Genomic DNA, 115,343 nt, shown 5'->3' with positions numbered 1-115,343 from the left:
TTAACAAGAACTCCAATCGAAATGCTTAATCTCATGCTCGCGGTCCTTGTTATGGTGGTCGTCCGCGCGGGGATTGAGGTTTTTGCTCGAACTGGAGAGCTCCTTTTTCCGTGGTTTATTTTTCTTTTAACTGCATTATCACTGCTATTATTACCAAAACTGAAGCTTGAGAGGATAAGTCCCTTATACGAAGCAAGCTTAAGCGAACATTTATCAGCGGCTCTTGACTTTATCGGGATTGCTGGATTTCCCTTAGTCGTTTTTCTTATGATTATCCCGATGAATATTAACCGGAGGGATCGGATTAAATGGAACTTTATTATTGGATCGATTCTAGGAGCGTTTATTGTGGGGGTCATCATTCTATTATGTATTTTGGTACTTGGTGCTTCCACCTCAGCTAGGCAAATGTTTCCTAGCTATGTTCTTGCAAAATCCGTAAGTGCTTTTGACATCATTCAAAGGATTGAGTCGGTGATGGCCAGTATGTGGATTCTCTCGATTTTTTTTAAAACAACTGTTTACTTTTATGCCTGTGTCATTGGTTTCGCGCAGATTGTAGAGGTGAAGGATTACCGCTTTCTCGTGATTCCAATAGGGATCTTAACTGTTATGTTTTCAACGGTTGTCTATCCAAATGTCTCGTATATGAGCCATTGGGACAGCACTTACTGGAATCCCTATGCATTGATCATGGGGCTAATTATCCCACTTTTTACTTTCATTATTGATAAAATCAAAAATCACTCAAAGTCAGGAAATGTTAACCAAGGGATGCAGTAATCACTCAGGAGGGATGGTACAGTGTTTTCGTTGCGCGGGGATGCCCATAAAGTTTATCTTCACCTAAAAAAAACAGCAGCTGATCATCGCTCCATCACAGATTTAAAGGAAATGATGGAAATTGAAGAAATTCAAAAATTTTATCAAGCGATTGACAGCCCAACGTTACAATTAATATATTATCGGATCCTGAAAGAAAAGAATGGCTCAGGGATCATACCGATTTTTGTCACTTCGATCCCTTGGTTTTTCTTTCTGTTTTCAAAACAATTGCAGGAGCTGCTCTTTAAGGATGGCAGTTTTCTCTGGGCCGCCTTCTGCCTTATCTACTTATTTACCCTTACCTTTGTGGTCATTCTCCATTTTCGTGAAAAAGCATGGGCTGCCTTTCATCTAGAAATCATTCGCGATATTTTAAAGGGAAGAAAGGGGGATGATGCATAGGGGCTCCTTTTGATTTTTTCTGAATCTTGCATACTATTAGACTTTTAGCCTATATTTATATGTAAGTGAGGGGGATGAAGATGGAGATTAGACAATTGACTGCTGCGGATGCAGAGTGCTACTGGGCATTAAGATTAGAGGCTTTAAAGGAAAATCCAGAAGCATTTTTAACCAGCTATGAAGATGCGATAAAAAGAAAAAATCCGATTGAACAGGTTGCTCAAAATTTTACTGCAAAAGGAAATTATACGTTTGGAGCTTTCGATGGAACGGAGCTAATTGGCGTTGTTACCTTGCTTCACGAGCAAGCAGAAAAAATCCAGCACCGCTCCAATATCTTTGCGATGTATGTCACTCCAAAGAAACAACAATTAGGTGTTGGAAAAGCTTTGATGACGGAAGCCATTAACAAGGCAAAATCGCTGGATATCATCGAGAAAATTAATTTATCTGTTATGGCGAGCAATGAAAAAGCAAAAGGACTTTATCTTAAACTAGGGTTTAAAGTTTTTGGAGTAGAGGAAAAAGCGATGAAGATGAATGGTGTCTATTATACGGATGAGCATATGGTTTTACATTTATAGATACTAATGGTTGAACATCATGTATACTATTGGTATAACTTTACAATGTTAGGGGATTTTCCATGATGGATATCGGTATGTTTGGTCTTTTTGCTTTTATTCCTTTTATTATTTATTTGGTTATTCTCGGGTTCACCATTTATTTTATTGTAAGAGTCATAAAGTTCATGAATGAAAAAACCAAATTAGACCAACAACGAAATGATAAGCTGGATGCACTAATAGCAGCGATTAACAATAATAAAAGCGAGTAGCAAAAAGGGAACTGCAATGGCAGCTCCCTTTTTACGTGGTTTTTTGTGTAGAAGGTATGGTTTTTATTTTGGTAATAAAATAATAATATTTATAAATGATGACACCCAGAAGCATAATTCTGACAAAAAGTTTATCAACCATTATCATTGCCATGATGATCATCGCATCAGCAAATAATAACAAGGTAAGTTTCTGCTTTAAGGTCATCGATTTTTCTTTTACAAAGCTTTCTAAATGCTTTTTATAGAGTTGGGTTCCTTTAAACCAGATCTCAAATCGTTCCGACCCTTTCATAAAACAGAACGAGGCCAATAGTAAAAGGGGCGTAGTTGGGAGAACTGGTAGAAATATTCCCATAACCCCAAAAACGAGGGAAACTAATCCGATTATAATATAGAGAAATTTAATGAGACTTTTCAATTCGGACTGCCGCCTTTCAGGTATTTCTTTCTATTATTATACCATTAATAAACGGCAATTTTTTGACAGTAAACGTACATTCAAACCTTTTCCACCTTTGTTATGATAAAATGTTAGGGGAAGATTGGGGGTTACTTTCATGATTACTTTCTATAAGATCCTGGTTTTTATCCACATTTTTTCTGCGATAATAGGAATGGGACCGGGCTTTATTTTAACAACCGTTGTAAAATCAGGGAATACGATGACGGAACTAAGACATTCCTATGCAATCAGACATCGGTTGCATATATTTGTCATGATTGGCGGGACGCTTTTATTAATTTCAGGATTACTTATGGGGATACTCAATCCAAGTTTGTTCCGGATGGGCTGGTATGTCACAAGCCTAGTCCTCTTTTTAGCTGCCTTAGCGATTGGGCCCATTGTGCTCTCACCAAGATCTCGTCCAGTTAAAGCGCTATTAGAATCCCATCAAGGTGAGGATATTCCCGAAGAGTATCAAAAGCTGTCAAAGGTGCTTTTCAAATATGAAAACCTTGAAAATGTAATTTTTATCATCATTATTGCCTTAATGATTACTAAACCGTTTTAGTTCCAGGAGCGGAAGCCTCCGGGTTCAGCTGCGGAATATATACTTATCTAGTAAGAAAGGTATGGCTATTAATCAGCCATACCTTTCTCATCGTATAAATAGGAAAGCAACTCAGGAACTCTTTTCCTAAAAAAAGTATAATGGTGTTCGGCATTTGGGATAGTTTGAAACGTAGTATTTTCAATTTTTTCACTGAGTAATTCATACACTCCAGTAATCAAACCCATAAACAGCTCATTTTCTTCGCCAGCTTCGTTCGTTCCAAAGTCCATATAGAATCTGTCTATTGCCGATAAATCAGACTTTCGAATGAAGCTCTCTATTTCTTCTTGGTTTCGATAATAACCTGGTGACAGGGCTGCGATTCTTTTAAAAACATGAGGATAACGGCACGCTGCATATGTAGAGATTAATCCACCTAAGGAAATTCCTGCCATTGAGGTTTGATCCGGGAGGGTTCGATATTTGCGATCAACCAATGGTTTTAGCTCCTGGATGATAAAGTCTATATACGCTTCCCCTTTGCCGCTGGCCGTGCAATGATATCCTAGTATTTTATTTGCCGTTTCACCGTGCATCCAAGGGCAGTATTCATTTATCCGTTCTTCTCCTTCGGCATTTATATCAATGGCAACAACAATAATCTCCCATTTATTTTGATCTAAATAATCTTTCATTCCGAGTGAAACACCTTTAATTGCACCTTCGTCTTCAAAAACATTTTGTCCATCATGCATATATAAAACGGGATAATATTTGTTGTTTTGATCGTAGTTGGATGGGAGATAGACACGGACGGTTCTATCGTGATCGAAGGCTGACATATAGACTGGAAATATCTCTAACATAGTTGCTCCCCATTTCTATTATTTATAACTATAATTTACCATAATTTTAAAAATTTTGGCTAAAAAAACAAGCAGCCGTTTTATGTAGGGCTGCTTGCTTACGCGTGAAGAATTTAACTGTTAGAACCACCAAAATGGTCTTCTATCATCTCTGCGATCGTCTCTGCGATCGTCTCTGCGATCGTCACGGTCACGTTTTCTTCTGTCATCCTCATCAATAATAATCACACGATCTGCACGGATAATTACCTCATCTGCATTAATTACAATTCTTCTTCCATTATTACGATCAGATACGCCCGCTACATCGTTGTCATCACGATGTCTTCTTTCATTTTGATCGCTTACACCTGCAACATCATCGTTATCAAAACGTTGTCTTCTAGACATATTGTTTCCCTCCTTTCTCACTCATACCACTAAAATATGCATGTCCCAAAAATTGTGATTGGACAAACATGGAATTTTTTAAATAGACCATGCTGTGATTAGGTGAAAGGGGAATAGGAGATGAATAGAGAAGTATTACTAAAAGAAAATTTTTATTCGAAAAAAGGGAGAATGGTTGGGATGCAGGAATATAAGATTCAAACCTATGAAGAAGCGGTAGCGGTTATTAAGGAGATTGGTTTTCTGCCATTGGCACCATTAATACCGAATTATCCTTCATTGGGTAGTATGACAATGCATGAACACTGGCATTCAGATTCAGAATTCGACCCTTGGTTATGGCGCACTCGTTTTTCAGCGGATGGAGTGGCTGCATATGGGAAGTTTGTTAAAAAGAAATCTGTATTCATTTCCAGTGAACTATTGCCATTGGCAAGAGCCGTTTTGGGGTCGGAGCAATCAGTCAAACAACGATATGCAGACGGCCTTATGTCAAGGGAAGCACTAGAATTGTTTACTCTTATCAGTGAGGAAGAGGGGATCGATACAAGGGTTTTGCGATCAAAAGCAGGTATGAAGGAGAAAGAAAAGAAAAAAGCATTTGATAACGGCTTATTAGAATTACAAGGCTCTATGGATATAGTGGTTTCAGGTACCAAAGAGAAAACAAACTCTTTGGGAGAAAAAAATGGCTGGAGCAGTACCTCTTTTGAAACCATAACCTATTGGATTGAAAATCATAATATTGCACAAAAAGAAATCACTCAGGAAGAGGCAAAAATGCTGCTTAAAGATCATTTCGGAAACTTCTGCAGTCCAGAATCTCTAAAAACTTTAGCAAAAATTTTTAAATTTTAGAGGAAATCGTGCTGATTTCCTCTTTGTTCATATCATCATATATTTTCACCAAGTTTGTCCCATTTCATCGGATACCTTCATATTAATGTAGAAAGACAATTAAGGAGTGGCTGATAATGAAAGGGGCAAAATTTTGTATATTTCCAGGTTATCGATGGTGTGGTCCGGGATGCAGCGGTCCGGGTGCACCGGTAAATGATGTTGATGCTTGCTGTTATAAACATGATCGCTGCCTAAAAAGAGGAATTCCAAGCTGTTACTGCGATGAGCAATTTCTTGAGTGTCTCCGGCCAAAAATAAATGCCCGCACGCAAAAAGGCAGGCAGGCAAAACTCATGTACAATGTCATAAAACTAAAAACGGCATTCACTTGTCCAAATCGGAAAAGGCGCTATGGTCGATAACCCTGAACAGCTTTTTTCTCCAGGCTGCAAATCCACTTATAATAAAGTAGTAAAATGAGCAAGAGAATAGGATCTGCAATGGCCGCATGCCAAATCTCCCACCAGCCATAATGGAAATATCCCCACGGTTCAGGAAGCAGGGTAGCCATTTCGTAAAGTAAAATAGCAATAACAAATAGGATAAAGAAAAATAGTTGTTTTAAAAAAGTACCTTTATGTGGATACCAATTTAAAAATATCATATTAACAGGGGGGATTAAAATTAAATGGGCAATGAGTCCCTTCCAATCGATTTCTTTTTCGAAGTACCAATAACCATGATATTTGAATTCCACTATTATATCGAAAATAACCTGAAAGGCAATTGTGAATGACCAGATATGAACAATTTGATTCCCCGTGAGCTTTCTATTGGTTTTGAATGCTATAAAATTAAAAATGATCACCGCAAGCATTAGTCCAATCATTAGAAATTCCTTTTTATTTTTATCTTACCCCTCTGCACTTATCTTATTCTGGTGAGGAAGGAAATCAGGGTACACATCCGACATCTATACAATAATACTTTATTTACAGAAATTCCATTATAGCAATACCAATGAAATCGATGGTATAATCGTTGTAAAGAAAAAGGATCGTAGCAGTGACCTTTGTTGGGGGTACTGCTTTTTTTGCATAAAATCGATAGGGCAAATCTGTTGAAAAATAGAGGCGCAAAGCTATAGGGGCTAAATTCACAGGGTGTGTGAATATGCCAGCCAGCTGCCGTGTGGACGGGGCTAATCGATTGAGATTAGTTTGGGAGATGAAGCATCTTTGAATAGGAAATTGGAATCATTCGATGAACTGAAGAGAAGTATTTTTCTTTGGATTGGACCTTGTATTGTCATGGCACTCATTATTAATACACTTCTGCAAAATATAGATATTTCCAGTAAGTTTGATTTTACGATTAATACTACACTCTCGATTTGGTTTATCATTTGCTGGGTTTTTATTTTCAAAAGATGTTACATCCGTTTTGCTGAATATTCTAGTTTGGTATTAATCAGTGTTTATCAAGTAGTGACATTTTTTGATGTGGTCCGAAATTATATCGCAGTATCAGGTGGTTCTCTTGGGGATTTTATTATTTGGATGCCGATGATCATACTGTTATTTTTCTTAATCCTCGGAACTAGACGTGGACTGTATTTCTCGATTATGATTTTTATCATTAACTTTGTAATCGGTATCTTGTATTTTTATAGTCTTTCTTCGGAATCGATTGATTCCCTTGGGCAGTATTACTTGGCCAATTTAGTTTATATCATTGTTCTTTATTATGCGCAGCATATATTTAAGACTTATGCTGATTTGGAAATGTTTAAGAAGTATGCCTTTATCGATTCCTTAACGAGAATCGCCAACCGGCTCCAAATTGATGTATGGCTTGAAATAAATCTGAAAGCTTTTCGTGAAAAGGGAGAGCACTTCTCCATCATCTTTTTTGATATTGACCATTTTAAGGCAGTCAATGATAACTATGGACATAAGGTCGGTGACGAAGTCTTAGTCGAGCTTGCCGAATTGGTTCGAAGCCAACTATCAGAACAAGAGCTCTTTGGCCGTTGGGGCGGGGAAGAGTTTATCATCATTTCTAATATAACAGGTAAGGATGCTGCCAAACTTGCAGAACATCTAAGAAGTGTCATAGAAACCAACCATTTTAATGGAGTAGGAAGTATTACTGGAAGCTTTGGTGTGACTCATTCACAACCAGGTGACTCGCAAGATACTTTGTTAAACCGTGCTGACAATGGGTTATACAAGTCCAAAAAACTCGGGCGGAATAAGGTGTGTTATATAGACTAAAAAAGGCCGGTGCTCCGGCCTTTCTTAATTTTCATTTAATGTGGTAAAAAGGCAAGCTGGTAAAAGAACAAAACGGCGAAAACATATACAAGTGGATGTACCTCGCGCCAGTTTCCTTTTACGATTTTTAAAAGTGGATAGCTGATAAATCCTAGAGCAATTCCAGTTGCTATGCTTGAAGTCAGTGGCATACTTAAAATTACCAGGAAGGCAGGAAAGGCTTCATCAAGCTCATTCCAGCGGATTTTTGCAATGCTGCCCATCATCATGCTGCCAACAATAATTAGAGCAGGTGCCGTAATTGCTGATATCCCGGAAACAGCGCTGACCAGTGGGCCAAAGAAGGCAGAAAGAATGAACAAAACTGAGACAGTAAGAGAGGTTAGTCCTGTTCGACCACCAGCTGCTACCCCTGAAGTTGATTCAATGTAGGCTGTAGTTGGACTTGTCCCAAACATGGCACCGACTGCTGTGGCAACCGAATCAGATAGTAAAGCCTGACGGGCACCTGGTAATTTGCCATTCTTTATTAACCCAGCTTGGTTTGCAACTCCAATCATTGTCCCTGTTGTGTCAAAAATAGTGACTAGAATAAATGAAAACACTACTGCATACAAGCTGTGTTGAATAACATCCGTAAAAGCAGTAAAGGGATTACTGATAATCATTCCCTCAGGAAGAGAAGGGAGAGAAACGAAACCTTGATCAAAGGAAAGTTGATTTGTAAAAAAGGCAATCAGTGCGGTAATAATCATTCCCAAAAATAATGAACCATTGATTCTTAGTGCCATTAAGATAAGTGTGACGGCCAGTCCAACAATGGCAAGCCATGCAGAAGGGGCACGAAGATCTCCCAAACCAACAAGGTTGGTAGGGTGAGCTGTAATAATATGAGTAAGTCTGAGGCCGATAAACGCAATGAATAATCCAATTCCCGCAGTTATGCCATGCTTCAGGTTTTCAGGAATCGCATCAATTAATTTTTCCCGGAAAGGTGTTAATGACAATATTACAAAGATGATGCCGGCAACGAAAACAGCAGCAAAGGCTGTTTCATAGGCAATATTTTGGTGGCCACCGACGACTGAGTAGGCGAAGTAGGCGTTAAGTCCCATTCCTGGTGCAATCGCAATGGGGTAATTGGCAAACAAGGCCATCCAAAGTGTTCCGATAACGGCTGAGATGATGGTTGCCGTGAAAACTTGCTCGAATGGTACACCAGCATCTGCTAAAATAACTGGGTTTACCACGACAATGTAAACCATTGTAAAGAAGGTAGTGATACCGGCAAGCAGTTCTGTTTTTGTATTAGTATGGTTCTCTTTGAGTTTAAACATGGTTTTCCTCCAAAACACGAACGTTTTTTAATAACTTAATAATAATATTCGTTTTCTATTGTTTTTTCAAGAGGGAATTATTTTATTTATACAAAAAAAGCATCCCATAATATAGGGATGCCACAAAATAGCTTATATTATTTTTTTAAGTGATAAGGAACCGTCGTGACGACTACGTTTCTTCGATACAGCAATAAGGTGCGAATCAGGACCCCAGATTGGTTATGAAGAATATTATGCCAGCCTTTTTTAGGAATAAATTGTGGGATGACCACTGTGACTTTGTAGTTGGATTCACTCGCCTTATGTTCCACAATATCAATAAATTTCGTCAGCGGGTTAATGATACTTCTATAGTGAGAATGCAATGTCACAAGTCGTACATCCGGCTGCCACTTCTTCCATTTTTCCTCAAACTTTTGCTCCTCTTCTCGATCAAAGGCAACGTATACGGCAATAATTTGATCTGGGGAAAGGGATTTAGCATAATTTATTGTGTTTTCTACGACATGAGTAATACCAGCAACAGGTACTAGGATGACATTCCCTTCAATCGGTACAGCCGGCTCACATGTAGTAATCCGGAGTTGGTCGCCAACCGCATCATAATGCTTTTTGATCCGGTGAAAAACAAAGATAATAATTGGTAAGAAAATTAAAATCGACCATACCTGCGAGAATTTTGTTAAAAAGAACATTAATGTAACGATAAAGCTAATCAAGGCTCCCGTTGTATTGATGATAAATTTTGGAATCCAACCGGTTGGTTTTTCTCTAAGCCATTTCACCATCATTCCTGTTTGCGACAATGTAAATGGAACAAACACGCCGACTGCGTAAAGAGGAATAAGATGCTCTGTTTCTGCATGAAAAGCAAGGATCAGTAAAATCGATGAAATTCCAAGGATAATGATTCCATTTGAGTACCCTAATCGGTCCCCGCGAATAAGGAACATCCTTGGAATAAACTTATCTTTAGCAAGATTAACCGCCAGCAATGGGAAGGCAGAATATCCAGTATTAGCAGCAAGAATTAAGATTAAGGCTGTTGTTCCTTGAATAAAGAAGTACATAAAGTTTCGTCCGAAAACTTCCTCTGCAATTTGTGATACCACCGTTACCTCAGCTCTCGGCGAGATGCCATAAAAATAAGCTAACGTAACGATTCCTGAAAAAAGGATCGCAAGCAATAAGCCCATCATCATTAATGTTTTAGCGGCATTGTTAGGAGCTGGATCCTTGAAGTTAGGAATCGCATTGGATATAGCTTCAACTCCAGTTAAGGCAGAGCTTCCAGAAGCAAACGCCCTTAAAAGGATAAACAGGCTGATTCCAGCCACAGGTGTACCAATTGGTGTATGCAGTTCAGGTGTCACTTGTCCGGTAGCAATATTGTAGATACCAACACCAATTAAAATAAACAAGGCTAATACGAATAAGTATACCGGATAGGCTAATATCGAAGCTGACTCCGTTACACCTCTTAGATTTAATATTGTAATAAGAATAACAAATACTATCGCAATTTCGACATTAAAGCCATGTAAATTAGGAAAAGCGGAGGTAATTGCATCCGTACCAGCCGACACACTTACCGCAACAGTAAGGATATAGTCAACCAATAATGAGCCCCCAGCAATTAAGCCTGGATTAACTCCTAGATTACTTTTAGATACTACATAAGCTCCGCCTCCGTGTGGATAAGCAAAGATAATTTGGCGATATGACAATATTAGAGCTGTTAATAGTATCAATACACCTATTGCGATAGGGACGGAATACCAAAAGGCTGCTGCTCCTAATGTAACCAACACGATTAGTATTTGTTCAGGACCATAGGCCACTGATGATAACGCATCAGAAGAAAGAATTGCTAATGCTTTCGTTTTATTAATTTTTTGTTCCCCTAATTCATGGGATTTCAAAGGTCTTCCAATTAAAAACCTTTTAATGGCTGAAACCATTATAAATACACCGCCTGCTAGTTATGTTTGTTAGTTATGTTTCCCAAAAAAGTCTAAAAGAGATTAATTTCAGGAATAAAAAAAGTGCCTACAAGTCATCAGTAAATAGACCTGTAGACACATTATTTTTCAAGCGTCACAAGCTCCACCTTCCTTCTCATATAACGCTTACGAGGTTAGCTGTCGGATTCGGACCATTGAGTAGCCCTACCTTAAAAAGGATTCACCCCTGGATTATAAAAAATAATCCGCGTAAATGGTTCCCCCGTACCGTATGGTTTCAGCGATTTAGAAATTTGAAACTGTGATTATATTACTCCTGTATTCTCAAAAAGTAAATGAATTTTTTATGAAAGAATAAAACTTATGAAAAAGGACATGTTGATGATGTATTAAATACGAAAGGAAAATGAATATGACGAAAGAAAATCGTCCGTTATTATCTGATGAATTTTTAGATGAAATAACAGAGGAAATTAATCAACTATATGGGGAGCCCCATGAAGAACAATCGGAAGAAAAGGATTAAAGAGGAAATCATGCTCGATTTCCTCTTTTTATTTATGGTTACCATACTTCATTCAAGGTTTCTCTGAATAATTGGTTCAAACGTTCGGTTGGATTAGAAATGTCCATCTTAATTTCTTTTGCATAATCCTCTAAATGCTGTATTTCCTCATTTAAAAATTGATTGATCACGACAACCTTAGGCTCTAGGTTTAGCTCTTCTCCTGCAATTTTCCGTTCTAATAACGTTTGAATGGCCATTTTTAGATCGCCTGCTTGGAGGATATCTCCGAGCAAATCTGTAAAATCGACTGGAGGAATAGTTGAATATTTTTCAATCCATTTGGCTGCAAGAATCGGCCGGAGGACATAGAAATATTTTTTTATTTTGACTTCCTCACGTTGTAAATAGTCCCTATAGTTGCCTTTGGCCATATTTAAATAATGATAGATACACGAAGGTGGAGCAAAGATGTCGGTTGCCAATTCTTTTAATTTTTCAATCGTCGAGTATTCCTGATAATAAATAATATCCGAATGCAGCCATTCCAACAGCGGTGGGTTTGATTTGCGAAATAGCTTTAACGCCTTCGTCAATTCCCAACCGCTTACATCTAAAAGGTCATCCATCGGGATTGAAATTTTATCATGCTTCGGAACCTCAATCACATCGCGCATCTGGTCAATCGAAAGATACCAGTCCGTTTTATGGACATAAATGAATCTGACATCATAATCACTGTCTTTTGATGGGAAGCCCCAGGCTCGGCTGCCGGATTCACAGGCAAATAGAATTTTCACTTCATACTCGAGTTCAATTTGTTTAAGTACTTCTAGAATATGTTCTCTCATTGAAAAACCCCCTGTATATTCAATATCTTTATTATGGGTGAAACCAAAAAAAATTGCCCCATAAAGTTTTCTTCCTACAGGAATGTAAATGAAAACAAAATATCACGATAATCCAACATGAAACATGTTCAGATCAAGGATCTGAGAATAACGCACTAGTTATTGAATATATAAACAATAAGGGGTTATGCCTGTCGCCACAGTACATGGCGCTTGCGCAATTCTGATTAACGGGAGGTGTTGATGTTGTTATCTAGGCAATTAATCATCTATTTCTTGTTATGCTTGACATCCATTGTAATGGTAAAGGAATTTACCTTTGGTCCTGATGTATTCTCTGGTAATGGAAATCCCGTTATTCTACTTTTTCCCTTCGTGATTTTAACCTTTTCCCTCTTTGGCTTTGAATGGTTTGTAAGATTAAGGGAAGCACAATTTCAATCGAAAACTTGGGGCTTCCTCTTAACTGGTGCGCTCGTTCTCTTAATCGTATCAATTATTTTAGAAACTTTCTTTGTGAAGGAACTTGTCCAGCAATTAGGAGGAACCCCCACGAATGCCGATTCACGGATTTATCGTTATCCATGGTTAAATCAATACACCAATACGTTGTTTGTTAATGTTTATACCTTTCTGATATATTTCTCTTCCTTGACCTTATTGATCACCATATCCCGTATTAAGGGTAAGTCGTAAATTCCCTCACTTCCTTTTAATTTCTTGTTCATTTTGGTTGTGGTTTTTCATTCAATTGGAATATAATAGGAATATAGATGTTCACAAAAATGTCACTATTTATCGTTAGAAGATATTACGAGCCTAATAGAAGCTTATGGAGGGGAAAAAATGATTAGGATGGCTGTAGCTAGTGTACTTGGGTTTGTATTAATTTTTATAGAATCAATGATTGTCATTAAGTTAAAAGGATATCATGGTATCGATTTTGGAGGCTTGGCACCATTCCTAAACGTTTGGGCAATGAATTTTTTCCTCGTCTACTGCATACTTACACAAGTAACAAATTGGTACCAAGAACGAACTGGTTTTGAAAGCAGTGAAGAAGATAATATTTATTAAAAACATAAAATACCTCCTCAATCACAATCGATTGAGGAGGTTTCTTTTGTTATACATGATGCTTTATCGTGTTATCTTTCATGACGGTTTTGCGGATGTATGGAGCTACCCAACGGTCTAAACCGTAACGGCCAGCGTTGTAACCTGCTGCCAAGATGATGAAGCCTAAGAAGATGTCAGTTGGGTTATGAGATACGGTTCCTGCCAGGAAGAAGCTGAAGTTCATCACTAAACCAAAGAACATTGCTGCAGTTGTTAAGCATCCTAATAATAGTCCTAAACCTACTAGCGTTTCACCCCAAGGAATAATGAAGTTGAATACATCAGCATTTGGAATCGCAAAGTTTTCTAGGAAACTTACATACCAGCTGTAGACCATATTTCCATCTGGACCTTTTACTGGGTTACCAACGGCACCCTTTAAAAATCCTGTCGCGTCGAAGCCACCTGTAATTTTATGAAAACCTGCTGTGAACCAAGCATATCCAAGATATAAACGAATAACGGTTAAAATAGCTGCAGAGATCTTATTTTCTCTTAAAAATTTGTTAAACATAATCCATTCCGCCTTTCGAAAAATTATTTGTTTTTGTTACTTTTACTATATTAGATACAAAGTTTTATTAACATGGGCAGGGTGTTAAGTTCAAAGTTTGTTCGAAATGTTTTGACAAGTATTTGAACAGCTTTATCATATTTCACAGTTGTCGTTAGGCAGTTGCTTTTCCGTTGTCAGTGACACGGTTTGTTTTCATTGTTTTACGAATGTATGGAACCACCCAGCGATCTAAGCCGAACCGTCCAGCGTTGTAACCTGCAGTCAAGATGATGAAGCCTAAGAAAATATCGGTTGGGTTATGAGATACAGTTCCAGCCAGGAAGAATGAAAAATTCATTACTAAACCAAAGAACATCGCAGCAGTTGTTAAACAACCTAAGAGAAGTCCTAAACCGATAAGTGTTTCGCCCCATGGAACGATAAAGTTGAATACATCGATATTTGGTAAAGCAAAGTTTTCTAAGAAGCTTACATACCAGCTGTAGACCATATTTCCATCTGGGCCTTTTACTGGGTTAGCGATTGCACCTTTTAAGAATCCTGCAGCATCGAAGCCACCTGTGATTTTATGAAAACCTGCTGTGAACCAAGAATATCCAAGGTATAAACGAAGGACAGTAAGGATACCAGCGGCAACTTTATTTTCTCTTAACCAATTTGCAAGCATTTTTAAGCATCTCCTTGTAAGATATGTTTGTTATCTTTATTACACTCTTAATATAACAAATTAATCTTGAATTGAGGATAGATTGTTCACTGTTTCACAATTTCGCAATAAAGATTTGAACAAATTATTAACGTGTGATTTTTTTCCAAAACCACTTGATAAAACTAATTATATTAGTTAAAATAAAACTAACTATATTAGTTAAGGGGATGATCACTGTGAGAGTGATTAAAAACGGATTTTTGTATCAAGTGACATTTATGCCTAATGTGTTTCCGGTGAATTGTTATTTAGTGGAGGAAGAGGATTGTTTGACCTTGATTGATGCTGCACTGCCTTATAGTGTGAAGGGGATATTTAAGGCAGCGGCAGAGATTGGAAAGCCGATTACAAAGATTGTTTTGACTCATGCACATGACGATCATGTTGGTGCACTTGATGCCATCAAGGAAGAACTTCCTGATGTGCCCGTTTATATATCTATTCGTGATCACAGACTGATGAGTGGTGACGTTTCACTTGATCCGCATGAACACCAAACCCCAATAAAGGGCGGCGTTCCGAAAAAGCTAAAGACAAGAGCCAATGTTTTATTGAAGGAAGGAGATCTTGTCGGCTCATTAGAGGTGATTGAAACTCCAGGCCATACCCCAGGATCGATTTCATTTTTGGATAGTCGGACAAAGACGTTGATCGCTGGCGACTCTTTTCAAACAAGGGGTGGAATTGCGGTATCAGGGGATATGAAGCCGTTGTTTCCCTTCCCCGCTTTCGCTACTTGGAGTAAGAACATTGCTCTTGATAGTGCCAAGAAGCTTGTGAATTACCGACCAAAGCTGCTTGCTGTAGGTCATGGAGAAATGGTTGAAAATCCTGTGAAAGTAATGGAACAGGCGATAATAAACATCGAGCAAAAATTGAATAAAGGAGTATAGAGGATGTCACCAAGACCTAAGGTAGCACTCGAAATTTCAACAATACTAGAAGTAGCTGGCGAGATTGCCGATGATTTTGGAATGCAAGAAGTAACATTGGCAAACCTGGCAAAAAAACTAGGAATCCGTCCACCATCATTATATAACCATTTTGATGGGCTCGGGGGTTTAAGAAAGAAACTTGCGATATATGGTCTAGAACGACTTTATGAGGAATTAGCCCATGCAGCAATTGGAGTGTCAGGAGAGGAGGCTGTTTTAGCGATTAGTAAGGCCTATGTCAACTTTGCCCGCAAACACCCCGGAATTTATGAGGCGACTTTGATGGCACCTGATTCAGGGGATGAAGAGGTTCAACAACATAGTGTTAGAGTAGTAGATCTAGTTGTCCGTGTGCTGCATGCCTTTGACTTAGATGGCGACAGAGCCTTCCACGCGGTAAGAGGACTTCGCAGCATTCTGCATGGCTTTTCCTCATTAGAACAGCGGGGCGGATTTAAAATGTCATTGGATATCGATGAAAGTTTTTTGATCATTATTAAAGCGTACATGAAAGGAATTAGGGAAAGCTAGATTCTCATGTTTCTCTTTCAAAAATTACCATTATTGAGGCTCGTCCGTTGACGAGTCTATTTTTATTGAAAATGTTATAATGGTAGTAATATTTTTTATCAAAGGAATGAAGAGGATGCGGAACATAGAGAAATTTGGTTTGGTATTGGACGTAGAAACAACAGGGTTAGGGCCAACAACCGATGAAGTTATCGAATTGGCGTTGAAGTTATTTTTATACGATGGGGACACAGGAGAGGTCAAAGAAATAATCGAGGAAGATTCCTTTCTTCGTGAGCCGATTTCAAGTTCCGCACGAAGAAACTATGACCGTGCCTATCAAGTTCATGGAATTCCCTATGAATTAGTAGAAGGAAAAAGCTTTTATGATGTGAAAATTAAAACCTATTTCCATCGTGCGGATTCAGTCTTTGCTCACAATGCTTCCTTTGACCGCAGCTTTCTTTACCATATGTATCCGGAAGTAAATGAACTAAAGTGGTATTGTACAATGAGAGGAGTAAAATGGAAGAATTACGGTTTCCCAAACGGTAAACTTCTCACACTCCTACAAGCTCATGATATTACGAACTATCAAACACACCGAGCACTTGACGATATTACATACCTAATGGACTTGCTCAAGAAAACAAGCCCCAAAGGAAACTTCTATCTTCAAGAAGTACTCGAAAATGGCCCCATGAGAAAATATCAGCCAACAGCGGCTAGAACCAAAATGGGCTAAAAAGAAAAGACATACAGTTTAATGATTGTATGTCTTATTTTTTTCTTTTACTGTCCGCCTGAGGTGGACAGTGTCCACGAGCGGTGACAGGCACCACTATCGACACCATTTATTTGTTTAAGTATCTTTCTTTTACGATGTTGCAGTGGTGCATTTGATGTCCAGCGATGATGTAGGCGATGGATCTGGTTGTGATTTCCATGCCGTTGGCGTTTCCTGTGGTTTCCCACGCTCCAATTGGAGTGTTTTGGATTTGGGTGATGGTGGCGTTTCGTGTTGTGATGAAGTCGTTGAGGATGTTTGCCATCGGGAGCTCGTTAGTTTGGGCTGCTGCTACATAATCGTTTTCGTTAAAGCCGGCTAAGGGTGTTTGATCACCACGGCTTACGCGAAGTAGACGGTAACTCATAATTCTCTCGGTATCGGTGATATGTCCAAGTACTTCTTTAATACTCCATTTTCCTGGCGCGTAGCGAAACAGTCCAGTTTCCTCCGAAATGCCTTCAAAAAGATTCACTGTCTGTTGAAGAGACTCTTTCAAAATCTCCACTAAATCTCCTTCAGGAACCAAGCTAACATATGGTTCATAGTAATGAGGATACTCCTTTTCTAATGGACGTTGAAGCATTTGATATTCCCCCTTGTTCATATTCAATAGCATTCCGCTAAGCTGATTCTATAGAAAATCCTACATTTTCAGCCTTAGAATAATCCTAACATAATTGACATCAGACTATCACCTTAGAGAATTCGAGACCTTTCATAATAGGTTCCGCTCCAGGCACTCCGCTTTCAGTCCCCAATAAAAAATCCGCTTCAAATCTCGGAGCGGATTTTTACTATCGTAAACGGTTTCAATTCCTAGTGGTTTTCATAAGGTAAATTTAGCATTGAAATATCAAGGAAACGTTGGACTGCTAGTGCACAGGCGCCCAGGACACATGATTTTTTCCCAATTGAGGATATCGACAATTCTCGGTAATGGCTAATCGAAGAGTGTAAATTCTTTTTAATTTTATCGAGGGCCTGAGGATACATACGCAGCAGTTCACTATCGAGGACGAGCACTTCTGGATTGTACATATTAATCATATTATTTAACTCAATCGAGAGATAGTAAATAAATTGTTCCATTAATTCATGAATTTCCGTATCACCATCATTGAACCATCGCTGAAAGTCTTCGTAGCTTAGATTCTTCAATTGTCTTTTCTCAGATAGATATTCAAACAGGCTAGATTCCGAAGCGTATTTCCCCCAGCAGCCTTTATTACCACATTTGCAGGATCTGCCATCAGGGACAACAATCATATGTCCAATTTCCCCAGCAAAGCCGTCATGACCGCGGAAGAATTCATCTTTCATCATTATTCCAAGACCGATACCAGAATAGAAAGTAGCACATAACAGATGATCTGTTTCATGATGGAAAAATACCCGCTCAGCAAAGGAACTTAAGTTGGCGTTGTTTTCAAGGTGGACATCGATTCCAATTTCTTTTTCGAGATCGGTTTTTAAATGAATCTTATGCCAACTAAAACGAGGTACATAATGAATCACCTCGTCTTTTGAAACAAGTCCATGGATCGCGATTACGATCCCGATAATTCCATAGCGGCTGTCGATGTACTCTTCTTTGAATTTTGTTATTTGTTCTAATAGTATGTGAAGAATCTCTGAATAATCTGTGGTGTTTATATTAATTGTCGTTGAAGTTACAGGGCGACAGAGTAAATTCGATAAGGTAAAGGAAATTTGACCATAATCAAGATCAATTCCTAATGCATATCCGGCCTGTCCGTTTAACGAGAGCATAATCGGCTTCCTGCCGACTGTAAAGTGTTCTAATTGAGTTTCCACGATAAGTCCATCTTCTAGTAAGTCCGCCACCTGTGCGGAGATCGTTGCTCTAGTCAGGGCTGTAACCTTGGATAATCCGCCCTTGAAATCAGTCCTTCTTTGACAATTTCTCTAAGGATTAAAGAGCGGTTTATTTTTTTTATATAAGCCGCATCACCTGTTATCATTCAAATCCTCCATTTCCGGCACTACTATAAGTATTCCTATTATATCAGTTTTTTAGAAAAGGGCTAAATAGCGAATTTTCATAGACTCTTATGGAAAGAACTAAGAACGTTTGAACACAATCAGGAAATTATTAAAGAGCTTATTGCCCGCAATAAAAAACATACATCTGTTGTGATGTGGAGTGTTGTGAACGAACCTGCTTCAGAAGAATAAGACGCGTATATTTACTTTAAGCCGTTAATTGAGCTGATGTTAGAATTGGATCCACAAAAATGCCCCGTCACACTTGTTACCCACTTAAGGGCTATTCCTTAAAAAGATTAAGTAGCCGAATTAATTGATGTTCTTGCTTTAAAGCGTTACTATGGATGATATATTGATGGCGGAGACCTGGATGTTACAAAGGCGAAACTGCGAGAATTACGTAGACGCTGGAGCGAAATTCCCGATTTTCATTATAAGGGATAATGGTCTTTGATTAATGAAAGGAGAGACTAAAATGTCTAAAAAACAAATAGGTGTAGTTGGATTAGCTGTAATGGGGAAAAACCTTGCTTTAAATATTGAAAGCAGAGGTTATTCTGTTGCCGTATTTAACCGTTCTTATGATAAAACGGAAGAGTTTTTAAAGAATGAAGCAGAAGGTAAGAATTTTGTTGGAGCTCGTACAATTGAAGAATTTGTTTCTTCATTAGAAAAACCGCGCAAAATCCTTTTGATGGTGAAAGCAGGGACTGCTACAGATGCGACCATCGATTCCTTAAAGCCATATCTTGAGGAAGGGGATATTCTGATTGATGGAGGAAATACGTTCTTCCAAGATACGATCCGCCGCAACAAGGAGCTTGAAACAGCTGGATTCCATTTCATCGGCACAGGCGTTTCTGGTGGAGAAGAAGGGGCGTTAAAAGGCCCAGCGATCATGCCAGGCGGAAAGAAAGAAGCTTATGAGCTTGTCCAGCCAATTTTAGAAGCGATATCAGCAAAAGTTGAAGGTGACCCATGCTGTACGTATATTGGACCAAATGGGGCCGGTCATTATGTGAAAATGGTTCATAATGGTATTGAGTATGGCGATATGCAATTAATTTCTGAGGCCTATTTTATTTTGAAAAATGTGCTGGGATTAAATGCAGAGGAGCTTCATCAAGTATTCGCGGAATGGAATAAAGGAGAACTAGACAGTTACCTAATTGAAATTACAGCGGATATTTTTACAAAAGTCGATGAAGAAACAGGAAAGCCAATGGTTGACTTGATTCTTGATACAGCCGGTCAAAAAGGTACAGGTAAGTGGACAAGCCAAAATGCCTTAGATTTAGGTGTGCCGCTGCCAATCATCACCGAATCTGTTTTTGCCCGCTTTATCTCAGCGATGAAAGAAGAACGTGTAAAAGCTAGTAAAGTTTTAACTGGACCTGAGGCGAAGCCATTTGAAGGCAATAAAGAAGAATTGATTGAGGCGGTTCGTAAGGCATTGTATATGAGTAAAATTTGTTCTTACGCACAAGGCTTTGCGCAAATGCGTGCAGCATCAGAGGAGTACGATTGGAATCTTCGCTACGGGGATATTGCGATGATTTTCCGCGGCGGCTGTATCATTCGTGCCCAATTCCTGCAAAAAATTAAAGAAGCTTATGATGGTAATCCAGAATTAGCAAACCTATTATTAGATCCTTACTTTAAGGAAATTGTTGAGGGCTATCAGTCAGCGCTTCGTCAAGTTCTATCGTTAGCAATTGAACGGGGAATTCCGGTTCCATCCTTTGCAAGTGCGATTGCCTACTATGACAGTTATCGGACAGAAACCCTTCCAGCAAACCTATTGCAGGCACAGCGTGACTATTTTGGCGCTCATACCTATCAACGTGTAGATAAAGAAGGGATTTTCCACACGAATTGGATGGAAAAATAAAAAAAGAGCTGATGCTTAAAACTAAGCATCAGCTCTTTTGCTTATACCATTTTTTCAAAGTTAACGCGTTTGTTTACAAAATACATAATTGGCATTCCGACGGCCATTACGACAAATTCACCAGCAGCCACAGTTAACCAGGTAAATAAGAATGGCAATTCAAAGGCTAGGTTTAATTCAAGCGCGATGATAAACATCGTAACTGTAAAAACAACTGTATTGACGATCATTCGTTTCCATATCCCTTTGATATAGCGAGCCGAAATAATGGTAATTGATAAGGCAATCAAAGATTGGCCAACCCCAAAAATAAGGTCATAGGCAACCATGGGTGAAAAGAATAGATTCGTTAAAAATACACCTAAAATAATACCGAATAAATATTTTTTGTTAAATACGATGAGATGGTTAAACATCTCGGATACTCGGAATTGGACATTGGTGAAACCAAATGGAGCGATTAAGGCTGAAACAGCAATATATAACGCTGCCAAGATTCCATTCCCTACAATGGTTTTAATATTCATCTTTCTATACTCTCCTTAGTTTTTTTTCGTGGGAGGATCTCGAACCACGTAAATGATCACAAAATAAAATTTTATCATCTGAAAATAAAGGTAGTCAATAAAAATATTAATAGGTATAAGTTGGATAATATTTAAGGATTTGGTCATTCTAAAAATAAAAAGGATGTCCAATAGATGGAAAATAATAAAAGGTTTTTATTAGCAATGATGTTACTACCGTGGCTGACGTTTCCGTTTTTGGGAAAAAAGGCAGTGAAGAGATTTTCCATTACGAGCTTGTTCATTGGCGTGGTGGTAGTGATAGAAAGCCTGATCGCACATAAAAGAGGTTGGTGGCGTATCTATGAGAGACTTCATCCAAAGATAATGGGGGAACTGCCTTTTATCGTTGGACCCTTTTATATTGGGGCAATCTGGATTTTGAAATTTACCTTTGGCAAGTTTCTTCGCTATTCTTTTCTCAATCTGGGGATAGATACCTTTCATATCTATGTTTTTGTAAAATGGTTAAAAAGTATGGGTATTGTTTCTTTAATCCGACTTAAAAACTATCAGGCATTAATGATGTTAACCTTTAATGCTTTGATTATGTATGGATTTCAGTTGCTGATTGATAAAAAGGTAAATCCAAAAAGACCTACAACAGTATTAAAAAGAATTTTCTCATAAATAGTAAAACCACTAGTCGAAAAATAGTGGTTTTCTTTATGTCAAAATTTGACCTTTTTCCCGATTCCATAAATAATAGTTTTCAGGGGTTCTCGAGGGAAAATATTAAATTATTTATAGGGTTGTGCAACTTTCAGAATATTACTAAAATAATAAGTGAAAAGGAGGATAAAAATGGAACCAATCATTCGTTCAGACAATGTTTCATTTTCTTATAAAATCAATGAAAAAACTTCCGTATCGGTTCTTAAAGATGTTTCCTTTTCTATCTTCCCAGGAGAATATGTAGCCATAATCGGTCATAACGGGTCAGGTAAGTCGACATTATCCAAACATTTAAACGGTCTTTTGACACCGGGCTCAGGAGATGTCTGGGTCAATGGCTTCAATACGAAGGATGAAAGCAAGAAATTAAATATCCGTAAAACAGTGGGAATGGTGTTTCAACATCCAGATAACCAGATTGTGGCGACGATTGTCGAAGAGGATGTCGCCTTCGGGTTAGAAAATATCGGAGTTCCTCGCGCGGAAATGAAAACGAGGATTGACGAAGCGCTTAAGCTTGTAAAAATGTCGGAATTTCGAAAAAGACCACCGCATCATTTGTCGGGAGGACAGAAGCAGCGGGTGGCAATTGCCGGGGTATTAGCGATGCGGCCTGATTGTATTGTCTTTGATGAAGCCACAAGTATGCTGGACAGCTTTGGCAGGCAAGAGGTCCTTCAGGTAATGAGCAAAATGAATCAAATGGGGATGACGATTATTACCGTTACCCATCGGATGTCGGAAGCGGCGGAAGCGGACCGAATTATCGTGGTCGAGGACGGTCAAATTGTGATGGACGGACCACCGCGAGAAATTTTTAAACATAAGCAAAGACTTGAGGACCTGCAGCTAGATGTACCAGAAGTAAGCCAAATGGCGGAACATATTCATAAACAATTTACTGATTTTTCAAGAGAGGTGATCAAGGAAGAGGAGCTTATCTCGGAAATCAAGAAATTTACGAAAGTTAAGACATAGGTAGGTGATTGAAATGCCGGATACAAATAGAATTATAGAAGTAAAGAACCTATCCCATACATATATGAAAGGAACGCCGATGGAACATGTTGCTTTAAAAGGGACAGACATGTACATCGAGGAAGGGGAATGCATAGCGATTATTGGCCACACCGGTTCTGGGAAATCAACATTGATTCAGCATTTCAATGGTTTGATAAGGCCGGAATCTGGGACTGTAGTCATCGACGGCGGGGATTTATCACAGAAAAAGCTTGATATGAAAAATCTCAGAAGGAAAGTAGGGCTGGTATTCCAAAACCCTGAGGATCAAATCTTTGAAAAACTCATCGGTGATGATATTGCTTATGGTCCGTTCAAATTAGGCTTGCCTTTGAAGGAAGTTCGGGAGCGAGTGAAATGGGCAATGGAGGTTGTCGGTTTGGATTTTGAAGAAATGAAAGACAGACAAACCTTCGCTTTAAGCGGCGGACAGAAGCGGAAAGTTGCCTTAGCTGGCATTTTAGCCTTGAAGCCTAAGATTCTCGTTCTCGATGAACCAACTGCGGGTCTCGATCCACGATCGCGTAATGAATTACTTGATAAGATAAAGTACCTCAACAAAGAGGAGAAATTAACGGTTGTGTTTGTGTCGCACAATATGGAAGAAGTAACCTATTTGGCTGACCGGGTTTATGTCATGGCTGGGGGTACAAATGTGCTAACGGGCACCCCGAAAGAAATCTTTACCGACAAGGAAAAACTTCAACGATACCAAATTGGATCGCCGGAAACGGTTCAGGTTCTCTGCCGCCTAACGGATTTAGGATATGATGTTAATACCGCTGCTTTTACGGTAGAAGAAGCTTCGAACGAAATTATCAAGGTTCTTTCTTGTGATAAGGGGGAGAATCATGTCTAATGAATTTGATTTGTCACGGAATATTACGATTGGTCAATATGTTCCAACCGGTTCGTTTATTCATCAATTAGACCCAAGAGTTAAGCTGTTAAGCTTCACGATTCTTGTTGTAGCAATTGCCCTTAACACGAGTTATGTAGGAAATACCATTGGACTTTTACTCTCTATTTATTTATTCTGGGCTTCAAAAATTCCAATCAGCTATGGATTATCAGGTGTAAAACCGGCGATCCCATTTATCATCTTATTGGCGATTTTACAATTGCTTTTTCAAGGGGAGATATTTTCAGGCGGTACTGTCTACTTCGATTACGGTTTTATTTTGATTACGAGTGAAAGCATTAGGCTCGTGATTGTTTCGGCTGTTCGCTTTGTAGAAATTATTTTCCTAAGCAGCGTGCTGACGTTGTCGACTTCGACCACGGAACTTACTCACGCGATTCAAAGCCTGTTAAGTCCTTTGAAAAAAATCAAATTTCCTGTCCATGAAATTTCTTTGATTGTGACGATTGCCATCCGATTTGTGCCCACCTTTGCCATCGAGATGGAGAAAATGATGAAGGCACAGGCATCAAGAGGAGCAGATTTCGGCTCAGGCAGCTGGTGGAGAATTATTCAGCGGACAAAGGATATGCTCCCGATTATCATTCCTTTATTCAATATTGCTTTATCGAGGGCGGAGGACTTGATTCTCGCAATGGAGTCGCGCTGCTACACGCCGGGAAATGACCGAAGTGCCTTCTCTATTTATAAGGCACTTGGCCGCGATTATCTCGTTTTACTCATTGGTTTACTCATTTCAGCATTATTACTGTTTTATCCATTTCCTTATTAAGGGGGAGAAAGAATGAAGAACTCATTAACGGTTCGTAATATTGTGATTGCAGGTGTACTAGGGGCTGTAGCCATCCTGCTGGGCGTCACTCGGTTAGGTTATATTCCAGTTCCAACAGCAGCAGGAAATGCAACGATTATGCATATTCCTGCCATTATCGGCGGAATCATGCAGGGGCCAGTGGTTGGATTTATTGTCGGACTTATCTTTGGTATTTCATCCTTTTTAAATGCAACAGTGCCACTATTCAAGGACCCATTAGTTGCGATCTTACCGCGTCTGTTTATCGGGGTTGTCGCTTGGCTCGTGTACGTCGGTATCCGTCGAAAAAGTGAATATCTTGCTGTTGGTGCAGCTGCATTTTTAGGAACATTTACAAATACGGTGCTAGTGTTAACGATGGCTGTTATCAGAAACTACTTAACGCCAGAAGTGGCCTGGACCATCGCTTTGACGAGCGGTATACCGGAAGCCATTGTTGGAACGATTGTCACGCTAGCGGTTGTTTTAGCTTGGAAACAAATCGGCAGAGGTAAAAAATCTAAAATCTCAGAGGACTTGTAATGAGTCGTCAATTTAATTTTTATATAAAGTGTGATTTATATCACGAAACCCCACACAAATTAACTTTATAATCAAAGGAAAATAAAAGGGGTGTGGGACAGTGGATTTCAAATTTAAGTCGCTTTATAGTGAAATTGGCGGGCAGGAGACAATTGACAAATTAGTCGATGCGTTTTACCCCCTTGTATATGCAGATCCAGAATTGAGACCATTGTTTGAAGGAGATATGGAGGAAATTAAGCGCAAGCAGCGCATGTTTTTACCGCAATTTTTAGGTGGACCGGCCCTTTACAGCCAGGAGTTCGGACCTCCGGCGATGCAGCAGCGCCATCTTCCGTTTGAAGTTACACCAAGACGTGCGGGGTGCTGGCTCCGCTGTATGAAGGAAGCCTTCCAGGAAATCGGTCTTTATGACCAACCAGCAGGCTTAGCTTTCTATGACCGATTAACTCAAGTGGCAGGTATTATGGTAAATAGCCCAGATAAAGATTAAAAGCAGAGTGGACTTGAATCCACTCTGCTTTTTACATCCTTAGGAAAGTAGCATTCGCGAGTAAATGTATAATTTTCGCGAGTAAAACCAAAAACTCTCAAAAATGAGTTCTCTTTAACCACGTAAAAACCCGCCCTCAGAATGGATAATCTGTCCGGTAATCCACTGTGCTTCATCACTTGCAAGGAATGCAATCAAGCGAGCAGCATCATCTGGTTTCCCAATCCGTCCGAATGGAAACTTTGGCAGTAATAACTGCTCAAGCTCCTCCGTCATCCATCCGGTGTCGGTTGGTCCAGGATTCACGGCGTTTACAGTTATTCCCAGCGGTGCAAGCTCTGCCGATAAGGTAAGGGTAAAAGCAGAAATTGCCCCTTTGGTTGCTGCGTAAGCAAGTTCACCAGGCATTGGTCCCTGTGCTTGACCTGATGTGAGATTGATGATTCTGCCAGTTGATTTTTCAGCATGTTGAAAGCGACGGGCAAATTCCACGCTTAATAGGAAAGTGGCTCTCATATTTACTGTGTAATGATCGTCAAGAGTTTTCGCATCTAAAACCAAATAACCATCTCTGTTTGAATGGGCTGCATTATTCACCAAAATCGTAGGTGTCCCCAAATCATCCTTTACAGAATCTAGTAATTTAACGTGAGCATTAGCGTCAGACAAATCTAGTTCCCGATTTGAACACCTAACGCCATATTCACGTAGTTGATCCTCAAACTGGCTTCTCCAGTCATTACTTGAACCCCAATGAGAAAAGAAAACATCTGCTCCCTCCGCTGCGAGCTGTTGACAAATAGCTCCTCCGATCCCTTTAGAATGACTTACTCCTGTTATCACTGCAATCTGTCCTTTGAGTTTCTTAATAGGAATCCCACCTTTTTTAACAATCATTTCCTTTATCATAAGCAATATAGCCTAATCATTTCCACTAAAAAACTTAGATTCAAGAATCTAAGTTTTTAACGATTTTATCTAGTAATCACAGCATTCTGGTGCGATTTGAGAGAAAAAACTGACTTTTTAAATTACAAATGTGAAAATTTATTGTTTTTTTATTTAATACTGTGGTAATATAAGTTCATTCACTTAGTGCAAACGTTTTCGAAACGAATTTAATAGGAATATTTTACGAGTTTTATATAGTATAACCAAAAATCTCAAAAATAAACCTATTTTGAAAGCGTTTACCCTACGTGCTTTCACACGGATTTATGCAAACGAATTCATTGTGAAAACTATTAAAAATTACTGTACTTAACAGGAGGAAAAGGTATGAAGAGTAAAAAGTTTTATGCAGGACTTCTCTCAACATTATTAGCTTCAAGCGTTGTACTAGGAGCATGTGGCGGCGCTGGCGATGATGAAAAAGCTGATTCAGGTGATAAGGTAACAGTTGACGTCTTCCAATTTAAGGTTGAGTTTAAAAATCAATTTGAAGACCTTGTTAAACAGTATGAAAAGGAAAACCCAGATGTTGATATAAATGTAAAAACTGTCGGTGGCGGTAATGACTATGGTGCATCTTTAAAATCTGCATTCTCTGCAGGCGATGAGCCAGACATTTTTAACGTAGGCGGACCATCTGATGTAGAAGACTATCGTGACTGGCTAGCGGATATGTCTGAAACAAAAGCAGCACAAGCAGCTTTAGAAGGCACACTTGATAGCGTTAAAGATGGTGAAGAAGTACTTGGATTACCATTCAACCAAGAAGGCTACGGATATATTTATAACAAGAAAGTGTTTAAAGAGGCTGGAATTGACCCAGCATCAATCAAAACTTATGATGATTTAGAAAAAGCGGTTAAAACGTTAGACAGCAAAAAGAAAGACTTAGGTCTTGATGCAGTATTTGCAACTGCTGCGAAAGAAACTTGGGTTATTGGTAACCATTTAGCAAACGTTTTCATGGCTCCTGATTTCAACCATAGTGTTCTTGAAGCGTACAATGCAAAATCTGCTCCATTTTCAAAGTCTGAAGAATTAAAGAGAATGCTTGACCTACAAGCTAAGTATTCTGTACAGCCTGTATTAAGCTTAGATTACTCTCAACAAGTTGAGCAATTATTCTCATTAGGTAAAGTGGCAATGATTCAACAAGGTAACTGGACATATAACTCTATCTACGATATCGATCCTGAATTTGCTGAAAAGAATATTAGTATGATTCCGATTCCAGTAGAGGGCTTTGAAGGAAAACTTCCTGTTGGTGTTCCAATGTATTGGGCTGTAAATAAGAAGTCTGATGAAAAAGTTGTACAAGCATCTAAGGACTTCTTAGACTGGATGTATACTTCTGATGCTGGTAAAAAAGCCGTTATGGAAGACTTTAAATTCATCCCTGCTTACGAAGGATATGACTCAGACAAAATTGCTGATCCACTATCACAAGAAATCTACAAGTATGCTTCTGAAGGAAATACAATTGGCTGGGTATTCTTAGGATCACCAATCGGTTGGCAAGAAGAAGTACTAGCTGTAAATATGCAGAAATATTTAAGCGGTGAAAGTTCTTGGGATGAAGCAGTTAAAAATGCTCAAGATTCATGGGAAAAATCCCGTAAGTAAACAAGTGATTTAGCTCCAAAGAGGGATAAAACTTTGAGTGTATTATTCCAAAGTGTTTGAACACGTTAGTAAAAGAAAGAGTAGCTAACGAAGCCGTTTCCTTTGCTTCGTTAGCTATTTTACCAACAGTATTAAAATATTTCCGGCTTTCTGTCGGGGAATGTATCGGGGGGTATTAGGTGAGAAATCGGGATATTTCATTTTGGATTTTTTTGACGCCGGTTCTTTTAAGTTTAGGCCTCGTGGTCATCATTCCATTACTTTATGGATTTGTCTATTCCTTCACCAACTGGAATGGTCTTCAGGCAACGGAGTTTCTAGGCTTTGCCAACTACATTGATTTATTCAAGGAAGAGGAATTTAGAGCATCACTTTGGTTTACGATTAAATTTGCTGTGGTATCGGTCATTTTACTTAATGTTTTAGGTATGGGGCTTGCCTTACTTGTAACGCAAGGTCTAAAGTCAAGCAATTTCTTACGTACAATCTTTTTCATGCCGAACTTAATCGGTGGGCTTATTCTAGGATTTATTTGGCAGTTTATTTTTGTCAGTGCCTTCAGCAGCCTCGGCGATGTACTGGGGATCGAAGCTTTAAAAGGCTGGTTATCGAATACAGAAACAGGCTTTTGGGGTCTTGTGATTCTTAATTGCTGGCAATGGGCTGGATACATTATGATCATTTACATTGCCTATTTGGAGAATATACCGAATGATTTACTAGAAGCTGCGGAAATTGATGGGGCGAACAGTTTTCAACGCTTTAAAAATATCATCTTCCCATTAGTTGCACCAGCGTTTACAGTTAGTATGTTTTTGACGGTATCACACTCCTTTAAAATATACGATCAAAACTTATCACTAACGGGTGGTGGACCGTTCAACTCCACACAAATGGTCGCGATGGAAATTTATAAAACGGCCTTTAATGAAAATCAAATGGCGTTTGCACAATCAAAGGGGATTGTCTTCCTAATTCTTGTCGCAGCGGTCGCGTTAACACAAACATATTATAATAAAAAACGGGAGGTCGACTTGTAATGAAAAAAAAGAAAGCTAGTCGCATATTACTTGAAATCTTCGGCCTTCTATTAGCTTTACTTTGGTTGTCACCGTTTTACTTAATGCTTGTTAATGCATTTAAGACGAAAAGAGAAATTTTTGCTGATGTCCTAGGGATGCCAAAGGAATTTACATCAGAGAACTTTGTTGAAGCCTTTGATCATTTAGATTTCATTAGTTCCCTAATCAATTCTTTAATCATTTCGATTTTAGGTGTTGGGGTTATCATTTTGTTCTCTTCTATGGCGGGTTATGCTTTGGCACGTAACAAAAGTAAATTGAGTGGGATTATCTTTTTCATATTTGTTGGTGCGATGCTGATTCCTTTCCAATCTGTCATGATTCCACTTGTTTCCATTTTTGGGCAAGCAGAAATGCTTAATCGTGTCGGTTTAATATTCATGTATTTAGGATTTGGAAGCAGTCTATCGATCTTCCTCTATCATGGAGCGATGACCGGTATTTCGGTTTCGTTAGATGAAGCAGCATATATTGATGGGGCAAATAAATTCCAAGTGTTCTGGCATATCATTTTCCCATTGCTAAAGCCAATTTCGGTTACGGTCGGAATCTTGAATGTTATCTGGATTTGGAATGACTTCTTATTACCATCGCTTGTATTAAAAGAAGAATCAGCGACCATTCCTTTGAAAATGTTCTTCTTCTTTGGTCAGTTTACAAAGCAGTGGCATTTAGCCTTAGCTGGATTAACAATCGCAATTATCCCAGTTATCATTGCTTATTTCTTTGCACAAAAACAAATTATTAAAGGTGTTTCCGAAGGTGCGGTTAAATAGTAGAATGAGGTTATAGACCATTGGGGACTGTATATGTTGTTCTAAATTGATAGAACAGCTTAGAGAGAATGTGAACCCTTTTCTATATAGAGCAAAATAAAGGGGAGAAGAGAAGTGTCAGTCACGATTAAGGATGTTGCCAAAAAAGCAAATGTAGCTCCCTCAACCGTTTCTCGAGTTATATCTGATAGTCCAAATATTAGTGAAAAAACGAAAAGAAAAGTTCGTAAGATTATGGAAGAAATGGGATTCCATCTTAATCTCAATGCCAGGTCTTTAGTACAAAGATCAGCACAAACGATTGGGATCGTCATGAAGAATTCGACAAGCCAATCTCTTCTAAATCCGGTTTTTCCCGAAGTGTTAAGTGGGATCAGTGCTCTTTGTCATAAGCAGGGCTATAGCATTTTGCTTTCCACTGGAGAATCCGAAGAAGAAATTTTTCAAGATACAGTAAAAATGGTTCAAGGGAAAAAAGTGGATGGTATTATTGTGATGTATTCTAAAAGGGATGATCAGGTCGTTCCCTTCCTAATGAAGTCCGGAATTCCTTTTGTTGTCATTGGAAAACCTGTATTCGATTCCAATCAAATGATGTATGTTGATAATGATAATTATCAAGCTTCAATAGATGCCACGAATTATCTTATTAATCTTGGTCATCAACGTATCGGTTTCATTGGTGGAGATCTTAGGTTTGAGGTCACAGAAGCAAGATTAAATGGATACTTGGCAGCGTTAAGAGAGAACGATTTGGAAATCCGAGATGGTTATATTAAGAACTTTCCGTATGATCGGGAGCAGGGAGCCAAAGCGATTGGTGAATTATTAGATTTAGCGGAACGCCCTACAGCATTTGTTGTCACAGATGATTTAAATGCGATCATTGCTTTGTTGGTGTTAAGAGAACGGAATATTAAAGTCCCAGAAGATGTGAGTATTTTGAGCTTTAATAATACGATGATTTCTAGATTATCGACCCCACCTTTGACATCGGTTAACATCCAAACCTATCAATTAGGATTTGAATCAGCTCGCTGCCTAATTGAGCAAATTAAAGACTCAACGGTAATTAATAAAAGAATCATCATTCCCGCAAATATTGTGGAAAGAGAATCATGTATCATGAAAGTACAGAAAGAAGTTTCTATTTAATAGAAAATAGAAACTTTAATGCAACAAAAAATGCAAACGTTTGCTCTAATCTACAAATCTTATATAGAAGGAGATTAAAAAAATGAATGTATTGGTATGGAATGAAAATCGTCACGAAAAAACAAACCCAGTTGTAGCTGCTAATTATCCAAATGGGATTCATGGTACTATTGCCGAATTTTTAAAAGAAGACCAAATCAAAGTTAAAACCGCTACTTTAGATGAACCAGAACATGGGTTAACAGATGACGTCTTAAATGAAACCGATGTCTTGGTTTGGTGGGGCCATAAAGCACATGGAGATGTAAAAGACGAGATTGTCGAAAAGGTTCACAAACGAGTACTTGAAGGAATGGGCTTAGTCGTTTTACATTCAGGCCATTTTTCAAAGGTCTTCAAAAAGCTAATGGGGACAGGATGCGATCTTAAATGGCGTGAAGCTGGTGAAAAAGAACGTATTTGGGTAGTAGATCCGACCCACCCAATTGCAGAAGGCATTGGTCAATACTTTGAATTAGAGCAGGAAGAAATGTACGGTGAACATTTTGACATTCCAACACCAGACGAACTCATTTTTGTCAGCTGGTTTGAGGGTGGAGAAGTTTTCCGCAGCGGTTGCACGTTCAAACGTGGACAAGGGAAGATTTTCTACTTCCGTCCAGGACATGAAACCTACCCAACTTATCATAATCCAGATGTGCAACGCGTGATCAAAAATGGTGTGAATTGGGCAAAACCGTCTAAAACAACAACACCTGTGTATGGAAACTCAAAGCCATTAGAAAAAATTTCAGAAAAAGCGAATGCTTAATGCTGTTGAAAACTAAAGGAGAGTGAGAACTATGTCATTAAAAGTGGCTGTTATTGGATGTGGAAGTATTGCAAGACATCGCCATTTAGTAGAATATCATGCGCACCAGGATGTAGAAATTACTGCAGTCTGTGATATTGTTGAAAGCCGTGCTCAAGAAATGGCAGAGAGATATCAAGCGAAAGCTTATACAAGCTATGAAGAGTTATTAGCAAATGAAAAAGTTGATGCAGTTAGTGTTTGCTTACCGAATGCCCTTCATGCTCCTGTTTCGATCGCAGCATTAAACGCTGGCTGCCACGTTTTGTGTGAGAAGCCGATGGCAACTTCAAGAGAAGAAGCACAGCAAATGATAGAAGCAGCTAATAAAAATAATAAGAAATTAATGATTGCTCATAATCAACGGTTTGTCTCTTCCCATGCGAAAGCAAGAAAGTTGATCGAAGCAGGTGAAGTAGGGAAGATTTATAGCTTTAGAACTGCTTTTGGTCATGGCGGCCCTGAAAATTGGAGTGCTGATGGCAGAGATAGCTGGTTCTTTAAAAAGGAACAAGCATTTATCGGGGCGATGGGTGACTTAGGTGTACATAAAGTTGACCTCTTGCGTTATGTGTTAGGAGAGGAATTTGTGGAAGTGGCCAGCTTTGTTGAAACAAGTGCCAAAGAGGGTAGCGATGTTGATGATAATGCTGTGTTTATTTTAAAAACAGAAAATGGCATCATTGGAACGCTTGCAGCAAGCTGGGCTTACACGGCTGGTGAAGATAACTCAACGATCATTTATGGCGAAAATGCGATCCTTCGCTTAGAAGATGATCCTAATTATTCTTTAGTTGTTCAGTATAAAAATGGTGAAACCGTTCGTTATGAATTAGGGAAAATTCAATCTAATGATGAAGGCGGACAAAAGACTACCCACGTGATTGAAAACTTTGTTCAAGCCATCGTGACTGATACAGAGCCTCCAATCAGCGGCGAGGAAGGCAAGAAGTCATTAGAAGTTATTATTGCGGCGATTGAATCGAATGAAACCAAGCAAATAACAAAGATAAGTCAGGTGTAAGTATGAGTAGATTAAGAATGGGAATTATTGGGGTTGGGGGAATTGCCCAGCAGCGACATATTCCTGTATTTTTTAAGCTTGCAGATAAAGTAACGATAACAGCTGTTCATGATTTAAATGAGAGCCGCGCCCGTGAAGTAGCTGAAAAGAATGGGATTCCTCATGTATTTACCGACTATAAAGAAATGTTTAAGGAAGTAGATGCTGTTACCATTTGTACACCTAATAAATTTCATACAGAGATTGTCATAGCGGCACTCGAATCAGGTGTTCATGTTTTATGTGAAAAACCAATGGCGATTACGTCCGAAGAATGTGAAGCCATGATTGCGGCTGCAAAAAAGAATAATAAAGTTCTTTCTATTGCATATCATTATCGACATAAAAAGCAATCGCAAGCAGCAAAACAAGCGATGTTAAATGGCGAAGTCGGTGAGCCGCTTGTAACGAGAGTTCAAGCGTTACGCCGCCGAAAAGTCCCTGGCTGGGGAGTGTTTACCAACAAAGAATTACAAGGTGGCGGCAGTCTTATTGATTATGGCTGCCATTTGCTCGACTTATCTTTATGGTTATTAGGCGATCCAGAACCTGTTTCGGTAGTGGGGAAAGCCTATAACCGATTAAGCAAACAACCTAATCAGGTAAATGAATGGGGATCGTTTGATCATGAAACATTTGATGTGGATGATCATGTGACGAGCTATATCACGTTTGAAAATGGTGGTTCGTTATTATTTGAATGCTCATGGTCCGCTAATATTAAAGAGGATGCAGAACATTTAAGTATCTCCGGAGTAGATGGCGGAATAAATGTCTTTCCATTTGAACTTTACCAAGCGAAAAATGGAATGCTTTTAAATACGCAGGCACAAACCATTCTCGGCGAAGAAGATGCAGGTATTCCGCAAGCTGAAAACTTTATTGATGCTTGCCATGGCCATGCAGAATTAGTCGTAAAACCGGAGGAAGCATTAAAGGTGACAAAAATAATTGAGGCCATCTATCAAAGCAGTGAAACAGGAAATAGCGTTCAATTTACAAAATAGACTGCTATGAATTGCTTCATGGACATTATTTAAATAAAAGCTGCATAGGCTGTCCATGAACAGTGGTTTCATGGACAAAACTAGCAGAAAAAAGTAAATTCTGTCCATGAATAGTGGTTTTACGGACAAAATCTAGATGAAAAAAGTAAATTCTGTCCATGAATAGTGGTTTTAGATCGAAAAAGTCTAGAGAAAAAATAGTAAGTGGAGGTTGGCGACCTTGAAATTAGGAGTTTTTACAGTTTTATTTGCAGGAAAATCATTTGAAGAAATGTTGGATCATGTTCAGGCATCAGGATTAAGCGCCGTTGAAATTGGTACAGGATGTTATCCTGGAAATGCTCACTGTCCATTAGATGAATTACTAGGGAGTGAGGAAAAGCGGAATGCGTATCTTGAAAAAGTCCATTCCCGTGGATTAACCATCAGTGCGTTCAGCTGCCATGGCAACCCGATTTCACCGGACAAGGCATTTGCCAAAGAATCTGATGAGACGTTGACAAAAACGATTCAACTTGCTGGCCTGATGAATGTGCCGGTTGTGAATGCTTTTTCAGGAATTCCAGGAGACCAAGATGGAGCAAAATTTCCTAACTGGCCGGTCACACCATGGCCAAATGAGTATTCTGAGCTTTTGAACTGGCAATGGGAAGAAAAGCTTATCCCTTATTGGAAGAAACAAGGTGAATTCGCTCAGGCGAATAACGTTAAGATTGGTTTGGAGCTCCATGCAGGGTTTTTAGTTCACACACCATACACAATGCTGAAATTAAGAGAGGCAACATGCGATGCAATTGGTGCCAACCTTGATCCAAGTCATTTATGGTGGCAAGGAATTGATCCAGTTGCCGCGATCAAAATTTTAGGTAAAGCGAATGCGATTCACCATTTCCATGCAAAAGATACATACATCGATCAAGAAAACGTAAATATGTATGGATTAACCGATATGCAGCCATATTCAAATGTACAAACACGTGCGTGGACGTTCCGTTCTGTAGGATATGGACATAGTATCCAAGAATGGTCGAATATCGTTAGTGCGCTAAAAACATACGGATATGACTATGTCATCAGCATTGAGCATGAAGATCCAATTATGTCCATTGACGAAGGCTTCAATCGTGCTGTGAAAAATTTAAAAAGCGTCATAATCGAAGAAACCCCATCCGACATTTGGTGGGCATAGTCTCTCGGTAGAAAAAGTGCCTCCCCTTTTAGTAGCTGTGTTAAACGACGAGACACATTTACTGAAAGGGGTTTTTCCATTTAAGAGAAAATTAGCAATGTCTCTGGACAATAGAATGAGGAGGAAAAAAATGAAAGGTACTTCCGGAATGATGGGAGGATTGTATCGGCTTTGTGAATGGATCATGCGATTTGCTGTCATCAATATCCTATGGCTCGTTTTTAATCTTCCAATTGTTTTCATCCTGATAAATTTATTATTTGTTGAACATACAGGGGTCATGATCCTATTATTTATTCCGTTGCTTCTTTTCCTTCCGATATTATTTTTTCCTGCAACGACTGCGATGTTTGCTTCAGCGAGGAATTTAGTGATGAAGGAAGAAGGAGCATCGATTAGGCAATATTGGGGTTACTTTAAAGAAAACTATAAAAAAAGCTTACTTGGCGGCATCGTTTTGACAGGTGTTTGGACAGTTTGGGCTGTGGATTACTATTATTTTAGTAAAGAGAATGTTATTTTGATGGGGATTTTCTTCATCATGGCCGTAGTTTTATATGTTTTCACCATCAACTTCTTTTCAGTTATTTCCCATTACCATTTGAAATTACTGCCTGCGTTAAAAAATGCGTTGATCATTACGGTTGGAAGCCCAGTATTATTCTTAACGCTCCTCATTAGCAGCGGCATTATCTTATACATAAGCATTTTTGTTTTTAAGTTTTTACTGCCATTCTTTACAGGCTCGTTAATTGCCTATTTATCATTTTCTGCCTTTTATCGATTTTATTTAAAAATAACATCATCAAGTATAGAGCGTAATTAGGAGGGTGATTATTATGGAAAAAAAGTGGTGGAAGGAAAGTGTGGCCTATCAGGTCTATCCACGTAGCTTTATGGACAGCAATGGTGATGGGATTGGCGATTTGAGTGGGGTTACGGAGAAATTAGATTACATAAAAGATTTAGGAATTGATGTGATTTGGCTTTCGCCGATGTTCAAATCTCCAAATGATGATAATGGTTATGATATTTCAGATTATCAGGATATTATGGATGAGTTTGGCACAATGGCTGATTTTAACGCACTTCTAGAGGAAGTTCATAAGCGGGGCATGAAACTTATTCTGGATCTCGTCATCAATCATACCAGTGATGAACACCCTTGGTTTATTGAATCTCGTTCCTCTAAAGACAATCCAAAACGTGATTGGTACATTTGGCGGGACGGAAAGGATGGCAAGGAACCGAATAACTGGGAATCGATTTTCAGCGGCTCTGCTTGGAAATATGATGAAGCAACCGATCAATATTTTATGCACATCTTCTCTGCACGTCAGCCTGATTTAAATTGGGAAAACACAGAGGTTCGGACGGCATTATACGATATGGTGAACTGGTGGCTTGATAAAGGAATAGATGGATTCCGTGTTGATGCGATTTCCCATATTAAAAAGAAACCGGGCTTTCCAGACATGCCAAACCCAGATAACTTGGATTATGTGTCCTGTTTTCCTTATATGATGAATGTGGACGGAATTGATGACTGGTTAACCGAGCTTTCCCAAAAAACGTTTAAAAAATATGATGTGATGACAGTCGGGGAAGCCAATGGTGTTGGGATTGATGATGCTGACAAGTGGGTTGGAGAAGATAAAGGCTATTTCAATATGATTTTTCAATTTGAATTTTTGGGCCTTTGGGATAAAAATGCGGAAGGCAGAGTCGATGTACGTGCCTTAAAAAAGAATTTAACCAAATGGCAGCATGGGCTGGACGGCAAGGGCTGGAATGCGTTGTTCATTGAAAATCATGACCAGCCCCGTGGTGTTTCCAGATGGGGGAATGACAAGCAGTATTGGAAAGAAAGTGCAAAAATGCTTGGGGCGATGTATTTCTTGATGAAGGGGACACCGTATATTTATCAAGGCCAGGAAATTGGGATGACCAATATTCAATTTCCTTCGATTGAAGAGTATAATGATGTCGGAATGGTCAATTTCTATCATGTAGAAACGGCAAAAGGACGTTCTCATGAAGAAATCATGCCAATTATTTGGAAGCAATCCCGAGACAGTGCCCGAACGCCAATGCAGTGGGATGCAAGCAACATGGCGGGCTTTACAACAGCGGACAAGACTTGGCTCGGTATTAATCCCAATTATCAGGAAATTAATGTAGAAGCCCAGAAATATGACCCAGACTCGATTTTATCTTTTTATAAAAAATTGATTCAAATGCGTAAAGACAATCCACTTTTTGTGTACGGAAATTATGATTTGTTACTAGCCAATCATCCAAAGTTATTTGTCTACACCCGATCATTAGGAAATAAAAAAGCCATTGTTATTAATAACTTTAGTGAAGCAACCACTCGTTTTAGAGTTCCTGGCAATGTTCTTTATAATTCCTCTGAACTGGTCCTAAACAACTATGAAGTGGCGGATGAAAAACTTCGGAAAGAGTGCACTTTAAAGCCTTATGAAACAAGAGTATACTTAATAAAATAAAAACGAATAGTGGGTATTAGAATATAACCAGAACCGAAAATAGTAATGAATTAGTAGGAGCAAAGATGGATTAATCTGTCTTTGCTTTTTCATTTTAAGAGAATTTGTAAATATTCGTATGAATTTTTTCCTGAATTTATTTACACTATTTTAATGAAGTCTAAATGCTAAACACATAATTGATCAATATTCCTGCTATACAATTTATTTTGTAAGGTACATATAAAAGGGAGATGAGAGAAAATGAAGAAAACAACTTTATTCGGAGCAGGCCTTGCATTTACATTATTATTTAGCCCGTTCCAACAGGCCTTTGCTGCAGAAACAACCGGGGAGTTACGAAAAGTAGATAATGTCGCTCACCGTGGGGCTTCAGGATATGCGCCAGAAAACACGATTGCTGCTTTTGATAAGGGAGTAGAAATGAAAGCAGATTTTATTGAAATTGATGTTCAAAGAAGTGAGGATGGGGAATTGGTGATCATCCATGATACAACTGTTGACAGAACAACGGATGGTACCGGAAAAGTGAAAGATTTAACTTTTGACGAGATCAGAAGTTTGGATGCAGGGAGCTGGAAGGGGGAACAATTCAAAGGGGAACAAATCCCTACTTTCGATGAAATTCTTGATCGTTATCATGGGAAGGTTGGTATTTTAATAGAGTTAAAGGCACCAGAGCTTTATCCTGGAATTGAGGCACAGGTTGCTCAAAAATTAATAGAACGAAACTTGGATAAACCGCAAAATGAAAAAATTATCATTCAATCCTTTAATTTCGAATCCATGAAAATAACAAATAACCTGTTGCCGAAGGTGCCGATTGGTGTTCTTACCTCGAGCCTAACACATACATCTGAAGAAGCATTAAAAGAATTCTCAACATATGCTGATTATTTTAATCCAAGCTATGGGATCGTAACGGAGGAATTAGTCAATCGAGTTCACAATCTCGGGATGAAAATTCAATCGTGGACGGTTCGTAGTCACGAAGCAGCTGAATTTTTATTAAATATGAATGTGGATGGAATAATAACTGATTATCCTGATTATGTTGATCCAAGAAACTAATAGAAAAGATAAAAAATATTAGTGTGGATAATTTTGTGAAGCTATCTGAATCCAGCGCAAGCGCCTAGGAGCTCGGGTCATAAGCCCCTACCAAGGCGCTTGCGCTTTTTGTTCTTAAGCTATACCCACTTTTCTTATTCGTTCCCATGGTTTCATTAACCAGCGTCTTAAGGCGAAGCAGCCGCGGAGCCATTCATCTGCACCTGATGCAATCCAAATGCCAAGTAAGCCTAATTCATAATGAACACCCAAAATATAGCTGAGGGAAACAGCGATTCCCCACATCGAGATGATTCCGATGACAACTGGAAAGCGAACATCACCTGCAGACTTTAAGGAATTCATCAAAACGATATTCATCGCTCTCCCTGGTTCCACGAAAACAATGGCCCATAAGACTGGAAGTCCAATGGCAACGATTTCAGGGTTTTCTGTAAATAATTTCAAAATCGGTGTGCCTCCAGAAGCGATGGCTAAAGAGGCAATGGTAGAAGCCGCCATCGAAAATTTTAAAGTCCGGATCCCCCGCTTTAATGCCCGATCATACTGTTTTCCCCCAATATAACGTGCGACAAGAAGCTGAGTACCTTGGGCGATCGCTACCGTGAATAGAAAACACAGCATATTGATGTTCAAAATATAGACGCGGGCAGCCAAGGATGCTGTACCGAGGGAAACTACAAAACTCGTAATCACCAATTGTGATAATTGGTAGGATAGGTTTTCTCCAGCTGATGGGATTCCAATTGAAAGCAGGGCTTTGATATCGTCTTTTGATACTTTAATAACGTCTTCTAAGACGATTTTTAAAGATAAGCGGTTATAAACTAAATAAACAAGAGCGAATACGGCATACGCACGGGCGACAACAATGGCCCAGGATACCCCTGTTACTCCGGTAATCGGGATACCTAATAACCCCATCGTAGCAATGATATATCCTCCAAGACTGATTAAATTCATAAATACAGTAACAACCATCGATTCCTTCGTATATCCGTAACTGCGAAGGACGGCACTTAAAGCGAGTGCTAATGATTCAAAGAAGAGGGAAATCCCGCAAATACGGGTAAAGATGAGGCCATATTCATATACTTTTCCATCGATATCGAACATTCCAAGCAGGAGGTCACCAAAGAAAAAAATAAAAATGGCAACAACAATTCCAAACCAAAAATTTAAGCCAAAGACAGATCGTGTTAACTGTCTGGCACGCTTTTGCTCCCCTGCACCAAGATTTTGGCTGATTAATACCGTAGCCCCAATCGACGTTACACTAAAAATTAAGATAAAAATGTTTAGCAGTTGATTTGCGACCCCAACGCCTGCAGCAGCAGCATCGGAATAATGACTTAACATTAAGGTAGCGATAATCCCTACACCCATGTGAAGCGCCAGCTCAATGAAAAGTGGCCAGGTAATGCTGAAAAGGGATTGCTCCTGAAATTTATTATCAGTTTGTTCCAATCTATACACCTTATTTCTAGAAAGTTACTAAAAAGCATACGACTTATTTTACTCCTATATGACACTTATATAAAGTGAAACTTCAATCAGTTGGGGTCTTACTGCCCGTTAATGCGGCATAAATAGGAATCTAGAAAATAAATAGATTGTGAACCAACTTATTATTTGCTATTTTTAAACTAGGAAAATCTGCATTTTACAAGGGTAGTGGAGGACACGGTAATGATTAAACGAGGTAATAAATATAAGTTTTACTTAGTTCTCGTATTTAGTTTTTTTGGAATCTTTCCTTTCATAGATATTTTTTTTAGCAACCTTTTTCATACATCAAATCTAGTAAAGTATTCAACTTTCGTCGTTTATTTCGCGGCCTTCGGTTTGCTTTTCTATATTATTAAAGAGTTTGATAAAAAATCAGAGGAATACCATAAAAATCAGGAGAAATTACAAAACATTTTCGATACACTCGATGTTGCGATTTGGTCTCATGAGCTCAAATCGGAGAAGTTGTTAATCACCCCTGGTATCGAGAAGCTTTATGGTTACAAGCTTGAAAATTTCTATGAGGACAATATGCTATGGAAAAAAGTGATCTATCCAGAGGATTTAGATGTAATCGAGGAAAGAGCGCAAGAACTGAATGAGGGAAAAACAGTTACCAGTCAATATAGAATTGTTCGACCTGGAGGCGAAGTCCGCTGGATTCTCGATCGTGGGATTCCTACGATTGACGAAAAAGGGGATCTTGTTGATTTTAATAGTGTTTTATTTGATATTACGGACCGCAAAGAGAGTGAAGATCTTTATCATAATTTAGTTGAGATGTCTCCGGATATCGTTGCCGTGGTTTATCAAGGGAAAATTGAGTACATAAACAAAGCAGGCTGCAAACTCTTGGGTTCAGAAGATCCGGAAAAAATCATGGGTCAACCAGTAACCGAGTATATTCCGTTACATTTATCCGAACTCATTAAAGCTAGGACTTTCTCGTCTGAGAAAACTGACTACGACCGGCTAAGCTTTGAGTTTCAGGTGCGTAGGCTTGATGGGGAGAGTATCGATGTCGAAATGGCGGCCAGACCGATTCTTTATGATGGCCGGTTTGCGATACAAGTGGTTGGTAAGGACATCACGCAGCGGAAAAAGGCAGAGCAAACGATTAAATTTATGGCCTACTATGATACGCTAACAGGATTGCCAAATCGCAATCAATTTAGGGACCATTTGAACGAAGTACTGCTTCAGCAAAAAAATGAAATGCATGCTATTCTTTTTCTAGATTTGGATCGGTTCAAAATTATCAATGATACGAAAGGGCACTCCGTTGGAGATATCATTCTTCAAAAAGTGGCTGGAAGACTAGAGAATGCTGTTCAAAGTGATGGGCTTGTCTCACGCCAAGGCGGCGATGAGTTTACGATCCTCCTAGAAGATATTGATTCAGAAAAAGTCTCACAGGTGGGGAAGCGAATTCTCCAAGAATTTGTCACGCCCTTTGTAGTGAATGATGATGAGTTTTTTGTTACCACTAGTATCGGGATCAGTATTTATCCAACGGATGGATCGGATGAGGAAACCCTTATCAAGAATGCTGACACAGCAATGTATGAAGCAAAAGAGCGGGGAAAGAATAATTTTCAATTTTATTCGAAAAATCTTTATGGTATTTCAACACGGAAAATGGAAATGGAAAACCGCTTAAGAAGGGCGTTAGAGCAGAATCAGCTGATGCTCCATTATCAGCCTCAACTTGATTTAGTAACGGGGAAAATAGTTGGAGTCGAAGCGTTAATCCGCTGGAATCATCCGGAATATGGTTTTATTCCGCCTTCAGAATTTATCCCGCTGGCAGAAGAAACAGGCTTAATTGTCCCGCTGGGAAAATGGATATTGCAGGAAGCCTGTAAAAAGAGAAAAGCCTGGTTGGATGCAGGCTATGCCGAGTTTCCAATCGCCGTTAATGTCTCGGTAAGGCAATTTCAGGATGAGCAGATTCTTGTGTTTATTAAAGATATGCTCGAGGAAATTGGATTAGATGCCAAGTATTTAGAGCTGGAAATTACCGAAAGTCTAATGCAAAATCTTGAGAATTCTACGAACATCCTTAATCAGCTAAAGGACTTGGGAGTTCTTTTATCCGTTGATGATTTTGGAACAGGTTATTCCTCGTTAAGTTATTTAAAGCATTTGCCGATTGATAAAATTAAGATTGATAAATCCTTTGTTGACGATATTCTTTATCATTCCAACCAGGGGATGATGGTAAAAACGATTATTGATATGGGGCTCAATTTGAAATTTACCGTCATTGCTGAAGGAATTGAATCAGAGGAGCAGGTAAAATTCTTGACGGAAAATGCCTGTCGAATTGGTCAGGGCTATTACTATAGTAAGCCATTATCTGCGGAGGAACTTGAAGAATTTTTATTTAATAGTGTTGAGGTAAATTAAGGAAGAGGGGGAATAGATTTCCCTCCTCTTTTTATTTACCCCATTTCATGTGTACTGTTAACATGCAGCAACTAAATGGGTTGTTTTGCTCAGGGTGTGCAGAAAGCTCAAAGGTAATTCCAGAGGGTGTATATTTTGTGGTGACAGGCACCCTTAACCCGATGGACTTAATTAAGGTGTCTACCTCCTCTTTTTTTCCTTGCTGAGCAGCAGTCATGATTTTGATGTCAAAGCCTTCATCACTTAATCGGTCTAACAATATACTTCCTTGATCCATTAGCAGACGGTACGATTTGATGGATTGCATGAATATTTTCACATCTACCGGTGGATATTGTCTGTGGATTGGTTGGTTTACGTAATAACCTGGGTAGACAGGGGGCGAAGGATAATATGGATATGGGCTGTGATAAAAATACATCGTTACTCTCCTTCCATAGTAAAAACACAGGGCAATATACGGTATGAAAAAAGAACGATTTTGGTTACATGATAGAGAAACGTGATTCATATCACCGAAATGCTTGTCCACTTCTGCTAAATTGTATTTAGATTCTAAAAATTCTAATAACTGGAGGGTGCAAGTTGACGATTAAACGTTTATCTTTCTTAACGATTTTACTTACCTATTTTTTAATTGTATTTGGCGGCTATGTGGCTTCATCTAATTCGGGGATGGGCTGCGGACCGGAATGGCCTTTGTGTAATGGAGCGGTTATTCCTGAATTAGAAGGCACTACATTAATCGAATTTATGCACCGCGTAATCGGAGCGCTCCTTGGGCTATTGACCTTCTTGTTATTTCTCAAAATGCTCCAATCTAAAGCCAAATACTCCAATCGAACTGCTGCCTTTTTAATGCTTTTTTTACTCACGATTCAAATCCTTTTTGGTGCCATCGTTGTTATTTGGGACTTGCCTTCCTTAATCATTACCATTCATCTATTGATTGCCATGTTCTTTCTAGCCACGATCATTTGGATATGGAGGAACGTGGAAGAAACGAATATCAATAGGCAACAAAGTACTCCACTCATAAAGCACCTAAATATTACCTTGGTTTTAGTCACCCTAACATTAGGATTTGGTGCGTATATAAAGCACCAAACGTATGGATTAGCATGCGGTTGGCTAGGATGCAGACAATCATTCCTCCCAATGAGTATTCCGGAAATTATGCAAACGATTCATCGTGGATTGGCGATGGCAACGGCCATATATATTTTGCTTCTTACGTACTGGGCTTTTGAGAAAAAATCGGGGAGTGGTCTTCAAAGACGTTTGCTTCTATGCTCGTTAACAGTATTATTGCAATTAGCGATAGGGATAGCGGTTATTCTAACTACACTTGAAATCTCGTGGGCAGTTTTACATCTTGCTGTTGGTACTGCAATGTTTGCATTTGTTAGTGAAACAAGAGTATACGCTGCCCAAGTGTCTTCTTCAACAAGGGCGTTTATTGTTACGAGGAGGAATGGAGAGAGTGGTCGGAGAAGTATGGAATAGGACAGAAAAAGCACTTGGAAATCCAAGTGCTTAAAAAATGTGAACATCGCCGCTAGAAACTGAGACATCTATTTTATACTTGCCAGATCCGTGTGTGCCATTTAGACCTTCTTTAGCCGTACCTTTCGATGTTAAAGGGAATTCACTCTTGATATCACCGCTGCTAACATCTGCATCTAATTCGAAATCAGCGTCATCTGGCAAATCAAGGTTGACTTCACCTGAGCTAACATCAAGCTCAATGGAATTCGTTAACTGATCCATTTGTACTGTTAACTCTCCAGATGAAACATCCGCATCAAGGGCACCAGAATAATGGTCAATTTTAAGTTTTCCTGAACTCAAGTCAATATTCCCCATTTTGGTTGTTAATGTATCAATTTCAACATCCCCGGATGATACATCATGATTAAATTCATTGACTTCGAAATTCGTTAGTTTCACATCTCCTGAACCGATATCGACTGATAAAGTCTCCAATTTCATTGCTTCACCAGAAAAGTCTAAACTGCCTGAGCCGATATTGATCTCCATGTCTTTGTTATAGTCCTCAGGTACATAAATCTTTAGCTCCCTTTTTCCTGAAAAAGAGAACCAATTAAACCAACGATTTTTGGTTTTTACCTCGACTGTGTCACCCGTTTCTTTCACTGTTACATTTCCTTTTCCAGTAAGAACGGCTCTCACATCATCACGATCTTCCGGAATAACGACTGTCCGTACGGCTCCGACTTCAATTTTAATCGTGTCAGTCTGGTTTGAAACCGTAGCACTTTCATCCTTGCTACCAGCGTAGGCAAACCCGCCAAAATGAAATGATTGGTTAAAAATGATATATAACCCCGTAATGATCAATAGGAGTACTACAATCCTCTTCATATGAATCCTTCCCTCCATTTCTTATATTTCCATGATAAACCAAATGCTATAAACAACCAATGCACTTGAGATTTATTTTAACTAAGACTTTAGACGTAAAGGGATATAGGAAGTTTAACAATGGGTGAATGTGAAAAAGCAGTGGATTTATCCACTGCTTTAATGGGAATTTTTTATATTATAAGGAATATTTCTTTTCCGCTTCGTTTGGCTGAGATACTCTTCTAAAGCACCTGAACCAAGGATGACACCACTTAAGATAAAGAGAAAGCCAATCAGTTGTGACATCGTAATCCTTTCATTAAGGAAGATAACGGCTCCCACTAAAGAAAAGAAGGGACTCAAATTTATGAAAATAGCGGCCTCCGTCACGCCTACTTTGCCAATTGCATCATTGTAAATCATATGTCCGATTGCTGTGGCAATAACGGCTGAGGCAAGAAAAATCATCCAAACATCTAGGTTTCCGCTTGAAACCAAACTTAATCCTTGTGGCTCTTGGATTAAGCTGATGATAAATAGAATAGCGGAACCAAAAAGCATCATATATCCCGTCATTAAGCGTGGGTCCAAAGTTTTCGAGATTTTTTTTATCATCACGAAGCTGAAGGCTTGGGTAAAGATAGAAAGGAATACATAGATATCGCCTATGGAAATGCCACTAATACCGCCATTCCCCAGTACGACGATAAAGGAAACGCCCACCAAGCCCAAAATAATTCCGATGATTTGGATAAATGAAACCCTATTTTTTAAAAGGAAAAAGGCAACGGTGGTTGTTAAAATCGGACCAAGCCCTAAAATAAGTCCGCCATTTGAGGCAGAGGTTTTCGACAATCCGATTGATAAAAAGTAATGGTGACAGACAACATTTAAAATGCTGGCTATCAAAATATAGCCGAACTCTTTTTTGGTAGGAATTCTTATTTTTTTCAAAAAGAAAAGAATGATAAAAACGCTGACCGCAGCGGTAAAAACTCTAAGAGACGTTATCGTTATCGGGGTAAAGGCTGAAACAATGATCTTGGTTGCGGTAACATTCAACCCCCAGGCGAGCATGACGAAAACTAGTAACATATAAATCTGGTATTTTTGTTTTTTTGCCAAGTACTTCACTTCTTTCTACTGCTCGTTGTTAGCTGGCAATTCAATTTATAATGTTTCTATTATACAACATCGTTATAAAAAGCAAAGAAATTTTTTCGATTACCGAAATAAAGACAATTGATATTCCCGTCAAGAGGGTCATTTTTTTTGAATTGGGCAAATTAAGGGATGGTAGTTTTTGTTGACATGAAACCAAATGGTGTTATATACTTCTGTAAGTGAAACCAAAAGGTTTTATATTAATTTAAGAAAGTTGGGTTACTTAATGGAAAATACATTGCAGGATATTAAACAAACCGTTGTTTTTGACGCACCGATTCAAAAGGTATGGGAGCAAGTATCAACGTCAGAGGGGATTGCTGCTTGGTTTATGCCCAATGATTTCCAGCTAGAGGTTGGACATGAATTCCACTTACAATCACCGTTTGGTCCATCACCATGTAAAGTAACTGAAATCGATCCTCCAAATGGACTTTCCTTTACTTGGGATACAGAGGGCTGGTTTGTATCGTTTATTTTAAAAGAGTTAGGTGATAAAACCGAGTTTACGCTTATTCACGGCGGCTGGAAACCAGCAGATGAAATCGTGGGTAAAGCAGGCGAAAAAGCTTCTGTTATCCGTGACAGAATGTCTGGCGGTTGGACGGGTATCCTTGAAAAACTTCGTATGCATTTGGAGCAGTAAGTGACGTCACCAGCGCAAAAGCATGATGTGTTTCAAGCGATTGCTGACCCCACTCGAAGAGAAGTCCTAAGGCTGCTTGCGGAAAAGGAATTACCGATTTCGGAAATCACATCCCATTTTTCAATCAGCCGCACGGCCATTGCGAAACATCTTCAGGTTCTATCGGAAGCAGAGCTTGTTAGTGGCCGGAAGGTAGGCAGAGAAAAAATTTTTCAGCTTCATCCTGAACCATTAACTGAATTAAAGCAATGGTTGTCCTTTTACGAGAAATTCTGGGAAAACAAGCTTTCAATTCTTAAACATCTTGTTGAACGCCCAGAGGATAATGCTATAAAAGAAATACATTCAGAAGACCGGCAAAAATAATTTGTCGGTCTCTTTTTTGGGAAAATAATTTGAAAATTATGATAAGATGAGGGTAATACTAAATAATAGGAGAGAGGATTATGTGGGCATTTGTTTTAGTTGTTTTAGTATTATTCTTGATCCCAGGTCCCGCCGTCTTATTAACATTGACGCAAACGGTTAAAGGGGGATTAAAGGCAGGGATTATTACGGGTATAGGCATCGCAGTTGGTGATCTTATTCATACGATTGCCGCGGTTCTCGGCCTTTCGGCTATTTTAATGACCTCGGCCCTAGCCTTTGAACTAGTCAAGTACTTGGGAGCGGCTTACTTAATTTTTCTAGGCATAAAAGCCTTACTGGAAAAAACGAAAAAACAGCCGGAGAAGGCTCCTGAAAAGAAAGAGAACTCTACTGTCTCTTTTCGACAAGCTTTATTAATTGAGTTGCTTAATCCAAAAACAGCACTCTTTTTCTTGGCCTTTCTGCCGCAATTTGTTCAGCCGAATGGCGCTCCTGTGGTCTATCAACTGTTAACGCTCGGCCTCATTTTTGTATTAATGAGCATCCTATACACAACTTTGTTAGCCTTTCTTACCAGTTCGATTGGAGATAAGCTTTTTCCAAAGAACGGCAGGATGTCACGTTGGCAGGGAAAAGTAGTGGGAACAATCTATATTGGATTAGGTTTACAATTGGTGTTTCAAAGTCAAAAATAGATTTTGGAAAGCGGCACATAAAAATGTGTCGCTAATTTATTGTCTAGCTGCAGCGCCTAGGGGCTCGGGGTCATAAGCCGATCCGACAAGAAGGTCAAAAAGCAACCTTCTCGCCGGCTCGTCTTATGCCTGTCGCCCCTGGGCAAGGCGCTTCCGCTTTTCCTATTGACAGTAGATTGATTTTTATGATATTTAAAAATGGTGGGATTAGCACTCTGGTTAGTAGAGTGCTAATGAGAAAAAATTTAGTTAGGAGAGATTCAAATGGGTAAGAAGCAGTTCAAAGCGGAATCAAAAAGACTTCTCGAAATGATGATTAACTCGATTTATACCCATCGGGAGGTATTTTTAAGAGAGTTACTCTCAAATGCCAGCGATGCGATTGATAAAATTTATTACAAAGCTTTAACCGATGAAGCATTAAATTTTGACAAGGAAAGCTACTACATAAAAGTGGTGCCCAATAAGGAAAAACGCATCTTGAAGATTATCGATACTGGGATTGGGATGACGAAAGAAGAGCTTGAGACCAATCTTGGAACGATTGCCAAAAGTGGTTCATTAGCCTTTAAAAAGGAAACGGAATTAAAGGATGGCTACGATATTATTGGGCAATTTGGTGTTGGCTTTTATGCCGCCTTTATGGTTGCCGATGTCGTAACGGTTATCAGTAAAGCTTTAGGCAGTGATGAAGCGTATAAGTGGGAATCTACGGGAGCAGAAGGGTACACAATTGAGCCCGTTGAAAAAGAATCGATTGGTACGGAAATTATTTTAACCATTAAAGAAAACACAGAAGATGATAATTATGATGAGTTTTTAGAAGAGTATCGTTTAAAGTCAATCATTAAGAAATACTCTGACTTTATCCGCTATCCAATTAAAATGGATCTCTCCAGCAGCAGACCGAAAGAAGGCAGCGAAAATGAATTCGAGGACTATGTGGAAGAACAAACGATCAACAGCATGGTTCCGATTTGGAGAAAAAATAAAAGTGAGCTAACAACGGAAGATTACGAGAAATTCTACGCAGAAAAGCATTACGGTTTCGACAAGCCGCTCAAGCATATTCATATTAGTGTCGATGGAACGATTAGATATAATGCCATTCTCTATATCCCTGAAAAAATGCCATTTGACTACTATTCAAAGGAATTTGAAAAAGGGCTAGAGCTATACTCCAATGGTGTCTTGATCATGAACAAGTGCTCCGATTTGCTTCCAGACTACTTTAGCTTTGTCAAAGGTATGGTCGATTCTGAGGACTTATCACTCAATATTTCACGTGAAATGCTGCAGCATGACCGCCAATTGAAGCTCATTGCGAAAAACATTAATAAAAAGATTAAAAGTGAACTGCAAAGTTTATTAAAAAATGAACGTGAAAAGTATGAAGAATTCTATCAATCCTTTGGCAGACAGTTGAAATACGGCGTTTATAGTGATTTTGGTTCCAATAAAGAAGTATTACAGGACCTATTAATGTTCTATTCATCAAAGGAAAAGAAACTTGTAACATTAGATGAATATGTATCTAGAATGCCGGAAGATCAGAAATATATTTATTATGCTTCAGGTGAATCCGTTGAAAGAATCGATAAGCTCCCGCAAACAGAACTCGTATCTGAAAAAGGCTATGAAATTCTTTATTTCACAGATGAAATTGATGAGTTTGCGATCAGAATGTTGATGTCCTATAAGGAAAAAGAATTCAAATCAGTTGCAAGCGGCGACCTTGGAATTGAAGCAGATGAAAATCAAAAGGATGCTGATTCCGAGGAAAATAAAGAGCTTTTTGCCAGCATGAAGGAAATCCTTTCAGACAAAGTGAAGGATGTTAGATCCTCCAAACGATTGAAATCTCACCCTGTATGTTTATCAACGGATGGGGAAGTAACGATTGAGATGGAAAAAATCTTAGCGGCGATGCCGGATAATCAAAATATTAAAGCGGAAAAAGTGTTAGAGATTAATGCTAACCATGAAGTGTTCGAATCGTTGAAGGATGCCTATCAAAGCGATAAGGACAAGTTCGCTTTATATACAAAATTATTATATAACCAAGCCCTATTGATTGAAGGATTACCAATCCAAGATCCAGTAGAATTTACCAATGATCTTTGCAAAATAATGATCTAAACCAAATGCCGTCTTCACACATAAGTGGGGGCGGTCTTTTATAATTTTTTCTGTTTCCGTTGTGAATACTAAATTAGAGTATACGGAAATGGAGGGAATATACATATGGAGTATTTTCAAAGGCATGAACTGAAAAAATTATCATCTGGAAATGATGAATACGAGATTATCGTTCACTTAAATGATCAAATAACGGAGTTCTCTAATGAATTAGGGACAATATCTAAACCAAATGAAGACATCATGACAAGAACAAAACAATTGATTAATGAGAAGTATCCTAATTTAAAAATAACGATGGTAAAAGTAATGGTCGGAGGTATGGCTCTTACCTCGCTTAATTTAATCGGAGGGAATGCCTCTAAGGCAGAAGCAGCTGGGACAACGACCTCACAGGTTGCACACACGGATTCCATCTATTACCATGTTGGTGCAGGTGATACGCTATGGAATATCTCCCAAAAATATAATGCGACTGTTGATAATATTAAAAGAGCCAATCATCTGACCTCAGATGTATTAAGCATTAATCAAAGATTGATTGTTCCGAAAGCGATTCATACTGTGGCGGCAGGTGATTATTTAACCGTTTTGGCCAAAAAATATGGAACGACAGTGAATGCGATTAAAGAAGCGAACGGATTAACATCAGATGAAACACGTATCGGTCAAACGTTAATCATCCCAACTATAATCGGGGGACAGGCAGTCGAAACAACCACGTCAGCACCTTCCACTTCAACGCAAGCGACTAAATACACCGTAGTTTCGGGTGACAATTTGTATGCTATTGCGAAACGTTTCGGAACGAGTGTCGATGCATTAAGGAGCAGCAATCAATTATCTTCCGATTTATTAAGCATCGGCCAAGTGTTAACGATACCAACTGCAGGTGATAATACCTCCTCACCCGCACCTGCACCACAGCCACAACCTGCCCAGACCACTGAGAGTGGCAGTTATATGGTGCAGTCAGGGGATACTTTATGGGGGATTGCAAGGAAACATAATCTGTCGGTTGACCAGCTTAAACTGGCGAATCAATTAACGAGTAATACGATTGCAGTGGGACAGACTTTAACGATACCCGGTGGAACAACAAGAGTTGAGGCACCTCCCGCGCCAACTGTTAATGCAGATATTGTTAAAACCCAACAAAAACTGCAAACACTCGGTTATTATGACGTTCCCACGATGACCGGCAGTTACGATGATCCGACAAGACAGGCGGTGAGTAGCTTTCAAGCGGCGTATAGTCTCCCCGTTACTGGAAACGTCGATGCTGCGACGAGTACAGCGATTGATCATGCGATTACAAAGAAAGCATTGGTCAACGATACGACAAAGTATTTAGGTGTTCCATATAAGTGGGGCGGAACGACACCTTCTGGATTTGATTGCTCTGGATTTGTTTATTATATGTTCAACCAGCATGGAGTTAATATGGACCGAAATACGTCTGCTGGGCTGTACCAAACAGGGAAGGCGATTGATCGCGCTCACTTACAACCTGGCGATTTAGTTTTCTTTGCCGTTAATACGACCGGAACGATATCACATGTAGGTTTTTACATGGGGAATAATCAATTTGTTTCTGCAACCAATTCAAAAGGAATTGCTGTCTATTCCGTGAATGATTCCTATTGGGGAAAATATTATGTTGGAGCAAAGAGAGTTTATTAAATAAAATGAATCAATGAAAAAAGGATAGACTGAGATCTATCCTTTTTGGTTGGGAATATTTATGCCCCAGGAATCTTTAACACTTGTCCAATATAAATGGTATCTGTTGTTAAATTATTTGCTGTTTTTATTGCGGTTACTATCGTGTTATAACGCTTGGCAATGGCAGATAGGGAATCACCTGCAACGACCGTGTAGCTAATTGTTTTGCTGGGAGTCGTAGTCGTAGTCGTAGTCGTAGTAGTCGGTGTTGTTGTTACAGTCGATCCGCTAGCGGTCGGTAATTTTAATATTTGCCCGATATAGAGGGCATCTGAACTTAATTGGTTCAATTCTTTGATGGCACTGACGGTGGTATTGTTCCTCGCAGCGATTGCCCATAAACTATCCCCCGATACCACGGTATAGTTAGTATAAGTTTGTGAAACAGGTGGAGCAGCTGGTTCCGTAGAAACTGGCACCGTAATGGGCACCGTATTTGGTAGCATAGCTGTATAACTGTCCCAAACATCCATTTCTTGACCTATGCTCCAGTTCCCTACGCCGCGAATGTTATATTTACTGACCAATGCCAGTTTTTCCTGGATGGATTCTTCATTTTCAAACCAGATGGTGTACGTGCCAGGAGCCAACGTTGTACCATTGATAACCGTTTTGGGGTCTCCCTCTTTTATCGTCACAATGGCTTTCGGCGATTTAGTCTTTTCGTCAAAGACGACGGTTCCATTATATTTGGTAATGAGGTCTTCCACCTGCCAATTCGATATTCCCAAGCCGCCATAAGAGGCGCCTTCCATCCAATAGCGACCATAATGAGCGATACCCATGACGATTTTCTCGGTAGGAACATTCTTGCTGATCGCATATTGAATAGATTTTTCTACCCAAGGTAAACTGGCAACGGCACCTGCTTCTCCGCCGGTATAGCTCTCGTCATAGCTCATAATCATTAAATAATCCGCATATTTAGCTAAGGCTGTATAATCATAGGAACCATGCCAGCCGGCTGTCCAGCCATTCGGGTTTGCGGCGACTGCAACGGAAACTTCTTTTGTTGCGGGGATCTTCTCCCTTAATAATCGGACAAACTCCGTATAATTTTCGCGGTCCGCATCGGTAACATTTTCAATATCAACATTGACCCCATCTAGGTTATATCGGGCAATCGCATCGGCAATTTGCTGGGCAGCAAGTTCTTTATTGGCCAACATCGCTCGGCCGACCTCGCGATCCCAATGGTTGCTTAAAAAAGGAACAACTCGCACGCCTTTTTGATGCATTGCCGCTATAAAATTTGGATCAATGTTATAGGTGAGCTTTAAAGTACCATCTTTATTAATATCAAAGTAGCTGGGCGCCACAATGTTTAATGCGTTATTTGTTGCATTCACCTGGTTAATATATTCGCTGGTATTGCCAAAATACATATAACCAAGATTAACGACTTCACTTGCACTTACAGGTAAACGTAGAATTTGATCTGGCTTAATGAGATCCGAACTCAAATGATTCAGGGCCTTTATAGCATCAACCGTCGTATTGTAACGCTTGGCAATGGCATAAAGAGTTTCACCACTAGTCACTTGATGGCTGTACAGATTGACAGAAGTTGATTTGCTGATATTCCCAGCTGGATCTGTCTGGGTAACGGAGGCATTGGCTACTTTCGAGAGAGTAGCTTCATCCACGATAATCTTAAGTGAATAAAATCCCTTCGAATCGGCAGTTGCGGATGTAGAAAGAAGTTCAATGCCATTCAAGTCCATGATCGATACCTTTACGGTTGCCGATGGTTCAGCAGTACCCATTGCCGTAAAAACTTGCTGCTGATTTTCAATGCTGAACCCGTTTTTTGAAACAACTGGATCTTGCACAATGGTATCTTTTTGAACGGTAGAAGCGTGTATGACCCCCGTGTTTCCTGCCAGGTCTGTTTGGATCAGTTTAATCGTAAGCGGCCCATCTTTTAAGCTTGCTAAATCAACCTCCGAATGAAATGTTTGGTTACTAACAGTTGTTGTTTTTGTAATGGTGGTGGTCCCATCACTAATCTCAATCTTAACATTAGAATCATTTTCCTCACTTGTACCTGTTATTGCAAACTTATTTTGATTCAGGCTATTCACAAAAGGTGCCATTGTAATTACCGTGTTAATAGGTGCGGCAGTATCCTTGCTGATCGTAATTGGCTGCAGTTCGTTCCTATTTCCAGCCGTATCGGTTGCATAAAATGTGGCCTTAATATCTCCATCTTTTAAGTTGCTCAAATCGAAAGGCTGACTAAAGTCGCCATTTGCATCTGTCGTGACCGTTTTAGTTATTTTCGAAATTCCATCTGATAAAGTGATATCGAGTGTTACTTGCGGTTCAGCCGTGCCGCCAAGCGTATAGTGGCTGACGTTTCCGCTATATACGACAGGGAGCTTGCCAACTTCAAGTATGGAAGGACCGACTGTATCCTTCAGTAGAGTTTTTATCGATAAGGAACTTTCATTTCCCGCCAAATCAATTTGAGTTAATTCAAAACGAATATCTCCATCATTAAAGCCGGAAAGGTCTAGCGGGATGCTGTATGAGCCACTGGCTGAAACCCGCTCACTAACCTCCTTAATGCTGCCATTGGCATTCGTTACTTTAATTTTTATTTGTGTATTGGGCTCACCTCTGCCTGTAAGTAAAAAAGTGTTTTGGTTTGTCTGATTGATAAAGTTGTTATTATTTAAAATTGGTGCACTTGGTGCAATCGTATCCTTCACAATCGTTGTTGTCCCCGTTTGACTGCTAATTCCGGTTAAACTCGTTTGCTTGGTCGTAAACGTCAAGGCAGAATCTTGTAAACTGCTGAGGTCAAGATTTACTTGGAATTGCCCGTTAGAATCAGCTGTAGCTGTTGCCTGAACTTTTTGGTTATTTCCATCAGAGATGATGAGTTCAACCGTTGAATTAGGATGAGCTCTTCCAAAAATTGTGTAATTATTTGCTGTTTGGCTATTAATTTGCTTCGTATTTTCGATCACAGGTGCACCAAGGCTTGTTGCCTTCGTCACTGTCGTTTGCACGATTGCACTGCTGTTACCATACTGATCAATGGCGCGTGAAGTGATAGTTAATGTTCCGTCATTGAGAGCCCGTAAGTCCGCATTTGTTTGATATTCTCCCGTTTCATTTGCTGTTGTGGTCGTTACGATGTTGGGATTTACCCCATCGGCTATCGTTATTTCTACTTGGGCACCAGGCTCTGCCAAACCAAAAAGGGTATAATTCTTCACATTATCGATGGATACTGGTTTTTTATTATCCATGACTGGCGCTGGAGAACTCGTGTCTTTTTTGATAATTAATCGACTATCAGCGCTGCGATTTCCTGCTGCGTCTGTGGCGGAAGTGGTTACAATGATATTTCCATCGGTTAGCTTGGAAGCATCGATAATCGCTTTGAAATTTCCTGTAGCGTCAGCTTTTGTTTCAAGTGTGAGCGGATTATTGGCTCCATCTGTTATGTGAATACTAACAAGCGCATTGGCTTCAGTTGAACCGGATATCGAGAAATTAGCTTGATTTTTTGTTGTCATTGTCGCAGGTGAATTCAGAGATGGAACAACAGGTGCGATTGTATCCGTTTGGTTGACTGTAGTAATGGCAGGAACCGTAAGCCTCTGACCGACATAGATGGCATCTGTTGTCAACTGGTTCAACTGCTTAATTAGGGTAACGGTGGTATTATATTTTTTAGCTATAAGTGTTAATGTGTCACCTGAAACAACGCTATAAGTAGTTGTAGGTGCAGTTGGGCTAGGCGTTGTTGTCTCGGGTACCGGTGCTGGTGTCGGCTCCGTTACGGTCGGAGGCACTGTCGGAGCAGGTGCCGTGGTAATCGGCTGCTCAGGAATTTTTAATACTTGCCCAATGGATAAAGAATTTGTGGATAAATTGTTTACTGTTTTAAGTGCATCCACAGAAGTATTCAGTTTTCTTGCAATGCTATATAAGGTGTCACCAGCCACAACCGTGTAGGTCCCTGTACTGACATTATTGACTACTGGAGGGGCAGAGGTGTCAGTGGTGGTTGGCACGGTGTCTCTGGGAATTTTAAGTTTTTGACCGATAAAAATTGTATTGCTCGAGAGCAGATTATAAGAACGAATTTGATCAGCTGTGATATTGAATTTTTTAGAAATCAGATACAGGGTATCACCCGATACAACGGTATATGTATAATAAGGCAGCTTTAAGACCTGTCCGACGAATAGTAAATCAGATGTTAATCCATTTACGGTTTTAATCGAAGTGACGGAGACATTGAAGCGTTTCGCCACTTGATAAAGAGTATCCCCGGACTGAACCACATATACATCATATTGTTCAGACTGACTCACTTGAGGAGTGGTGGTTTGTGCATGGGATATTGAAGCTGGTGTCCCCAAGTAAATGGTCGTGACAAGGAAGCCTCCCACCATCACTTTCGCCGTCTTAATACTAATGGCAGGGAACTTTTCCATGATTAAATTCTGAATTTGTCCTTGTAAATTGTCCTTTTGCTTAGGGGTACGTCCAAACTCAAACCCAAATTCCTCCAATTGAGGATCAAGATAGACGACCAAAGTTAAATGGTCTTGATCACGTACCAATTCATAACTCTTTATCTCCATTCGGTACCACCTCACTATTTAAGCTATCATTCAGATATTATCTCTAAATCAACATAATTCATGCAAAATAAGGAAACATCATGAGGTTGCAAAAAAAGGGGAAAAAAATAACAGCCCGATTATGGGCTGTTATGTTCTTCGTTATTCTTCTTTGTTAAACCATAAAGGTTCGTTGTCATCTACATCGCCATTGTAGTTGATGAGAATTTCTTCTCCAGCTTTTATATCTTTGTAAGCATAAAACTCAAACGTATGGTTGGCAAAGTTAATATCGTACGTGGCATTAGGCTGATAGGAATGGTTAAATAGCATCCCATAACCTAAAAGGATTGCTGAGTGGTTGATTCCATATTCAAATGCGTAATCAGCAAGTAGCGTTTTTTCGATATGTTCATGTTCATCATTTGGGTAAGGCAGAACGGGTGCCTCATGAATGAGTTCCCCTTTTGCAATATCCTGTGTTGCAAATACACCTCTGTTTAATTCTCCATCGCTGAGTTTGGAAGTCTTTACCTCAATCATGTTGGTCACCTACTATTTCTTTCTTTCAAAGTATTTCTTTAGTTTGACAGTTAATAGAGGTGAAAGCAACTATTTTATCCAAAAACTCAATGAAGGAGATTTCAATTGTTAATCCGCTTCTATGCTAATATGCGTAAAGGTAGAGATTTGGAATAGACCTTTGTCGGTTAGTTTTAACTCGGGTATGACTGGGAGTGATAAAAACGATAAAGTTAAAAACGGATTAAACTCTTTGCTGGCACCAAGCTTTTCGAGTGCTTGATTAATTTCCTTTAAGCTGGAAAAGACCTCCTGATAACTTTGCTCCGACATGAGACCTGCAATAGAGAGCTTTAATGAAGCAAGAATTTCACCTGCCTGCACAATAACGAGACCGCCCTGCATTTCTTTCATCGCATTAACTGCGGTGAGGATATCTTCATCGTTTGTTCCAGAGACGATAAGATTATGGGAATCATGAGCGATAGTAGTAGCGATCGCACCGGACTTTAACCCTAATCCCTTTACAATGCCTAATCCGATATTTCCTGTTAGGTGATGCCGTTCCATCACGGCTAATTTTAACTGATCCGTTTTGATTGAAGGTTGAAAAAAGCCATTAGGGCAGGTTTCAACTTGTTGAACGATATGAGATGTAATTAAACTGTTTGGGATAATTTCAATGATATTCGCTCGTTTGTTTTTTAATGGAATTTGAAATTGTGCTGCTGAAACATCATCAAAGTGGACAGTGGTTGTGAGAAAACCTGCTTCTTTCTGATGATTATTAGCAATATCAGTTATCAGTACGCCATTTTCTACAATGGGAACTCCATCTTTGAATACCTGTGAAATCTTAATTTTCTTTAGGTCATCGAAAAGGATGAAGTCAGCTTTATAACCTGGAGCAATGGCTCCTTTCTCCTCAAGTCCGAAACATTCAGCGGCATTGATGGTCGCCATTTGAATCGCGGTTATCGATGCGACTCCTAAAGAGATGGCCTTACGGACATTATGATCAATGCTTCCATCTAAAATTAAATCGTCTAAGTGTTTATCATCGGTAACAAATAAACAGCGGCGCGAATTGTACGCATTAATCACTGGTATCAATGGTTGAAGGTCCTTCGCAACAGTTCCTTCGCGTATCATTAAATACATGCCCCTTTTTAGCCGTTCTTTTGCTTCGGCGGCAGTTGTACATTCATGGTCAGTCCGAATTCCGGCAGATAGATAGACGTTTAAATCGTTCGCAGACAGACCTGCAGCATGGCCGTCAACTTTTTTCCCTGCTTGCATGCATTCTACTATTTTTGTGAGCATATCTTCCTCCGCTTGTAACACGGCGGGGAAATTCATCACCTCAGCTAATCCAAGGACTCGGGGATGCTGGAAAAAAGGTTTTAAGTCCTTCGCATCTAATCTGGCACCGGAATTTTCAAAGCTTTTTGCGGGAACACAGGAAGGCAGCATGAAGTAAAAGTCAAACGGAAGGTTTTCGGAAGAATCGAGCATATATTGGATTCCACTCATACCCAGCACATTCGCAATTTCATGGGGATCGGCAATAACGGTCGTTACACCATGAGGCAAAAGTACCTTCGCAAATTCACTCGCCGTAACCATCGATGACTCAATGTGAACATGGCCATCAATAAAAGCAGGCGAAACAAATCGCCCCTTTGCATCGACTATCTTTTTTCCTTCAAATTTTCCGATCCCGGCAAAATAGCCGTCAACGATGGCAAGATCTCCCTCAATGATTTCCCCATTAAAGACATCAATAATTTTTCCATTTTTTATCACGGTGTCAGCTGGTTCCCGGCCGGATGCTATTGAGATCCTTTTGAAAAGTTGATTTTTCTCCATCTACAACATCCTCTTTTGTCAGATTAGTATTCTACCCTTTGCTTCGATTTCTCCCATGCTCTAAACGGCATATCACCTTGATTCGGATAAATCTGTTTCATTGGTATTTTTCGATTTTCTTTGGGAAGGGAAAGCTGGTCATAAATAAACTGATCGTCAAACCCGATCTTTGCCGCATCCTCTTTCGTACAAGCATAATAAACTGCTTTTGGCCGTGCCCAATAAATGGCGCCAAAGCACATCGGGCATGGTTCGCAGCTTGTATAGATTTCACAGTCATCGAGCTGATACGTATTTAAATTCCGGCAGGCGTCACGAATGGCCTGAACCTCGGCGTGGGCGGTAGGATCGTTGGAGGAGGTAACTTCATTCCTTCCGATCCCGATAATTTGCCCGTTTTTCACTACAATTGCTCCAAATGGTCCCCCGTGGTTTGCCGTTACATTTTGAAGTGCTTCGGCAACCGCCTTTTCCATAAAATCGTATTCTGACATATAACCTCTCCATTCCTATATATATTTATTAGGGAATCTTTATAAATAAGGCTGGGAAACTATCTAACATTAGAGCTATTATTCTATATCCTGTGGATGATTTCTTTTTTGTTGAAAGATTATCTGACGAACTTTTTTAATTTAAACCACTAGTACCATTTCAAATGAAAGAAATTATTTTTTTGTGTTAGATTATATGACTTCCATAAAGATACTATTTCTGCTTTTGGATATTCTAGTGGAAAAAATGAAGTCGTAAATTTAATTAAAAGAAAAGGTGATTTTAATCGAAAACCTCAATCAATTGAACAAGAAGGAGTTTGTGGACACAGTAGGATGGGTGTTTGAAGACTCTCCATGGGTGGCGGAAAGAGCATGGGAAAGAATGCCACTGTCATCAGGTGAGGAACTATTTCAAGCAATGGTTGAGATGGTAGAAAAAGCTGAGACTTCCCTAAAGCTTTCCTTGCTGCGCGCGCACCCTGATCTTGCTACGAGGTTGCAAATTTCGGAGGCTTCTCAAAAGGAGCAGACAGGGGCAGGCCTCAAACAGCTTTCGAAGGAGGAAAGGCATGAGTTTTTATCATGGAATAAACAGTATGTGAAGAAATTTGGGTTTCCCTTTATTATGGCGGTCAAAGGACAAAGGAAAGAAACCATTCTAGCTGCTATGAAACAACGTTTTAATTCTACTAAAGAGGAAGAATTCGAAATCGCCTTAAGGGAGGTATTTAAAATCGCTAAGTTTCGTCTAGATGATCTTATTCAATAATAAGGGGGCTTCATCTATGAAAAGAACGATGTGTTATGGCAAAGATGATGTATGGGTTTACCGCACTTATGCTACACCACTTACTTCAGTACGTGATATTCCAGAATCATCCTTTAAGGGTCGAAATAATATTCTTTTTGGAATGAAGGTAAAGGTCGCGGTTGAAGGAGAGGAGTTTTTTCCCTCATTTAAAGACGGTGATAATACGTTAGTAGTAGCAACAGACTCCATGAAAAATTTCATCCTAAAGCATGCCGGAGATTATCAGGGGGCAACACAAGAAGGTTTCCTTGAATTTGTTGGCCGCCGTTTGCTTGAAACGTATTCACAAATGACGGGGGTAACTGTTTCAGGGGAACAAATTTCTTTTGATGAGCTTCCCATTTCAAATCCAGAGGGGGCTGAACCTAGCCCATTGGTATTCCGTTATTCATTAAATGAACAGGCAGCAGCTTCGATTGAAGTGAAACGTTCCAGGGGAGAAATCCTTCTTTCTGATCATTTAAGCAGCTTAAAGGGGTTAAAACTCATAAAGGTAAAGGGAAGTTCGTTTTACGGCTATGTTAAGGATGAATATACGACTTTACCAGAATCCTTTGATCGTCCCTTGTTTATCTATTTGAATATCGACTGGCGATATAACGATTTTGAAGCAGCCAAGGGGAATTCGCAAGCTGGTTATGTAGCAGCAGAACAGGTAAGAGATATTGCTTACACTGTTTTTCATGAAGATAACTCACCATCGATCCAAAACCTCATTTATCGTATCGGCTATCGCATATTAGAAAGGTTCCCGGGACTCGCAGAAGTCAGTTTTGAATCAAATAATCGAACCTGGGAAACGATTTTAGATGAAATTCCTGCCTCAAATGAGGGAAAAGTCTTTACCGAACCTCGCCCTCCGTTTGGTTTTCAACGATTTTCAATGACACAAGAGGACCTCAAAACGGAAGGTGAGCCGCCGAAATGACAGGGAAAATAACGACGCATGTCCTTGATTTGAGTATTGGTCAGCCAGCAAGTGGTATTGCGGTTGAGTTGTGGCAGGTAGAAAAGGAGAACTGTTTTGAATTTTTACAAAAAAGCTATACAAATGAAGATGGACGACTCCCTTTGCCACTTATAGAAGGATCTTCTATGAAAAAAGGAATTTATGAAATTCGTTTTTATGTAGGAGGGTATTACCGGAATCGAGGAGGAAAACTTGAAAGTCCCTCTTTCCTAGATTGTGTCCCGATCCGGTTTGGTATTTCAGAACCTCGCTCCCATTATCATGTACCGCTGCTGATTTCACCGGGTGGCTATAGCACCTATCGTGGAAGTTAAGGGGGAAGCTAGAAGATGACGGTGGTAAGTGTGCAGAACGGGTATGTATTTACTCATGAAGGATTTCGCCATGTCAATATTCGTATTAAGGATGGTCGGATTACCTCTCTCTTTGAAAAAAAAGCAGAACCACCGTTCGAGGAGCCAACTAGGATCATTGATGCCAGCGGTTGTCTTGTTATCCCAGGCTTTATTGATGCTCATGTGCATTTCAATGACCCAGGAAGAACCGAATGGGAAGGGTTTGAAACCGGGACACGGGCAGCAGCGATCGGAGGAACGACCACGATTTTTGATATGCCGCTGAATTCTTCGCCGTCGGTTACAAACCTTGAGGTTTTGCAGAAAAAGAGAGAGCATGTATCCTCCCTTTCCTATATTGATTACGCTTTTTGGGGTGGGATGACACCAGATTCTCTAATAAATAGGGAAGAACTAGCGGCGATGAGTAAGGAAGTGATCGCCTGGAAGGCATTTATGTGTGAAAGCGGAATTGATGATTTTCGTTTCTTATCGCTAGATGATTTGCAAACGGCGATGCAATTAGCGAAAGACCATGATAGAATCCTGGCTCTGCACGCAGAATTAGAGGCTGAGATTCGTAGAAATACAATAATCTATAAAAATATGGATGGACGTCGGGCATTTTTAGCAAGCAGGCCTGTATCAGCAGAAGTGATGGCTGTCAGTCGTGGATTAGAAATGGCTGCTAAATACGGTACGGCAGTCCATTTTGTCCATATCAGTACGAAAAAAGCGGTTGAGCTCATTCAGGAGGCAAAAGGAAGCGGTGTTAAGGTAACGGTTGAAACCTGTCCACATTATTTACTTTTTGATGAAGAAGATTTTGTTCGAACTGGTGCTCTGCTCAAATGTGCTCCGCCTCTTCGTCCGCGGACTGAGGTAGAAGGGTTATGGGAATGTCTAAACAATGGCTGGATTGATACGATTGGTTCCGATCATTCTCCTTGTTTAGCTAGCATGAAAATGAATGCTTCTATTCGGGAAGCGTGGGGAGGAATTCAGGGGATTCAATTTACCTTGCTTGCTTTACTCGATGAGGCGCTAAAAAGAAAGATCCCGCTTAAACAGGTGATTCCTTTAGGAACCTCCAATCCAGCCGACTTATTTGGGATTGCAAGAAATAAAGGGAGAATTCTTCCGGGCTTGGATGCCGATTTCGTACTGATTCGCCTAGATGAAACGACCCATGCGAATAAGAAGTCTTTTGCTTTTCGAAATCCATTTTCGCCCTATGAAAATAGGAAATTTTTATTGAGAGTAAAAAAAACTATTTTACGAGGAAAGATTATTTACGATGATCAAATCGGGGTAACTGCAGAAAAAATCGGCGAGTGCATCCAGCCGAGGGAGGAAGCTTATGGGCCATTTCTCTAATAATATGGCAGAAGCAATTGAGTGGCTGGCTTCATTTGGCGGCGATCCGGATGGTGGAGTGACGCGGAGATTATATTCTCAGGACTGGAAGGATGCTCAGCAAGCTCTTAAGGGCTGGATGGATGCTTTGGGCCTTGCAGCTTATTATGATGGAATTGGTAATTTATTTGGCAGGTTATCTTCAAATGATCCCAATGCTAAGACCATCCTTGTCGGGTCCCATGTGGATACGGTTGAGTCAGGCGGCAAATATGACGGCGCTTATGGAATTTTGGCTGCTATATTAGCGTTAAGTAAACTTCATCAAAAGTATGGTAAACCAAAGGTAAATCTAGAAGTGGTTTCCTTATGTGAAGAGGAAGGAAGCCGTTTTCCTCTCGCCTGCTGGGGTTCAGGGATGGTGACAGGAGCCTATACTTTTCTTGATATAAAGGATGTAAGAGACTCAGATGGGGTTGAGTTTATAACGGCGATGAATGCAGCGGGCTTTGGACTGACAGATCAAGAATATCAGGCACGAGATGACTTACAAGCCTTCATAGAACTCCATATTGAACAAGGACCAACCCTTGAAAAGCTTGAAAAACAAATCGGAATTGTCCAATCGATTGTAGGGCAAAAGCGTTATCGTATTACTGTTAAAGGGGAAACCAATCATGCTGGGACTACCTGGATGAAATGGCGAAAAGATCCCCTGCATGGAGCAGTGAATATGATTCATCATTTATATGAATTATGTAAGGAGTATGATGAGGAACTTGTCACAACCGTGGGCCAGCTTTTTGTTACCCCCAATGTGCCGAATGTCATTCCTGGGGAGGTTGAATTTACAGTCGATGCTAGACACCCAAGAGAATCGATGTTAAACGATTTTTGTGAGCGGTTTGCCAACCGTTTTATTAAAATTGTGGAAGAAATGGGATTAGGCTTAACGCTGAATAAGTGGCATGAGATTGAGCCGGTACCGATGAATACCTCCTTGAATGAAAAGCTTCAGGAAATCTGTGTGAAAAATAACATTTCTTATCAGGTCATGAATAGCGGTGCTGGCCATGACTCCCAGTTGTTTGCCCGAATCTGTCCGGCTGCCATCCTTTTTGTCCCCAGTAAATCAGGAATTAGCCATTCTCCATTTGAATATACTTCGATAGGTGATTTGGAAACGGGACTACAGGTTTTAACTCAATTATTACATCAATTAGCCTACTAGTAAGGATGAGGAGGTTTATAGATGAAACAAGATAAGGAAAGACTGGTGCAATGGGTTCAGGAGAACGAAGTAGATTTGGTTGATTTTTTAAAAAGGCTAGTACAGGTTCCATCCGATAATCCTATGGGAGATTGTTATCCGATTGCGGCATTTTTACACAAACAGCTTGGTGAACTTGGATTTAAAGATGTTTCGCTCCTAGAGGTTGATGATCAAGATGTGAAGGCGACAGGAATGATTAGTTTGGCAAATGTCGTTAGCAGCCATGTTTTTGGTGATGGTAAAGGTTCATGCATAGTGTTAAATGCACATGGTGATGTCGTACCCCCAGGGTTAGGTTGGAGTGTCGATCCGTACGGCGGCGAAATCAAGAATGGGAAGATGTATGGACGCGGTGTCGCCGTTTCTAAGTCAGACATTGCCGCATATACTTTTGCCGTCCTTGCTTTACAAAAAGCTGAATTGGAGAAGAAGATTGAAGGGAAAGTCGACCTTGCCTTTACATTTGATGAGGAAACAGGTGGAGATTTAGGCCCGAAATGGCTGCTGGATCAAGGAGCGATAACGCCAGATCAAGCAATTGTCGCTGGCTTTACGTATGCAGCCGTTAACGCGCATAATGGCTGTTTGCATTTTGAAATCACTGTAACGGGCAAGTCGGCCCATGCTGCACTGCCACATACAGGTATCGATGCTATTGAAGCAGCAACAAGCATCTTAAATGCTTTATATCATTACCGTGAAACACTTGCCGCCAAAAAATCCTCTATACCTGGAATCGATTCTCCTACCTTAAATGTTGGACTAATTTCAGGAGGGATCAATACGAATGTCGTTCCGGATGAGTGCCGGCTAAGGGTCGACCGAAGAGTGATTCCAGAAGAAGACGCCGTGCAGGCTGTAGCGGATTTTATGGAAATTGTCCATAATGCTGTATCAGGAATTGCGGGATTAAAAGTAGAAATTCGAAAAATCCTTCATGCTAAGAGTTTTGGTCCTGTACCTGAGGATTCGCCGTTGATTACGGCATTGACAGCAAACTGGCAATCGCTGATGAAGGATAGAGGCGAATTATCCGTCAACGGGGTTCCCTTATATACCGATGCTCGCCACTTTTTTGCTGAGGGAATTCCGACGATCATGTTTGGCGTCGGCCCAAGAGTAATGGAAGAGGCGAATGGCCATCGAGCAGATGAAAATATCCGTCTCACTGATTTACTGGATGCGACGAAAATCATTGCTTGTACTTTATATGATTTATTGATTGACGAAAAGGAACGAAGCTGAACCCGTTGAGAACTGGGATAATAGATGATTTTCTTTTACAAAAATAGGGTGAAGTTTTTCAAAAATGGACCTACCTTTTACAAAATTGAAGTCACCTTTTACAAAACAGGGTATACCTTTTACAAAATTGAGGTCACCTTTTACAAATCACAGGAAAACTTTTACAAAATCAAAGGCAGCTTATCCTAAATGGTAGAAAAGAGCATAAAAAATCGGCCAGTTAATTAAACAGGGCCGATTTTTTTTGGTATTTAAAGTGGGAAAGGGGGGCTCAGCCGAAAACTTTAACCTTTAAAAAAGATTATACTATGTCATATTGAACAAATTTTTGTGATAAAATTTTCTAAAAAAGGAGACGTACAACATGAATATTATTGATCTCCATTGTGATGCATTACTTAAACTTTGGGAAGGAAAAGGAACGCTGCGGTTTGCCGATGCTCCGGAACTGCACACGAATAAAATGCGCTTATTCCAAGGTCAGATTAAAGTCCAGTGCTTTGCAATTTTTATTGAACCATTGATCCCATCCGACCAAAAATTTCAAGCTGCACTGGAACAAATCGATTATTTTTATAAAGAAGTGCTCGGGAATAATTCGGATATGATACATATAAAAGATTGGTCCGATTTTGATAAGTTGAAGGTCGGACAAATTGGGGCGATGCTGACGCTAGAAGGTGTGGATGCGATAGGGAATGATCTGACGAAACTAAATATCCTTTATCAATTGGGGGTACGTTCCGTTGGACTGACATGGAATAATGCCAATCTGGCTGCGGACGGAGCGGGTGAACCACGCGGCGCCGGGCTTACGCTCTTTGGCAAAGAAATCGTCGAGTTTAATAATAGCAATCAAATACTTACAGATGTCTCTCATTTAAGTGATAAAGGAATCTGGGAGGTTTTAGAATTAGCACATTACCCAATAGCGAGCCATTCCAACGCTAGAGCACTCTGCGATCATCCCCGAAACTTAACCGATGAACAGGCTGTGGCGATGTTTAACAAAAAAGGTTTAATTCATGTGGTGTATTATCCACCGTTTGTTAAGGAAGAGGGAGAAGTGGAGATAACCGATTTGATTAAGCATATTGATCATTTTTGTTCACTCGGCGGAGTGAAGCATCTTGGGTTAGGCTCTGATTTTGATGGGATATCTACCTATATTACAAATTTAGAGGATTCATCCAAAAGTCAAAATCTCATTAATGAACTGTTAAAACACTACAGTGAGGATGAGGTTAGAGGCTTTGCCTCTGAAAACTTCCTAAGATTACGGCCGGGAGCGGGACGATGAAAATAAGAGAAACTGGATTAGGCATTGGAAGTCTGCCAACTGGGGAAAAAAATTGTATTACCGATGTCGATGGAGTCATGGTTGGGCATGTTACTTTGGATTATCCACTGGACGATATTGGGAAAGAGTATGCATGCACAGGAGTTACCGCGATTTTACCGCATAAAGGAAATCTTTTTAAGGGAAAAGTGGCAGCTGCTAGTTATGTCATCAATGGTTTTGGGAAGACGACTGGGCTTGTCCAGGTGGATGAATTAGGGGTTCTAGAGTCGCCGATTATGTTAACCAATACCTTTGGGGTTCCTGCAGTAACCCAGGGGACATTAGAATATATGCTGGGGGAGAATCCAGAGATTGGTGAAACAACGGGTACCATCAATATTGTTGTAGGCGAGTGCAATGACAGTTATTTAAATTCGATTCGAGCTTTTCCGCTAAAGCCGGAGCATGCAATTGAGGCTATAAAATCTGCATCGGATCATCTTGCCGAAGAAGGTGCAGTTGGAGCAGGAAAAGGAATGGTGTGTTTCGGTTATAAGGGCGGAATAGGTTCGTCGTCACGTAAGATTGATGAATATACTATCGGCTGTATCGTTCTGAGCAATTTTGGGAAAACGGAAGAATTCCGAGGGTATTCATCGAAAGAAGGGCTCTCCGAAACAGCAGACGGTTCCATCATCATGGTTTTGGCGACGGATGCCCCGCTGAGTGATCGCCAGCTTCGTCGAGTAGCAAAGCGTTGTGGAATTGGCCTTGGAAGAACCGGAAGCCATTTCAGCCATGGCAGCGGTGATATTGTCATTGCTTTTTCGACTGCAAATAAAATGGATCATTTTGCGGAGGAGATGGTGGAATCCCGGATCCAGCTACGTGAAGACCATCCGATTATGAATAAATTATTTACCGGAGCAGCTGAGGCCGCAGAGGAAGCCATCCTTAACTCGTTGTCACAGGCCGAGACAACAATGGGAAGACATGGGCGGGTAGTCGATAAAATGATATTCAAAAATGAGGAATGAAGGAAATGTATCTAACAATTAAAGAAACAGCAGAATACCTATCAATGGCAGAGGAAACAGTAGAAGCGCTAGTCAAACAAAAGAAAATTCGCGCCGTCTACAACGGTGAACAATACCTAATCAACAAAGACCAATTCACCACCCACCTCAAACAAATGGAAAACTACAAAGAACTCATCCAAGAAATCCTAAGCGAACCCATTCCCGAGGATCTCGATATAAAGGATGAAGATTAGATTCATTCTAAAGTGGTGCCTGGCTACAGAAAGCTATCGCTTTCTGTACGCATTAAGGGAGACTACGCCTATCGGCTATTCTCCCTATTTCACCGCTCGTGGACACTGTCCACCTGAGGCGGACAGTTGCATAAGGGAGGGAAAAAGTGATGCCAGAAATATTTTTGAAGCGGGTTTATGATCCTTATGATGAAACGGATGGGTATCGGATTTTGGTTGATCGGTTGTGGCCACGCGGAATTTCTAAGGAGAATGCGAGGTTGTCAGAGTGGATGAAGGAGATTGCTCCGAGCCCTGATCTTCGTAAGTGGTTTTGTCATAAACCTGAACTATTTGAAGAATTTCGCATGAGGTATGTAAATGAACTGAGGACGGATGAACAGAAGCTTCATTTGATGGATCAAATGATTGGGATGGCTTCACAAGATCGAGTAACTCTTTTATATGGAGCCAAGGATTCGATACATAATCATGCTCTAGTTCTAAAAGAAGAGCTAACCCGAATCACTGAGGAGGGGTAAAGATGGAAGAAAAGTATAGGTTCGCACATAAATTTAGCAGCCATCATAGAGAGCAGTTAGGAAAGGATACGAAATGCGGCTGTTTCTTTTGTTTAGAGGTTTTCAGCCCTACAAAAATTACGGATTGGTGCGATGATGAAGACACGGCCATCTGCCCATATTGTTCGATTGATTCGATCATTGGAGAGAGTTCAGGATATCCAATTACAAAAGAGTTTCTTACAGAAATGAATAAGGTGTGGTTTTAAAAAAAAAGAGACCATAATGGTCTCTTTTTAAATGACAAATAGGTAAACACAGAAGAAATGTGCTAAACTGCCAAGCATGATAAAAATATGGAATATTTCATGGAAGCCCATGTATTTTGACTGAAGAAACTTTGGCTTTGCTCCGTAAATAACCCCTCCTACTGTATAGAAGATCCCACCAAGAATAAGGAGGAACAGCCCCATTTTATCCATACTCCCTGCCAATGGAGAGAAAACAAAAATGATCATCCAGCCCATCGCGATGTATAGGGCTGTTGATATCCAGCGTGGGCAACTAAACCAAACCATCTTGAACACAACGCCGCTTAAAGCAACTGCAGCAATGATGGAAAAAAGAATATTTCCAGTCGTTCCATTTAAGCTTATAAAACAAAACGGCGTATACGTACCGGCGATAAGAACAAATATCATCGAATGATCAAGTCGTCTTAGGAAGGCAATCACATGATCTTTCGCTTTTACCATATGGTAGGTTGCCGACGCAGAATAAAGTAGGATCATGCTGACACCAAAAATGATGACAGCGGCAATCGCCATAGCTGATGACGTGGTGAGAGAAGCTTTGATGACCATTGCTAGAAGTCCGACAAAGGAAAGCAGTGCTCCTGCTAAATGTGTAAGTCCATTAATAGGTTCCCGAATATAATTGTTCATAGAATTAACCTCCCTAAAACACTATGTAGTTTTAATAACTACTTGTAATGATACAGATAAAACAGAACCTAGTCAATAGTTTATATGTCATGTATAATAGATGACATATATAATAGGAGCGGGGTTTTTTTGTGGAAAAAATCAATCAGTTGATCGAACAGCTTGGCTTAGAAGCAAGTCTGACGCTTGAGGATATTCCAGATATTGATTTATACATGGATCAGGTCATTCAGCTTTTTGAAAATAAATTTGCTGAATCGAAGCGTAATGAGGAAGAGAAAGTTCTGACCAAAACAATGATTAATAATTATGCAAAAGGAAAGCTTATCTTTCCAATTAAAAATAAAAAATACTCGAAAGAGCATCTCATCTTAATTAGCTTAATTTATCAGCTAAAAGGGGCGTTATCGATTAATGACATTAAGATAACACTTGATGGGATGAACAAAAAGATCATCAAAGAAGAAGTAGATTTAGATTCTTTTTACGAAAGCTATTTAAAACTAACCGACAAAAATGCAGAAGAGTTTAAAGAAGATATTGAGAAGAGAGTTAATCGGGTAAAAGCTGAATCCTTTGATCCCTATTCCGAGCAAGTTCTCATGATCTCTTCCTTGGTCCATATGAGTAATTTATACCGAAAGATCGCCGAAAAACTTGTTGATGAAATAGATATTGAGAAAGAAGTGAAGCGTCATAGGAGTTAATTCTATGACGCTTTTTAGTTTTTTAACCACGAAATGGTGGAAATTTTTTTCATAAATTTAATAAATAGAGAAAATTATTTACAATATTTTTTTAGTGTGATATATTTCAGTTGTAAGCGGAAACAAATACTAAATCATTTGTGAGGAAGAGATATATGAACTTAGAAAAATTCAAAGGTATTTTTCCTGCATTTTATGCTTGTTACGATGATCAGGGGGAAGTTTCAGAAGAGAGAACAAAAGAATTAGCACAGCACCTTTTAAATAAAGGGATTCAGGGTCTATATGTAGGCGGAAGCTCAGGAGAGTGCATCTATCAAAATCTTGAGGAAAGAAAAGCAACCTTGAAATTTGTTTCACAGTCACTAAAAGGAAAACTCACATTAATTGCCCATGTCGGTGCACCCTCAACAAGAGAAAGTATCATTCTAGCAAAATATGCAGCCGAACTTGGTTATGATGCCTTATCAGCAATCCCTCCAATCTACTTTAAACTTCCAGAAAGCTCCATCCATAAGTATTGGACAGATATCATGGATTCAACAGACCTACCATTTATCATTTACAACATCCCGCAAACAACGGGTTACAGTTTGTCAATGCCGCTTTTTAAAAGATTACTAGAGAATAAAAAGGTAATTGGTGTGAAAAATTCATCTATGCCTGTCTTGGACATTGAAAGGTTTAAGGCTACAGCTGGAGAAGATTTTATCGTCTTTAACGGTCCAGATGAACAATATGCTTCTGGTAGATTAATAGGCGCAGATAGTGGAATTGGTGGAACGTACGGGGCCATGCCTGAGCTCTTCTTAATGGCTGAAAAGTTCGTTTCAAATGGAAATTTTAATGATGCTAGAGGCATTCAACGAGACATCAATGACATTATTATCGCTTTATGCTCACTTAATGGATCTATGTACTCTGCAATCAAAGAAGTCCTTAAATTACGAGGTTTGAATATTGGCAGTGTCAGAGGACCATTAGAGCCGGTAACAGGAGAAGATTTGGCCAAAATTGCTGGGATCAAAGAAATGATTGATGAGGCGATTTTGAAATATGAAGGATAACACAATGAAAAGACGAATCGTGTGCTTCGGCGATTCCAACACCTGGGGATATGATGCGAGAACGCTGGAAAGATTTCCAGAGGGAGTTCGATGGACCAGTCTTCTAGGAGAGGATTTAGGAGATGAGTTTCAAGTTATCGAGGAAGGTTTATCAGGCAGAACAAGTGTAGTGGATGATCCATTATTTGAAGGGTTGAATGGTTTTAGCTATATCCATCCCTGTTTAATGAGTCATGCCCCGTTGGAGATGGTGATTATCATGCTTGGTACAAATGATACGAAGGAAAGATTTTCTCTCACCTCCTATAATATCGCGCAAGGAATCGCAAGACTTGCACAAAAAGCTAAAAACACACCTGTTGGAAAAAAAGGAGCTTTTCCAAAGGTTTTGGTCATTGCACCTCCTCCAATTGGTCAAGAGTACATGGAAACAGATGTAGGAAAATCAATGGGAAGAGATTGTGATCGTAAATCGGAAGAGTTATCCATCCATTTATCAGAGCTCATGAAGATTCAAGGGACAGAATTCCTTGCTACAAAGGGTATCGTTCCGATGAATACGATTGACTATATGCATCTTGATGAGGAAGGACACAGGCTTCTAGCTAAGCTTGTCTTCAATAAAATAAATAAACTATAAAAAGTTAGGGGGAAAATTTATGTTCCAAAAACATTTTAAAGCTTTGACAGCCATTTTCGTACTGGCCCTGGCAATTCTTTCTGGTTGTTCTGGTAAAGAGTCTGAAAAGTCTAGTGGTGATTCTAAATCGAAAGAACAGGTGGAAATCTCCGTTTGGCTAACACCCCAATGGAAAGGGGTAATGGACCCAACTGAGGATGGGGCAGATTACGATAGTTTCTTTAAATATGCCGCCGAAAAATTCTCTAAACAATATAAGGAGCACGACGTAAAGGTAAATGTTCAGGTCGTTGCCGGAGACCAACGGGATGAGTTGTTAAACGTTAATCTTAACGGAGGAACTCCTCCAGATATTTTCTTTGAAAGCGTTTTTGCGATGGGAGATTATGCTCATAGAGGTGCGCTTGTACCATTAAATGACATTGTGGACGAAGATTCTAAGAAAGATATCGCCAAGAATTATTGGGAAAACGTAACTTTTGGTGATGATATCTATTTCTATCCATTTTCACATATGCCAGGAACTTTAGCATACAACGCGGATATGTTTAAGGATGCTGGCCTTGAAGAATTTGTGGGTGAAGAAAATGGAATTAAAACCTGGACGTTGGACGAATATGAACAGATTTTAAATAAGCTAAAAACAGATTTGCCAAAAGACAAATACTCTAATGCTTACCCAATGGCTTTATATGCTCTTAATAATCAGGCTGATACATGGAATCTTGCCTACTTAAGAATGTTTGGAAACAAGTTCTTTGATAAAAAAGGAAATCTAATCATTGATGATGCGAAAGGTGAAAAAGCCGCTGCATGGTTAAAGAAAATTTATGGTGAAGGATTAACCAATCCTGGTGCGGAATCTGTATCGTCTAATGATGCAAACGCTATGTTCCAAAATCAGCAACTGGCAATCAGTTTCACTAACTCCGTATTATTTAACAATGCAAAAGCAGATATGGAGAGCGGTAAGGCACCAAAGTTTGATATAAGACTAGCAAATATTCCATCCGAAAGCGGCGATCCGCTTACTTTCACTTATGTAACCGGTGCTGCTGTATTTAATACAGGTGATGAAACAAGAATGCAAGTGAGTAAGGATTTTGTGAAATTCTTCTCTACAGATGAAGAATTAGTAAAAGCTTCTAAGAATGGTGTTCCAGTTAGAACTTCTGTAGCAGATGAATTTAAAGCGGAAAAACCTTTATTTGAGGCTTATGATGAAAATGCGAAATATCTATTTAACTTTACTGGAAATGTACCAGGATACGGTCAATTGAGACAGGTGTTATATCCAGAGCTTCAGGCGCTTTATACTGGACAAAAATCGGCTGCAGAGGCTGTAAAGGATTATCAGAAAAATGGTAATCAAGTAATCGAGGAATCTAAAGCGAACTCAGTGATCTATAATCAATAACCCTCCATGATAATGACTTAGCTGCTAAAAGCCCCGATTATGGGGCTTAGTAGCTATAGAAAGGTAAGGGATTCCCATGAAAATTAGTAAGGAGTCACTAAAAGAAAATATAACCGGCTATCTGTTTATAGCCCCACAGCTTATCCTTTTTCTTGTTTTTCTTGTCTATCCAATTATTGAAGGGATTCGATTAAGTTTATATCGAATCAATTATCAGCAAGAGACCTTTATCGGTTTTGAAAACTATAGCAGATTGTTTGCAAATCCCGTATTTGTAAAATCGACGATTAACACTGTTATTTTTGTTATATTTATCGTGGCTTTAACAGTCATCTTTTCTCTTTTCGTGGCATCGGCTATTTTTGATAAAAATGCAAAATACGTGTCCTTTATTCGGGGCAGTTATTATATTCCAGTTATGGTTTCCATGGTTGTCATGAGTATGGTTTGGAGCTTTCTCTTAAATCCAGCAAATGGACTGATCCCGTTTGCAGCTAGAAAATTAGAAATAGCATCCGTCAATTTTTTAGGTGATACAAGCTTGGTTCTGCCGGTGATTATTTTCGTTACATTTGCCACTAACGTTGGTCAGGCAATCATTCTTTATATTGCCGCTATGATAGGCGTTCCCAAGGATGTATTTGAAGCAGCAGAGGTTGATGGTGCAAGCAGGCTGAAAGTCATCTTTAAAATTCTTATTCCAATGGTAAAGCCAACCACAATCTACATCATGATTATGAATATTATCGCGGTTTTAAAAATATTTGTCGTGATCCAGCTCTTAACCGGTGGCGGACCAAACAATGCCTCAACCACCCTCATGTATTTTCTCTATAATAATGCTTTTAAATTTAACCAGCTTGGTATAGCTTCTGCTGTTGGTGTCATTATGTTCTTAATTACACTCGTATTATCGATTCCACAGTTAAGAGCGATGTTTAAAAAGGATTAAGGGGGGATAGACATGTTTGGTAAAAAGAATAATAACAAAAAGAAAAAGGAAAAATTTGACATAATTACAAATGTCATCGTCACTTTCTTTGCAGTTTTGAGCCTGTTTCCTCTTTACTGGCTGTTTACCAGTTCATTAAAGAATAGTTCAGATGTTGTAAAAATGCCGCCAGATTGGTTCCCTAAGACATTTACGATTAGTAATTATGTGGATGTCTTTAATAATCAGCCAGCAATTAGATGGGCATTCAATAGTATTTTTGTTTCTCTTATTTCCACTATTGCTCTCATTATTGTAAGCTGCTTAGCGGCATATGCGTTTTCAAAGCTAAAGTTTAAAGGAAAGAATGTTATATTTATTATCTTTATTTCAAGTTTAATGGTTCCAAAAGAAGTGATGATCGTCCCTCTATTTAGAATTATTCAGGACTTTGGGATGGTTAATAGTTTAAGTGGTATGATTTGGCCAAACGTTGCTACAGCCTTTGGAGTATTTATGTTGAAGGGCTTCTTTGATAATATTCCTGATTCTTTAAGAGAATCGGCAAAAATTGATGGAGCAAATGAGTTGACGGTTTTCTATAAAATAATGCTGCCAATGGTGAAGCCAGGGATTGGTGCATTATTTATCCTAAACTTTGTTCAAGTGTGGAATGACTACTTATGGCAACTGGTTGTTGGGCAGGATGAAAATTCTAAAACCTTAATGGTTGGTATTGCTACCTTAATGCAGGATTTGAATCCTAACTTTGCTTATAAGATGGCGGGAGCTACTGTTGCTGCGGTTCCTATGCTTGTGATCTTTATCCTCTTCCAAAGATACTTTACCAGTGGAATTTCGATTGGAGCAGTCAAGGAATAAAATACGGCTTGGAGATGGAAAGCGTGGAAAACAAAGAGAGAGTTTTTGAAAAAATTAATAGAAAACTAGTTGTTTCTTGTCAGGCTTTGCCAGAGGAACCACTTCACAGTCCCTATATAATGGGGAAAATGGCATATGCTGCTGCACTCGGTGGTGCTGCTGCTATTAGGGCAAACAGTGTCGAGGATATTAAAGAGATTAAGACAAATGTTGACCTTCCCATAATAGGTATTATCAAAAAGGTTTATGAAGGTTCGGATGTATTCATCACTCCAACACTGAATGAAATTGAACTTCTTTATCAAGAAGGTGTTGAAATCATTGCCTTAGATGCGACTAAAAGGATTAGACCTGATGGCAAAACGATTAGTGAGGTCTTTCCAAGTATTAGAGAAAAGTATAAAGATCAGATCTTTATGGCCGATTGCTCTACCTATGAGGAAGCAAAGGAAGCCTATCGATTAGGATTTGATTGCCTTGGAACCACTCTAAGTGGCTATACTTCTTATACAAAAGATATTACATTACCTGACTTTGGTTTAATACAAAGATTAGTAAAGGATTTCCCCATCCCCATTATTGCAGAAGGCGGGATTTGGACCCCAGAAGAACTGAAGGAAGTTTTTGATCTTGGAGTCCATACAGCTGTTGTAGGAACGGCGATCACCCGCCCGATGGAGATTACAAAAAGATTAATTACGGCAATAAATTAGAGGTCGAAGAGATGAAAATATTAGCGGCAGATATTGGAGGAACATCCATTAAGCTTTGTATTTCTGACGAAAGAGGGAACATCGAATCTTTTAAAGAATATGAGTCTGAAGCAAAAATGGGTGGAAGGCACTTAGTTGAAAAGTTAATCAATATTATTCATCATTATCAGGGTTTTGAAGCTATTGGCATAAGTACGGCTGGACAGGTTAATAGTGAAGAAGGGTCAATCATTTATGCCAATGAAATTATTCCTAACTATACAGGGACAAAATTGAAGGAAATTTTAGAGGAACGTTTTAGTGTTCCTGTAAAGGTAGAAAACGATGTTAACGCCGCTGCTTTAGGGGAAAAGTATTTTGGAGCAGGGAAGGAATTTAAGGACTTCCTATGTTTAACCTATGGAACAGGCATTGGCGGAGCTATTGTAATGAATGCCGATATTTATAAGGGAAATAATGGAGTTGCAGCTGAATTTGGTCATATGATCACTCACCCGTTGGGGAATAGCTGTAATTGCGGGTATAGAGGATGTTATGAAACTTATGCTTCTACCACGGCCTTAGTAAGAAATGCATTAGAAATCGATCAAAATTGCATGAATGGAAGAATAATTTTTGAAAAAATAAACCAAGGTAATGTAAGATTAAAAGAGGTCCTTGATAATTGGCTTGATGAAGTTGCCTTGGGTCTTGTTTCCTTGATCCATATTTTTAACCCGCCTGCCATTATTATCGGTGGTGGGGTAATGGAACAAAGTAAACTTGTGGAAATGGTTAATAGTAAGGTAAAAGAGTTGGTAATGAAGAGTTTTTCTGACGTTAAAATACTAAAAGCAGCTCTTGGAAATAAAGCGGGAGTTCTTGGTGCAGTTTCTCTTCATTTAAGATAAGAGGTTTGAGAGGTGCTTAGGTGACAAACATCGATATTTTTTCACTAATAAATTCGAGATATAATTCATTCACAAATACAGAAAAAAAGGTAGCTGATTATATTCTAAAAAATACAAAGGACGTAATCTACATGTCAATTACCGACCTTGCAGACTCCTGCAATGTAGGGGAGTCAAGTGTTTTTAGATTTTGTAAAACCATGAATCTTAAAGGCTATCAAGAGTTTAAAATAGCCTTGGCACATAGTATATCTCATGAAGAGGAAACCCCGCAGCTTTCAGGGGAAATCACGATGCAGGATACAATCGGTGAACTGTCTGCCAAGATCTTATCAACTAATGTTAGTGCACTTACAGAGACCTTTAATCTTATCAATGAAAAGGATATATCAAAAGCGATTGATTATATGATTTCGGCTGAAAGAATTCAATTTTTTGGAGTTGGCGCCTCTTTAATGACAGCGATGGAAGCTAAGAATAAGTTTATGAGAATAACGAATAAAACCGAGTGTTCAATTGATTCTCACCTACAAGTTATGTCTGCCGCTCTAATGACCGAGAAGGATGTGGCGGTGCTGATTTCATATTCTGGATCCACTAAGGATACGATTGAAGTGGCAAAAATAGCCAAGGACAGAGGAGCAAAAATAATTTCTATAACGAGATTTGCTAAATCTCCTTTAACGAGCAATTCAGATTTAACCTTGCTTTGTGGTGCGAATGAGGGACCACTCCAAGGTGGAAGCTTATCAGCAAAAATTTCGCAGCTGTATTTATTAGATTTACTTTATGCAGAGTACTTTAAAAGGACCTATAAGGAGTCTATTCTCAATAAAGAAAGTACAGCCAATGCCGTCATTGAGAAATTGCTCTAAATAAATTTACAAAGAACATATGGTTTCGAGCCATATGTTCTTGTTATGTTTGGGGTTGGATTTCATTTATTTCTATTTGAATTTGTTTAATGCTATCTCCAATTTCCATTTCTTTAGGTAAAGAGTGGTCGACCTGAAGATTGCTAATTTGTATGGAATCAGCCTTATTTTCTCCCCCAAAGACTTTAATTCCTGAACCAGCTAGTTTGAAATTTTTAATTGAAATATCATGTAAGTAGATATTTCTAGCACGATATTGTATCGCTATTACTGGGGTGCTTTTGTAATCATAATGAGGGTCACCATTGAGTGTGAAATGATGAATGACAACATTTTTATAAGCAGAAACCACCAAACCACGCGGCGTCGAATTTTGATATAAATCTGTGAAAATCGGTGCGATGGCTGCCAGATTGGTAGCGATTATATTATAGGCTGATTTTGATTCGGTATCGGAACTTTTGTGATGTCCGATATGGCGGAAATTATAGGCGCGATTATCATTCAGCGAGATATGTCCCACGATTTGCACATTAGCGGCTGCCGAAGAATTTTCATGTGCCTTAATTTCCACTCCACCAAAGCATCTTGCTGTCGAATTGTTGACGAGTAGGACATTCTGGGAGCCGTCATCGACTTCAATTCCATTCGAATTGGAAAAACCTTTCTGGTGAGCCCGGCCACTCGGGTCACACATATGAGAATTGGAAATGAAAATATGATCACTATGATGGGTCGTAATTCCATCATCTCCAAAGCCATAGCCAGTAAGCTGATCAAGCCAGATATACTGGCTGCCGCCCTTTGCCCGATATCCGTCGCCAGCATAATTGTATAGTGTGGAGGAAATATCAAAGCAATGGAGTCCGGGATTAATCGCTTCAATATCCTTAACCCAGCCAAAGGTTACATTGGAATAGGTTAAACAACTAGAGTGATTCCCCCATGTACTTGTTTTTTTTACATCTCTGAGCCGCTCCACATTCCAGTCCAAGGTGAGTCCTTGAACGGAAAGATGATGATTTCCTTTCCAATGATTCGCGTTTGTTACCAGCCTTGTTCCTTTAGAAGCTTGGTCATGAAGTTTAATCGTTGTTACTCCTTTTCCTGCGCCAATAAGGGATGTCCACGACGGAAGTCGAATTCCTTTCGTAATATAAACTCCTGGCGGAACGAGTACTTTCATGCGCCCGTTTCCGATTGCTTTTTTAAAAGCAGCGGTATTATCAGTTTGGCCATCCCCAACAGCACCGAAATCGGTTACGTTCACTTCTCTTTTTATGTTCTCCAGGAGCTTAGCGTATTCATCGTCTAGTTTCGTCTTCCATTCAGGAAAAACCATTCCGTTGTGATCGACAACGATTTGCGATGGTTCTAAACGGCGTGTTGGTTTTGCCAGCAAACGAAACATTCCTTCAAGCAACCTCCGGAAAAATGGTACGGATTTGGATTTAGGAATATTTGTCTGAGGAGCAGGCTCATTTGCAAGGCATTGCTCAAATAGCTGTTGGGTTTCTTGAACAGCGGCTTTAATATCTAGTTTCTTTCCGGTGATTTCTTCTAACAGCTTAGCATTATTTCTAGGATCATGGTTTTTATCAAGGTTCAGCATTTGTAATGCCTCCAAAATTTGAAGATGAACTTATTTTGAACTACCCCCGCTTAATTTTCAAACGAAAATTTGAAGTGGGGGATTCCTAAGAACACCAACCTATCGGATGATTATGATTAGGCGATCCCCGCAGTTCCTGCGGTTAGAAGTCTTATCGCTTCATTTTTAAGATTTATTCCTGCATTAATATCCCTTTGATGATGGGCATGGCACTTCGGACATTCCCATTCACGCAATCCGAGATTTTTAACGTCTTTGTTTTTATAGCCACAACACGAACAAAGTTGGCTGGAAGGGAAGTGTGTAGCGACGGTCACGACTTGTTTTCCATACCATTTCGCTTTGTATTCAATCATTGTTTTGAATTGCGACCATGATACTTCACTGATTGCCTTTGCAAGATTATGATTCTTTAGCATGTTAGATACCGACAAGTTTTCCATACCGATGATGTCGTGGTTTTTGACAATTTCGGTTGAAATCTTGTCTAAGGAATCTTTTCTTGCATTTGCTATTCTTTCATGAATGCGTGCTACTTTAACTTTTGCTTTGTACCAGTTCGCACCGCCTGGGGTCCGCCTACTCATGATTCTCTGTGCTTTTATTAATTTTATTTCTAAGGTACGGGAAACCTTTGGATTGGGGTAGATTTTCTCGTCCGAAAGAATGGCAAAGTCCTTTAAGCCCATATCTATACCAATAACGGATTTGGTTTTGGGTAATTCTGTAACCTCTGTTTCTGTTGCTATAGAAACAAAATATTTTCCCGAGGGATTTCGCCTTATAATAGCACTCATGATGCGCCCTTTTACTTCACGACTTTTCGCAAAACGAACAAGACCCAATTTTGGTAACTTAATTTTATTTTCAAAGACTGTGATATTTCCGTTTGTATACTTGGTTGTATAAGATTGGAGGGGGTTCTTTTTAGACTTAAATCGAGGTTGTTTGTTTTGCTTTTTGTAGAATCGTGAATATGAATCAGCTAAGTTTTCAACAGATTTTTGCAAAGAAATGCTATCTACTTCCTTTAAAAAAGGATACTGCTTCTTTAAGTCGGGAAGTGATTTAACCGTTTCGAATTTATTTAAGCAGGTTCCTTTCCAGTTGTTCGCTGGAATTTGACCGTTTTGAACCATTTCTTCGACAAAAGACCAATATGCATCTTTCTCTTTTTGTTTACCTAAAAAGAAGTTGAAAACAAACCTTGAACAGCCTATGGTCTTATTAATGAGTTCAACCTGATTTTTACTAGGATAGATCCTAAATTTGAAGGCTTTATATCTTAACAAAATATTCACCTCTCTATCAAAGGAACATTTGTTCTAATTGTATCATAATGAGAGGCTTTTGGCTAGCGCCAACCGACATTCATCTCCCTCCTACTCATTGGGCTACGCCCTTCTCATTCCTTGAGGTGGGAGTCTTCTGTCGGGAAATTATAAGATTAATTTTTCGCGATTGCTATTTATATTTTGGAAAACAGGAGCGAGTCAAATCACTTTAAAAGCAAAGTTTGCTACTAAAGGGGAGTCCGCCAAACGCCCGAAAAACAAAAAGAGGAGAACTACGGTCGAATGGTGATACATAAGTGGATAATAGTGAGGGAGCGCTTGAAAATTAAAGCAGCTGTTCCTTCACCAAACCATCAATTTTAAAAAAGTTGCTGGATTTTTTTGCAAAAGTGAAACCAACAAGGCACTACTATACGACATACTAGTGAGCTCAATGAAACGGAGGTACCTCACTTGAACAATGAACAAATATGGATGAACCGAATCAGAGGTGGAGATCAAGAGGCATTTAGTCTATTAGTAGAGCCCTTTTTGTCCTCGGCCTATAAAACAGCATATCTTGTGCTGCGGTCCAAAGAACTAGCAGAAGATGCTGTCCAAAATGCACTTGAGGATTGTTATATAAGTATCATGCGAAGTAAGGATATTCGAAATTTTAAAGCATGGTTTTACCGGCTGGTGTATTCGCGCTCAATTGATGTTTACCGAAAATATAATAGAAATTCTGCTGCCGATATTGAGGGGAATCCGGAGGCAAATGTAAAAATGAAATCTAATTCCGCCCAACAGGAAGCCATCCAAAAAGAAAATAAAAATGAAATACTCAGATACATCATGAATTTAACTGATGACCAAAGAGTGCCGATTCTTCTATTCTACTTTGAAGACATGTCGGTTAAAGAAATCAGTCTTATACTCAATGAAAATACCAATACCATTAAAACACGCTTGTCTCGTGGAAGAAAAAAACTCGCAGATTTGATGCAGGGTAATAGTAAATTTCGAATGGAGGAGAAGTCTTATGGCATATAAAAAGAACACTTCATTGGATCAGTTAGAAGTTCCTGTATCTCTAGAAAGATTTACAAAAGAACTGCCACAGCGTTTCGAAAAAGGAGAATTTGACGAAAGTAGATTGGAACATGTTGATAGAGAACTTGCTAATTTTAATAAAAGTATGAAAAAACAGTGGACGATTGGAAAAAGAGTCGGTGCATTTACCTTTGCAGCGGCAGCCAGTTTCTTATTATTTGTTGGATCGGGCTTCGTTTCACCGGCAATGGCAAAAATGATCGCCAAAATTCCGCCGCTAAATTCTATTTTTGAAAAATACACTGTCAATCTTTCTGAGCAAATCACACAGGAATTAAAGAAGGAAGGATATCCTGTTAAAGAAGTCACTGAACTTGTTGGCGGAAAAAATGAGGGAGTTTATATCAAGCTTGATGCACCCGAGGAAAAGATAAAGGAAATGAAGACAGGAATTGAACAAATTGCCTATGGTATTCTCAAAGGCGGAGAAAATAAGGGAACTAGGGTAGAAGATTATTTTGTAAAAATAATAAAACATAGAGAGCCTTCGGAAAAGTGGAAAATGCAACAGGAAGCTCAAGATAAAGCAAGTGAGGAAGTACATGCTATCATTGAACCAATCTTAAATGCCCACGGTATAATGGGCGGCTATGGTTTCGGCCCTGAAACAGTTGAACTAGAATTTCCTAGTAGTGAGAGTCAAGAGAAAATTGATGGAATCAAGCATGAACTGGAGGCTGCGTTGAAGGCTGGTGGAAAAGACTCGATAACTATAAATATTAGAAAGTATAATCTTGCAAAAAGACAACAGTATGACCGCTGGACGGAAGCAGTATCTGCCATCGGTCATGAATTTAGAACCTATAAAAAATATCAAGTTTCTAGTGTAGGTTACCAGAGTAAAGATGGTCTAATGCGGATTCTTATCAAAATAAAGCTTAAGAGCACAGACCCAAAGGCAGCAGAACTGGCTTCAGACCTAAATACGATGATTGAAGACTTTATCAAGTCCCCTGATATATGGGAAAAGGTGAAAGAAGATCCCTATGAAATCGTCATCACTGGCAAGGATAAAAAACAAATTAATAAATAGCTTCATGGAAACAGGAATGGTTTGCCGTACAATACTTGAGTGAGGTACGGCAAACCACCGAGTTCTACATCCACATCCTTTGCAATATGCATGGAATGATGAAATTAAAAGGATGGAGGATGAAAGATGCAGTATTATTATGGGAACCAGATGCCGCTCCGCGTTCTCGATGAGGCTGAGTTTTGGAAACATCAGGAGGAAGAACATACAGTAGTCATTAGGGAACTAGTAAAAGATTTGGAACAAGAATATGTAAATGCATTAAAGGAATGGGAAAAGGCATTTGCTGAAGCACATCACCGGGTAATTAGATATATTGAAACGGTTAACCGTTCTAATGGACAGATATCTCAAGAACTTTACCAAGATGTTTTACAGCTCATATCGTTTTGCTTACAGCAGAGTCAACAATTTATAAACCTTTGTCGTACACTTATGGAGAAAAGTAAGCCAATTAGCACGAATCCAACTGCTAAAGTTGTGTTGAATCATATTATTGTTGAATCAGAGTATTTTATTGGAGTTGCCCAGACGATTTTATATCAGAAGTGAATTTTTTAATTAAATCCTTAATATGAAAGGACAAAAAGAGGCGATGCATGGAGCATTGCTTTTTCTTTTGATTATCTTTAATAAATTCAGAAGTTAGTCACATTTTTGAGGTTCCATGTTATTTTAATCACACTTTAACGGAACTTTTGTAGGTAAAATTTTAATGAAATCAAACTTAATGCTGGGAGGTTATCTGATGTTTACCTTGATGATTTTCGTATTAATCGCTGTTACATTGATTTTGTTGAGTATTTTTGCTGTCGGACTTTCTGAATTACATAAGCAAGAACAGGAAGATAAAAAGAATATGGTCCGAGAAGGCATTGAAGGTTATTTGGATCAGATTTTTGGGTACGGGTTAGCTAAAATATTCAAATCAATCTATGATGCCGATGGTAATCTAGGTTATGTCGTTTATTTGCCGCAGTACGAATGGTTCAAATCCCCCAATTATAAATGGTTTGAAGTGTTTGAAACGAATCATGGCTATCAGCATGTTGAAATCAACAGATAAGGAAGACGTGAACACCCCAAGGAAATATATTTCCTGGGGTGTTTTTATGTTTGCTTACTACAGCTGGTTATGAATTGTATTGAAATCGTGTGTTTTAGAATATTTTTTACACTATTAAACAAAATACTAACATACGTTCGGAGGTGATTGTTATGGAGGAACAAAAGGATTTTGAACAAATATATCGGCAATATAAGCAACAAGGTGAACAACAGGCACAGCTTGAGGGCGGAGAAGGTAATGTTAATGGAAAAGAAGCATTTGTTGCCGTTAGAAAAAACAATGATGGTGACATTATTGCTTTCAAAACAAGCTCTGGTCGTGAATTGGATTACATCACCGCTTTAAGCGAAGCAAAAGCTGGAGCGATTGCCCATGTCGATGTTTTCCACAAATACGGCAGAGATATTATCCGCAGCGAGCCCGATGGAATAAAAGAAAACAATCTTGACCAATTACCTGAATTTTAAACAAGACTAAGGCCGGCTGAAATTTTATATTCCCGGCCTGATTTTATATCTATTGTCACCTATCCTTTGAATTAGAAAAAAGGTTTTTTTCCAATTCAGTGGAATATAAATAATCATTAGGTACCTATAATGTGGAAAGCCTAAGTTGATTTTTGAGGTGATTTTGATGTTCTTTCTTTTTCTGACTGGGATGCTCATATCTTTTGTAGTTGGCACTACTTTCTTAGTAAAAGGTGAAATAATCTTCGGCTCCATTGGCATTGTTGCCGGATTTCTGTTGTTGGTATTTATCCTTTTTTACTATGGAAATAAGAAAAAAAGAAAAAAGAAATTTGACTGTGACCTTGATTGTCCTGATTGCAATTGTGGACCAGATTTTGATTGTGATTGTGTGCCGAACTGTGATTAGATTATTGCGAGTTTTGGAGATTGTCCCTTGTCATCGAATGAAGTCTAGGAGTCTAACAATTAAAGGGTATACACTGCCACTATGTGCTAGATGTACGGGCATATTGGCAGGGTATTTATTTTTTCCAGTTTTACTGGTCATAGGATGGAATTTTCCTTTATGGCTTGGCATTCTCTTGAACTTCCCAATGGTCATCGATGGTTGGACACAAAAAAGGAAGTACCGAATGAGTAATAATCCCCTAAGATTCACCACAGGGATTATTAGCGGCTTTGGACAAAGTATTATTATAGTTAGTCTAAGTGATTTTATTATTTCAATAGTTTGATAGGAGCGGATGATGAAAAAATTAGTAAGCATTAGACTGGCAAGTAATATCATAATCACCATTAATACAATAGCCATATTGATGCATGTCCTAATTCTTTTGAAAATTTTACCTTATGATTTCGTATGGGGAGGACGATTAAAAAATGAGTCTGATTTAGTCATCTTCGAAAGCATATCGATAGTCGTCCAAGCCTTATTTATGTTAATTATTGCTATAAAAACAGGATATATTTTCAAAGGAAAGTTCAAAAGGATAGTGAATGCCGGTATATGGTTACTGTTTGGGATAATGGTGCTAAATACTATCGGCAATATAATTTCAAATTCTGGTTTAGAAACAATGGTAATGACGCCAATCACCATAGTGCTTGCGCTTTTATTATTCAGAATAGCAATTGAAGAGTATTGAAAAAAGGTTCTATTACACGATTTTTGAATTAAAAGCTAATAATTAGCACATACTTCCATCATTAAGATTTGAAATATGATGAGGAGTATTTATATGCATTGGTATGAAAAGTTAAATCAATATTTTCCAATTGAGGAAATGAAATCACGCGAGCATATGGAAACGTTATTGAAGGAGCAGCCAGATATCTATCATAAAGATGAAGGGCCAAACCATGTTTTAATGTACGCGGAACTAGATAAATTTATCTTTATTGATTACCTATTTGTTTCAAAAAATGCACGGGGTCAAGGGCTCGGCCATAAGCTCATGGAAAAAATGAAGCAAAAGGGAAAGCCAATTATCCTTGAGGTTGAGCCTATCAATTATGAAGACAGTGATACCGAAAAAAGGCTTCGATATTATAAACGTGAAGGCTTTGAGCATGCAAATTCAATTGGTTACCAGAGAAGATCATTGGCGACAAATGAGCTGAATAAAATGGAAATTCTCTATTGGGCTCCAAACAAAGAGTCGGAAGAAATGATCTTTGAAGCAATGAAAAAAACGTATGATGTGGTCCATACCTACAAAGACCACCACTTTTATGGAGAATCCTACGAGCCGGTGGAAGAAGTATTGACCTTTAATGAAGAACCTGAAAATCCAAATATTTTAAAAGATCTCTAGTGCTTTACTCCTCAAGGGGAGTGGAGTTTTTTTATTTTTGTAATAAACAGGAAAACTTTTATTTTTGTGGAATGATTATCAGATGAAGCAGCTAAAAAATCTTAGGAGGCATAATCATGAACAGGATCAACCTTATTGCGTTAGGTGTAAAAAATATTGGAGAATCTCTTAAATTTTACCGTGATGGACTAGGTTTTGAAACATCGGTAAAGGAAGAAAATCCTGAAATCGTATTTTTTAACAATGGAGGAACGAAACTAGAATTATTCCCATTAGAAGCATTAGCGAAGGATATTAATGAGCAGAATCCCCCTCAAGGACAAGGTTTCTCTGGTATCACGCTTGCCTATAATGCAAAATCGGCGGAAGAAGTGGATGAGGTGATGAAAAAAGCTGAACAAGCAGGTGCAAAGATTGTGAAATCACCGCAACGTGTTTTTTGGGGTGGCTATAGTGGTTATTTCTCTGATCCTGATGGCTACTATTGGGAAGTGGCCTATGCGGAAAGCTGGCAGTTTGATGAGAATGACATGCTAATCATTGAGTAAGCTATACTTTAACAAGAGGTAGAGCTTACCAATATAGCCAAATACATCAAAAAGGAATCATTTGTCCTCGAATGATTCCTTTTTGATGGAAAAATCCTTGAAAGGGGATCATTTATTTTGAAACTGTAACTTGATTTTTAGTTTTGCTTTTGAGCAGGAACAAGACCCACCACACTAATAAATACAAATAACCTATGATCGTAAACATAGACCAAATGGCTCCTTGTTGTAATTGACTAATTAAATGTTCAATTTCATTCATTCCTTCTGCCCTTCCAATACTGTTGATCAAACTAATGATCGGCACTGTTACAGCAAAAATAATGGCTAAAATGGACAAACTTATCATTTTTTTTCGTAGAACACTAGTTATTGCAGTTCCTAATGTTGTTAATAAAAATAAATAATATATTACCCAAGTCCAATTAGGAAGAGTCTCCCAAAGCATTTTTCCATCCCCTGTATTTATAGCATTTATAACTCCAATTCTCGGCAATTATATAACATATTTTAACAGGAATATAACCTTTATCGCAAAAACAACAATCTTTTATATATCAGGTACAGAAGAATAAATGTTGAAGCTAACCAAAGAATAGCAATTGTATTTAGAGTGGAAGATTTTCTTACATAATGCTTGAATGAAACAGAAGAAATGGATAGGATTTAATAAAAATGTATTGAGAATGGGGATCACGTATGGATATTAAAAGGGATGATTTAACTGGCCCAGAAATAGCAGAGTTGATAATGGAGCATCTTCATAATATGAGACAGATTTCTCCACCTGAAAGCACGCATGCACTTGATCTTGAGCAATTAAAAGGACCAGAAATTACTTTTTGGAGTGTCTGGGAGGGTAGGGAGTTAGTTGGTTGTGGAGCACTAAAAGAAATTGAAAGGCTTCATGGAGAAATAAAATCGATGCGTACAGCCTCAGCACATATGCGAAAAGGTGTGGCTAGAAATATGCTTCAGTATATCATCGAAGAAGCAAGGCGACGTGGCTATCAACGGCTAAGTTTAGAAACGGGATCAATGGATGATTTCGAGCCAGCAAGAAGTTTATATGCAAGCTTTGGCTTCGATTATTGTGGACCATTTGCGGATTACAAGGAAGATCCGAACAGCGTATTCATGACAAAGGAATTATAACGTTACCTCCACTGTCTTTATGACAGTTTTTTTTTTTTTGTGCGAAAATTAGCAAAAGAAGGAGAATTTTAGGAGAAGGAGAATTTATCTATGTAAGATTCGTTGTTTATAGGGGGAAATATCATGGCCGTGATAAAGGAAGGAAAGGTTTCTTTAGACTTTTATCAACCAAAGTATAAGGCTTCTTTTGAAGACTATTACCTTTCAGCAGAACAATCAAGATTTACCGGAATGCCTTTGGATCAAATAGAGATATGTCAAAATGAGGAGGCTCGTTATCCAATTGTCATCCTATTCGACGATGTGCCGGCTGGATTTTTTGTTTTACATGGGTGGGAAGGCGTTAAAGCATATAGCGAGAATAGAAAAGCCCTACTTCTACGGGCGTATTCGATTAACACCTCCTTTCAAGGAAAAAGCATTGCAACCCAATCATTACAATTGCTGCCTGAATTTGTGAAAAAACACTTTCCTGATATTAACGAGGTTATCTTAGCCGTTAATAAAATGAATGAAAGAGCTCAGTATGTATATAAGCTATGTGGATTTCAAGATAAGGGTATTCGTGCCATGGGGAAAATAGGAGAAATGTATATATTTCATATGAATCTTGAATAATTGTATAAATGGTGACAGGCACCGAGAGGGGAATGAAGATGATACATATTAGGAAAGCTGATCCCACCCATGTTCAGGGGATTGCAAATGTTTGTTCAGCTGGTTATCGGGCGACGTATTCGGAAACGCATACGAAAGAATATATTGAGAGAATGATAAAAGAGTTTTATAACATGGAGAGGATAGTAAGCGAAGTGACGAATACGAGCAGGGAGTGGGGCGGTTATTTTGTAGCGGTGGAAAATAATGAGGTGATTGGTGCAGGCGGGGGAGGCATGATTGCTGCTAATACGGCGGAAATTTTTGTATTATACCTCGATCCTGATCGCCGTAATGAGGGGATTGGGACAAAGTTATTAGAAGTAATTACGAATCAGCAGAAGGAAGAATTCCAGGCAACAGAGCAGTGGGTTTCTGTCCAAAAAGGAAATCATAAGGGCATTCCCTTTTATGAAGCAAAAGGGTTTGTTTTTAAACAGGAACAAAGAGGTTTTGGAAATGCAGGGGACGAAAACTATACTTCATTGCGGTATTTCCGTCATATTTAGACTTAAAGGTATATGGGGAGATTAAGTGATAAAAGCAGTCATATTCGATCTTGATGGAACCTTGCTAGACAGAGATAAATCTGTGATAGATTTTATTAAATGCCAATATAGCAGGAAAATAGCAGGTAATGTTCCAAAAAAACAATATATTTCGAGATTTATTGAGTTAGATAATCATGGGTATACATGGAAGGATAAAGTGTATCAGCAATTAGTCAAGGAATTTAATCTAAAGCTTACTTGGGAGGATCTATTACAAGATTATCTATCTGAATTTAAGCATCATTGTGTCCCATTTCCTAATCTCATCAGGATGTTAGAGGATTTAAAAAGCAGGAATTTGAGCTTAGGGATGATTACCAATGGGAAGGGAAAGTTCCAAATGGACAATATCGAGGCTCTTGCGATAGTAAAGTATTTTGATACGATTGCCATTTCTGAATGGGAAGGAATAAAAAAGCCGGACCCGCAGATTTTTATACGGACTTTGGAGCGTCTTGGATTTTCTCCCGAAGAATCAATCTTTGTTGGTGACCATCCTGAAAATGATGTAAAGGCGGCTCAAAATATAGGGATGAAGGCAATTTGGAAAAGAGACATTCATTGGCACAATGTTGAAGTCGATATTATTATTCATGACCTGGCGGAAATCCCTTTAATCTTAGAAAATGTAAACTAAAACAATTGGAAAGGAACAAAAGCATGTTCAAATTACCAATAAATCAAGATATTCATTTACAGTTATTATTGCCTAAGGATGCAGAAATTCTTGTTTCTGCTCTTAAAGAAAATCAAGATCACCTGAAACAGTGGCTGATTTGGGCAGTAGAATTACCAAGTATTTATGATTATCAAACAAAAATTATTCCATCATGGCTGCAAAAACTAGCTGATAACAATGGATTTGAAGTGGGAATTTTTTTCAAAAATACTTTGGTTGGAATGATTGGCCTCCACTATATTGATTGGAAAAATAAGACTACAGAAATTGGCTATTGGATTAGCGAAGCCTATCAAGGAAAAGGAATTATCACTAATACTGTCCAAGCGCTGACGGATTACTGTTTCGATGAACTCCAGTTGAACCGGGTCATGATTCGAGCAGCTGCAGAAAATAAAAAAAGCTGTGCGATTCCAAAACGCTTGGGCTTTATCCATGAGGGAATCACAAGAGAGGCCCAATTTTTACACGGCAGCTACCATGATCTTGTATGCTACAGCATACTGCGAAAGGATAGAGCCATATAAAAAATGCTTGTGCCATTCACAAGCATTTTTTTGTATTGAACTTAACTAATTTCATTCCATACTCTTTCAACTTTCACGTTATTACTTTCATACGTTAATAAATACACGTCTGGATTGCTTAGATTTTTCCATTCATCAAATCCAAAATCATCATTAAAATACTTCAACAGCAGGGCCATTAAATTCCCGTGGGTAACAATAATGCTATTGTTAGCTTCACTGTTGAATACAGCTTCGACAACCTCGATGATTCGATTCAATGCTTCTTGGCTGGACTCTCCACCTTCAAATTTCAATTCCAACTCATCAAAAGATACTCTTAATTTCTCAAACCAGTCAGGGAGGTTCTCTGTGCTGAGGACACGTTCTGATAGTTGACTATTAATCTCTATCTCAACCTTTAATCGGTTTGCAAGAGGCTGGATGGATTGGATCGCACGCTGAAATGGACTAGAAATTATCTGGTCGATTTTTATGTCAGAAAAAAATTCAGCTAAATGGAAAGCTTGATTCCGACCTTGTTCTGTTAGTTGAGCTTCGGCAGGTTGTCCCTCTGCCTCACAATGCCTAATAAGATAAATTTTCTTCATAAAATCACTCCAAATGTTGATATCTGAATGTTCGAACTATATATATTCTATAATAAAATGCTTAAAAGGAGTGAACGCGATGCTTTGGTTACTAATGATTTTTGTCCTGTTGATTTTAGCATTTGCATTATTTATTGATTGGAGACGTAAGAGAAACAATAATAATCCTCAAACACCAATAAATCCAAACGCTAAACCAGGAGATAGTTCTAACTATATGATGGGGGATAACAAATATACAGGAGGAATTTAATAATCTTTTAATTTTATTAAATTAGGTAAGTAATACTATTTTAGTATAAATCTTACACATTTTGGGGTGGATAAAAAAGGAGAACTGGGCCTGAATGTTGAATATTTTGGAAGGGAAAAAGTGATGCAGCGTTAGCCCAGTTGAAGGAATATCGAATTGAAAATTTTATTCAGATGTATATAATTTTAACTCCTCCGATTCAGGAGGTAGTACCAAGAAACGGTCAAATTTCATGCCGATTTTTTCAAGCAACCTGGATGAAACATGGTTGTCCTTAGAGGTGATCGCTACAATTCGCTTGAGGTTTAGCTTGTTAAGCCCATACTCCATCGTAGCGGAGGCTGCTTCAAAGCCATACCCTTGTGATTGGAAGCCTGATAGGAAAGCAAAACCAATATCGACATCTTCTAAGGAAGCTCTTTTGATCAAGCCGCACATGCCAATAGGGATATTTCCATCCTTTCGTTCTACCAAATAAAGCCCAAAACCCAGTCGAGAGTACATGTCCATTGGCCCTGTTAAAATATAGTTTCGTGCATCTTCAAGCGTTCGCACACCTTTATCACCGATAAAACGTAACCATGTTGGTTCATTTACTAGTTTGAGAATAAAGGCTGCATCATCTGCCGATAGCTTTCGAAGGATTAATCTGTCGGTTTCCATAACCTTCACTTCATAACACCTCATCTTCACCTATTTAATCTGTACATTTTACCTGTTTCAAGCTGCCAGCTCAATTAATTTCAAGAAAAAGTTTTATTCTCCGAGTCCGATGGGTATAAAACTATTAAAAATGTCATAAAAAATACCATAAATTCGAAACCTTTTACAGACTCAAACGTCTTATATCTAAAGGGTAATCTGGGGGGAGAATACATGAAAAGGAAACGTTTTACTCTCATTTCTTTGTCACTACTAATTATCATGTTAAGCGCCTGTCAAAAGGAAGGTTCTCAAAGCCAAGGGGATCCTATTCAAGATCCAAAAGTAGAATCCGCAGTGGTCGAAGAATCTGTGGCGGAGACAAATCATTCTGTAAAAGAAAATGATGAGGTAAAACCACTCCCAGTACAGGGCTCAACAGAAAAAGATAAGGTATCGGCTAATCCGCCAGACATTGCCCCTCAAGATAAGATTAAGATTGATGGGTATGAGTACCACCTTATAATGGATGAGGCCGTTTATCCAAATTTAATCAATCTTATATCTGCCGTTAAAAACTACGGGGCCCAATTATATGGAATTTCCTTCAGTGATGTTTTTGCGATATTAAAAGATGGTAAAACCATTGCCCATATGTCTTCCGGGTATAAATCAGTATTGCCTGAACATGCAGATATGATTAAAGCGATGTTCTCGGAAGAATATTCAGGTATTCAAGAGGATATTGATTATGTCCTAAAAAATAATGCCCCAGTGGAAAAAGAATTTTACTCAATTTCACTAAACAATGGCTGGCTCGAAATCAATTATATGTAAAGGCTGCTCCCTGCAGTCTTTTTTGTTTCAAAAAGTATATGTAAAACGAAATGAGAGGGCTAGGCATGAAAACAGAAAGCAAAATGAGGAGAATGAGAAAAATCCTTTCCATGTATTTTATCATCTTCCTGAAAATTTATTTGTATAAGCTTCTGAGGAAATCACCAGAGGAGTGGGATAAACTCTGGGGCGAAATAGGGAAACGGTATCGAAAAACACTCTTTGAATTAGAAGGTTTGCTCATTAAAGTAGGCCAAATATTAAGCACGCGGGCTGATTTACTGCCCCAATCCTTTATCCGTCAAATCGAAGATCTGACAGACAATGTCCCGCCTTCAAAATGGACTGAAATTGAGGTCATTCTTAAAAGGGAATTGGGCCAATCTTATCAGCAGCAATTTCTTTCGATCGAAAAAACGGCTGTTGCTTCCGCATCAATTGGCGAGGTTTATAAAGGTGTGCTGCAAGATGGAACTGAGGTGGCGATTAAAGTGAAGCGACCAAATATAGATTCCATTGTCCAAACGGACTTTCGGATATTAGCCATTGTGATTTGGTTTGCAGACCATATCGTGCCGATACCAAAAGGGTTCATCAATTTTAAAGTCCTGTTCAAGGAGCTTAAACAGGTGATTGAACAAGAGCTTGATTATTCAAAGGAGCTTAATAGCATCGTGACCTTTAAGGAGCGATTTAAAGATCTGGATGTCGTTCAAATACCAGATGTGTATCCAGAACTGAGTTCTTCCAATGTCCTAGTAATGGAATGGATCGAGGGGGCAAGGCTAACCGATACGGCTATGATTGATCAATTACCCTTAAGCCGTCATGAGCTAGGGCAAAGATTGATCAAGGTATTTCTGCCGCAATGGCTGGAGCCCGGTTTATTCCATGCCGACCCCCATCCTGGAAATGTCCTAATCTCTAACGAAGGCAAAATCATTTTACTTGATTTTGGCATGATTGGAGAAATCAGCAAAAAGGATGCCAGTTATTTTCAAGGCTTGATTGAAAGCTTTCTTTCGAAAAACTACTCAAAAGCAGTGGATTGTCTGTTTCAATTAGGCTTTTTACTCCCTGGGGCAGATTCAAGAACGATTGAAAGATTATTAGCGGAGTTCACTTCTTTCCAGCCTTCGCAATTAAAGGAAACTGACCTGCTTGCTTTAAAAATGGAAATGAATGACTTGATTCGTGCGCTGCCAATCCAGGTTCCAACTAGATTTGTCTTCCTAGGCCGTTCATTCGTTACGATTGAGGGAATTATCCGAAATTTAGCTCCTGAGGAGGAATTGATGGACTTAGGGAAACCAGTCTTTTTGGAGTGGCTAAACAAACAAGGCAATAACAAATGGTCAATGGTGTGGCAATGGCTTCAATCACAGCCAGTCTTTAAGTTGCTGCATTCAGTAACAGAATTTTTACAAGCACCTCAAAAATTAGAGCATGCAAAAGAAACAGAACAAAGAAGGCAATTCCAATTTACGATTTTTGAGAATACGAAAAAGCAATTATTTCAATTAACATTACTTGGGATAATAGGTATCTTTGTTGGAATCTATACCTCCCATTCATTCGTTCAGAACTTGTCTACAGGAGTCACCACTGCAACTGTGGTTGGATATATCATTTGTAGTTACAAACAGAAAAAGTGGTTGAAGTATATGCATGAAAAACGTTAGATAAAGAAAAGTGAAAATTTAGATGTCCAAAACACTGGACATTTTTTTATTGGTGTTTTACGATTAATGTCAAATGTTTTAGACAAAAGTGGTGATTATTTGAAGAACTTTATGAAGGAATTACGAAAAAAGTTAGGGATTACACAAGACACACTTGCTAAGGAGTGTGGTGTGGTGAGGCAAACGATAAATTGTATTGAGAATGATAAATACGACCCGACGCTGGAATTAGCGTTTAAGATTGCAAAAGTGTTAAATAAGAGAGTTGATGAGGTGTTTATTTATGAGTAAGTTCAACATGAATTACTTGATAACGATGAAAGATATCGTGAGAGAAGGGGCGCCAGTATTAAGAAAAAAGACGACTGAAGTGAATATCCCTGTTTCGGACGAAGATAAGGAAATATTACTTTGCATGCTTCAATATTTGAAAAACAGTCAAACCCCGGCAATTGCGAAAAAATATAATCTGCGGCCGGGTTCAGGCTTATCAGCGAATCAAATCGGCCTTGATAAAAGAATGTTTGCAGCACTTTTTCCAAATGAAAAGAATGAATATCAAGAACTAATGTTGATCAATCCCAAAGTCATCAGCCATTCCATGAATATGGTGTATCTGCCTGAGGGGGAAGGTTGCCTTTCGGTCGATCGAGAAGTGAAGGGGTTTGTACCGAGATATGAAAGGATTAAAGTGAAAGCGTACGATATAACGGGGAAAGAAATCGTTTATCGCTTTAAGGGATATGGTGCCATCGTGGTTCAGCATGAAATCGATCATTTAAATGGCATCATGTTTTATGATCATATCAACAAGGTAAACCCGTTTTCACTGCCACAGAGTGTTGAGATCCAGAGCTTATATTAGGGGTGATAAGTATGGAGATTCTTAGTGATATTTCAAAGGCAAACCTAGATGAAATGCTAGATATATACGCTTCTGTCGGTTGGTCGAAACATACTAAAGAGATTATTCAGCAAGTTTTCGAGGCTAGTAATGTCTTCGCTTTGGCCACGGTAGATGGCCGAATTATTGGGATTGGTAGAGCAATGTCAGATGGTGTTTTTAATGCCGCTATCTATGACGTTGTGGTACATCAGGATTTTCAAAAACAAGGTATCGCTAGAAAAATCATGGAATATTTACTCGAGGAGCTTCGTGATGTATCCTGTGTTCATTTAATTTCTACTACTGGTAATGAAGAATTCTATCGGAAACTAGGATTAAAAACGATTAAGACCGGTATGGCTAGGTATTTAAATCCGAAGCTAATGGATGAGTATTTGGAGTAGGACCCACCTTGTTTGTTCTATATGCCCGAAAATGCGTTGGAGCCAAGAAACCGGTCACGTAGAGGGGCTATATGTGCCCGAAAAACATAGGAACCCGGGAATCGGTAATATAGAAGGGTTCTATGTGCCCGAAAAAACATAGGAACCCAGGAATCGGTAGCATAAAAGGGTTCTATGTGTCCGAAAAAAGATAGAAACTCAGGAATCGGTAACATAGTAGGGTTCTATGTGCCCGAAAAAACATAGAAACCCAGGAACCGGTAACATAGAAGGGTTCTATGTGCCCGAAAAAACATAGAAACCCAGGAACCGGTAACATAGAAGGGCTCTATGTGCCCGAAAAAACATAGGAATCCAGGAATCGGTAATATAGAAGGGTTCTATGTGCCCGAAAAACAGCGGAACCCCATAAGCCGGTAACATAAAGTTGCTCTGATTTATCATACGATGGTATTTTGTTATATTCTTAGGTTATAAAGGAAGTGAAATATATTGTCTAATCAATTAATGAGCACTACCGATCATCTTAATCATTTAAAGGCAGATTGTGAAAGCTGTTTTGGCCTGTGCTGTGTCGCTTTGCCTTATGCAAAATCCGCTGATTTTGCTTTTGATAAAGATGGAGGTACTCCTTGTTCGAACTTACAAGCAGATTATCGCTGTGGAATTCATAGTAATCTTAGAAATAAAGGGTTTCGCGGCTGTACGGTATATGAATGCTTTGGGGCCGGCCAAAAGGTGTCTCAATTTACCTATGAAGGAAATGACTGGCGGGAAAATCCAAAATCAGCAAAAGAAATGTTTGAAGTATTTCCTATTATGCAGCAACTTCATGAAATGCTCTATTACTTAAATGAAGCACTAAGTATAGAAGCTACTAAATCAATTCATAAAGAGTTGCAGACAGCAATTAAAGATACAGAAAAACTAACAGCACTAAGTGCAATAGAAATTGTCGACCTTAATGTACCAGCACATAGAGCGAACGTAAATGAATTACTTTTACAAACTAGTGACCTGGTTCGAGCTAAATTTCCTCCTAAGAAAAATAAAATTGGCAGAGGTAGTGACCTCCTTGGTGCAAAGCTTAAACGTGCAGACTTAAAAGGTGCTAATTTAAGAGGAGCGTTGCTGATAGCTGCTGATCTAAGAGAAGCGGACATGAGAGGAACCGATTTAATCGGGGCTGATTTAAGAGACGCTAATCTAAGTGGTGCAAATCTCTCCGGTAGTATTTTTCTCACTCAAGCCCAGGTTAACTCGGCGAATGGGGATATTTATACTAAATTACCGACTCATTTAAACACTCCTGCTCATTGGAAAAAGGTTTAAAAATAGGAAACCCCGCCACATATGGCGGGGTTTTTATGCGAATTCAAGCTGGGTAGTTTGAAGTTCAAGTTGTTCGATTTCATTGGTAGTATAGATTCGTGGAACCCGTTTGCCAATTAAACAAACGACTTCATAATTAATCGTGCCCATAAGATTGGAAATTTCATCAATCGACTGAAACGATTCATCGTTATTCCCGAAAATCGTGACCACATCCCCCTGATGGCAGCCGGGTACACTTGAAACATCTATCATCGTTTGGTCCATACAAACACGACCTGTCACTGAAACTTTTTCTCCGTGCAATAGGAAATGTCCTCGATTAGAAAGGAGTCTAGAAAGACCATCTGCATAACCGATTGGCAGGGTTGCAATCAAACTGTCACTGGTGGGTGCAAAGGTACATCCATAGCTAATCGGCTGTGACTTCGAAACCATTTTAAGTGAAGCGATTTTTGTTTTAAGTGTCATTGCCTGCTGCAGTTGGATCGAATGGTTCTTTAGAGAAGCATCAGGATAGAGCCCGTATAGTCCAATTCCCACCCGGACCATATCAAGATGCATTTCTGGAAAATTCATTGTTCCAGCACTATTACAGCAATGTTTTAATGGAATCGAAATATTTTGAGAATTTAAATCAGATATGACTGTCTGGAATTGCGTGTACTGCTTAAATGTATATGTAGGATCTTCATTGTCCGCATTTGCAAAATGGGTAAATACTCCCTTGAGAATAATATTTTTCGAAATCAAAGCTTTTCTAGCCAAATAAATGGCCTCATCACTGGTTTGAATCCCAATCCTTGACATACCCGTATCGACTTTAAGATGAATGGATACTGATGTTTGCAGCTGTTCCGATTGGTTAATAATCTCGTCCAGCACATCTTCGGAAAACACTGCTAGATCTACGTTTGCTAGAATAGCATGTCTAATCGATCGAATGGGCGTATATCCCAGTACAAGAATTGGCTGAGTAATTCCTGCTTCTCTTAGTTGTATCGCCTCATCCAAAATAGCGACTCCTAAGTAGTCAGCCCCAGCCTCCAATGCCGCTTGTGCAACAGGAACGGCACCGTGACCGTAGCCATCCGCCTTCACGACAGCCATGATTTTTACAGCTTCTCCAATAAACCCCTTATATTGCATCGTATTATGCTTTACCGCGTCTAAAGAAATTTCTGCCCATGTATCTCGGTAGCTTTGCTGATCCGCCATAATTCCCCCCGAATATTATTGATACGAGATTGGTTCTATCCCCATTCATAGAACCAAAACTAACGAAAAATCTAGCAAAAGTGGTTCTATAAAGCGTTCATAGAACCAAACCTAACGGAAAATCTAGTAAAAGTGGTTCTATAAAGCATTCATAGAACTAAACCTAATGAAAAATCTAGCAAAAGTGGTTCTATCCCCCCTGCAAAGAACCAATGCTTTAAAAAAATCCCTCAAGAATTAACTTGAGGGACGTTTTATTAAAATAAGAAAGCATATAATTCGACTTTGAGAATTGTCCAGCTCCAGCGCCTAGGGGCTCGGGTCATAAGCTTGTCTAGTTCCGGCTCCTTGGGACTCGAGTCGTAAGCCGCCCACTAAATGAAGGCAAAAAGCGCCTTCTTTCAGTGTTCGTCTTACGCCTGCGTCCCAGGCCAGTCGCCTCCACTTTTCGGTCGATCCGTCAAGAAGGTTAAAAAGCAACCTTCTCGCCGGCTCGTCTTATGCTTGTCGCCCCTGGACAAGGCGTTTACGCTTTTCTTATTTAGTTAGCGGCTAATTCTTTTTCCAGTGCTGTTTCAACTGGTACATATTGATAGTTAAGGTCACGTGCAACTGCTTCGTAAGTGATTTCGCCGTTTGCTACGTTTACACCAAGCTTTAATGCTGGGTTCTCAGAAACTGCTTTAACTACACCTTTGTTCGCAATTTGAAGCGCGTAAGGAACGGTTACGTTTGTTAATGCCATTGTAGATGTTCTTGGAACCGCACCAGGCATGTTCGCAACAGAGTAGTGAACCACACCGTATTTTTCGAATGTTGGGTTGTCGTGAGTTGTAACGTGATCGATGGTTTCAACGCTTCCGCCTTGGTCGATCGCTACGTCAACGATGACAGAACCTGGCTTCATCGCTTTAACCATTTCTTCTGTTACAAGCTTAGGCGCTTTTGCTCCTGGAATTAATACGGCACCGATTACTAAGTCTGCTTCCTTAACCGCGTCTGCGATGTTGAAAGGATTAGACATTAATGTTTTGATTTGATTTCCGAAAATATCATCTAGGTAACGAAGACGATCTGCGCTTAGGTCGATGATTGTTACATCTGCACCAAGACCAATAGCCATTTTTGCAGCGTTTGTTCCAACAATACCACCGCCGACGATTGTTACTTTACCACGGCTTACCCCTGGAACACCTGCAAGCAGGATGCCCATACCACCGTTTACTTTTTGTAGATACTGTGCACCGATTTGTGCGGACATACGACCAGCAACTTCACTCATAGGTGTAAGAAGTGGAAGTGTACGGTTAACTGAAACGGTTTCGTATGCAATCGCAATTACACCGCTGTCTTTAAGTGCTTGTGCTAAAGCTGGTTCAGCTGCTAAATGTAAATATGTGAATAATACTAAACCTGAACGGAAGTATTTATACTCGCTTTCAAGAGGCTCTTTTACCTTCATAACCATTTCTGCTGCCCAAACATCAGAAGCTAATTCGATGATTTCAGCGCCAGCTTGAGCATACGCTTCATCCGTGAAACCGCTTCCAAGACCAGCCTCTTTTTCGATTAATACTTTATGACCTGCTTGTACAAATGAAACAACTCCTGCTGGAGTAAGTGCTACACGATTTTCATTATTTTTTATTTCCTTAGGAACACCAATAATCATTTTATTTCCTCCTTAGAAAACTGTTGTGTTTTGTTGTGACTTTAGAATAAACCTTTTAAAATTATTTTTCTTTGTTTAGATAGGAGAAACCGAAGGATTCCATTTGTGGAATTTCACAAAACGTTCACATTTATCCTTGATAAATAAGGATTTTTGAAAGGGTTTACATTTTTTAAAAACGAATAGATAGTTTTGTTGAAAAATTCAAACAAAAAGGCCGCAGTCAAGTATGATAAACCGCGGCCTCCGTCTTATTTGAATTTTTCGAGCTTAAGATCTAAAAATAGGGTGATTTTCTGATTTGGATCTTTTAAATTGATCTCGCCGATTTCGGATATACGCTTAAGACGATACGTCAATGTGTTGGTATGAACATTTAACGCTTTTGCAGCTTCGTGTACATTGCCATCTTTGTTTAAATATACTTCCAATGTTTCCACAAGATCAGAGTTGTTCTTCTTATCATATTCATGAAGCATTTGGAGAGAGTAGTTATCAAAGTGGTCTTTTTCTACTTTGTCTAATAGAACATTAATGTACTTGTAAATTCCTAAGCTTTGATAGCCATGGAGTTCCTTTGCTTCATTTGGGAACTTTTCTTTTATGGTAATCACAGATCGCGCTTCACGATATGCTTTTTCAACTTTTAAATAATCACTATAGATACTGCTGAAGCTTTGTACAATCTTTCTAATCCCAAAACGGTCTTTCATTTTATGAACAAACAACTCACAAAACGTATTTAATTTTTCAACCGGCTGAGACAAAGCATCAAGAGAAATCAATAAAATTAACTGTTGGTGATCAATGGTATGAAGTAATAATTTAGGCTGCTGTATCGTTTTTAAAAGATAGGCAATATTCTTTTCATCGTCCCTTGTTACATCCTTTGCAAATTGAAACACGGTAACAGCAAAAAACGATGGAGGATTAATTTGTAATGAATGAAACTTATCAATAATTGCTTCTTTGGATGACAGATGACTTGTTAGCAGCTGCCAGAAAAACTCTTGATATTGTTCCTCTTTTTTATTTTTACGAGTTTGTACTTGTATCAGTTTATTTTTAGTGGCATCTGCAGCCCGTTTTAACCATTGTAGATCTTCATCATCTAATGTCTTTTCAATTTCTAAAGCCCAAATGAAACCAAGTACTTCATCATTTTTCCAAACGGAGACAGCGACTCGGTTTCCTAAGCCAATATCATCCACTGTTTTAACCCGAATAGGGTCCCGACTCTTTAATAGGGAGGGGATCACGCCTTCTTTCCATAAGGAATTGATGACCTTTTCTGGGACACGTCTGCCGATAATCGTTGCAATTCTTGCTGGATCAGTTCGATCATCATGGGTACTATAGGCAAGAAGGCGATGGTTTGCATCTTCAATCGTAATCGGGCATCTAAGCACTTCACTTATCATGTCGGCGAATTCTTCTAGACTCTCAAAACTGGTACGAAAAGGGTCATTTTTCAACTCTATCAAACCTTTCTGTTGTTTTCTGAAAGTTGAGATTGTGTATTGTGTAACATATTTGTTAAAATAAACAATATTCTCGTAAAATATTTGTAGCTATACTACAATACTTATTTGTTCACAAATATGTTATATTGTTGTTGAAAAGTTTTCACATTTATCCTAAAGTAATAAATTGAAAACGCTACCATCCATAAAAGATTAGGAGGATATTATTTTAAAAGAAATAATATTTTTCGCTTATCTATTTTATCTTTTATTAGGAAAAAGTGAAACAGGAAAATGAATAATTCAAGGGGTGGAAGAATGCAAAATAATCAAAATCAGCTGCAAAGAGGTTTAGAAGAAAGACATATTACGCTAATGTCACTAGGTGCTGCAATTGGGGTAGGACTATTTCTTGGGTCAGCATCTGCGATAAAGCTTGCCGGACCTGGTATTATCCTTGGTTATGCATTTGCTGGAATGATTATGTTCTTTATTATGAGAGCACTAGGAGAAATGGCCATTCAAAAACCAGTTGCCGGTTCTTTCAGTCAATATGCTCGAGATTATTTAGGTGCATTACCAGGGTTCTTAACAGGCTGGAATTATTGGTTCTTATGGGTTGTTACCTGTATGGCGGAAATTACCGCGGCCGGGATTTACATGGAGTACTGGTTCCCAAGCGTACCTCGCTGGATCTGGGCGCTGGCTGCCTTAGTAATTATGGCTGCTGTTAACTTCCTAAATGTTAAAGCTTATGGTGAACTTGAATTCTGGTTTGCATTAATTAAGATTGTAACCATCATATTCATGATTGTTAGTGGGATCGGAATGATTGCTTTTGGTATTGGTAATGGCGGAATTGCGACTGGTATCAGCAACCTCTGGGAGAATGGGGGAATACTTCCAAACGGAATTACTGGTGTATTAATGTCTTTACAAATGGTTATGTTTGCGTTTTTAGGGATTGAAATGATCGGAATTACTGCAGGGGAAGTTAAGAATCCTGAAAAAACACTTTCCCGCGCAATTGATACTGTTTTCTGGCGAATTCTTATTTTCTACGTGGGTGCATTGTTTGTCATCATGTCCATTTATCCATGGACTGAAATCGGTTCGCAAGGAAGCCCATTCGTCTTAACTTTTGACAAGCTTGGAATCCCTGCCGCAGCAGGAATCATTAACTTTGTAGTATTAACGGCTGCACTTTCTTCATGTAATGGGGGAATTTTTAGTACAGCCCGTATGTTATTTAACTTAGCAGAAAATGGCGAGGCACCAAAGAAATTAGGAACAGTTAACAAAAATGGTGTTCCAAGTTCGGCGGTTTTAGTCACTGCAGGTGCACTATTAGTGGGTGTTGTTCTTAACTATTTAGTACCAGCAAAAGTATTTACTTGGGTAACAGCAATTTCAACATTCGGTGCGATTTGGACATGGTCGATGATTCTTCTATCCCAAATAAAGTATCGTAAAGGCTTAACGAAAGAGCAAATGGGAGGCTTAAAATATAAGATGCCGCTATTCCCATTCACATCTTACTTCGCTTTAGCGTTCTTAATTCTAGTTGTTGGTTTAATGGCATACTTCCCAGATACAAGAATCGCATTAATCGTAGGTCCGCTATGGCTCGGGATTTTAGTCGCCTTCTATTATGGCAAGGGGTATCATAAAAGAGGAAAAGCAGAGCAAGAGAGCGTTCGTAAAGCAGTATAATAGAAAAGAGCATGGTTTTGGTGTTGATAGTGCCAAAAACATGCTCTTTTTTTGTCCTTTTCATTGTATTGGAATAGATGTAATTATTTGTTAATCTTAGAATAAATAGTTTTACGAGGAGAGGATGAAATGAAACGCATGCAATTTGAACGCCAGACTGAGCATTATGATGAGCGACTTACAGCAATAGACGTGCAAATATGTGCTTTACTGAAACAACGAAAGGATCTATCAAACAATAACCCAGGTTTTCCATTCCCAGAATTAATCTCCATCTGGTCAGGAAAGTACGACCTGTATGAGGATTTATTAAACTCGATATTTTCGACACTAAGAATGGGAGAGGAATTTAAACCACATGTTGAACCTAAAAAGTTTATCAAGCATATACCAATCCTAAAATCCGTCGAAAAAGATGAGCGGTTATACACAATTACCTATATTCGCCAGTTTGAAAATGCAAGTGTCGTTCAACTGAATATTGATTGGCACGAAGAATCAGATGACCTTGACGAGTATCAGCGCCTGCGACACCGACATCACCATAGTTTTCTTGAACTGAATTTAGGAGAAGGTTACGAATGCCGACCTGATCGTGGAGGTGGGTCAGAAGGGAATTTCAGTCATAATTTTATTGTAACTCCCCCGATTCCTGTTGATCCCTCTGGACTTAAGCTGGTTTTTAAAGAATACCATGACTTTTTCAAGGAAAAGCCAACTGGTCTTGAAATTGTATTCGATGTGGATTAGGGAGTCTTGAGGATGCAAACCAAAGTCAATTACCCATATCTTTATTTTTTCATGGAACCAAATGTCGTGTTTGTATATAAAATTGAAACGAATGATTATTTATCTTTTTCAAGTTTAAGTGAATTTGGAGAATGGCAAACGTATGAAATAAATCACCCCGAAGAATTTGATACTTTCCATCATGAAAAATTCGAACCACTTGTTGGTCGAGGATATGCTGTTAGTCATAGTGATGATAACATGATGCTTGAAATCATCAATAAACAAATACAAAAACATCGAATTTATTCTCAGGATGGACCAGTTCATATTGTTATCGGCGAATCTGCGGCAGGGAGTTTACGGTATAGCCTGGAGCGTCCTAAAGAAGTAATTGGGTTTCCAGACTTTTTTTCTATTGGCCCTATTTGGAAGTTGGATGAGAAAATAGGCCAAACTTCTCGTAATGAATGGTTATATGAAAATATTAATACCGAGCAGGATGATTTTGAATATGAAAATAAATTTACAAATACTCTTCGTGAGATGGAGGATATCCCAGGCGATGTCCCAATTTATCTTTGGACAGCAAATAATGCGAATGAACAAGTTGGCCACCGTTTTATTCTTGCGTTATTAACAGGTAAAGCGAATGAGGTTTTTCTGATTAATTCCACCGAGCTGTACGCAAAATATATAAGCTCAAAAAACGATGTCCAATCTTACCATTACACAAGTCAGCTGGAGCCTAAAAATTTAAGGCGAATATATGAGATGGGAAAACAGCGAAGGCCGCTATCGACTGATGAGAAAGCCCAATACCAAAAACAATGGAAGGAACTATCGTTAACAAAGGAAGTTTTACGGATTTGGAGAAATCAAGAAATAGTAGGTGTTGCTGAAGACCATTATGATTCATTAATTATAAAAACAATAGAGAAACTGCATCTTGAGCAGGGGCATGAAGAATTTTTAAAAACGGCAAGAGTCATTGGTGAGATATTAGGTCAAATGGAAGAATTCATTAGCGACTCTTTTTTTGAATATCGAATCAGACATCTTGTTTATTCTGGAGTTCTTGAGTTAAAAGGAGTACCCAGATCAATGAGGCATTACAGTGTAAAGCTGCGGTAGTTTGAAGTAGAATGCACCGTGATTTGGGTCAAATAGAAAAAGCTTATGAGAGCAATAAGTAAAAAACAGAGCATAATCTAATATATAATGAAGGTCTTTTATCCAATTGTGCCAACAAGGAAAACTTTTTATCCCCCAGGGTATTTATCTAAACTTGGTGCTTGTCTCGAAGGAGAGATCAGTAATGGTAATTAGTCCAATTTAAAAACCCCCTCCAATTCTAAAGAATTATCGTTAAAATGGGGGATAAAATTGAAATCGAATCGAAATTTTCTTTACCTGATTCTCGGTCAGTCGCTCGCTAATATCGGCGATGTCTTATACATCGTTGCAATCATTAGCCTAATATACGGTATAACCGAGTCAGCTGCGGTATCATCCTTTGTTCCATTTGCGATTACCACTGCCATGTTCGTTTCAAGCATCGGCACACCGTTATTAGTCGGCCGGTTTCGCTTAAAACATCTTTTAGTAGGATCCCAGATTGGAAAAACAATATTATTAACAGGATTATCCATATTTATGATGACTGGTGTGAACGTCGCAAACTACCAATTTATTTTTGTCATAATAATAGGGATTGCCTTGCTTGATGGCTGTGCAAATCCAATAAGACAAACGTTAATTCCGTACTATGTTAAACCAGATGAATTAATCAAGGCAAACGGGATTGCGGAATCGATAACACAGTCGATTCAAATTGGAACCTGGTTTTTTGGCAGCCTGTTATTAATTGCTCTAAGTGCAACACAGTTAATTTGGCTGGTTTGCTTACTGTTTTCCATCTCAATCTTACTATTGAGTTTGTTAGAAAATGTACAACACGAGTCCATAACCAGCTCGAAACATAGAGTTCAATTAACAGAGGGTTGGAAGACAATTGCAGATAGACCTTTTTTAAAATTACAAGCTAACATCGAATTTTTAGAAACGATTGCCTCCACCGTTTGGATTGCTGCCATCATCTACGTTTTTGTCGAGCAGGCTTTATTTGAGGAAGAGCAATGGTGGGGGTACATTAATAGCACCTATTTTATAGGTTTAGTTACCGGTAGTATCCTATGTGTTAAGTTTTCCAAATTTGTGGAGGAAAAGCAATATTTGTTCATTTTAATCGGTGCATGCATGTCCTTTCTTATAACCATCTTATTTAGCGTGACTAGCATTCCATTAATGGCTTTGGTTTACTCCGTACTTATTGGTCTGTTTGGCCAATTGAAAAACATTCCGCAGCAAGCCATCATTCAAACAAGTGTGCCGAAGGAAAAACTGGCAACCGTGTATACATCCCTTGGTACGATTGGAACAGGGACATTCGGAGTCTCCTCTTTAGTAATGGGGTTCATAGCAGATTTCTATGGAGTTCGGAGCGTATTTGTAATTTCAAGTTTTTTACTAGGAATCGTTAGTTTAATGATTTATAGAAATATGCACTGTTTCAGTGAAACAGCAAAGCAAAATGAGTAAAAATACTAATAAAAGCAGTGTGTTATCTCTCAAAATGATGTAATCACACTGCTTTTTTCTTGTTAATAGGAAGATTAGAAAACGAAAGGACGAAACTACTATGAATCACACAGTAAAAATAAGACAAGCAACAATTGTGGATGTGCCTAATCTCGTACCAATCTTTGATGAGTATCGTGAGTATTTTAAGCAACAAAAAAATCCTGCTGAAGTAGAAAGATTTCTATTTGAAAAATTTGAGCACTTAGAATCGGTCATTTTTTTAGCAGAGATAGATAGTGAAGTCATTGGATTTGCGCAAGTTTATCCTATATTCTCCTCCTTAACATTAAAGCGAGTTTGGTTGCTGAATGACTTTTTTATTTTTGAAGCGTATCGAAATAGGGGAGTGGGGAGCGAGCTCTTTAGGAAGGTTAAGGAATTCTCCATATTAACAAAGGCGAAGGGGATTGAACTCTCAGTTGAGCATGTCAACGAAAAGGCATGGCAATTCTGGGAGCGTCTAGGCTTTAAAATTGATGATGAATTTCGCTACTACTCTACTCAATTTTAATGGAATAAAAAATGAGCCTGGATTTCCAAGCTCATTTTTCATATTAATGGGCTAATTCATACTGCTTGATTTTATCCTCATAAGTTAGGGTAACGCCGATTTCATCCCAGCCGTTTAACAGCATTTGTTTCGGGTACGGAGCGATATCAAATGCAACCTCTAAGCCCTCATTATCAAAAACAACTTGTTCTTCAAGGTCCACATTTAATGTATACGATGATGATTCTGCTTTTCTAATAATTTCTTGAACCTGCTCTTCACTTGCAACAATCGCGAGGATACCATTTTTCACACAGTTATTTTTAAAAATATCTGCATAGCTTGGGGCGATGATAACCTTAAAACCAAAGTCTTGAACGGCCCAGGGGGCATGTTCACGGGAGGAACCGCAGCCAAAGTTTTCACCAGCGACTAAAATGGATGCATCTTGATATTTCGGGTTATTCAATGAAAAATCTTGGCGCACATTACCGGCATCGTCAAATCTCCAGTTATAAAAGAGAAATTGACCGAAGCCACTGCGTTCGATTCGCTTTAAAAATTGTTTGGGAATAATTTGATCGGTATCGACATTTGTCCGGTTTAACGGATAAACAAGTCCTTGGTGTTTGCGTAGTGGTTCCATGATTAGTAAACCTCCTGTGCAGTAAATTTGCGGACATCAACGAAATGACCCGCAACTGCAGCCGCTGCTGCCATTTCTGGGCTGACAAGATGGGTACGTGCACCGTTTCCTTGTCGGCCTTCAAAGTTTCGGTTAGAAGTAGAAGCACAGCGTCCGCCTGAAGGAACGATATCATCATTCATTGCTAAGCACATACTGCAGCCAGCATCACGCCATTCAAAGCCTGCATCCTTAAATACCTTGTCAATTCCTTCTTTTTCAGCTTCCATTTTCACTAGGAAAGAACCAGGGACAACGATTGCTTTTACGGAAGGTTTTACTTTTTTGCCGCGAATGACTTCGGCCGCTTTCCGTAAATCACCTAAACGGGAGTTTGTACACGAACCGATAAAGACATGGTCAATTTCGATACTGGAAATGGGTTGGCCAGCTTCAAGTCCCATATAGTGAAGGGCGCGGGTAATTTCATCCTTCTCACTGGCCTTAGCTGCTTCATCAGGGTTTGGTACAACAGCCGTTACAGGGAGACACATACCAGGGTTTGTTCCCCATGTTACTTGTGGCTCGATTTCAGCAGCATTAATCTCCACTACTTTATCGTAGCTGGCACCTTCATCCGTAGCAAGGGCTCGCCATTTAGCAACGGCTTCCTCGAAAGCTTCGCCTTTTGGAACATGACGGCGTCCTTTTAGATATTCAAACGTAGTTTCATCAGGAGTAATTAGACCAGCACGGGCACCAGCTTCGATGGACATATTACACACTGTCATCCGTTCTTCCATAGAAAGGGAACGAATCGCTTCACCTGTGTATTCCATCACATAACCGGTTCCGAATTGGACGCCAAACTTACCGATGATCGCTAGGATCAAGTCTTTTGCCGTTACGCCCATTCCGAGATTTCCAATTACTTTCACGTTCATTGTCTTTGGAGGTGCTTGCCAAAGCGTTTGCGTAGCCAGGACATGCTCGACTTCACTTGTCCCAATCCCAAATGCAAGGGCACCGAATGCACCATGTGTAGAAGTATGGCTATCACCACATACAATGGTTTTACCAGGCTGGGTTAAACCGAGCTGTGGCCCAATAACGTGGACGATACCATTATCTGGGTGATGGAGATCGGATAATTCAATCCCAAATTCCTCACAGTTTTTTTGTAAAGTATCCACTTGATTTTTCGAAATGGGGTCTTTAATCTCACTGCGGTCAAGTGTTGGGATATTGTGATCCATCGTTGCGTAAGTAAGATCCGGCCGGCGGACCTTGCGCCCGTTCAATCGTAAGCCTTCAAAAGCCTGTGGAGACGTTACTTCGTGAACAAGGTGCAAATCAATGTATAGCAAATCCGGTTTTCCTTCTTCTTGATGTACTACATGCTGTTCCCAAATTTTTTGGATAATATTTTTTGGTGTTTGCATAGCGTCCTTCCTCACGTTTATAGATTTAGGCTCTGTTATAGTTCATTGATGATTTTCGTTAAGATATGAAAATATATAGGCGGAGAATTTCCGCTTAATTGCTCTAAATAAGACAAAATCCAATGATTTGGACGAGATAATCGGAAAAACTTCCCTTATTTTAAGGGGAATATAGGTATTTCCTAATTTAAACGGAATTTTTCCGTTTATTTAAAACACAGTGAAATTAACATTCAGGTATAACAAAACCTAGATTGATTGAAAGTCATTTATATAGGGAAGCCGCCAGACCTATGTGCCTAGCGGCCGTAGCCCCGTCCAATAAAGTTTATACATAACAGCTCATGATACATTTTGAAGCGTTTTGTGACTTGATATAATCAACGATTAAACGAGTCATTTCGGCTGTACCAACTTGGCGTCCATTAGGAACGTTAAGATCAGCGGTATGGAACCCGGCATCTAAAACAGATTGAACGGCTTCTTCAATTAATTCTGCTTCCTTAGACAAATGGAAGGAGTAACGAAGCATTAATGCTGCTGATAAAATCATCGCTACTGGATTCGCAACACCTTTTCCAGCAATATCGGGAGCTGATCCGTGAACAGGTTCATAAAGTCCGACACCGTCTTCATTTATGCTTGCAGAAGGGAGCATACCTAGTGAACCAGTTAAAACAGATGCTTCATCACTTAAAATATCGCCAAACATATTTTCCGTAACAATGACATCGAATTGCGAAGGATTCGTAATCAGCTTCATTGCTGCAGCATCCACTAACACATGTTCAACCGCAACATCGGGATAATCAGCCTTTTTCTCTTCAACAATTTCTCGCCATAGCTTACTAGATTCTAGAACATTGGCTTTATCGACAGATGTCAGGCGTCCACTTCGTCCCTGGGCAGCTTGGTAGGCTTTGTCTACGATTCTTTCAATCTCTTTTCGGGAGTAGGCAAGGGTATCGACAACAAAATTACCGCCATCGCGCCGTTCGCTTGGAGTACCGAAGTAGAGACCTCCAGTCAATTCCCGAACAATTAGCAGGTCGCTGCCGGCAATGACTTCCTCTTTAAGTGGAGAAGCATGCAGCAAATTTTTAAATCCTTTAATGGGTCTTAGGTTTGCATATAGGTCAAGAACTTTACGAATCCCTAGTAATCCTCGTTCAGGGCGTAAATGGGAGGGGTTGTTATCCCATTTTGGGCCGCCAACTGCACCTAGTAATACAGCATCCGCCTGCTTACAGGCATCTACCGTTGTTTCCGGAAGCGGGGTGCCGTATTGGTCAATGGCTGCTCCTCCGATCTCATGGGATTCGAAGCTAAAACTGTGGTTAAACTCTTCGGCAATCGCACTTAACACCTCTTTGGCAGAGCCAATGACTTCTTTTCCAATCCCATCACCAGGTAGTAAGACAATACGTTTTTTCATTCGAAGCAACCTCCTCATCATTTTTTTAGTTCGCCCCAAAGGGGATTATTGAGCTGTTTCTACTTGCACAGCTGCTTTTTGGTTATAAAATACACGATTGACTGCGTTTAAAAAGGACTTTGCCGAGGCTTCTAACACATCCTGTGCTGATCCGCGTCCACTGACCTCAAAGCCGTCAACAGTCATATTGACATGGACCTCGGCTAAGGCATCGCGGCCTTGACCAACCGAGTTTAATTTGAAATTTGTTAAATGAATTTCTTCTTTAATAAGAGCCTCAAGTGTATTCATTAATGCTTCTACACTTCCTGAACCTGTGCGGGCAGTTTCGACACGAGTGCCATCAGGTGTTGTAAGAGCCACCGTAGCAGTCGGAAGGTTTGCTGATCCATAATGAACTTGGAATGCGATTAATTCATATTTTTTCACATCGACAACTGCAGTTTGAATATCCGTTAAAATCGTAAATAAATCTTCGTCTGTTACTTCTTTTTTCTTATCTGTCAGCTGTTTAAAAGCGGTAAAGGCTTCTTGAAGTTTTTCAGTTGTAAGATGAAAGCCCATTTTTTCAATCTTGTCTTTGAAGGCATGGCGGCCAGAATGCTTACCAAGAACGAGATCATTCGATTGAATACCGACCATTTCCGGAGTGATAATTTCATAGGTTAAGGCATTTTTTAACACGCCATCCTGATGAATCCCTGATTCGTGGGCAAAAGCATTTTTTCCGACCACGGCTTTATTACCAGGAACGATCATTCCTGTAAAGCGGCTGACAAGATCGCTAGTGCGTTTAATTTCCTTCAAGACTAGATTCGTCGTGAAAGGATATTTATCTTTTCGAATATTTAAAGCAACGGCAATCTCTTCTATAGAAGCATTTCCTGCTCGTTCACCAATACCGTTAATCGCACCTTCGACTTGGGTAGCACCGTTTTCGATTGCTGCAAGCGAATTGGCAACGGCCATTCCTAAGTCATCATGACAGTGACAGGATAAAGCTGCCCTATGGATATTCGGTACATTTTCGTGAATGTATCGGAACATATACCCATATTCCTGTGGTGTTGCATAACCAACGGTATCAGGAAGGTTGATGACCGTCGCTCCAGCGTCAATGACTTTGGTAATGATTTGAACAAGGAAATCAAGATCAGAACGAGAAGCATCTTCTGCAGACCATTGGACATGGGTGAAGCGTTTCTTCGCGTAGGAAACCATTTCCACTGCTGTTTGTAAGACTTCCTCAGGATTCTTCATTAACTTATATTTCATATGGATAGGGGAGGTGGCAAGGAAAACATGCAACCTTGGTTCTGCCGCATCTTTTAAAGCGTCCCACGCAATGTCAATGTCTGATTTCGTTGCTCGTGCCAGTCCCGTAACCGAGCTGTTTTTGATCGTCCGGGCAATCGCTCTCACCGCTTCAAAATCACCTTGAGAGGAAGCTGGGAAACCAGCCTCCATAATATCAACGCCAAACCGTTCGAGCTGTCTAGCGATTTCTAATTTTTCAAGCTGGTTTAAATTTACACCAGGAGACTGTTCGCCATCGCGTAGTGTCGTGTCAAAGATGTTAACGTGAACCATTTACCACCACTTCCTTCTTTTGGTTTACTGGCTTTTTAATAAATGGCATTAGGGCACGAAGCTCACGGCCAACCACTTCAATTGGATGATTATTTTCCGCACGGTTAATGGCATTAAATTGTGGACGGTTTGCTTGGTTCTCCAAGATCCAGCCCTTCGCAAATGCACCTGTCTGAATATCCTTTAATACATCTTTCATGCGTGCTTTTGTATCTTCGTTAACAACTCGTGGTCCAGAAACAAAATCTCCCCATTGTGCTGTATCAGAGATAGAATAACGCATGTTTTCTAATCCTCCTTCATATAGAAGGTCAACGATTAATTTCAATTCATGTAGACACTCAAAGTAGGCAACTTCTGGCTGATATCCAGCTTCTACTAAAGTTTCGAATCCTGCTTTGATGAGGGCAGTAGTACCACCGCAAAGAACAGCTTGCTCTCCGAATAGATCTGTTTCTGTTTCTTCTTGGAAAGATGTTTCTAATACACCTGCACGGGCTGATCCAATTCCTTTTGCGTAAGCAAGAGCTAGGTCACGCGCTTGGCCTGTATAGTCTTGGTAAACTGCGTAAAGTGCTGGAACACCTGCACCTTCTGTATAAGTACGACGAACCAAATGTCCTGGACCTTTTGGAGCTACTAGGAATACGTCTACATCTGCTGGTGGTACGATTTGTGTAAAATGAACATTAAAACCATGGGCAAATACTAGTGCGTTACCAGCTTCAAGATTGGGCTTGATGCTTTCTTCATAAACTTTTGGCTGCATTTCGTCTGGAAGTAAAACCATTACAACGTCTGCTTGAGCAGTTGCATCTGCAACTGAAGTTACTTGAACACCATCTTCAACTGCCTTATCCCAAGACTTTCCACCTCTTAAGCCAACAACAACATCAAATCCGCTTTCTTTTAAGTTAAGAGCATGGGCATGACCTTGTGAGCCGTAGCCGATTACTGCGATTTTTTTTCCTTGTAAAACTGCCTCTTGAATATCTCCGTTATATAGTACTTTTGCCATGATTGATCATCCTTTCAAAATGATTATTTTATATTAGAGTAGGTAGTTAGTTCATTCACTTGTGGTTGATGGCCACGTAAGAAAGCGGTAAGTCCTGTTCTAGCAATCTCTTTTATTCCATATGGGCGAAGTAAATCTATTAATGCATCGATTTTATCTGGGCGGCCTGTGATTTGGATCGCCATGCTGTCTTTGCTGACGTCGATAATCAAGGCTCGGAAAGGATCAATGATTCCATTAATCTCATTGCGAAGCTGGGAGCCGCCAGCTACTTTAATTAATGCCAGTTCGCGGGCTACGATCGCTTTGTCGGTAATATCTGAAACTTTCAAAACATCAATTTGCTTATTTAACTGTTTCGTAACCTGTTCAAGCCGTTGCTCATCTTCGATCTCTACAACAAGTGTCATTTTAGAAATGCCTTCAGTCTCTGTAGGTCCCACTGAGATGCTCGAAATGTTAAACTGACGTCTTTGTAATAGACCAGTGACCCGGTTAAGGACACCGCTTCGGTCTTGAACGGTTAAAGAGATAATTCGCTTCACAATGGTTTCACCCCAATCATTTCATGTATTCCTTTCCCTGGAGCAATCATCGGGAATACTTTTTCCTGCTGAAGCACTCGGCAATCCAAAAGAACTGGACCATCATAGGCGAACACCTCAGGAAGTTTTGTCACCAACTCTTCCTGGCTTTCGATTTTCAGTCCGCGGATATGATAACTTTCAGCTAGTTTTACAAAATCAGGCTGCGTCTGCAAGATTGATTCTGAGATACGGTTTCCATGTAGTAGCTCCTGCCATTGACGAACCATTCCAAGTGCACCATTATTTACGATGATAATTTTTACCGGAAGATTTTGTTCATAAATAACCGATAATTCCTGTAAGGTCATTTGGAATCCAGCATCACCAACAATGGAAACAACTGTGCTTTCAGGGTCAGCCATTTGTGCACCAATCGCGGCAGGGAATCCAAAGCCCATTGTTCCCAGTCCGCCAGAGGTAACCCAGCGATGAGGTTTTTCAAATCCATAATATTGAGCGGCCCACATTTGATGCTGACCGACATCTGTTGTCACAATCGCTTCACCGTTTGTTACTTTGTGAATCGCTTCAACCAGCCATTGTGGTGACATTCCATTTGGATTATGTTGATACCAAAGTGGGAATTCCGCTTTATTTTTCTTAAGTGTTTCTAACCATTCTGGACAATCGGGTGATTCCGCTGTCTGATTGATTAGTTCCACTAACGCTTCCTTTGCATCAGAAACGATTGGAATCAAAGTTGGTACATTTTTGCCGATTTCAGCAGGATCGATGTCAATATGGGCAACCTTAGCATTTGGGGCAAAGTGCTTTAAATTTCCTGTAAGCCTGTCATCGAACCGGGCACCAATATTGATAAGCAAATCACTTTCATACATGGCCATGTTAGCTGTATAGGTTCCGTGCATACCGCCCATCCCTAATGAAAGGGGGTTGTTGGCTGGGAAGGCCCCAAGTCCAAGCAGGGTGGTGACCACTGGGATCTGATGTTTCTCAGCAAAAGATGTTAACTCGGACGAAGCTTTTCCGTGAAGAATACCAGCACCAGCAAGAATGACTGGTTTTTTTGCTTTAGTAATCGCATCCGCTAGTTTTTTGACCTGCAATGGATTTGGTTTCGTTGTCGGCTGATATCCAGGTAGATCGATGCTGACTTCTTTTTCAACAGCAAACAGTTCTCCTGCCGAGATATCCTTAGGAATATCGATTAACACCGGACCAGGCCGGCCAGTAGAAGCGATATGGAAGGCTTCCTTCACGATTCTCGGCAAATCGGCAATGGATTGCACTTGATAATTGTGTTTTGTAATGGGTGTCGTAATGGCCATGACATCTGCCTCCTGGAAGGCATCTGTCCCAATTACACCCCGTGCAACCTGACCAGTGAAAATCACCAACGGTAAAGAATCCATCATTGCATCTGTAATTCCTGTTACCAGATTTGTCGCCCCTGGACCTGAAGTGGCAATGACAACTCCTGGTTTTCCAGTAATCCGGGCGTAACCTTCTGCAGCATGAATGCTGCCTTGCTCATGACGGAAGAGGACGTGCTTAATCGTTCCTTTCGCGCGATAAATCGCATCGTAAATTGGCAGAACAGCACCACCTGGATACCCAAATAGGGTATCAACTCCTTCATTGATCAATAAGTTGATGAGCAGGTCTGCACCCGTTTTTGGTGCTGTACTGGTTTGGAATTCCAGCTTTGCTTCTACTTTCACCTCGTATTCCCTCCTTGTGGTTATTAGAATTTTTCGATAAATAAACTTATGAATAACCTCTACACATAGTAAAAGAAGGCCCTATTCTCTCCGAATAAACTGCAGTTACAAAAAGTATTAGCAGAATATTTCGGGGAGAAAAGACCTTCCTTTTCTCGGTACCACCCGGTTTTTACAGTATCCTCACGAATACTGCCTTTTGAAGCGATTAAGATAGAGCTAAAATCGCTTCTTTTGGTAACAGGTGTTTATCTTTAAAGAACACCCGATTGAGCCTATTAAGTCAACACCGTTCAGCTCAACACTCAGGGATGATGTCAGAATAAGTTGTATTACTGGGCTCACAGCAACCCCAGCTCTCTGAAAATACAGTTTCTTATTCCTTTATTCCCGTCATCGATTTGATCTATTTGATTTTCAAGTTCACTGAAAGATCTT

The 115,343-nt window shown here is 39.4% G+C and carries 123 protein-coding genes and 3 riboswitches (1 of these 126 running past the window's edge); of the genes, 86 read left to right on the top strand and 37 right to left on the bottom strand.

What is annotated here, in order from left to right; translation table 11 throughout:
- From ACWM35_RS17230 to ACWM35_RS17215, 4 genes are all read left to right on the top strand, one after another.
- Positions 1–783, top strand: the 3' portion of a protein-coding gene (locus tag ACWM35_RS17230; RefSeq protein WP_454820069.1) for a GerAB/ArcD/ProY family transporter. The gene continues 339 nt to the left of window position 1, outside the view; the window shows 783 of its 1,122 coding nt (coding positions 340–1,122); the start codon falls outside the window, past its left edge; the stop codon is at positions 781–783.
- A gap of 21 nt (positions 784–804) precedes the next feature.
- Positions 805–1,227 carry a hypothetical protein gene (locus tag ACWM35_RS17225; protein WP_454820068.1) on the top strand — a complete coding sequence of 141 codons (423 nt, stop codon included), beginning with the start codon at positions 805–807 and terminating at the stop codon, positions 1,225–1,227.
- 80 nt (positions 1,228–1,307) lie between these two features.
- The gene (locus ACWM35_RS17220) at positions 1,308–1,811 is read left to right on the top strand and encodes an N-acetyltransferase family protein (RefSeq protein WP_454820067.1); all 504 of its coding nucleotides are present in this window, start codon (positions 1,308–1,310) and stop codon (positions 1,809–1,811) included.
- 62 nt (positions 1,812–1,873) lie between these two features.
- Positions 1,874–2,065: a hypothetical protein gene (locus tag ACWM35_RS17215; protein ID WP_454820066.1), complete on the top strand. Its 192-nt coding sequence runs from the start codon at positions 1,874–1,876 to the stop codon at positions 2,063–2,065.
- Between the two features lie 31 nt (positions 2,066–2,096).
- Here ACWM35_RS17215 and ACWM35_RS17210 read toward each other — a convergent pair whose 3' ends face one another.
- Positions 2,097–2,486, bottom strand: a complete 390-nt coding sequence (locus tag ACWM35_RS17210; protein ID WP_454820065.1) for a YbaN family protein — start codon at positions 2,484–2,486, stop codon at positions 2,097–2,099.
- Between the two features lie 139 nt (positions 2,487–2,625).
- On the opposite strand from ACWM35_RS17210, the gene ACWM35_RS17205 reads away from it, so the two are divergent.
- The gene (locus ACWM35_RS17205; RefSeq protein WP_454820064.1) at positions 2,626–3,081 is read left to right on the top strand and encodes a DUF2269 family protein; all 456 of its coding nucleotides are present in this window, start codon (positions 2,626–2,628) and stop codon (positions 3,079–3,081) included.
- A gap of 68 nt (positions 3,082–3,149) precedes the next feature.
- Here the strand turns inward: ACWM35_RS17205 and ACWM35_RS17200 are convergent, their stop codons facing one another.
- Together ACWM35_RS17200 and ACWM35_RS17195 are read right to left on the bottom strand one after the other, a co-directional pair.
- Complete coding sequence (locus tag ACWM35_RS17200; protein WP_454820063.1) at positions 3,150–3,929, bottom strand: alpha/beta hydrolase; 780 nt, start codon at positions 3,927–3,929, stop codon at positions 3,150–3,152.
- A gap of 120 nt (positions 3,930–4,049) precedes the next feature.
- Entirely contained in the window at positions 4,050–4,319 is a 270-nt protein-coding gene (locus tag ACWM35_RS17195; protein ID WP_454820062.1) for a hypothetical protein, read from the bottom strand.
- A 120-nt stretch (positions 4,320–4,439) separates the two neighbouring features.
- Here ACWM35_RS17195 and ACWM35_RS17190 point away from each other — a divergent pair, with 120 nt between their 5' ends.
- Entirely contained in the window at positions 4,440–5,177 is a 738-nt protein-coding gene (locus ACWM35_RS17190; RefSeq protein WP_454820061.1) for an AlkZ-related protein, read from the top strand.
- Positions 5,178–5,293: 116 nt separating this feature from the next.
- Positions 5,294–5,581: a phospholipase gene (locus tag ACWM35_RS17185; RefSeq protein ID WP_454820060.1), complete on the top strand. Its 288-nt coding sequence runs from the start codon at positions 5,294–5,296 to the stop codon at positions 5,579–5,581.
- On the opposite strand, the gene ACWM35_RS17180 is transcribed toward ACWM35_RS17185, so the two are convergent.
- Positions 5,569–6,048, bottom strand: a complete 480-nt coding sequence (locus ACWM35_RS17180) for a hypothetical protein (RefSeq protein ID WP_454820059.1) — start codon at positions 6,046–6,048, stop codon at positions 5,569–5,571. The two genes, ACWM35_RS17185 and ACWM35_RS17180, sit on opposite strands and share 13 nt — an antisense overlap.
- A gap of 211 nt (positions 6,049–6,259) precedes the next feature.
- Positions 6,260–6,351, top strand: a riboswitch (cyclic di-GMP riboswitch).
- Between the two features lie 46 nt (positions 6,352–6,397).
- Between ACWM35_RS17180 and ACWM35_RS17175 the strand changes: the two genes are divergently transcribed.
- Positions 6,398–7,435, top strand: coding sequence for a GGDEF domain-containing protein (locus ACWM35_RS17175; RefSeq protein WP_454820058.1), 1,038 nt, complete (start codon positions 6,398–6,400; stop codon positions 7,433–7,435).
- 35 nt (positions 7,436–7,470) lie between these two features.
- Here ACWM35_RS17175 and ACWM35_RS17170 read toward each other — a convergent pair whose 3' ends face one another.
- Both ACWM35_RS17170 and ACWM35_RS17165 read right to left on the bottom strand, forming a co-directional pair.
- Positions 7,471–8,772 carry an NCS2 family permease gene (locus tag ACWM35_RS17170; RefSeq protein WP_454820057.1) on the bottom strand — a complete coding sequence of 434 codons (1,302 nt, stop codon included), beginning with the start codon at positions 8,770–8,772 and terminating at the stop codon, positions 7,471–7,473.
- 137 nt (positions 8,773–8,909) lie between these two features.
- The gene (locus ACWM35_RS17165) at positions 8,910–10,736 is read right to left on the bottom strand and encodes an APC family permease (protein WP_454820056.1); all 1,827 of its coding nucleotides are present in this window, start codon (positions 10,734–10,736) and stop codon (positions 8,910–8,912) included.
- A 149-nt stretch (positions 10,737–10,885) separates the two neighbouring features.
- A riboswitch (cyclic di-AMP (ydaO/yuaA leader) is annotated at positions 10,886–11,032 on the bottom strand.
- A 119-nt stretch (positions 11,033–11,151) separates the two neighbouring features.
- On the opposite strand from ACWM35_RS17165, the gene ACWM35_RS17160 reads away from it, so the two are divergent.
- Complete coding sequence (locus tag ACWM35_RS17160; protein WP_454820055.1) at positions 11,152–11,265, top strand: bacitracin ABC transporter ATP-binding protein; 114 nt, start codon at positions 11,152–11,154, stop codon at positions 11,263–11,265.
- A 38-nt stretch (positions 11,266–11,303) separates the two neighbouring features.
- Here the strand turns inward: ACWM35_RS17160 and ACWM35_RS17155 are convergent, their stop codons facing one another.
- Entirely contained in the window at positions 11,304–12,095 is a 792-nt protein-coding gene (locus ACWM35_RS17155; RefSeq protein ID WP_454820054.1) for a nucleotidyltransferase domain-containing protein, read from the bottom strand.
- Between the two features lie 246 nt (positions 12,096–12,341).
- Here ACWM35_RS17155 and ACWM35_RS17150 point away from each other — a divergent pair, with 246 nt between their 5' ends.
- Both ACWM35_RS17150 and ACWM35_RS17145 read left to right on the top strand, forming a co-directional pair.
- Positions 12,342–12,791, top strand: a complete 450-nt coding sequence (locus ACWM35_RS17150; protein WP_454820053.1) for a hypothetical protein — start codon at positions 12,342–12,344, stop codon at positions 12,789–12,791.
- Positions 12,792–12,941: 150 nt separating this feature from the next.
- Positions 12,942–13,172: a hypothetical protein gene (locus ACWM35_RS17145; protein WP_454820052.1), complete on the top strand. Its 231-nt coding sequence runs from the start codon at positions 12,942–12,944 to the stop codon at positions 13,170–13,172.
- A gap of 49 nt (positions 13,173–13,221) precedes the next feature.
- Here the strand turns inward: ACWM35_RS17145 and ACWM35_RS17140 are convergent, their stop codons facing one another.
- Positions 13,222–13,728: a DoxX family membrane protein gene (locus ACWM35_RS17140; RefSeq protein ID WP_454820051.1), complete on the bottom strand. Its 507-nt coding sequence runs from the start codon at positions 13,726–13,728 to the stop codon at positions 13,222–13,224.
- A gap of 154 nt (positions 13,729–13,882) precedes the next feature.
- Entirely contained in the window at positions 13,883–14,398 is a 516-nt protein-coding gene (locus ACWM35_RS17135; protein ID WP_454820050.1) for a DoxX family membrane protein, read from the bottom strand.
- 260 nt (positions 14,399–14,658) lie between these two features.
- Here ACWM35_RS17135 and ACWM35_RS17130 point away from each other — a divergent pair, with 260 nt between their 5' ends.
- The 3 genes from ACWM35_RS17130 to ACWM35_RS17120 all read left to right on the top strand — a co-directional run bounded on the left by ACWM35_RS17130 (position 14,659) and on the right by ACWM35_RS17120 (position 16,630).
- Positions 14,659–15,333 (top strand): MBL fold metallo-hydrolase, encoded by a 675-nt coding sequence (locus ACWM35_RS17130; RefSeq protein WP_454820097.1) that lies wholly within the window; start codon positions 14,659–14,661, stop codon positions 15,331–15,333.
- Between the two features lie 3 nt (positions 15,334–15,336).
- Complete coding sequence (locus ACWM35_RS17125; RefSeq protein ID WP_454820049.1) at positions 15,337–15,906, top strand: TetR-like C-terminal domain-containing protein; 570 nt, start codon at positions 15,337–15,339, stop codon at positions 15,904–15,906.
- A gap of 115 nt (positions 15,907–16,021) precedes the next feature.
- On the top strand, positions 16,022–16,630 hold the full coding sequence (locus ACWM35_RS17120) for an exonuclease domain-containing protein (protein ID WP_454820048.1): 609 nt from the start codon (positions 16,022–16,024) through the stop codon (positions 16,628–16,630).
- Positions 16,631–16,739: 109 nt separating this feature from the next.
- On the opposite strand, the gene ACWM35_RS17115 is transcribed toward ACWM35_RS17120, so the two are convergent.
- Positions 16,740–17,279 (bottom strand): DinB family protein, encoded by a 540-nt coding sequence (locus ACWM35_RS17115; protein ID WP_454820096.1) that lies wholly within the window; start codon positions 17,277–17,279, stop codon positions 16,740–16,742.
- Positions 17,280–17,491: 212 nt separating this feature from the next.
- Positions 17,492–18,490, bottom strand: a complete 999-nt coding sequence (locus tag ACWM35_RS17110) for an ROK family protein (RefSeq protein ID WP_454820047.1) — start codon at positions 18,488–18,490, stop codon at positions 17,492–17,494.
- Between the two features lie 234 nt (positions 18,491–18,724).
- Here ACWM35_RS17110 and ACWM35_RS17105 point away from each other — a divergent pair, with 234 nt between their 5' ends.
- Entirely contained in the window at positions 18,725–18,871 is a 147-nt protein-coding gene (locus ACWM35_RS17105) for a glycoside hydrolase family 2 TIM barrel-domain containing protein (protein ID WP_454820095.1), read from the top strand.
- A gap of 286 nt (positions 18,872–19,157) precedes the next feature.
- A complete protein-coding gene (gene gndA / locus ACWM35_RS17100) occupies positions 19,158–20,573 on the top strand; it encodes an NADP-dependent phosphogluconate dehydrogenase (protein ID WP_454820046.1) in 1,416 nt (471 codons plus the stop codon).
- A 41-nt stretch (positions 20,574–20,614) separates the two neighbouring features.
- Here the strand turns inward: gndA and ACWM35_RS17095 are convergent, their stop codons facing one another.
- A complete protein-coding gene (locus ACWM35_RS17095; RefSeq protein WP_454820045.1) occupies positions 20,615–21,100 on the bottom strand; it encodes a QueT transporter family protein in 486 nt (161 codons plus the stop codon).
- Between the two features lie 9 nt (positions 21,101–21,109).
- Positions 21,110–21,154: riboswitch (PreQ1 riboswitch) on the bottom strand.
- Between the two features lie 120 nt (positions 21,155–21,274).
- Here ACWM35_RS17095 and ACWM35_RS17090 point away from each other — a divergent pair.
- The 6 genes from ACWM35_RS17090 (at position 21,275) to ACWM35_RS17065 (ending at position 25,585) form a co-directional block, all read left to right on the top strand.
- The gene (locus ACWM35_RS17090) at positions 21,275–21,769 is read left to right on the top strand and encodes a hypothetical protein (RefSeq protein ID WP_454820044.1); all 495 of its coding nucleotides are present in this window, start codon (positions 21,275–21,277) and stop codon (positions 21,767–21,769) included.
- Positions 21,770–21,937: 168 nt separating this feature from the next.
- Positions 21,938–22,792, top strand: coding sequence for an energy-coupling factor transporter ATPase (locus ACWM35_RS17085; RefSeq protein ID WP_454820094.1), 855 nt, complete (start codon positions 21,938–21,940; stop codon positions 22,790–22,792).
- A 13-nt stretch (positions 22,793–22,805) separates the two neighbouring features.
- The gene (locus ACWM35_RS17080) at positions 22,806–23,693 is read left to right on the top strand and encodes an energy-coupling factor transporter ATPase (protein WP_454820043.1); all 888 of its coding nucleotides are present in this window, start codon (positions 22,806–22,808) and stop codon (positions 23,691–23,693) included.
- Complete coding sequence (locus ACWM35_RS17075) at positions 23,686–24,528, top strand: energy-coupling factor transporter transmembrane component T family protein (protein WP_454820042.1); 843 nt, start codon at positions 23,686–23,688, stop codon at positions 24,526–24,528. The genes ACWM35_RS17080 and ACWM35_RS17075 overlap by 8 nt, the downstream gene beginning before the upstream one ends.
- A 12-nt stretch (positions 24,529–24,540) precedes the next feature.
- A complete protein-coding gene (locus ACWM35_RS17070; RefSeq protein WP_454820041.1) occupies positions 24,541–25,092 on the top strand; it encodes an ECF transporter S component in 552 nt (183 codons plus the stop codon).
- Between the two features lie 100 nt (positions 25,093–25,192).
- Complete coding sequence (locus ACWM35_RS17065) at positions 25,193–25,585, top strand: globin domain-containing protein (protein WP_454820040.1); 393 nt, start codon at positions 25,193–25,195, stop codon at positions 25,583–25,585.
- A gap of 114 nt (positions 25,586–25,699) precedes the next feature.
- Here the strand turns inward: ACWM35_RS17065 and ACWM35_RS17060 are convergent, their stop codons facing one another.
- Positions 25,700–26,455, bottom strand: coding sequence for an SDR family oxidoreductase (locus ACWM35_RS17060; RefSeq protein WP_454820093.1), 756 nt, complete (start codon positions 26,453–26,455; stop codon positions 25,700–25,702).
- Between the two features lie 408 nt (positions 26,456–26,863).
- On the opposite strand from ACWM35_RS17060, the gene ACWM35_RS17055 reads away from it, so the two are divergent.
- From ACWM35_RS17055 to ACWM35_RS17005, 11 genes are all read left to right on the top strand, one after another.
- Complete coding sequence (locus ACWM35_RS17055; protein ID WP_454820039.1) at positions 26,864–28,159, top strand: ABC transporter substrate-binding protein; 1,296 nt, start codon at positions 26,864–26,866, stop codon at positions 28,157–28,159.
- A gap of 179 nt (positions 28,160–28,338) precedes the next feature.
- A complete protein-coding gene (locus ACWM35_RS17050) occupies positions 28,339–29,199 on the top strand; it encodes a carbohydrate ABC transporter permease (protein WP_454820038.1) in 861 nt (286 codons plus the stop codon).
- A complete protein-coding gene (locus ACWM35_RS17045; protein ID WP_454820037.1) occupies positions 29,199–30,017 on the top strand; it encodes a carbohydrate ABC transporter permease in 819 nt (272 codons plus the stop codon). Before ACWM35_RS17050 ends, ACWM35_RS17045 begins: the two co-directional genes overlap by 1 nt.
- Before the next feature lie 114 nt (positions 30,018–30,131).
- On the top strand, positions 30,132–31,172 hold the full coding sequence (locus ACWM35_RS17040) for a LacI family DNA-binding transcriptional regulator (protein WP_454820036.1): 1,041 nt from the start codon (positions 30,132–30,134) through the stop codon (positions 31,170–31,172).
- Between the two features lie 82 nt (positions 31,173–31,254).
- Entirely contained in the window at positions 31,255–31,983 is a 729-nt protein-coding gene (locus ACWM35_RS17035; protein ID WP_454820034.1) for a ThuA domain-containing protein, read from the top strand.
- Between the two features lie 31 nt (positions 31,984–32,014).
- Positions 32,015–33,046 (top strand): Gfo/Idh/MocA family protein, encoded by a 1,032-nt coding sequence (locus ACWM35_RS17030; protein ID WP_454820032.1) that lies wholly within the window; start codon positions 32,015–32,017, stop codon positions 33,044–33,046.
- 2 nt (positions 33,047–33,048) lie between these two features.
- Entirely contained in the window at positions 33,049–34,092 is a 1,044-nt protein-coding gene (locus ACWM35_RS17025) for a Gfo/Idh/MocA family protein (protein WP_454820030.1), read from the top strand.
- 220 nt (positions 34,093–34,312) lie between these two features.
- Positions 34,313–35,281, top strand: a complete 969-nt coding sequence (locus ACWM35_RS17020; RefSeq protein WP_454820028.1) for a sugar phosphate isomerase/epimerase family protein — start codon at positions 34,313–34,315, stop codon at positions 35,279–35,281.
- Positions 35,282–35,411: 130 nt separating this feature from the next.
- Positions 35,412–36,107, top strand: a complete 696-nt coding sequence (locus tag ACWM35_RS17015; RefSeq protein ID WP_454820027.1) for a YesL family protein — start codon at positions 35,412–35,414, stop codon at positions 36,105–36,107.
- Between the two features lie 13 nt (positions 36,108–36,120).
- Positions 36,121–37,791 carry a glycoside hydrolase family 13 protein gene (locus tag ACWM35_RS17010; RefSeq protein WP_454820025.1) on the top strand — a complete coding sequence of 557 codons (1,671 nt, stop codon included), beginning with the start codon at positions 36,121–36,123 and terminating at the stop codon, positions 37,789–37,791.
- 243 nt (positions 37,792–38,034) lie between these two features.
- Positions 38,035–38,862: a glycerophosphodiester phosphodiesterase gene (locus ACWM35_RS17005; RefSeq protein WP_454820024.1), complete on the top strand. Its 828-nt coding sequence runs from the start codon at positions 38,035–38,037 to the stop codon at positions 38,860–38,862.
- 114 nt (positions 38,863–38,976) lie between these two features.
- Here ACWM35_RS17005 and ACWM35_RS17000 read toward each other — a convergent pair whose 3' ends face one another.
- Entirely contained in the window at positions 38,977–40,329 is a 1,353-nt protein-coding gene (locus ACWM35_RS17000) for an MATE family efflux transporter (RefSeq protein WP_454820022.1), read from the bottom strand.
- A 222-nt stretch (positions 40,330–40,551) separates the two neighbouring features.
- On the opposite strand from ACWM35_RS17000, the gene ACWM35_RS16995 reads away from it, so the two are divergent.
- Positions 40,552–42,780 carry an EAL domain-containing protein gene (locus ACWM35_RS16995; protein ID WP_454820020.1) on the top strand — a complete coding sequence of 743 codons (2,229 nt, stop codon included), beginning with the start codon at positions 40,552–40,554 and terminating at the stop codon, positions 42,778–42,780.
- A 31-nt stretch (positions 42,781–42,811) separates the two neighbouring features.
- Here the strand turns inward: ACWM35_RS16995 and ACWM35_RS16990 are convergent, their stop codons facing one another.
- On the bottom strand, positions 42,812–43,201 hold the full coding sequence (locus ACWM35_RS16990; protein ID WP_454820019.1) for a hypothetical protein: 390 nt from the start codon (positions 43,199–43,201) through the stop codon (positions 42,812–42,814).
- A gap of 164 nt (positions 43,202–43,365) precedes the next feature.
- On the opposite strand from ACWM35_RS16990, the gene ACWM35_RS16985 reads away from it, so the two are divergent.
- Complete coding sequence (locus ACWM35_RS16985) at positions 43,366–44,286, top strand: COX15/CtaA family protein (protein ID WP_454820017.1); 921 nt, start codon at positions 43,366–43,368, stop codon at positions 44,284–44,286.
- A gap of 30 nt (positions 44,287–44,316) precedes the next feature.
- On the opposite strand, the gene liaG is transcribed toward ACWM35_RS16985, so the two are convergent.
- Positions 44,317–45,165 (bottom strand): LiaG family protein, encoded by an 849-nt coding sequence (liaG, locus tag ACWM35_RS16980; protein WP_454820015.1) that lies wholly within the window; start codon positions 45,163–45,165, stop codon positions 44,317–44,319.
- Between the two features lie 159 nt (positions 45,166–45,324).
- On the bottom strand, positions 45,325–46,281 hold the full coding sequence (locus ACWM35_RS16975; protein ID WP_454820013.1) for a DMT family transporter: 957 nt from the start codon (positions 46,279–46,281) through the stop codon (positions 45,325–45,327).
- A 256-nt stretch (positions 46,282–46,537) separates the two neighbouring features.
- Between ACWM35_RS16975 and ACWM35_RS16970 the strand changes: the two genes are divergently transcribed.
- From ACWM35_RS16970 to ACWM35_RS16950, 5 genes are all read left to right on the top strand, one after another.
- Positions 46,538–46,957 (top strand): SRPBCC family protein, encoded by a 420-nt coding sequence (locus tag ACWM35_RS16970; protein WP_454820012.1) that lies wholly within the window; start codon positions 46,538–46,540, stop codon positions 46,955–46,957.
- Complete coding sequence (locus ACWM35_RS16965) at positions 46,958–47,323, top strand: ArsR/SmtB family transcription factor (RefSeq protein ID WP_454820010.1); 366 nt, start codon at positions 46,958–46,960, stop codon at positions 47,321–47,323.
- A gap of 80 nt (positions 47,324–47,403) precedes the next feature.
- Positions 47,404–48,021 (top strand): LysE family translocator, encoded by a 618-nt coding sequence (locus ACWM35_RS16960; RefSeq protein WP_454820009.1) that lies wholly within the window; start codon positions 47,404–47,406, stop codon positions 48,019–48,021.
- Positions 48,022–48,285: 264 nt separating this feature from the next.
- The gene (htpG, locus tag ACWM35_RS16955) at positions 48,286–50,160 is read left to right on the top strand and encodes a molecular chaperone HtpG (protein WP_454820007.1); all 1,875 of its coding nucleotides are present in this window, start codon (positions 48,286–48,288) and stop codon (positions 50,158–50,160) included.
- A gap of 105 nt (positions 50,161–50,265) precedes the next feature.
- On the top strand, positions 50,266–51,843 hold the full coding sequence (locus ACWM35_RS16950; protein WP_454820005.1) for a LysM peptidoglycan-binding domain-containing protein: 1,578 nt from the start codon (positions 50,266–50,268) through the stop codon (positions 51,841–51,843).
- A 59-nt stretch (positions 51,844–51,902) separates the two neighbouring features.
- Here ACWM35_RS16950 and ACWM35_RS16945 read toward each other — a convergent pair whose 3' ends face one another.
- The 4 genes from ACWM35_RS16945 to ACWM35_RS16930 form a co-directional block, all read right to left on the bottom strand.
- The gene (locus ACWM35_RS16945) at positions 51,903–56,492 is read right to left on the bottom strand and encodes a LysM peptidoglycan-binding domain-containing protein (protein WP_454820003.1); all 4,590 of its coding nucleotides are present in this window, start codon (positions 56,490–56,492) and stop codon (positions 51,903–51,905) included.
- 141 nt (positions 56,493–56,633) lie between these two features.
- Positions 56,634–57,014 (bottom strand): SET domain-containing protein, encoded by a 381-nt coding sequence (locus tag ACWM35_RS16940; RefSeq protein WP_454820001.1) that lies wholly within the window; start codon positions 57,012–57,014, stop codon positions 56,634–56,636.
- Positions 57,015–57,122: 108 nt separating this feature from the next.
- A complete protein-coding gene (gene ade, locus ACWM35_RS16935; RefSeq protein ID WP_454819999.1) occupies positions 57,123–58,862 on the bottom strand; it encodes an adenine deaminase in 1,740 nt (579 codons plus the stop codon).
- Positions 58,863–58,885: 23 nt separating this feature from the next.
- Positions 58,886–59,356 (bottom strand): nucleoside deaminase, encoded by a 471-nt coding sequence (locus ACWM35_RS16930; protein ID WP_454819998.1) that lies wholly within the window; start codon positions 59,354–59,356, stop codon positions 58,886–58,888.
- Between the two features lie 322 nt (positions 59,357–59,678).
- On the opposite strand from ACWM35_RS16930, the gene uraD reads away from it, so the two are divergent.
- The 11 genes from uraD to ACWM35_RS16875 all read left to right on the top strand — a co-directional run bounded on the left by uraD (position 59,679) and on the right by ACWM35_RS16875 (position 68,673).
- Complete coding sequence (gene uraD, locus ACWM35_RS16925; RefSeq protein ID WP_454819996.1) at positions 59,679–60,128, top strand: 2-oxo-4-hydroxy-4-carboxy-5-ureidoimidazoline decarboxylase; 450 nt, start codon at positions 59,679–59,681, stop codon at positions 60,126–60,128.
- Positions 60,129–60,144: 16 nt separating this feature from the next.
- Positions 60,145–61,098, top strand: coding sequence for a factor-independent urate hydroxylase (pucL, locus tag ACWM35_RS16920; protein WP_454819994.1), 954 nt, complete (start codon positions 60,145–60,147; stop codon positions 61,096–61,098).
- Entirely contained in the window at positions 61,095–61,454 is a 360-nt protein-coding gene (uraH, locus tag ACWM35_RS16915) for a hydroxyisourate hydrolase (protein WP_454819993.1), read from the top strand. The genes pucL and uraH overlap by 4 nt, the downstream gene beginning before the upstream one ends.
- A gap of 15 nt (positions 61,455–61,469) precedes the next feature.
- Positions 61,470–62,852 (top strand): allantoinase AllB, encoded by a 1,383-nt coding sequence (gene allB, locus ACWM35_RS16910; protein ID WP_454819992.1) that lies wholly within the window; start codon positions 61,470–61,472, stop codon positions 62,850–62,852.
- A complete protein-coding gene (gene allC, locus ACWM35_RS16905; protein ID WP_454819990.1) occupies positions 62,836–64,062 on the top strand; it encodes an allantoate deiminase in 1,227 nt (408 codons plus the stop codon). Before allB ends, allC begins: the two co-directional genes overlap by 17 nt.
- A gap of 21 nt (positions 64,063–64,083) precedes the next feature.
- The gene (locus tag ACWM35_RS16900; RefSeq protein WP_454819989.1) at positions 64,084–65,349 is read left to right on the top strand and encodes an ArgE/DapE family deacylase; all 1,266 of its coding nucleotides are present in this window, start codon (positions 64,084–64,086) and stop codon (positions 65,347–65,349) included.
- Between the two features lie 364 nt (positions 65,350–65,713).
- Positions 65,714–66,649 (top strand): dipeptidase, encoded by a 936-nt coding sequence (locus ACWM35_RS16895; RefSeq protein ID WP_454819987.1) that lies wholly within the window; start codon positions 65,714–65,716, stop codon positions 66,647–66,649.
- Positions 66,646–67,668, top strand: coding sequence for a DmpA family aminopeptidase (locus tag ACWM35_RS16890; protein ID WP_454819986.1), 1,023 nt, complete (start codon positions 66,646–66,648; stop codon positions 67,666–67,668). The genes ACWM35_RS16895 and ACWM35_RS16890 overlap by 4 nt, the downstream gene beginning before the upstream one ends.
- Positions 67,665–67,904 carry an excisionase family DNA-binding protein gene (locus ACWM35_RS16885; protein ID WP_454819985.1) on the top strand — a complete coding sequence of 80 codons (240 nt, stop codon included), beginning with the start codon at positions 67,665–67,667 and terminating at the stop codon, positions 67,902–67,904. Before ACWM35_RS16890 ends, ACWM35_RS16885 begins: the two co-directional genes overlap by 4 nt.
- 149 nt (positions 67,905–68,053) lie before the next feature.
- Positions 68,054–68,425 carry a DUF488 domain-containing protein gene (locus ACWM35_RS16880; protein WP_454819983.1) on the top strand — a complete coding sequence of 124 codons (372 nt, stop codon included), beginning with the start codon at positions 68,054–68,056 and terminating at the stop codon, positions 68,423–68,425.
- A gap of 2 nt (positions 68,426–68,427) precedes the next feature.
- A complete protein-coding gene (locus tag ACWM35_RS16875; RefSeq protein WP_454819981.1) occupies positions 68,428–68,673 on the top strand; it encodes a cytoplasmic protein in 246 nt (81 codons plus the stop codon).
- Positions 68,674–68,700: 27 nt separating this feature from the next.
- On the opposite strand, the gene trhA is transcribed toward ACWM35_RS16875, so the two are convergent.
- Positions 68,701–69,348, bottom strand: a complete 648-nt coding sequence (trhA, locus tag ACWM35_RS16870; protein WP_454819980.1) for a PAQR family membrane homeostasis protein TrhA — start codon at positions 69,346–69,348, stop codon at positions 68,701–68,703.
- A gap of 131 nt (positions 69,349–69,479) precedes the next feature.
- On the opposite strand from trhA, the gene ACWM35_RS16865 reads away from it, so the two are divergent.
- The 9 genes from ACWM35_RS16865 to ACWM35_RS16825 all read left to right on the top strand — a co-directional run bounded on the left by ACWM35_RS16865 (position 69,480) and on the right by ACWM35_RS16825 (position 77,470).
- Positions 69,480–70,055, top strand: a complete 576-nt coding sequence (locus ACWM35_RS16865) for a DUF1836 domain-containing protein (protein WP_454819978.1) — start codon at positions 69,480–69,482, stop codon at positions 70,053–70,055.
- Positions 70,056–70,210: 155 nt separating this feature from the next.
- Positions 70,211–71,122 (top strand): dihydrodipicolinate synthase family protein, encoded by a 912-nt coding sequence (locus ACWM35_RS16860; RefSeq protein ID WP_454819977.1) that lies wholly within the window; start codon positions 70,211–70,213, stop codon positions 71,120–71,122.
- A 4-nt stretch (positions 71,123–71,126) separates the two neighbouring features.
- Positions 71,127–71,762 carry a GDSL-type esterase/lipase family protein gene (locus tag ACWM35_RS16855; RefSeq protein WP_454819976.1) on the top strand — a complete coding sequence of 212 codons (636 nt, stop codon included), beginning with the start codon at positions 71,127–71,129 and terminating at the stop codon, positions 71,760–71,762.
- A gap of 19 nt (positions 71,763–71,781) precedes the next feature.
- Positions 71,782–73,179, top strand: coding sequence for an ABC transporter substrate-binding protein (locus ACWM35_RS16850; RefSeq protein WP_454819975.1), 1,398 nt, complete (start codon positions 71,782–71,784; stop codon positions 73,177–73,179).
- Between the two features lie 76 nt (positions 73,180–73,255).
- Positions 73,256–74,131 (top strand): carbohydrate ABC transporter permease, encoded by an 876-nt coding sequence (locus ACWM35_RS16845; RefSeq protein ID WP_454819973.1) that lies wholly within the window; start codon positions 73,256–73,258, stop codon positions 74,129–74,131.
- Between the two features lie 12 nt (positions 74,132–74,143).
- Positions 74,144–74,992, top strand: a complete 849-nt coding sequence (locus ACWM35_RS16840; protein ID WP_454819971.1) for a carbohydrate ABC transporter permease — start codon at positions 74,144–74,146, stop codon at positions 74,990–74,992.
- Positions 74,993–75,006: 14 nt separating this feature from the next.
- Positions 75,007–75,705 carry an N-acetylmannosamine-6-phosphate 2-epimerase gene (locus tag ACWM35_RS16835; protein ID WP_454820092.1) on the top strand — a complete coding sequence of 233 codons (699 nt, stop codon included), beginning with the start codon at positions 75,007–75,009 and terminating at the stop codon, positions 75,703–75,705.
- An 11-nt stretch (positions 75,706–75,716) separates the two neighbouring features.
- Complete coding sequence (locus ACWM35_RS16830; RefSeq protein WP_454819969.1) at positions 75,717–76,595, top strand: ROK family protein; 879 nt, start codon at positions 75,717–75,719, stop codon at positions 76,593–76,595.
- Between the two features lie 20 nt (positions 76,596–76,615).
- Entirely contained in the window at positions 76,616–77,470 is an 855-nt protein-coding gene (locus ACWM35_RS16825) for a MurR/RpiR family transcriptional regulator (RefSeq protein WP_454819968.1), read from the top strand.
- A 43-nt stretch (positions 77,471–77,513) separates the two neighbouring features.
- Here ACWM35_RS16825 and ACWM35_RS16820 read toward each other — a convergent pair whose 3' ends face one another.
- Together ACWM35_RS16820 and tnpB are read right to left on the bottom strand one after the other, a co-directional pair.
- The gene (locus tag ACWM35_RS16820) at positions 77,514–79,082 is read right to left on the bottom strand and encodes a glycosyl hydrolase family 28-related protein (protein WP_454819966.1); all 1,569 of its coding nucleotides are present in this window, start codon (positions 79,080–79,082) and stop codon (positions 77,514–77,516) included.
- A 116-nt stretch (positions 79,083–79,198) separates the two neighbouring features.
- Complete coding sequence (tnpB, locus tag ACWM35_RS16815; RefSeq protein ID WP_454819964.1) at positions 79,199–80,374, bottom strand: IS200/IS605 family element RNA-guided endonuclease TnpB; 1,176 nt, start codon at positions 80,372–80,374, stop codon at positions 79,199–79,201.
- A 456-nt stretch (positions 80,375–80,830) separates the two neighbouring features.
- On the opposite strand from tnpB, the gene ACWM35_RS16810 reads away from it, so the two are divergent.
- The 9 genes from ACWM35_RS16810 (at position 80,831) to ACWM35_RS16770 (ending at position 86,403) form a co-directional block, all read left to right on the top strand.
- On the top strand, positions 80,831–81,409 hold the full coding sequence (locus ACWM35_RS16810) for an RNA polymerase sigma factor (protein ID WP_454819962.1): 579 nt from the start codon (positions 80,831–80,833) through the stop codon (positions 81,407–81,409).
- Positions 81,399–82,502: a DUF4030 domain-containing protein gene (locus tag ACWM35_RS16805; protein ID WP_454819960.1), complete on the top strand. Its 1,104-nt coding sequence runs from the start codon at positions 81,399–81,401 to the stop codon at positions 82,500–82,502. The genes ACWM35_RS16810 and ACWM35_RS16805 overlap by 11 nt, the downstream gene beginning before the upstream one ends.
- A 126-nt stretch (positions 82,503–82,628) precedes the next feature.
- Entirely contained in the window at positions 82,629–83,054 is a 426-nt protein-coding gene (locus ACWM35_RS16800) for a DUF2935 domain-containing protein (RefSeq protein ID WP_454819959.1), read from the top strand.
- 196 nt (positions 83,055–83,250) lie between these two features.
- Positions 83,251–83,568 (top strand): hypothetical protein, encoded by a 318-nt coding sequence (locus ACWM35_RS16795; RefSeq protein WP_454819958.1) that lies wholly within the window; start codon positions 83,251–83,253, stop codon positions 83,566–83,568.
- Between the two features lie 152 nt (positions 83,569–83,720).
- Positions 83,721–84,038 (top strand): DUF3892 domain-containing protein, encoded by a 318-nt coding sequence (locus ACWM35_RS16790; RefSeq protein WP_454819957.1) that lies wholly within the window; start codon positions 83,721–83,723, stop codon positions 84,036–84,038.
- A gap of 302 nt (positions 84,039–84,340) precedes the next feature.
- Positions 84,341–84,775, top strand: coding sequence for a DUF2085 domain-containing protein (locus ACWM35_RS16785; protein ID WP_454819956.1), 435 nt, complete (start codon positions 84,341–84,343; stop codon positions 84,773–84,775).
- 12 nt (positions 84,776–84,787) lie between these two features.
- A complete protein-coding gene (locus tag ACWM35_RS16780) occupies positions 84,788–85,186 on the top strand; it encodes a hypothetical protein (protein ID WP_454819954.1) in 399 nt (132 codons plus the stop codon).
- A 93-nt stretch (positions 85,187–85,279) separates the two neighbouring features.
- Positions 85,280–85,855 (top strand): GNAT family N-acetyltransferase, encoded by a 576-nt coding sequence (locus ACWM35_RS16775; RefSeq protein WP_454819952.1) that lies wholly within the window; start codon positions 85,280–85,282, stop codon positions 85,853–85,855.
- A gap of 116 nt (positions 85,856–85,971) precedes the next feature.
- Positions 85,972–86,403 carry a VOC family protein gene (locus tag ACWM35_RS16770; protein WP_454819951.1) on the top strand — a complete coding sequence of 144 codons (432 nt, stop codon included), beginning with the start codon at positions 85,972–85,974 and terminating at the stop codon, positions 86,401–86,403.
- Positions 86,404–86,515: 112 nt separating this feature from the next.
- Here ACWM35_RS16770 and ACWM35_RS16765 read toward each other — a convergent pair whose 3' ends face one another.
- On the bottom strand, positions 86,516–86,851 hold the full coding sequence (locus ACWM35_RS16765) for a hypothetical protein (protein WP_454819950.1): 336 nt from the start codon (positions 86,849–86,851) through the stop codon (positions 86,516–86,518).
- 251 nt (positions 86,852–87,102) lie between these two features.
- Between ACWM35_RS16765 and ACWM35_RS16760 the strand changes: the two genes are divergently transcribed.
- The 5 genes from ACWM35_RS16760 to ACWM35_RS16740 all read left to right on the top strand — a co-directional run bounded on the left by ACWM35_RS16760 (position 87,103) and on the right by ACWM35_RS16740 (position 89,972).
- Positions 87,103–87,558, top strand: a complete 456-nt coding sequence (locus tag ACWM35_RS16760; RefSeq protein ID WP_454819949.1) for a GNAT family N-acetyltransferase — start codon at positions 87,103–87,105, stop codon at positions 87,556–87,558.
- 123 nt (positions 87,559–87,681) lie between these two features.
- Positions 87,682–88,176 (top strand): GNAT family N-acetyltransferase, encoded by a 495-nt coding sequence (locus ACWM35_RS16755; RefSeq protein ID WP_454819948.1) that lies wholly within the window; start codon positions 87,682–87,684, stop codon positions 88,174–88,176.
- Between the two features lie 38 nt (positions 88,177–88,214).
- Positions 88,215–88,724: a GNAT family N-acetyltransferase gene (locus ACWM35_RS16750; protein WP_454819946.1), complete on the top strand. Its 510-nt coding sequence runs from the start codon at positions 88,215–88,217 to the stop codon at positions 88,722–88,724.
- A 25-nt stretch (positions 88,725–88,749) separates the two neighbouring features.
- Positions 88,750–89,403, top strand: coding sequence for an HAD family hydrolase (locus ACWM35_RS16745; RefSeq protein WP_454819945.1), 654 nt, complete (start codon positions 88,750–88,752; stop codon positions 89,401–89,403).
- A 23-nt stretch (positions 89,404–89,426) separates the two neighbouring features.
- Entirely contained in the window at positions 89,427–89,972 is a 546-nt protein-coding gene (locus tag ACWM35_RS16740) for a GNAT family N-acetyltransferase (protein ID WP_454819943.1), read from the top strand.
- Positions 89,973–90,013: 41 nt separating this feature from the next.
- Here ACWM35_RS16740 and ACWM35_RS16735 read toward each other — a convergent pair whose 3' ends face one another.
- Positions 90,014–90,562 carry a histidine phosphatase family protein gene (locus ACWM35_RS16735; RefSeq protein WP_454819942.1) on the bottom strand — a complete coding sequence of 183 codons (549 nt, stop codon included), beginning with the start codon at positions 90,560–90,562 and terminating at the stop codon, positions 90,014–90,016.
- Positions 90,563–90,641: 79 nt separating this feature from the next.
- On the opposite strand from ACWM35_RS16735, the gene ACWM35_RS16730 reads away from it, so the two are divergent.
- Positions 90,642–90,815, top strand: a complete 174-nt coding sequence (locus ACWM35_RS16730; protein ID WP_454819941.1) for a hypothetical protein — start codon at positions 90,642–90,644, stop codon at positions 90,813–90,815.
- Between the two features lie 165 nt (positions 90,816–90,980).
- Here ACWM35_RS16730 and ACWM35_RS16725 read toward each other — a convergent pair whose 3' ends face one another.
- Positions 90,981–91,487 (bottom strand): GNAT family N-acetyltransferase, encoded by a 507-nt coding sequence (locus ACWM35_RS16725; RefSeq protein ID WP_454819939.1) that lies wholly within the window; start codon positions 91,485–91,487, stop codon positions 90,981–90,983.
- A gap of 204 nt (positions 91,488–91,691) precedes the next feature.
- Between ACWM35_RS16725 and ACWM35_RS16720 the strand changes: the two genes are divergently transcribed.
- From ACWM35_RS16720 to ACWM35_RS16695, 6 genes are all read left to right on the top strand, one after another.
- Positions 91,692–92,294: a hypothetical protein gene (locus tag ACWM35_RS16720; protein ID WP_454819938.1), complete on the top strand. Its 603-nt coding sequence runs from the start codon at positions 91,692–91,694 to the stop codon at positions 92,292–92,294.
- A 65-nt stretch (positions 92,295–92,359) separates the two neighbouring features.
- Positions 92,360–93,976 carry an ABC1 kinase family protein gene (locus ACWM35_RS16715; protein ID WP_454819937.1) on the top strand — a complete coding sequence of 539 codons (1,617 nt, stop codon included), beginning with the start codon at positions 92,360–92,362 and terminating at the stop codon, positions 93,974–93,976.
- 99 nt (positions 93,977–94,075) lie between these two features.
- Positions 94,076–94,267 (top strand): helix-turn-helix transcriptional regulator, encoded by a 192-nt coding sequence (locus ACWM35_RS16710; RefSeq protein ID WP_454820091.1) that lies wholly within the window; start codon positions 94,076–94,078, stop codon positions 94,265–94,267.
- The gene (def, locus tag ACWM35_RS16705; protein WP_454819936.1) at positions 94,260–94,841 is read left to right on the top strand and encodes a peptide deformylase; all 582 of its coding nucleotides are present in this window, start codon (positions 94,260–94,262) and stop codon (positions 94,839–94,841) included. The genes ACWM35_RS16710 and def overlap by 8 nt, the downstream gene beginning before the upstream one ends.
- A gap of 5 nt (positions 94,842–94,846) precedes the next feature.
- Positions 94,847–95,266 carry a GNAT family N-acetyltransferase gene (locus ACWM35_RS16700; RefSeq protein ID WP_454820090.1) on the top strand — a complete coding sequence of 140 codons (420 nt, stop codon included), beginning with the start codon at positions 94,847–94,849 and terminating at the stop codon, positions 95,264–95,266.
- Between the two features lie 507 nt (positions 95,267–95,773).
- Positions 95,774–96,598, top strand: a complete 825-nt coding sequence (locus tag ACWM35_RS16695) for a pentapeptide repeat-containing protein (protein WP_454820089.1) — start codon at positions 95,774–95,776, stop codon at positions 96,596–96,598.
- Between the two features lie 33 nt (positions 96,599–96,631).
- Here ACWM35_RS16695 and alr read toward each other — a convergent pair whose 3' ends face one another.
- The 3 genes from alr to ACWM35_RS16680 all read right to left on the bottom strand — a co-directional run bounded on the left by alr (position 96,632) and on the right by ACWM35_RS16680 (position 100,963).
- Positions 96,632–97,816, bottom strand: coding sequence for an alanine racemase (gene alr / locus ACWM35_RS16690; RefSeq protein ID WP_454819935.1), 1,185 nt, complete (start codon positions 97,814–97,816; stop codon positions 96,632–96,634).
- 541 nt (positions 97,817–98,357) lie between these two features.
- Positions 98,358–99,488, bottom strand: a complete 1,131-nt coding sequence (gene ald, locus ACWM35_RS16685; protein WP_454819934.1) for an alanine dehydrogenase — start codon at positions 99,486–99,488, stop codon at positions 98,358–98,360.
- Positions 99,489–99,739: 251 nt separating this feature from the next.
- Positions 99,740–100,963, bottom strand: coding sequence for a PucR family transcriptional regulator (locus ACWM35_RS16680; protein WP_454819933.1), 1,224 nt, complete (start codon positions 100,961–100,963; stop codon positions 99,740–99,742).
- 306 nt (positions 100,964–101,269) lie between these two features.
- Between ACWM35_RS16680 and ACWM35_RS16675 the strand changes: the two genes are divergently transcribed.
- From ACWM35_RS16675 to ACWM35_RS16655, 5 genes are all read left to right on the top strand, one after another.
- Positions 101,270–102,664, top strand: coding sequence for an amino acid permease (locus ACWM35_RS16675; RefSeq protein WP_454819932.1), 1,395 nt, complete (start codon positions 101,270–101,272; stop codon positions 102,662–102,664).
- Between the two features lie 129 nt (positions 102,665–102,793).
- Positions 102,794–103,414 (top strand): hypothetical protein, encoded by a 621-nt coding sequence (locus ACWM35_RS16670; protein WP_454819931.1) that lies wholly within the window; start codon positions 102,794–102,796, stop codon positions 103,412–103,414.
- A gap of 12 nt (positions 103,415–103,426) precedes the next feature.
- Positions 103,427–104,527 (top strand): DUF1835 domain-containing protein, encoded by a 1,101-nt coding sequence (locus tag ACWM35_RS16665; RefSeq protein ID WP_454819929.1) that lies wholly within the window; start codon positions 103,427–103,429, stop codon positions 104,525–104,527.
- 252 nt (positions 104,528–104,779) lie between these two features.
- Complete coding sequence (locus tag ACWM35_RS16660) at positions 104,780–105,994, top strand: MFS transporter (protein ID WP_454819928.1); 1,215 nt, start codon at positions 104,780–104,782, stop codon at positions 105,992–105,994.
- 100 nt (positions 105,995–106,094) lie between these two features.
- Positions 106,095–106,547: an N-acetyltransferase family protein gene (locus ACWM35_RS16655; RefSeq protein ID WP_454819927.1), complete on the top strand. Its 453-nt coding sequence runs from the start codon at positions 106,095–106,097 to the stop codon at positions 106,545–106,547.
- A gap of 43 nt (positions 106,548–106,590) precedes the next feature.
- Here the strand turns inward: ACWM35_RS16655 and leuD are convergent, their stop codons facing one another.
- The 7 genes from leuD to ilvB all read right to left on the bottom strand — a co-directional run bounded on the left by leuD (position 106,591) and on the right by ilvB (position 114,905).
- Positions 106,591–107,172, bottom strand: a complete 582-nt coding sequence (gene leuD, locus ACWM35_RS16650; RefSeq protein WP_454819926.1) for a 3-isopropylmalate dehydratase small subunit — start codon at positions 107,170–107,172, stop codon at positions 106,591–106,593.
- Positions 107,173–107,174: 2 nt separating this feature from the next.
- Positions 107,175–108,593, bottom strand: coding sequence for a 3-isopropylmalate dehydratase large subunit (leuC, locus tag ACWM35_RS16645; protein ID WP_454819925.1), 1,419 nt, complete (start codon positions 108,591–108,593; stop codon positions 107,175–107,177).
- Between the two features lie 328 nt (positions 108,594–108,921).
- Positions 108,922–110,028, bottom strand: coding sequence for a 3-isopropylmalate dehydrogenase (gene leuB / locus ACWM35_RS16640; RefSeq protein ID WP_454819924.1), 1,107 nt, complete (start codon positions 110,026–110,028; stop codon positions 108,922–108,924).
- 45 nt (positions 110,029–110,073) lie between these two features.
- The gene (locus ACWM35_RS16635) at positions 110,074–111,618 is read right to left on the bottom strand and encodes a 2-isopropylmalate synthase (protein WP_454819923.1); all 1,545 of its coding nucleotides are present in this window, start codon (positions 111,616–111,618) and stop codon (positions 110,074–110,076) included.
- A complete protein-coding gene (ilvC, locus tag ACWM35_RS16630; protein ID WP_454819922.1) occupies positions 111,605–112,636 on the bottom strand; it encodes a ketol-acid reductoisomerase in 1,032 nt (343 codons plus the stop codon). The genes ACWM35_RS16635 and ilvC overlap by 14 nt, the downstream gene beginning before the upstream one ends.
- A gap of 23 nt (positions 112,637–112,659) precedes the next feature.
- On the bottom strand, positions 112,660–113,181 hold the full coding sequence (gene ilvN / locus ACWM35_RS16625) for an acetolactate synthase small subunit (RefSeq protein ID WP_454819921.1): 522 nt from the start codon (positions 113,179–113,181) through the stop codon (positions 112,660–112,662).
- Entirely contained in the window at positions 113,178–114,905 is a 1,728-nt protein-coding gene (ilvB, locus tag ACWM35_RS16620; protein ID WP_454819920.1) for an acetolactate synthase large subunit, read from the bottom strand. Before ilvB ends, ilvN begins: the two co-directional genes overlap by 4 nt.
- Positions 114,906–115,343: the final 438 nt, after the last annotated feature.

This window comes from Neobacillus sp. K501 (assembly GCF_053749995.1).
The sequence above is the reverse complement of the archived record's forward strand: the minus strand, read 5'-3'. Positions and strand labels throughout refer to the sequence as shown.

What these genes read in the sequence shown, in the direction of transcription:
- gndA (WP_454820046.1), top strand. Translation starts at nt 19,158, where the DNA reads ATGTCTAAAAAACAAATAGGTGTAGTTGGATTAGCTGTAATGGGGAAA.
- ACWM35_RS17005 (WP_454820024.1), top strand. Translation starts at nt 38,035, where the DNA reads ATGAAGAAAACAACTTTATTCGGAGCAGGCCTTGCATTTACATTATTA.
- ACWM35_RS16760 (WP_454819949.1), top strand. Translation starts at nt 87,103, where the DNA reads ATGGATATTAAAAGGGATGATTTAACTGGCCCAGAAATAGCAGAGTTG.
- ACWM35_RS16785 (WP_454819956.1), top strand. Translation starts at nt 84,341, where the DNA reads ATGGAAATAAGAAAAAAAGAAAAAAGAAATTTGACTGTGACCTTGATT.
- ACWM35_RS16960 (WP_454820009.1), top strand. Translation starts at nt 47,404, where the DNA reads ATGTGGGCATTTGTTTTAGTTGTTTTAGTATTATTCTTGATCCCAGGT.
- ACWM35_RS16995 (WP_454820020.1), top strand. Translation starts at nt 40,552, where the DNA reads ATGATTAAACGAGGTAATAAATATAAGTTTTACTTAGTTCTCGTATTT.
- ACWM35_RS16750 (WP_454819946.1), top strand. Translation starts at nt 88,215, where the DNA reads ATGATACATATTAGGAAAGCTGATCCCACCCATGTTCAGGGGATTGCA.
- ACWM35_RS17145 (WP_454820052.1), top strand. Translation starts at nt 12,942, where the DNA reads ATGATTAGGATGGCTGTAGCTAGTGTACTTGGGTTTGTATTAATTTTT.
- ACWM35_RS16885 (WP_454819985.1), top strand. Translation starts at nt 67,665, where the DNA reads ATGAAGGAAATGTATCTAACAATTAAAGAAACAGCAGAATACCTATCA.
- leuB (WP_454819924.1), bottom strand. Translation starts at nt 110,028, where the DNA reads ATGAAAAAACGTATTGTCTTACTACCTGGTGATGGGATTGGAAAAGAA.
- alr (WP_454819935.1), bottom strand. Translation starts at nt 97,816, where the DNA reads ATGGCGGATCAGCAAAGCTACCGAGATACATGGGCAGAAATTTCTTTA.
- ACWM35_RS17215 (WP_454820066.1), top strand. Translation starts at nt 1,874, where the DNA reads ATGATGGATATCGGTATGTTTGGTCTTTTTGCTTTTATTCCTTTTATT.
- ACWM35_RS17190 (WP_454820061.1), top strand. Translation starts at nt 4,440, where the DNA reads ATGAATAGAGAAGTATTACTAAAAGAAAATTTTTATTCGAAAAAAGGG.
- ACWM35_RS17015 (WP_454820027.1), top strand. Translation starts at nt 35,412, where the DNA reads ATGAAAGGTACTTCCGGAATGATGGGAGGATTGTATCGGCTTTGTGAA.
- ACWM35_RS17130 (WP_454820097.1), top strand. Translation starts at nt 14,659, where the DNA reads ATGCCTAATGTGTTTCCGGTGAATTGTTATTTAGTGGAGGAAGAGGAT.
- ACWM35_RS16735 (WP_454819942.1), bottom strand. Translation starts at nt 90,562, where the DNA reads ATGAAGAAAATTTATCTTATTAGGCATTGTGAGGCAGAGGGACAACCT.
- ACWM35_RS16940 (WP_454820001.1), bottom strand. Translation starts at nt 57,014, where the DNA reads ATGATTGAGGTAAAGACTTCCAAACTCAGCGATGGAGAATTAAACAGA.
- ACWM35_RS17165 (WP_454820056.1), bottom strand. Translation starts at nt 10,736, where the DNA reads ATGGTTTCAGCCATTAAAAGGTTTTTAATTGGAAGACCTTTGAAATCC.
- ACWM35_RS16990 (WP_454820019.1), bottom strand. Translation starts at nt 43,201, where the DNA reads ATGTATTTTTATCACAGCCCATATCCATATTATCCTTCGCCCCCTGTC.
- ACWM35_RS16780 (WP_454819954.1), top strand. Translation starts at nt 84,788, where the DNA reads ATGAAAAAATTAGTAAGCATTAGACTGGCAAGTAATATCATAATCACC.
- ACWM35_RS17185 (WP_454820060.1), top strand. Translation starts at nt 5,294, where the DNA reads ATGAAAGGGGCAAAATTTTGTATATTTCCAGGTTATCGATGGTGTGGT.
- ACWM35_RS16720 (WP_454819938.1), top strand. Translation starts at nt 91,692, where the DNA reads ATGAAAAGGAAACGTTTTACTCTCATTTCTTTGTCACTACTAATTATC.
- allB (WP_454819992.1), top strand. Translation starts at nt 61,470, where the DNA reads ATGACGGTGGTAAGTGTGCAGAACGGGTATGTATTTACTCATGAAGGA.
- ACWM35_RS16880 (WP_454819983.1), top strand. Translation starts at nt 68,054, where the DNA reads ATGCCAGAAATATTTTTGAAGCGGGTTTATGATCCTTATGATGAAACG.
- ACWM35_RS17035 (WP_454820034.1), top strand. Translation starts at nt 31,255, where the DNA reads ATGAATGTATTGGTATGGAATGAAAATCGTCACGAAAAAACAAACCCA.
- ACWM35_RS16635 (WP_454819923.1), bottom strand. Translation starts at nt 111,618, where the DNA reads ATGGTTCACGTTAACATCTTTGACACGACACTACGCGATGGCGAACAG.
- ACWM35_RS17090 (WP_454820044.1), top strand. Translation starts at nt 21,275, where the DNA reads ATGGAAAATAATAAAAGGTTTTTATTAGCAATGATGTTACTACCGTGG.
- ACWM35_RS17080 (WP_454820043.1), top strand. Translation starts at nt 22,806, where the DNA reads ATGCCGGATACAAATAGAATTATAGAAGTAAAGAACCTATCCCATACA.
- ACWM35_RS17125 (WP_454820049.1), top strand. Translation starts at nt 15,337, where the DNA reads ATGTCACCAAGACCTAAGGTAGCACTCGAAATTTCAACAATACTAGAA.
- ACWM35_RS16970 (WP_454820012.1), top strand. Translation starts at nt 46,538, where the DNA reads ATGGAAAATACATTGCAGGATATTAAACAAACCGTTGTTTTTGACGCA.
- allC (WP_454819990.1), top strand. Translation starts at nt 62,836, where the DNA reads ATGGGCCATTTCTCTAATAATATGGCAGAAGCAATTGAGTGGCTGGCT.
- ACWM35_RS17070 (WP_454820041.1), top strand. Translation starts at nt 24,541, where the DNA reads ATGAAGAACTCATTAACGGTTCGTAATATTGTGATTGCAGGTGTACTA.
- ACWM35_RS16770 (WP_454819951.1), top strand. Translation starts at nt 85,972, where the DNA reads ATGAACAGGATCAACCTTATTGCGTTAGGTGTAAAAAATATTGGAGAA.
- htpG (WP_454820007.1), top strand. Translation starts at nt 48,286, where the DNA reads ATGGGTAAGAAGCAGTTCAAAGCGGAATCAAAAAGACTTCTCGAAATG.
- ACWM35_RS17045 (WP_454820037.1), top strand. Translation starts at nt 29,199, where the DNA reads ATGAAAAAAAAGAAAGCTAGTCGCATATTACTTGAAATCTTCGGCCTT.
- ACWM35_RS16890 (WP_454819986.1), top strand. Translation starts at nt 66,646, where the DNA reads ATGAAAATAAGAGAAACTGGATTAGGCATTGGAAGTCTGCCAACTGGG.
- ACWM35_RS17220 (WP_454820067.1), top strand. Translation starts at nt 1,308, where the DNA reads ATGGAGATTAGACAATTGACTGCTGCGGATGCAGAGTGCTACTGGGCA.
- ACWM35_RS17075 (WP_454820042.1), top strand. Translation starts at nt 23,686, where the DNA reads ATGTCTAATGAATTTGATTTGTCACGGAATATTACGATTGGTCAATAT.
- ACWM35_RS17120 (WP_454820048.1), top strand. Translation starts at nt 16,022, where the DNA reads ATGCGGAACATAGAGAAATTTGGTTTGGTATTGGACGTAGAAACAACA.
- pucL (WP_454819994.1), top strand. Translation starts at nt 60,145, where the DNA reads ATGAAAAGAACGATGTGTTATGGCAAAGATGATGTATGGGTTTACCGC.
- trhA (WP_454819980.1), bottom strand. Translation starts at nt 69,348, where the DNA reads ATGAACAATTATATTCGGGAACCTATTAATGGACTTACACATTTAGCA.
- ACWM35_RS16715 (WP_454819937.1), top strand. Translation starts at nt 92,360, where the DNA reads ATGAAAACAGAAAGCAAAATGAGGAGAATGAGAAAAATCCTTTCCATG.
- def (WP_454819936.1), top strand. Translation starts at nt 94,260, where the DNA reads ATGAGTAAGTTCAACATGAATTACTTGATAACGATGAAAGATATCGTG.
- ACWM35_RS16765 (WP_454819950.1), bottom strand. Translation starts at nt 86,851, where the DNA reads ATGCTTTGGGAGACTCTTCCTAATTGGACTTGGGTAATATATTATTTA.
- ACWM35_RS16695 (WP_454820089.1), top strand. Translation starts at nt 95,774, where the DNA reads ATGAGCACTACCGATCATCTTAATCATTTAAAGGCAGATTGTGAAAGC.
- ACWM35_RS17155 (WP_454820054.1), bottom strand. Translation starts at nt 12,095, where the DNA reads ATGAGAGAACATATTCTAGAAGTACTTAAACAAATTGAACTCGAGTAT.
- ald (WP_454819934.1), bottom strand. Translation starts at nt 99,488, where the DNA reads ATGATTATTGGTGTTCCTAAGGAAATAAAAAATAATGAAAATCGTGTA.
- ACWM35_RS17170 (WP_454820057.1), bottom strand. Translation starts at nt 8,772, where the DNA reads ATGTTTAAACTCAAAGAGAACCATACTAATACAAAAACAGAACTGCTT.
- ACWM35_RS17010 (WP_454820025.1), top strand. Translation starts at nt 36,121, where the DNA reads ATGGAAAAAAAGTGGTGGAAGGAAAGTGTGGCCTATCAGGTCTATCCA.
- ACWM35_RS17095 (WP_454820045.1), bottom strand. Translation starts at nt 21,100, where the DNA reads ATGAATATTAAAACCATTGTAGGGAATGGAATCTTGGCAGCGTTATAT.
- ACWM35_RS16945 (WP_454820003.1), bottom strand. Translation starts at nt 56,492, where the DNA reads ATGGAGATAAAGAGTTATGAATTGGTACGTGATCAAGACCATTTAACT.
- ACWM35_RS16805 (WP_454819960.1), top strand. Translation starts at nt 81,399, where the DNA reads ATGGCATATAAAAAGAACACTTCATTGGATCAGTTAGAAGTTCCTGTA.
- ACWM35_RS16655 (WP_454819927.1), top strand. Translation starts at nt 106,095, where the DNA reads ATGAATCACACAGTAAAAATAAGACAAGCAACAATTGTGGATGTGCCT.
- leuD (WP_454819926.1), bottom strand. Translation starts at nt 107,172, where the DNA reads ATGGAACCACTACGCAAACACCAAGGACTTGTTTATCCGTTAAACCGG.
- ACWM35_RS16820 (WP_454819966.1), bottom strand. Translation starts at nt 79,082, where the DNA reads ATGCTGAACCTTGATAAAAACCATGATCCTAGAAATAATGCTAAGCTG.
- ACWM35_RS16860 (WP_454819977.1), top strand. Translation starts at nt 70,211, where the DNA reads ATGAACTTAGAAAAATTCAAAGGTATTTTTCCTGCATTTTATGCTTGT.
- ACWM35_RS17135 (WP_454820050.1), bottom strand. Translation starts at nt 14,398, where the DNA reads ATGCTTGCAAATTGGTTAAGAGAAAATAAAGTTGCCGCTGGTATCCTT.
- ade (WP_454819999.1), bottom strand. Translation starts at nt 58,862, where the DNA reads ATGGAGAAAAATCAACTTTTCAAAAGGATCTCAATAGCATCCGGCCGG.
- ACWM35_RS16740 (WP_454819943.1), top strand. Translation starts at nt 89,427, where the DNA reads ATGTTCAAATTACCAATAAATCAAGATATTCATTTACAGTTATTATTG.
- ACWM35_RS17200 (WP_454820063.1), bottom strand. Translation starts at nt 3,929, where the DNA reads ATGTTAGAGATATTTCCAGTCTATATGTCAGCCTTCGATCACGATAGA.
- ACWM35_RS17030 (WP_454820032.1), top strand. Translation starts at nt 32,015, where the DNA reads ATGTCATTAAAAGTGGCTGTTATTGGATGTGGAAGTATTGCAAGACAT.
- ACWM35_RS17055 (WP_454820039.1), top strand. Translation starts at nt 26,864, where the DNA reads ATGAAGAGTAAAAAGTTTTATGCAGGACTTCTCTCAACATTATTAGCT.
- ACWM35_RS16730 (WP_454819941.1), top strand. Translation starts at nt 90,642, where the DNA reads ATGCTTTGGTTACTAATGATTTTTGTCCTGTTGATTTTAGCATTTGCA.
- ACWM35_RS16670 (WP_454819931.1), top strand. Translation starts at nt 102,794, where the DNA reads ATGAAACGCATGCAATTTGAACGCCAGACTGAGCATTATGATGAGCGA.
- ACWM35_RS16840 (WP_454819971.1), top strand. Translation starts at nt 74,144, where the DNA reads ATGTTTGGTAAAAAGAATAATAACAAAAAGAAAAAGGAAAAATTTGAC.
- ACWM35_RS16675 (WP_454819932.1), top strand. Translation starts at nt 101,270, where the DNA reads ATGCAAAATAATCAAAATCAGCTGCAAAGAGGTTTAGAAGAAAGACAT.
- ACWM35_RS16795 (WP_454819958.1), top strand. Translation starts at nt 83,251, where the DNA reads ATGTTTACCTTGATGATTTTCGTATTAATCGCTGTTACATTGATTTTG.
- ACWM35_RS16950 (WP_454820005.1), top strand. Translation starts at nt 50,266, where the DNA reads ATGGAGTATTTTCAAAGGCATGAACTGAAAAAATTATCATCTGGAAAT.
- liaG (WP_454820015.1), bottom strand. Translation starts at nt 45,165, where the DNA reads ATGAAGAGGATTGTAGTACTCCTATTGATCATTACGGGGTTATATATC.
- ACWM35_RS16895 (WP_454819987.1), top strand. Translation starts at nt 65,714, where the DNA reads ATGAATATTATTGATCTCCATTGTGATGCATTACTTAAACTTTGGGAA.
- ACWM35_RS16755 (WP_454819948.1), top strand. Translation starts at nt 87,682, where the DNA reads ATGGCCGTGATAAAGGAAGGAAAGGTTTCTTTAGACTTTTATCAACCA.
- ACWM35_RS16930 (WP_454819998.1), bottom strand. Translation starts at nt 59,356, where the DNA reads ATGTCAGAATACGATTTTATGGAAAAGGCGGTTGCCGAAGCACTTCAA.
- ACWM35_RS17025 (WP_454820030.1), top strand. Translation starts at nt 33,049, where the DNA reads ATGAGTAGATTAAGAATGGGAATTATTGGGGTTGGGGGAATTGCCCAG.
- ACWM35_RS16775 (WP_454819952.1), top strand. Translation starts at nt 85,280, where the DNA reads ATGCATTGGTATGAAAAGTTAAATCAATATTTTCCAATTGAGGAAATG.
- ACWM35_RS16850 (WP_454819975.1), top strand. Translation starts at nt 71,782, where the DNA reads ATGTTCCAAAAACATTTTAAAGCTTTGACAGCCATTTTCGTACTGGCC.
- ACWM35_RS17140 (WP_454820051.1), bottom strand. Translation starts at nt 13,728, where the DNA reads ATGTTTAACAAATTTTTAAGAGAAAATAAGATCTCTGCAGCTATTTTA.
- uraH (WP_454819993.1), top strand. Translation starts at nt 61,095, where the DNA reads ATGACAGGGAAAATAACGACGCATGTCCTTGATTTGAGTATTGGTCAG.
- ACWM35_RS16855 (WP_454819976.1), top strand. Translation starts at nt 71,127, where the DNA reads ATGAAAAGACGAATCGTGTGCTTCGGCGATTCCAACACCTGGGGATAT.
- ACWM35_RS16845 (WP_454819973.1), top strand. Translation starts at nt 73,256, where the DNA reads ATGAAAATTAGTAAGGAGTCACTAAAAGAAAATATAACCGGCTATCTG.
- ACWM35_RS16835 (WP_454820092.1), top strand. Translation starts at nt 75,007, where the DNA reads ATGGAAAGCGTGGAAAACAAAGAGAGAGTTTTTGAAAAAATTAATAGA.
- ilvC (WP_454819922.1), bottom strand. Translation starts at nt 112,636, where the DNA reads ATGGCAAAAGTACTATATAACGGAGATATTCAAGAGGCAGTTTTACAA.
- ACWM35_RS16900 (WP_454819989.1), top strand. Translation starts at nt 64,084, where the DNA reads ATGAAACAAGATAAGGAAAGACTGGTGCAATGGGTTCAGGAGAACGAA.
- ACWM35_RS17205 (WP_454820064.1), top strand. Translation starts at nt 2,626, where the DNA reads ATGATTACTTTCTATAAGATCCTGGTTTTTATCCACATTTTTTCTGCG.
- ACWM35_RS17180 (WP_454820059.1), bottom strand. Translation starts at nt 6,048, where the DNA reads ATGATTGGACTAATGCTTGCGGTGATCATTTTTAATTTTATAGCATTC.
- ACWM35_RS17195 (WP_454820062.1), bottom strand. Translation starts at nt 4,319, where the DNA reads ATGTCTAGAAGACAACGTTTTGATAACGATGATGTTGCAGGTGTAAGC.
- ACWM35_RS16830 (WP_454819969.1), top strand. Translation starts at nt 75,717, where the DNA reads ATGAAAATATTAGCGGCAGATATTGGAGGAACATCCATTAAGCTTTGT.
- ACWM35_RS16800 (WP_454819959.1), top strand. Translation starts at nt 82,629, where the DNA reads ATGCAGTATTATTATGGGAACCAGATGCCGCTCCGCGTTCTCGATGAG.
- ACWM35_RS17160 (WP_454820055.1), top strand. Translation starts at nt 11,152, where the DNA reads ATGACGAAAGAAAATCGTCCGTTATTATCTGATGAATTTTTAGATGAA.
- ACWM35_RS16665 (WP_454819929.1), top strand. Translation starts at nt 103,427, where the DNA reads ATGCAAACCAAAGTCAATTACCCATATCTTTATTTTTTCATGGAACCA.
- ACWM35_RS16875 (WP_454819981.1), top strand. Translation starts at nt 68,428, where the DNA reads ATGGAAGAAAAGTATAGGTTCGCACATAAATTTAGCAGCCATCATAGA.
- ACWM35_RS17115 (WP_454820096.1), bottom strand. Translation starts at nt 17,279, where the DNA reads ATGAACAAGGGGGAATATCAAATGCTTCAACGTCCATTAGAAAAGGAG.
- ACWM35_RS16790 (WP_454819957.1), top strand. Translation starts at nt 83,721, where the DNA reads ATGGAGGAACAAAAGGATTTTGAACAAATATATCGGCAATATAAGCAA.
- leuC (WP_454819925.1), bottom strand. Translation starts at nt 108,593, where the DNA reads ATGCAAACACCAAAAAATATTATCCAAAAAATTTGGGAACAGCATGTA.